At 72.5% G+C, this 115231-nt stretch carries 88 protein-coding genes and 2 tRNA genes (1 of these 90 cut by a window edge); 22 read left to right on the top strand and 68 right to left on the bottom strand.

Annotation, left to right across the window (positions count from 1 at the left end; translation table 11 throughout):
• Both GPA10_RS06160 and GPA10_RS06165 read left to right on the top strand, forming a co-directional pair.
• Positions 1-698 carry the 3' portion of an oligopeptide/dipeptide ABC transporter ATP-binding protein gene (locus tag GPA10_RS06160; protein ID WP_157164671.1) on the top strand. Its footprint begins 367 nt before the window's first position, so only the last 698 of its 1065 coding nucleotides appear in the window; the start codon falls outside the window, past its left edge; the stop codon is at positions 696-698.
• Positions 695-1681: a dihydrodipicolinate synthase family protein gene (locus tag GPA10_RS06165; protein WP_058845654.1), complete on the top strand. Its 987-nt coding sequence runs from the start codon at positions 695-697 to the stop codon at positions 1679-1681. The genes GPA10_RS06160 and GPA10_RS06165 overlap by 4 nt, the downstream gene beginning before the upstream one ends.
• Before the next feature lie 114 nt (positions 1682-1795).
• Here GPA10_RS06165 and GPA10_RS06170 read toward each other — a convergent pair whose 3' ends face one another.
• The 6 genes from GPA10_RS06170 to leuA all read right to left on the bottom strand — a co-directional run bounded on the left by GPA10_RS06170 (position 1796) and on the right by leuA (position 10735).
• Positions 1796-3244, bottom strand: a complete 1449-nt coding sequence (locus GPA10_RS06170; RefSeq protein ID WP_246258797.1) for a sialidase family protein — start codon at positions 3242-3244, stop codon at positions 1796-1798.
• 185 nt (positions 3245-3429) lie between these two features.
• The gene (locus tag GPA10_RS06175; RefSeq protein WP_157164549.1) at positions 3430-4140 is read right to left on the bottom strand and encodes a response regulator transcription factor; all 711 of its coding nucleotides are present in this window, start codon (positions 4138-4140) and stop codon (positions 3430-3432) included.
• An 86-nt stretch (positions 4141-4226) separates the two neighbouring features.
• Positions 4227-5561, bottom strand: a complete 1335-nt coding sequence (locus tag GPA10_RS06180) for a sensor histidine kinase (protein ID WP_157164550.1) — start codon at positions 5559-5561, stop codon at positions 4227-4229.
• A 71-nt stretch (positions 5562-5632) separates the two neighbouring features.
• Positions 5633-7744: an MMPL family transporter gene (locus tag GPA10_RS06185; RefSeq protein ID WP_157164551.1), complete on the bottom strand. Its 2112-nt coding sequence runs from the start codon at positions 7742-7744 to the stop codon at positions 5633-5635.
• Between the two features lie 260 nt (positions 7745-8004).
• Positions 8005-8706 carry a TerB family tellurite resistance protein gene (locus GPA10_RS06190; protein WP_425505679.1) on the bottom strand — a complete coding sequence of 234 codons (702 nt, stop codon included), beginning with the start codon at positions 8704-8706 and terminating at the stop codon, positions 8005-8007.
• A gap of 304 nt (positions 8707-9010) precedes the next feature.
• Positions 9011-10735 carry a 2-isopropylmalate synthase gene (gene leuA, locus GPA10_RS06195; protein ID WP_058845658.1) on the bottom strand — a complete coding sequence of 575 codons (1725 nt, stop codon included), beginning with the start codon at positions 10733-10735 and terminating at the stop codon, positions 9011-9013.
• Positions 10736-11068: 333 nt separating this feature from the next.
• On the opposite strand from leuA, the gene GPA10_RS06200 reads away from it, so the two are divergent.
• From GPA10_RS06200 to GPA10_RS06210, 3 genes are all read left to right on the top strand, one after another.
• The gene (locus GPA10_RS06200) at positions 11069-12145 is read left to right on the top strand and encodes a M4 family metallopeptidase (protein ID WP_157164552.1); all 1077 of its coding nucleotides are present in this window, start codon (positions 11069-11071) and stop codon (positions 12143-12145) included.
• A gap of 164 nt (positions 12146-12309) precedes the next feature.
• The gene (locus tag GPA10_RS06205) at positions 12310-12576 is read left to right on the top strand and encodes a protealysin inhibitor emfourin (RefSeq protein ID WP_058845660.1); all 267 of its coding nucleotides are present in this window, start codon (positions 12310-12312) and stop codon (positions 12574-12576) included.
• 76 nt (positions 12577-12652) lie between these two features.
• Positions 12653-14047 carry a GH1 family beta-glucosidase gene (locus GPA10_RS06210; RefSeq protein WP_425505673.1) on the top strand — a complete coding sequence of 465 codons (1395 nt, stop codon included), beginning with the start codon at positions 12653-12655 and terminating at the stop codon, positions 14045-14047.
• A 24-nt stretch (positions 14048-14071) separates the two neighbouring features.
• On the opposite strand, the gene era is transcribed toward GPA10_RS06210, so the two are convergent.
• The 17 genes from era to hrcA form a co-directional block, all read right to left on the bottom strand.
• On the bottom strand, positions 14072-15034 hold the full coding sequence (gene era, locus GPA10_RS06215; protein ID WP_198351516.1) for a GTPase Era: 963 nt from the start codon (positions 15032-15034) through the stop codon (positions 14072-14074).
• A gap of 799 nt (positions 15035-15833) precedes the next feature.
• Complete coding sequence (locus GPA10_RS06220) at positions 15834-16187, bottom strand: cytidine/deoxycytidylate deaminase family protein (RefSeq protein WP_058845662.1); 354 nt, start codon at positions 16185-16187, stop codon at positions 15834-15836.
• A gap of 44 nt (positions 16188-16231) precedes the next feature.
• Complete coding sequence (locus GPA10_RS06225) at positions 16232-16597, bottom strand: MmcQ/YjbR family DNA-binding protein (RefSeq protein ID WP_157164554.1); 366 nt, start codon at positions 16595-16597, stop codon at positions 16232-16234.
• Positions 16594-17901, bottom strand: coding sequence for a hemolysin family protein (locus GPA10_RS06230; protein ID WP_058845664.1), 1308 nt, complete (start codon positions 17899-17901; stop codon positions 16594-16596). Before GPA10_RS06230 ends, GPA10_RS06225 begins: the two co-directional genes overlap by 4 nt.
• A 4-nt stretch (positions 17902-17905) precedes the next feature.
• Positions 17906-18403, bottom strand: coding sequence for an rRNA maturation RNase YbeY (ybeY, locus tag GPA10_RS06235; RefSeq protein WP_016641547.1), 498 nt, complete (start codon positions 18401-18403; stop codon positions 17906-17908).
• Between the two features lie 12 nt (positions 18404-18415).
• On the bottom strand, positions 18416-19489 hold the full coding sequence (locus tag GPA10_RS06240; protein WP_058845665.1) for a PhoH family protein: 1074 nt from the start codon (positions 19487-19489) through the stop codon (positions 18416-18418).
• Positions 19490-19652: 163 nt separating this feature from the next.
• Positions 19653-20792 (bottom strand): carbohydrate kinase family protein, encoded by a 1140-nt coding sequence (locus tag GPA10_RS06245; RefSeq protein ID WP_157164555.1) that lies wholly within the window; start codon positions 20790-20792, stop codon positions 19653-19655.
• A 229-nt stretch (positions 20793-21021) separates the two neighbouring features.
• Positions 21022-22023 carry an adenosine deaminase gene (locus GPA10_RS06250; protein WP_058845667.1) on the bottom strand — a complete coding sequence of 334 codons (1002 nt, stop codon included), beginning with the start codon at positions 22021-22023 and terminating at the stop codon, positions 21022-21024.
• A gap of 42 nt (positions 22024-22065) precedes the next feature.
• Positions 22066-22974, bottom strand: a complete 909-nt coding sequence (locus GPA10_RS06255) for a ribonuclease Z (protein ID WP_157164556.1) — start codon at positions 22972-22974, stop codon at positions 22066-22068.
• Positions 22975-22989: 15 nt separating this feature from the next.
• Entirely contained in the window at positions 22990-23343 is a 354-nt protein-coding gene (locus GPA10_RS06260) for a histidine triad nucleotide-binding protein (RefSeq protein WP_058845669.1), read from the bottom strand.
• A 120-nt stretch (positions 23344-23463) separates the two neighbouring features.
• Positions 23464-26724, bottom strand: coding sequence for a S41 family peptidase (locus GPA10_RS06265; protein WP_343040401.1), 3261 nt, complete (start codon positions 26722-26724; stop codon positions 23464-23466).
• Between the two features lie 45 nt (positions 26725-26769).
• Positions 26770-27564 (bottom strand): hypothetical protein, encoded by a 795-nt coding sequence (locus tag GPA10_RS06270; protein ID WP_157164557.1) that lies wholly within the window; start codon positions 27562-27564, stop codon positions 26770-26772.
• A 93-nt stretch (positions 27565-27657) separates the two neighbouring features.
• Entirely contained in the window at positions 27658-28059 is a 402-nt protein-coding gene (locus GPA10_RS06275) for a VOC family protein (protein ID WP_343040402.1), read from the bottom strand.
• A 70-nt stretch (positions 28060-28129) separates the two neighbouring features.
• Entirely contained in the window at positions 28130-28894 is a 765-nt protein-coding gene (locus GPA10_RS06280; RefSeq protein WP_343040403.1) for a 16S rRNA (uracil(1498)-N(3))-methyltransferase, read from the bottom strand.
• The gene (locus GPA10_RS06285) at positions 28891-29964 is read right to left on the bottom strand and encodes a nitronate monooxygenase (RefSeq protein WP_157164558.1); all 1074 of its coding nucleotides are present in this window, start codon (positions 29962-29964) and stop codon (positions 28891-28893) included. The genes GPA10_RS06280 and GPA10_RS06285 overlap by 4 nt, the downstream gene beginning before the upstream one ends.
• Positions 29965-30233: 269 nt before the next feature.
• Complete coding sequence (dnaJ, locus tag GPA10_RS06290; RefSeq protein WP_058845675.1) at positions 30234-31373, bottom strand: molecular chaperone DnaJ; 1140 nt, start codon at positions 31371-31373, stop codon at positions 30234-30236.
• Complete coding sequence (gene hrcA, locus GPA10_RS06295; protein WP_058845676.1) at positions 31374-32390, bottom strand: heat-inducible transcriptional repressor HrcA; 1017 nt, start codon at positions 32388-32390, stop codon at positions 31374-31376.
• Between the two features lie 299 nt (positions 32391-32689).
• On the opposite strand from hrcA, the gene GPA10_RS06300 reads away from it, so the two are divergent.
• Positions 32690-33454 carry an MBL fold metallo-hydrolase gene (locus tag GPA10_RS06300; RefSeq protein ID WP_157164559.1) on the top strand — a complete coding sequence of 255 codons (765 nt, stop codon included), beginning with the start codon at positions 32690-32692 and terminating at the stop codon, positions 33452-33454.
• Positions 33455-33477: 23 nt separating this feature from the next.
• Positions 33478-34296, top strand: a complete 819-nt coding sequence (locus GPA10_RS06305; protein WP_157164560.1) for a DUF3097 domain-containing protein — start codon at positions 33478-33480, stop codon at positions 34294-34296.
• A 47-nt stretch (positions 34297-34343) separates the two neighbouring features.
• Here GPA10_RS06305 and hemW read toward each other — a convergent pair whose 3' ends face one another.
• On the bottom strand, positions 34344-35576 hold the full coding sequence (gene hemW / locus GPA10_RS06310) for a radical SAM family heme chaperone HemW (protein WP_157164561.1): 1233 nt from the start codon (positions 35574-35576) through the stop codon (positions 34344-34346).
• A 118-nt stretch (positions 35577-35694) separates the two neighbouring features.
• The gene (locus GPA10_RS06315) at positions 35695-37635 is read right to left on the bottom strand and encodes a SpoIIE family protein phosphatase (protein WP_343040405.1); all 1941 of its coding nucleotides are present in this window, start codon (positions 37633-37635) and stop codon (positions 35695-35697) included.
• A gap of 951 nt (positions 37636-38586) precedes the next feature.
• On the opposite strand from GPA10_RS06315, the gene GPA10_RS06320 reads away from it, so the two are divergent.
• Both GPA10_RS06320 and GPA10_RS06325 read left to right on the top strand, forming a co-directional pair.
• Complete coding sequence (locus GPA10_RS06320) at positions 38587-42783, top strand: HAMP domain-containing protein (protein WP_157164676.1); 4197 nt, start codon at positions 38587-38589, stop codon at positions 42781-42783.
• 13 nt (positions 42784-42796) lie between these two features.
• A complete protein-coding gene (locus GPA10_RS06325; protein ID WP_058845682.1) occupies positions 42797-43381 on the top strand; it encodes a response regulator in 585 nt (194 codons plus the stop codon).
• A gap of 49 nt (positions 43382-43430) precedes the next feature.
• On the opposite strand, the gene GPA10_RS06330 is transcribed toward GPA10_RS06325, so the two are convergent.
• Positions 43431-45320 carry an AMP-dependent synthetase/ligase gene (locus tag GPA10_RS06330; protein WP_343040406.1) on the bottom strand — a complete coding sequence of 630 codons (1890 nt, stop codon included), beginning with the start codon at positions 45318-45320 and terminating at the stop codon, positions 43431-43433.
• 317 nt (positions 45321-45637) lie between these two features.
• Complete coding sequence (gene lepA / locus GPA10_RS06335) at positions 45638-47503, bottom strand: translation elongation factor 4 (protein ID WP_058845684.1); 1866 nt, start codon at positions 47501-47503, stop codon at positions 45638-45640.
• A gap of 201 nt (positions 47504-47704) precedes the next feature.
• Between lepA and rpsT the strand changes: the two genes are divergently transcribed.
• Positions 47705-47971 carry a 30S ribosomal protein S20 gene (gene rpsT / locus GPA10_RS06340; protein WP_058845685.1) on the top strand — a complete coding sequence of 89 codons (267 nt, stop codon included), beginning with the start codon at positions 47705-47707 and terminating at the stop codon, positions 47969-47971.
• A gap of 546 nt (positions 47972-48517) precedes the next feature.
• Here the strand turns inward: rpsT and holA are convergent.
• Positions 48518-49504 (bottom strand): DNA polymerase III subunit delta, encoded by a 987-nt coding sequence (gene holA, locus GPA10_RS06345; RefSeq protein WP_157164564.1) that lies wholly within the window; start codon positions 49502-49504, stop codon positions 48518-48520.
• A 71-nt stretch (positions 49505-49575) separates the two neighbouring features.
• On the opposite strand from holA, the gene GPA10_RS06350 reads away from it, so the two are divergent.
• Positions 49576-49821, top strand: coding sequence for a hypothetical protein (locus tag GPA10_RS06350; protein ID WP_343040407.1), 246 nt, complete (start codon positions 49576-49578; stop codon positions 49819-49821).
• A gap of 62 nt (positions 49822-49883) precedes the next feature.
• Here GPA10_RS06350 and GPA10_RS06355 read toward each other — a convergent pair whose 3' ends face one another.
• From GPA10_RS06355 to leuS, 6 genes are all read right to left on the bottom strand, one after another.
• The gene (locus GPA10_RS06355; RefSeq protein WP_343040408.1) at positions 49884-50765 is read right to left on the bottom strand and encodes a YceI family protein; all 882 of its coding nucleotides are present in this window, start codon (positions 50763-50765) and stop codon (positions 49884-49886) included.
• Between the two features lie 301 nt (positions 50766-51066).
• On the bottom strand, positions 51067-53766 hold the full coding sequence (locus GPA10_RS06360; RefSeq protein WP_157164679.1) for a ComEC/Rec2 family competence protein: 2700 nt from the start codon (positions 53764-53766) through the stop codon (positions 51067-51069).
• A 137-nt stretch (positions 53767-53903) separates the two neighbouring features.
• Positions 53904-54842, bottom strand: coding sequence for a ComEA family DNA-binding protein (locus tag GPA10_RS06365; RefSeq protein WP_343040409.1), 939 nt, complete (start codon positions 54840-54842; stop codon positions 53904-53906).
• 598 nt (positions 54843-55440) lie between these two features.
• Positions 55441-56286: a DegV family protein gene (locus GPA10_RS06370; RefSeq protein WP_157164565.1), complete on the bottom strand. Its 846-nt coding sequence runs from the start codon at positions 56284-56286 to the stop codon at positions 55441-55443.
• Positions 56287-56407: 121 nt separating this feature from the next.
• Positions 56408-57241, bottom strand: a complete 834-nt coding sequence (locus GPA10_RS06375; RefSeq protein ID WP_343040410.1) for a hypothetical protein — start codon at positions 57239-57241, stop codon at positions 56408-56410.
• 166 nt (positions 57242-57407) lie between these two features.
• Positions 57408-60326: a leucine--tRNA ligase gene (leuS, locus tag GPA10_RS06380; protein WP_157164566.1), complete on the bottom strand. Its 2919-nt coding sequence runs from the start codon at positions 60324-60326 to the stop codon at positions 57408-57410.
• Positions 60327-60751: 425 nt separating this feature from the next.
• On the opposite strand from leuS, the gene GPA10_RS06385 reads away from it, so the two are divergent.
• Positions 60752-62248: a cytochrome b/b6 domain-containing protein gene (locus tag GPA10_RS06385; RefSeq protein ID WP_246258798.1), complete on the top strand. Its 1497-nt coding sequence runs from the start codon at positions 60752-60754 to the stop codon at positions 62246-62248.
• On the top strand, positions 62245-63840 hold the full coding sequence (locus GPA10_RS06390; RefSeq protein ID WP_343040411.1) for a ferredoxin: 1596 nt from the start codon (positions 62245-62247) through the stop codon (positions 63838-63840). The genes GPA10_RS06385 and GPA10_RS06390 overlap by 4 nt, the downstream gene beginning before the upstream one ends.
• 255 nt (positions 63841-64095) lie before the next feature.
• Here the strand turns inward: GPA10_RS06390 and GPA10_RS06395 are convergent.
• Positions 64096-64168 (bottom strand) — tRNA-Ala (locus tag GPA10_RS06395).
• A 114-nt stretch (positions 64169-64282) separates the two neighbouring features.
• Between GPA10_RS06395 and GPA10_RS06400 the strand changes: the two genes are divergently transcribed.
• Entirely contained in the window at positions 64283-65584 is a 1302-nt protein-coding gene (locus GPA10_RS06400; RefSeq protein WP_343040412.1) for a glycosyltransferase 87 family protein, read from the top strand.
• Here GPA10_RS06400 and GPA10_RS06405 read toward each other — a convergent pair.
• Both GPA10_RS06405 and GPA10_RS06410 read right to left on the bottom strand, forming a co-directional pair.
• The gene (locus tag GPA10_RS06405) at positions 65563-65796 is read right to left on the bottom strand and encodes a hypothetical protein (RefSeq protein ID WP_016643127.1); all 234 of its coding nucleotides are present in this window, start codon (positions 65794-65796) and stop codon (positions 65563-65565) included. The genes GPA10_RS06400 and GPA10_RS06405 overlap by 22 nt on opposite strands.
• A gap of 269 nt (positions 65797-66065) precedes the next feature.
• Entirely contained in the window at positions 66066-67529 is a 1464-nt protein-coding gene (locus GPA10_RS06410; RefSeq protein WP_198351517.1) for an MFS transporter, read from the bottom strand.
• 94 nt (positions 67530-67623) lie between these two features.
• Between GPA10_RS06410 and GPA10_RS06415 the strand changes: the two genes are divergently transcribed.
• On the top strand, positions 67624-68652 hold the full coding sequence (locus tag GPA10_RS06415) for a helix-turn-helix transcriptional regulator (protein WP_157164568.1): 1029 nt from the start codon (positions 67624-67626) through the stop codon (positions 68650-68652).
• Positions 68653-68713: 61 nt separating this feature from the next.
• Here GPA10_RS06415 and GPA10_RS06420 read toward each other — a convergent pair.
• The 7 genes from GPA10_RS06420 to GPA10_RS06445 form a co-directional block, all read right to left on the bottom strand.
• Positions 68714-68786: transfer RNA gene (locus GPA10_RS06420), tRNA-Ala, on the bottom strand.
• A 141-nt stretch (positions 68787-68927) separates the two neighbouring features.
• Positions 68928-69569, bottom strand: a complete 642-nt coding sequence (locus GPA10_RS06425; protein ID WP_343040413.1) for a histidine phosphatase family protein — start codon at positions 69567-69569, stop codon at positions 68928-68930.
• Positions 69566-70024 carry a ribosome silencing factor gene (rsfS, locus tag GPA10_RS06430; protein ID WP_058845698.1) on the bottom strand — a complete coding sequence of 153 codons (459 nt, stop codon included), beginning with the start codon at positions 70022-70024 and terminating at the stop codon, positions 69566-69568. Before rsfS ends, GPA10_RS06425 begins: the two co-directional genes overlap by 4 nt.
• Positions 70025-70222: 198 nt before the next feature.
• Positions 70223-72013 (bottom strand): LCP family protein, encoded by a 1791-nt coding sequence (locus tag GPA10_RS06435; RefSeq protein ID WP_343040414.1) that lies wholly within the window; start codon positions 72011-72013, stop codon positions 70223-70225.
• A gap of 16 nt (positions 72014-72029) precedes the next feature.
• A complete protein-coding gene (gene nadD, locus GPA10_RS06440) occupies positions 72030-72680 on the bottom strand; it encodes a nicotinate-nucleotide adenylyltransferase (protein WP_058845700.1) in 651 nt (216 codons plus the stop codon).
• A 113-nt stretch (positions 72681-72793) separates the two neighbouring features.
• Positions 72794-72961 carry a hypothetical protein gene (locus GPA10_RS41625; RefSeq protein ID WP_198351518.1) on the bottom strand — a complete coding sequence of 56 codons (168 nt, stop codon included), beginning with the start codon at positions 72959-72961 and terminating at the stop codon, positions 72794-72796.
• A gap of 140 nt (positions 72962-73101) precedes the next feature.
• Positions 73102-73383: a hypothetical protein gene (locus GPA10_RS06445; RefSeq protein ID WP_157164569.1), complete on the bottom strand. Its 282-nt coding sequence runs from the start codon at positions 73381-73383 to the stop codon at positions 73102-73104.
• Between the two features lie 100 nt (positions 73384-73483).
• Between GPA10_RS06445 and GPA10_RS06450 the strand changes: the two genes are divergently transcribed.
• A complete protein-coding gene (locus GPA10_RS06450; RefSeq protein ID WP_246258800.1) occupies positions 73484-74617 on the top strand; it encodes a M48 family metallopeptidase in 1134 nt (377 codons plus the stop codon).
• 54 nt (positions 74618-74671) lie between these two features.
• On the opposite strand, the gene GPA10_RS06455 is transcribed toward GPA10_RS06450, so the two are convergent.
• From GPA10_RS06455 to proB, 5 genes are all read right to left on the bottom strand, one after another.
• The gene (locus tag GPA10_RS06455; RefSeq protein ID WP_157164570.1) at positions 74672-75745 is read right to left on the bottom strand and encodes an SCO2583 family membrane protein; all 1074 of its coding nucleotides are present in this window, start codon (positions 75743-75745) and stop codon (positions 74672-74674) included.
• Between the two features lie 170 nt (positions 75746-75915).
• Positions 75916-76572 (bottom strand): SCO2584 family spore wall biosynthesis protein, encoded by a 657-nt coding sequence (locus GPA10_RS06460; RefSeq protein ID WP_058845704.1) that lies wholly within the window; start codon positions 76570-76572, stop codon positions 75916-75918.
• 163 nt (positions 76573-76735) lie between these two features.
• Positions 76736-78028: a glutamate-5-semialdehyde dehydrogenase gene (locus tag GPA10_RS06465; protein WP_058845705.1), complete on the bottom strand. Its 1293-nt coding sequence runs from the start codon at positions 78026-78028 to the stop codon at positions 76736-76738.
• A 205-nt stretch (positions 78029-78233) separates the two neighbouring features.
• A complete protein-coding gene (locus GPA10_RS06470; protein WP_343040416.1) occupies positions 78234-78725 on the bottom strand; it encodes a hypothetical protein in 492 nt (163 codons plus the stop codon).
• 278 nt (positions 78726-79003) lie between these two features.
• A complete protein-coding gene (gene proB, locus GPA10_RS06475; RefSeq protein ID WP_343040417.1) occupies positions 79004-80305 on the bottom strand; it encodes a glutamate 5-kinase in 1302 nt (433 codons plus the stop codon).
• Between the two features lie 280 nt (positions 80306-80585).
• Here proB and GPA10_RS06480 point away from each other — a divergent pair, with 280 nt between their 5' ends.
• Positions 80586-82676, top strand: a complete 2091-nt coding sequence (locus GPA10_RS06480) for a hypothetical protein (RefSeq protein WP_343040418.1) — start codon at positions 80586-80588, stop codon at positions 82674-82676.
• 220 nt (positions 82677-82896) lie between these two features.
• On the opposite strand, the gene obgE is transcribed toward GPA10_RS06480, so the two are convergent.
• The 18 genes from obgE to folC form a co-directional block, all read right to left on the bottom strand.
• Positions 82897-84345, bottom strand: a complete 1449-nt coding sequence (obgE, locus tag GPA10_RS06485; RefSeq protein ID WP_157164572.1) for a GTPase ObgE — start codon at positions 84343-84345, stop codon at positions 82897-82899.
• Positions 84346-84540: 195 nt separating this feature from the next.
• The gene (rpmA, locus tag GPA10_RS06490; RefSeq protein ID WP_030362615.1) at positions 84541-84795 is read right to left on the bottom strand and encodes a 50S ribosomal protein L27; all 255 of its coding nucleotides are present in this window, start codon (positions 84793-84795) and stop codon (positions 84541-84543) included.
• 14 nt (positions 84796-84809) lie between these two features.
• Complete coding sequence (gene rplU / locus GPA10_RS06495; protein ID WP_016643790.1) at positions 84810-85130, bottom strand: 50S ribosomal protein L21; 321 nt, start codon at positions 85128-85130, stop codon at positions 84810-84812.
• A 304-nt stretch (positions 85131-85434) separates the two neighbouring features.
• The gene (locus tag GPA10_RS06500; RefSeq protein ID WP_157164573.1) at positions 85435-86811 is read right to left on the bottom strand and encodes a phospholipase D-like domain-containing protein; all 1377 of its coding nucleotides are present in this window, start codon (positions 86809-86811) and stop codon (positions 85435-85437) included.
• Between the two features lie 366 nt (positions 86812-87177).
• The gene (locus GPA10_RS06505; protein ID WP_157164574.1) at positions 87178-92058 is read right to left on the bottom strand and encodes an Rne/Rng family ribonuclease; all 4881 of its coding nucleotides are present in this window, start codon (positions 92056-92058) and stop codon (positions 87178-87180) included.
• A gap of 261 nt (positions 92059-92319) precedes the next feature.
• The gene (locus GPA10_RS06510) at positions 92320-93120 is read right to left on the bottom strand and encodes a TIGR03936 family radical SAM-associated protein (RefSeq protein ID WP_343040419.1); all 801 of its coding nucleotides are present in this window, start codon (positions 93118-93120) and stop codon (positions 92320-92322) included.
• Positions 93121-93298: 178 nt separating this feature from the next.
• Positions 93299-94438 (bottom strand): hypothetical protein, encoded by a 1140-nt coding sequence (locus GPA10_RS06515; RefSeq protein ID WP_157164575.1) that lies wholly within the window; start codon positions 94436-94438, stop codon positions 93299-93301.
• 99 nt (positions 94439-94537) lie between these two features.
• A complete protein-coding gene (locus GPA10_RS06520) occupies positions 94538-96481 on the bottom strand; it encodes a TIGR03960 family B12-binding radical SAM protein (protein ID WP_058850966.1) in 1944 nt (647 codons plus the stop codon).
• A gap of 132 nt (positions 96482-96613) precedes the next feature.
• Positions 96614-98236 carry a CYTH and CHAD domain-containing protein gene (locus tag GPA10_RS06525; protein ID WP_157164576.1) on the bottom strand — a complete coding sequence of 541 codons (1623 nt, stop codon included), beginning with the start codon at positions 98234-98236 and terminating at the stop codon, positions 96614-96616.
• Positions 98237-98361: 125 nt separating this feature from the next.
• Complete coding sequence (gene rodA, locus GPA10_RS06530) at positions 98362-99558, bottom strand: rod shape-determining protein RodA (RefSeq protein WP_157164577.1); 1197 nt, start codon at positions 99556-99558, stop codon at positions 98362-98364.
• A gap of 2 nt (positions 99559-99560) precedes the next feature.
• Positions 99561-101735: a penicillin-binding protein 2 gene (gene mrdA / locus GPA10_RS06535; protein WP_157164578.1), complete on the bottom strand. Its 2175-nt coding sequence runs from the start codon at positions 101733-101735 to the stop codon at positions 99561-99563.
• Between the two features lie 52 nt (positions 101736-101787).
• Positions 101788-101919, bottom strand: coding sequence for a hypothetical protein (locus tag GPA10_RS43330; RefSeq protein WP_281364771.1), 132 nt, complete (start codon positions 101917-101919; stop codon positions 101788-101790).
• Positions 101916-102587 carry a rod shape-determining protein MreD gene (gene mreD / locus GPA10_RS06540; protein WP_058850970.1) on the bottom strand — a complete coding sequence of 224 codons (672 nt, stop codon included), beginning with the start codon at positions 102585-102587 and terminating at the stop codon, positions 101916-101918. Before mreD ends, GPA10_RS43330 begins: the two co-directional genes overlap by 4 nt.
• A gap of 16 nt (positions 102588-102603) precedes the next feature.
• Positions 102604-103611 (bottom strand): rod shape-determining protein MreC, encoded by a 1008-nt coding sequence (gene mreC, locus GPA10_RS06545; RefSeq protein ID WP_343040421.1) that lies wholly within the window; start codon positions 103609-103611, stop codon positions 102604-102606.
• 234 nt (positions 103612-103845) lie between these two features.
• Positions 103846-104865: a rod shape-determining protein gene (locus GPA10_RS06550; RefSeq protein WP_030362602.1), complete on the bottom strand. Its 1020-nt coding sequence runs from the start codon at positions 104863-104865 to the stop codon at positions 103846-103848.
• A 290-nt stretch (positions 104866-105155) separates the two neighbouring features.
• Positions 105156-105569, bottom strand: a complete 414-nt coding sequence (gene ndk / locus GPA10_RS06555) for a nucleoside-diphosphate kinase (RefSeq protein WP_058850972.1) — start codon at positions 105567-105569, stop codon at positions 105156-105158.
• A 62-nt stretch (positions 105570-105631) separates the two neighbouring features.
• Positions 105632-105997 carry a DUF4233 domain-containing protein gene (locus tag GPA10_RS06560; RefSeq protein ID WP_058850973.1) on the bottom strand — a complete coding sequence of 122 codons (366 nt, stop codon included), beginning with the start codon at positions 105995-105997 and terminating at the stop codon, positions 105632-105634.
• Positions 105998-106002: 5 nt separating this feature from the next.
• Positions 106003-107556: a bifunctional tetrahydrofolate synthase/dihydrofolate synthase gene (folC, locus tag GPA10_RS06565; RefSeq protein ID WP_343040422.1), complete on the bottom strand. Its 1554-nt coding sequence runs from the start codon at positions 107554-107556 to the stop codon at positions 106003-106005.
• Between the two features lie 335 nt (positions 107557-107891).
• On the opposite strand from folC, the gene GPA10_RS06570 reads away from it, so the two are divergent.
• Entirely contained in the window at positions 107892-108899 is a 1008-nt protein-coding gene (locus tag GPA10_RS06570) for a rod shape-determining protein (RefSeq protein WP_107450568.1), read from the top strand.
• Between the two features lie 320 nt (positions 108900-109219).
• Here the strand turns inward: GPA10_RS06570 and GPA10_RS06575 are convergent, their stop codons facing one another.
• On the bottom strand, positions 109220-110392 hold the full coding sequence (locus GPA10_RS06575; RefSeq protein WP_157164580.1) for a sensor histidine kinase: 1173 nt from the start codon (positions 110390-110392) through the stop codon (positions 109220-109222).
• A 144-nt stretch (positions 110393-110536) separates the two neighbouring features.
• Here GPA10_RS06575 and GPA10_RS06580 point away from each other — a divergent pair, with 144 nt between their 5' ends.
• The 4 genes from GPA10_RS06580 to wecB all read left to right on the top strand — a co-directional run bounded on the left by GPA10_RS06580 (position 110537) and on the right by wecB (position 114813).
• Complete coding sequence (locus GPA10_RS06580; protein WP_157164581.1) at positions 110537-111169, top strand: hypothetical protein; 633 nt, start codon at positions 110537-110539, stop codon at positions 111167-111169.
• A complete protein-coding gene (locus GPA10_RS06585) occupies positions 111166-112464 on the top strand; it encodes a PAS domain-containing sensor histidine kinase (RefSeq protein ID WP_157164582.1) in 1299 nt (432 codons plus the stop codon). The genes GPA10_RS06580 and GPA10_RS06585 overlap by 4 nt, the downstream gene beginning before the upstream one ends.
• Positions 112461-113192 carry a response regulator transcription factor gene (locus GPA10_RS06590; RefSeq protein WP_157164583.1) on the top strand — a complete coding sequence of 244 codons (732 nt, stop codon included), beginning with the start codon at positions 112461-112463 and terminating at the stop codon, positions 113190-113192. The genes GPA10_RS06585 and GPA10_RS06590 overlap by 4 nt, the downstream gene beginning before the upstream one ends.
• A 457-nt stretch (positions 113193-113649) precedes the next feature.
• Positions 113650-114813, top strand: coding sequence for a non-hydrolyzing UDP-N-acetylglucosamine 2-epimerase (gene wecB, locus GPA10_RS06595; protein WP_343040425.1), 1164 nt, complete (start codon positions 113650-113652; stop codon positions 114811-114813).
• The last annotated feature ends 418 nt before the right edge of the window (positions 114814-115231 follow it).

Consider the following 115231-nt stretch of genomic DNA (forward strand, 5'->3'; position numbering starts at 1 on the left):
CCCCCGAACAGCGCACCACCCGGGTACGGGAGCTGATGAGCCTGGTCGGGCTGCCCCCGGTGCTCGCCGACGCGCTGCCCGGACAGCTCTCCGGCGGCCAGCGCCAGCGCGTCGCGATCGCCCGCGCCCTCGCCCTGGAGCCCGACCTCGTGGTGGCCGACGAGCCGACCAGCGCCCTGGACGTCTCCGTCCGCGCCCAGATCCTCAACCTCCTCCTCGACCTGAAGGAGCGCCTCAACCTCTCCCTGGTCTTCGTCTCGCACGACATCCAGACGGTACGCAGGATGAGCGACCGGGTGATCACCATGTACCTGGGCCGCATCGTGGAGGAGTCCCCCGCCGCACACGTCCTCGGCGAGGCCCGGCATCCCTACACCCGGGCGCTGTTCTCCGCGACCCCCGGGCTGCTCGCCCCCATCGACCCGATTCCGCTGGTCGGCCCGGTGCCGTCGGCCACGAGGCCGCCCAGCGGCTGCCCGTTCCGCACCCGGTGCTGGAAGGCGGACGAGGTGTGCGCGACGGCCATGCCGGACGTCGAGGAGGCGGGCCCCGCACACCGCTACCGGTGCCACCACCCCGTACTGGCCGGCGAGTCCACCCAGGACCTCGTCAGCCAGTCGTCCGCAGCGACGGCCGCCGCCACGGCCACCGCCACGGCCACGGCCACGTCCGAGGCCACGTCCAAGGAGACTCCATGACCGCCCACCCGTCTCCCGCCACCACCCCTTCGACACCGCGCTCCGCGCCCGGCCTGCCGACCCCGTTGACCGGTGTCGTCCCGCCCGTGTGCACCCCCCTGACCCCGGACGACGAAGTGGACGTGGCGTCACTCGAACGCCTCGTCGACCATCTGGTCGGCGCCGGCGTCGACGCCCTCTTCGTGCTCGGCTCGTCGTCGGAGGCCGCGTATCTGCCCGACCGGCACCGCGAGACCGTGCTCACGACCGTCGTCCGGCACGTGGGCGGACAGCTGCCCGTCCTCGCCGGTGCCATCGACATGGCAAGCCTGCGCGTCCTCGACCACGTACGGACCGCCGCCGACGCCGGTGCCGACGGCGTCGTGGTGACCGCGCCGTTCTACACCCGCACCCACCCCGCCGAGATCGCCCGCCACTACCGCCTCGTCGCCGACCGCGGTCAGCTGCCCGTCTTCGCCTACGACCTGCCGGTCTCAGTGCACTCCAAGCTCGACGCCGACCTCGTCCTCGAACTCGCCGCCGACGGTGTCCTCGCCGGACTCAAGGACTCCAGCGGCGACGACGGAGGCCTGCGCCGGGTGGTCCTCGGCGCCCGCGCCCGCACCGACACGCCCGGCTTCGCCGTGCTCACCGGCTCCGAACTCACCGTCGACTCCGCCCTCGCCATGGGCGCCGACGGCGTCGTGCCCGGCCTCGGCAACGTCGATCCGCACGGGTACGTCCGGCTCTTCCGGTACGCCCGGGACGGGGACCCGGAGCGGGCCCGCGCGGAGCAGGAACGGTTGTGCGCCCTGTTCGGCATGACGGGCGTCGGCGACCCCCTGCGCATGGGCGCCAGCTCCTCCGGCCTCGGCGCGTTCAAGGCCGCCCTGCATCTGCGCGGCATCATCGACTGTCCCCGCACGGCGGCCCCGCAGGTTCCGCTGTCCGCGGAGGAGACGGAGCGGGTGGGGAAGTTCCTGGCGGCGGCGGGGTTGCTGTAGGCCGTCGCACCGGTCCTGGGGCTCCGCCCCAGACCCCGTACCGGCGCTCCGCGCCTCGTCCTCACACGCCGGACGGGCTGCATACGTGCGGGGTCCGGGGCGCCCCGCGCAGGCCTACACCGCCACCTTGCGCCACTCGATCCGCTCATACGTCCCCGCCGCCCCCGTCTCGTAGAGAACCCCCACAAGACCCGCCCCCGCCTCCACCAGGTCCGAGTACCCGGCGCGGTCCTGGGACAGGGTCACCGCCCGGCTGAAGCTCACCCCGCCGTCGCGGCTGCGCCACAGGGACATGGCCTGCCGGGCGGTGGGGACGGAGGGGCCGGAGAAGAGCAGGGCGCCGCGCGGCCCACTCTGCTGGAGCACGCCGGCGGCCACGACGGGCACGTCGTCGAGGGTCGGCTGGACGGCGAACGGCCGGTCGAGGGTGCGGCCGCCGTCACTGGAGTGGCTGTCGAGCCGGTTGCCGACGGCGACACCGTGCTGGTCGCGCGCGTTGACGTAGAGGCGCCCGTCCGGAAGCTGCGCCGCGCTGGACTCGTTGGCGTTGTGCACCCCGTCGTAGGTGTCGTCCACGAACCCGATGTGCCAGGTGTGCCCGTGGTCGTCGCTGTAGAGGACGTGCCCGCCGTAGTACTTGGGCTCCTGCCCGTTGTCGGTCGAGCCCGCGGCGGGCGCGGCCGAGTGGTTGGCGGGCACGACGAGCCGCCCCGCGTGCCGTCCCCGGGTGAGCGCGACGGCGTGCCCGGGGCCCGTCGCGTACCACCGCCACCGGGGCCGCTTCACGTCGGCGGTGATCTCGCGCGGCACCGAGAACGACCGCCCGTCGTCCCCGCTGCGCTGCACGAAGACCCGGCGGCCCTGGGCGGCGGTGACCTCGCCCCGCATGATCTGGCCCTCGGTGACGGCGCCGCTGTTGTACGACGTGACGAGCACGATCTGTCCCGTACGGGGGTCGACGACGGGCGCGGGGTTGCCGCGGGTGTCGCCCCGCCCCGCGGCGACCACGGTGAGCGGCCCCCAGGTGCAGCCGCCGTCGGTGGAGCGCCGCAGCACGACGTCGATGCTGCCGGTGTCGGAGGCGCTGGAACGGCGCCCCTCGGCGAAGGCGAGCAGCGTGCCCCGGCCGGAGCGGACGACGGCGGGGATGCGGAAGGTGTCGTAGCCGTGGGTGCGGGCGGTGTACGGGACGGAGCGGGAGCAGGCGGGGAGGTCGGCGCCCCCTGCGGGCGGGGCCGCCGGGGCGGGCAGGGGCGCGGGAGAGGGCAGGGGCGCGGGCAGGGGCGCGGGCGCGGGCAGGGCTGCCGGGGCCGTGGGCGCCGCGGGGGCGGTGGGTGCCGGGGGTGCCGCGGGGGCGGTGGGGGCCGGGGGTGCCGGCGGGGCCGACGCCGCCGCCGGGGCGGTGAAAGCCGTGAGCGTGGTGAATCCCGCCGCGAGCGCCGCCGCGCAGGCGGTCAGGCAGGGGTGCGTACGGCGGGGGCGCACTCGGCGGGAGCCGGGGGCCTGGGGGCGTCTGCCGTGGAGCGTGTGGCTCGTGTGGCGGATACGGCTCGTACGGCTCATTCGGCTCCTCGCGGCGGGACGTAGGACGTAGGACGTCCGGCGTGAAGCTAATGCGCCTCGGGTGGTACGACAATACCCCTGCGTACCGACAGAGTTGACGATGTGTTGACGCACGAGAGTGACGGCCGCGTGTTCACAGGGGTCGAGGAGGGCTTCCCCGGGCCCGCACCGCGCCGGACCCGGCCTCACCCGTCCGGCGCCGTCCCCGGCCGCACCAGACCCGACTCGTACCCGAGGATCACCAGCTGGGCGCGGTCACGGGCGCCCAGCTTCCCCATGATGCGGCTGACGTGGGTCTTCGACGTGAGTGGGCTCAGGCCGAGGGCGTCGGCCACCTCGGTGTTGTTCAGACCGCGGGCCACCAGGGTGAGGACCTGGCGTTCGCGCTCGGAGAGGCAGCCGAGGCCCCCGGGCACGGGCGCCTCGGACTCCGGTGTGCGCGGCTGGCGCAGCACGCGGGCGATGAGGCGGGCGGTGGGGCCCGGCGACAGGAGGGACTCGCCGGCGGCGACGGTGCGGATCGCGTCGAGCAGCTCGGCGGGCTTGGTGTCCTTCACCAGGAAGCCGGAGGCCCCGGCACGCAGCGCCTCGACGACGTGCTCGTCCGTGTCGTACGTGGTGAGCATCAGGACCTTCACGCCCGCGAGGTCCTCGTCGGCGGCGATGAGGCGGGTGGCCTCGATGCCGTCGAGGTCGGGCATGCGGACGTCCATGACGACGAGGTCGGCCCGCGCGGCGCGGGTCAGGTCGACGGCCTCGCGCCCGGTCCCCGCCTGCCCGACCACCGCCATGTCCGGCGCGGACTCCACGAGCATGGCGAAGGCGGCCCGTACCAGCGCCTGGTCGTCGGCGAGCAGCACCCGGATCGTCCGGTCGGCCCGATTCACCCGGTCCATTCAGTTCCCCCGGCCCGTTCGGCCATGCGGTTCCCCCGGTCCGTTCGGGCCCATGCGGTTCCCCTGGTCCCTCCGGTCCACCCGCTTCACCGGTCGCCTCCCAACGGGAGCACCGCGCGGACCTCGAAGCCCCGGCCCGGCCGCGGCTCCGCCACCAGCGTGCCGCCGACGCTGCGCGCCCGCTCCCGCATCCCGACGAGTCCGAAACCGGGGGCGTCGGGCCCCGGGGGTGCCGTCGCCCCGGTGTCCCCGCCGTCGTCGGTGACCGTCACGCGCAGCTCCCCGTCCTGTTCCCGTATCCCCACCCGCACACCCGGGTGCGGGCCGCCGTGCCGTACGGCGTTGGTGAGTGCCTCCTGCACGATGCGGTACGCCGCGGCGCCGACGGCGGGCCGCACCGCCGGGTCCGGGGGGTGCACCGCGAGTTCCACCTCGGCGCCGGCGGTGCGGGCCGCGGCGGCCAGGTCGCCGATGCCGCCGAGGCCGGGCAGGGGGCCGCGGGACTCGTCGGGGCCCGCGGACCCGGCGGGCCCCTCCGGGTCCTCGGGGCCCGAGGCCCGCAGGACCTCCAGGGTCGCCCGCAGCTCGCCGCGGGCGCTGCGGCAGGTGTCCGCGATGTCGTCGAGGGCGCCCGCGACGGCGGTGCGGTCCAGGCGCTCGGGGTCGGCGGCGAGGACGTGCGCGGCCACCGACGTCTGCACGCCGATCAGCGTGATGCTGTGCGCGAGCAGGTCGTGCAGGTCGCGGGCGACCCGCAGGCGCTCCTCGGCGACGCGCCGCCTCGCCTCCTCCTCGCGGGTGCGTTCGGCCCGCTCGGCGCGTTCCAGGGCGGAGGCGACGTACTGGCGGTGGACCCGTACATAGGTGCCGAAGAGCAGCACGGCGACGATCCAGCCGGAGATGCGCAGGACCTCCGCGACCTGTTTGGGGCCGACGTGTGCGTTGGCGATCAGGGTGAGGGCGACGACGCCGACGCCGGTCAGGAGCGTGCGGCGGGGGCGCCCGGTGACGGCGACGGTGTAGAGGGCGAGCATGCCGATGGGTACCGCGGCGACGTGCGTGTAGTCCACGGCGTGGTACGGCGCGACGAACGCGACCGTGGCGAGGAGCACCGGCATCGGGCGGCTGCGGCGCCACACGGCCGGTACGTGGGCGCCGAGTAGCAGCGTCCAGCCGAGCGCGTCCAGGTCCCGGCCGTCCCCCGCGACCAGGCCGAGCACCACGGCGACGGCGGTGACGAGCGCGGCGAGCAGGGCGTCGTCGCGCAGGGCGCGGCGGGTGCCGGGCACGGCCCCGGTGAGCGGCCAGAGGCGGCGGGCGCCCGCGGGCGTCGGCTGCGGCACGTCGTCGGCTCCCCCTTCCGGCCCGCCGGGCATCCGGGCCGCGGCCCCGGCGGCCCCGGCACGTCGGTGCTCGTCCATGCGATCAGCCCCATCTTCGGGTACGACGGTGCCCCTCCGACAGGGAGGGGCACCGTGCCGGGCGGTCTCGCTCAGGGCGCGCGGACCAGTTCGGGGGCGTCGGCCTCCGGCGCCGGGGGCAGCGCGGGCGCCTTGGAGAGCGGGCCCGGCCACCACACCTTCCTGCCGAGGGCCAGGCTCGCGGAGGTCACCAGGTAGGTCCGCACCAGGAAGGTGTCGAGGAGCACCCCGACCGCGATGACGAAGCCCAGTTCGACGAGCTGGACCAGCGGCATGTTGGTGAGGACGGCGAACGTGGCGGCGAGGACCAGGCCCGCGGAGGCGATCACGCCGCCCGTGGTGCGCAGCGCGGTGAGCGCGGCGGGGCCCGTCTCCGCCCCGGCGAGGCACTCCTCGCGCATGCGGTGCATCAGGAAGATGCCGTAGTCGACGCCGAGGGCGACCAGGAAGCAGAAGGACAGCAGGCCGAGGCCCGGGTCGGTGCCCTCGAAGCCGAAGACGGGCCCGAAGACGAGCCCCGCGATGCCCAGCGAGGCGCCCCACACCGCGACGACCGCGAGGAGCAGCAGGAGCGGGGCGACGAGGGCGCGCAGCAGGACCACGAGGATCAGCAGGACGGCGGCGAGGACGATGGGCACGACCACCCGCATGTCGCGCCGGTTGGTGTCCTTCAGGTCGAGCTGTTCGGCGCTCGGTCCGCCGACGTACGCGCCCTGCGGGTCGAGGCGGTCGCGCAGCCGCTCCAGGGTCGCGGTCTCGGCCGCCGACTGCGGCGCGCCCTTGGCGACGACGGAGATCTCGGTCCACTGCCCCGAGCTGCGGCCGCGTTCCGCGCCGTCGACGCCGGGCACGGCGCGGGCGTCGGCGAGGGCCTTGTCGGCCCGGTCGGTGGGCGCGATGACGCTGATGGGCTGGGTGCCGCGCTCGGGGTAGGCGGCGGCGAGGGTCTCCATCGCGGCGATGGAGTCCGGCTTGCTGGTGAAGGAGTCCTCCTGCTTGAGGTTGCCCGGCAGCGCGAAGGCGCCGAGGGCGAGGGCGGCGAGGAGGACGGCGCCCGCCGCGAGCACGGTGCGGGGCCTGCGTCCGGCGGACGAACCCATCGACTGGAACAGGGACTTCCGCTTCTTTGCCTCGCTGCCGAAGGCGGGCACCAGCGGCCAGAACACCCGGCGTCCGAGCATCACGAGCAGCGCGGGCAGCAGCGTCAGCATCGCCACGAGGGCGCACAGCACGCCGACCGCGCCGAGCGGACCCATCCCCCTGCTGCTGTTGAGGTCGGCGGCGAGCAGGCAGAACAGACCCGCGGCGACGGTCCCGGAGGAGGCGACCACGGCGGGTCCGCAGCCGCGCAGGGCGGCGACCATGGCGTCGTACGGCCGCTCGACGCGGCGCAGTTCCTCGCGGTAGCGGGAGACGATGAGCAGGGCGTAGTCGGTGCCCGCGCCGAAGACCAGGATCGTCATGATGCCCGAGCTCTGGCCGCTGACCGTGGTGCCGAAGGCCTGGTTGAGGCCGTAGGCGACCCCCATGGAGAGGAAGTTGGCGACGCCCGCGACGACGAGCGGAACCAGCCAGAGCAGCGGGCTGCGGTAGATCAGGATCAGCAGGACGGCGACGACGGCGACCGTGGTGTAGAGCAGCGGGCCGTCCAGGGACGTGTAGACCTCGCTGGCATCGGTGGCGAGCGCCCCCGACCCGCCGACCTCCACGCTCAGCCCGTCACCGGCCGCGCCGTCCGGGGCCTTGATCACGTCGCGGACGTCGTTGACGAAGGTGTCCCGCAGTTCCTCGTCGGTGCCGGGTCCGGTGCTGGCGACGGGGTACATCAGCGTCGAGCCGTCCTTCGACGGCACGCCCTGCGGCGTATCGACGAGCTTCGTCCTGGCGTCGAGGGCCGCCACCTGGTCCGCGGCCGTGCCCCGGTCGGCGGCGGTGAGTCCGCCGTCGCGGTGGTAGACGAGGACCAGTTCCGTCGTCTCGCCGCCGGGCAGCCGCTCCTGGATCTTGGCGACCTGGGTGGAGTCGGCGTTCGCGGGCAGATAGTCCACGGCCCGGTCGCGCTGGACGTCGCCGAGCTTCCCGGCGAACGGACCGGCAAGCGCGAGCACGGCGACCCACAGGCCGAGCAGCACCCAGGGCACGGCGCGTGGTCGGCGGCGCTTCGACGTTGATGCGGCCCCCATCGGTGGGCCTCCCTCCGTGACGGTGTCTGACGGTTTCCAGACTTCCGCCGCGCGAGGGCCGGATCGTCGCGCGCGAGGTCGAGTTGGGTCCTACTTCCCGGGGTGGCACGGGGTGCGGACTACTCCCGGGGGAGTATGCGCGCGCAGTACCGCGCCGGGCGGGCGCCAGGAAGGCGTACCGGCGCCAAGAAGGCGTAGCCGGTGTCAGGACGGCGTACCGACGTGGACGGCGTCCCGGTGTCAGGAGGGGCGTCCCGGTGTCAGGAGGGCGTGCGCGTCGCCGCCACGAGCAGCCGGGCCACGTCGTCGGGGTCGATGGTCAGGGCGCAGCCCGCGGTGGCGAGCACATCGCGCTCGGCGGGCGTGTAGGGGCCGTCGGCGAGGGCGATCCTCGCGCCCTGGAGGAGCAGCGCCTCGCGCCCCGCGGGCGCGAGGTGGGGGGTCAGCGGGCCGAGCGCCTCGTGGAGTTCGATGGCGAGGCCGGGCACACAGTCCGGGACGTCGGTGCTGGAGGTGTCGGCGGCGAGCGCGTCGACCAGGGCGGTCAGGCGCTCCTCGGTGCAGTCGTCGAAGCCCGCGCCGTGCAGGGTGGCGACGGCCGCGTCCAGGGCGGCGCGCGAGGTGGTGCCGCCGGTGGTGAGGACCGCGATCACCACGGTGTGCACGGCGTCGCGCAGCATCGTGGAGAGCCGGACGGTCGTGGGGTGGTCGAGTGTGTCGAGCCCGAAGTGGTCCTGGCAGGCGGCGCATTCGACGACGGGCCCCGCCTCGCCGCGGGCGAGCAGCGGCACGCCGAGGAACACGAAGCGCCGACGGCCGGTGCGTCGCTGGTAGTTGCGGTCGCCGCCACAGCCCGGACAGAAGAACTCGCCGTCGCAGACGGTGGTCCAGGCGGTGCGGGTGCCGATGAGGCGGCCCCCGAGGGATCCGCGCGGTCCGCGGGCCCCGCCGCGGTGCAGCAGCCGGGGGAAGGCCCCGCCGCGGCCGTCCGGGCCGGTGCGCCGGCCGCGGGCTGGTGCGACCCTGCCGAAGACGCGGGATGCCTGTTCTTTCCGTCCCCGATCTGGCAGCACCACGCACCTCCACGACGCCGCGGCGGCCCTGCCGCGTTGGCGTGATGTTAGCCACATCGATGATGTCGCGTCAGTACCCCGTACCGGAGATGGCCGGTTGCTGGCCCGGAGCGGCCCTCCTGGCATGCGGCGGCCCCGTCCGCCGAGGAGGCGGACGGGGCCGTAAAACCACCGGTCGAACGGGTGTCCGGCGTTATCGGCGAGCAGCGCGGTTGACGGCGGAGACGACGGCCTTGAGGGACGCACGTGTCGTATTCGCGTCGATGCCGACGCCCCACAGGACCTTGTCGTCGACGACGCACTCGATGTACGAGGCGGCCTGCGCGGAGGCACCCGCGCTCATCGTGTGCTCCTGGTAGTCGAGCAGCCGGGCGTCGATGCCGATGTCCTGGAGGGCCGCGAAGAACGCCGAGATCGGGCCGTTGCCGCTGCCGGTCAGGACGGTGGACTCGCCGTCTACGACCGCGCCGACGGTCAGCGTGTCCACGCCGTCCTGGTCGGCGGTGGTCTGGCTGGCGCGCAGCTGGACGCGGCCCCAGGGGTTGTCGGGGTTCGGCAGGTACTCGTCCTGGAAGACGCTCCAGATCGCGCCGGGCGTGACCTCGCCGCCCTCGGCGTCGGTCTTCGCCTGGATGATCTTCGAGAACTCGATCTGCATGCGCCGCGGCAGGTCCAGCTTGTGGTCGTTCTTCAGGACGTAGGCGATGCCGCCCTTGCCGGACTGGGAGTTGACCCGGATCACGGCCTCGTAGGAGCGGCCGACGTCCTTGGGGTCGATGGGCAGATACGGCACCGCCCACTCGATGTCGTCGACCGACTTGCCCGCGGCGGCGGCCCGGGACTCCATCGCGTCGAAGCCCTTCTTGATGGCGTCCTGGTGGGAGCCGGAGAAGGCGGTGTAGACCAGGTCGCCCGCGTAGGGGTGGCGCGCGGGGACCTCCATCTGGGTGCAGTACTCGTACACACGACGGATCTCGTCGATGTCGGAGAAGTCGATCTGCGGGTCGACGCCCTGGCTGAACAGGTTCATGCCCAGCGCCACCAGGTCGACGTTGCCGGTGCGCTCACCCTGGCCGAACAGGCAGCCCTCGACGCGGTCGCCGCCCGCCATCACGGCCAGCTCGGCGGCGGCGACGGCGGTGCCGCGGTCGTTGTGCGGGTGGATGGACAGGCAGACGTACTGGCGCCGGGACAGGTTCCGGGACATCCACTCGAAGCGGTCCGCGTGCGTGGACGGCGTCGAACGCTCCACGGTGGCGGGCAGATTGAGGATGATCTCGCGGTCGGCGGCGGGCGCCCAGACGTCCATGACGCCCTCGCAGACCTCCAGGGCGAAGTCCAGCTCGGTGTCGGTGAAGATCTCCGGGCTGTACTGGTAGCCGAAGACGGTGTCCTGGTCGAGGATCTTGTCCGCGTACTCCATGACCAGGCGGGTGCCGTCGACGGCGATCTGCTTGACCTGCTCGCGCGAGCCGCGGAAGACGACCTCCCGCCAGACGGGCGCGGTCGCGTTGTACAGGTGCACGGTCGCGCGCTTGGCGCCCTTCAGGGAGGCCACGGTGCGCTCGATCAGCTCCTCCCGCGCCTGGGTGAGGACGGAGATCGTCACGTCGTCGGGGATGGCGTCCTCGTCCTCGACGATGGAGCGCACGAAGTCGAAGTCGGTCTGGCCCGATGAGGGGAAGCCGACCTCGATCTCCTTGTAGCCCATGCGGACCAGCAGGTCGAACATGGCGCGCTTGCGGGCGGGCGACATCGGGTCGATGAGCGCCTGGTTGCCGTCGCGCAGATCGGTGGACAGCCAGCGGGGTGCCACCGTGATGCGCTGGTCGGGCCAGGTGCGGTCGGGCAGGACCACCTGCTCGTACGGGCCGTACTTGTGGATCGGCATGGAGCTGGGGCGCTGGAAGTTCGGCATGGTGTGCGGGGCTCCTCGACAGGGTCCGGAGGGACGGCCGACGGTCTGACACAGCACCGAACTCCGCGGGGAGGGGGTCGGCCTCTGCTACAGACCCTCGCCGCGGCAGCTAAGGAGAAGCAGCCCGAAACGCATGATGCGAGGCAGCCTAGCCGAGCCGCGCGCGATGCGCGGGTGCGTATCAGTATCCGGGATCGGTGGAGCGTATGGAATCTAACGGACAAAAGGTGCCGCATATCACCTGCGGAGGACGACGGGGGTCCGTATACGGCTATTTCACCAATCATGGTGGCAGCTAGTGACAGCGGCATGACCCAGTGCCACATTGCCGCCATGACCGCCAACCCAACGGGTTTCGTCCCCGTTTTCTGCACGATCGTGCCACCCGTCATCCTGGACACGCTGGCCCAGTCCCAGGACCCCGCCCTCGCCAAGGCCGCCCGCCGGACGCTCCAGCGCGACGCCTTCGAACGCACCCAGCGCCGCCTGACCACCGTCCTCGGCGCTCCGTCCGTGGCCGCCCCCAAGGGCGCGGCCGAGGGCAAGCCGTACCGCACCATCTACGACGCCAAGCACAAGACGGACCTGCCCGGCCGCAAGGTGCACAGCGAGGGCGACAAGCCGGGCAAGGACGCGACGGTCAACCGCGCCCACGCGGGGCTCGGCGCCACCTTCGAGGTCTTCCTCAAGCACTTCGAGCGCGACTCCATCGACGGCGGCGGTCTGCCGCTCGACGCGACCGTCCACTACGGCGACGAGTACGGGAACGCCTTCTGGAACGGCGAGCAGATGGTGTTCGGCGACGGCGACGGCGAGATCTTCCTCGACTTCACCATTCCCATCGACGTCATCGGCCACGAACTGACCCACGGCGTCGTCCAGTACACGGCGAACCTCACCTACTTCGGCCAGCCCGGCGCCCTGAACGAGTCGATGGCGGACGTGTTCGGCTCCCTCATCAAGCAGTACGCGCTCGGCCAGACCGCCGCCGACGCCGACTGGCTGATCGGCGCGGGCCTGCTCGCCCCGCGCGTCACCGGCAAGGCGCTGCGCTCCATGAAGGAGCCGGGCACCGCGTACGACGACGACGTCCTCGGCAAGGACCCGCAGCCCGCCACCATGGACGACTACGTCCGCACAGGCCGCGACAACGGCGGCGTGCACATCAACTCCGGCATCCCGAACCACGCCTTCTACCTGCTCGCCCAGGCTCTCGGCGGCCACGCCTGGGAGCGCGCCGGACAGATCTGGTACGCCGTCCTGACCGGCGGCGAGCTGGCCCAGGACGCCTCCTTCACGGACTTCGCCAAGCTGACGGTCGCCGCGGCCCGCGCCAAGTACGGCGACGGCGACGAGCTGAAGGCCGTCGTGGACGCGTGGGCGCAGGTCAAGGTCCCCACCGCCACCTGAACCGCCCGGCACCCGGCCCGGCAGGAGGCTGTCCGCCCGGCAGGGGACTGCCCGCCCGGCCGGAGGCTGCCCGCCCCGGCCGGAAGCAGCCCGCCCCGGCCGGAAGCCGTCGGGCCCTCCGGTGCCGCCTGGCGGGGTGCCGGAGCCTGGAGTAGACAGGACCCATGCGTATCCAGGTGAAGCGCACCGGAGGTTTCGCGGGCATCGAGCGGCACGCGGAGGTGGACACCACCGCGCGCCCCGACGCCGCCGAGTGGCACGCCCTGGCCGAACGGGCCCTGGCCGCAAGCCGGGGCACGCCACCGGTCGGCGTCCCCGACGGCTTCAGCTACCAGCTCACCGTGGACGACCGGACCGTGTACTGCGCGGACCCCCGGCTGACCGACGACCAGCGGCAGTTGATCACACGCGTCCTCAAGGAGGGCTCGTAGCGCTCACGTACGGCGGGCTCGCGCGCCATGGGCTCGCGCGCCGCACGGGCGTTGACTTCCGAGCCGGCCGGTCCGGATGATCGCGCTCATGGCGACGACGCGCGCACCGCTGCCCCGGTTCCCGCACGACTTCCTGTGGGGGGTGTCCACTTCGGCCCACCAGATCGAGGGCGCCGCCGACGAACGCGGCCCCTCGGTGTGGGACGCGTTCACGGCCCTGCCCGGCAACGTCAAGGACGGCACGACGGCCGCCGTGGCCTGCGACCACGTGCGCCGCTACCGCGAGGACGTGGCCCTGATCCGCGACCTCGGCGTGGGCGCGTACCGCTTCTCGGTCTCCTGGCCGCGGGTACTGCCCCGGGGCAGCGGCGAGGTCAGCGGGCGCGGCCTCGACTTCTACGACCGCCTCGTCGACGAGCTGTGCGCGGCGGGCGTACGTCCCGTGCCGACCCTCTTCCACTGGGACACGCCGCTCGCCGTGGAGGAGGCGGGCGGCTGGCTCGTCCGCGACACCGCGCACCGCTTCGCCGAGTACGCGGCCGTGGTGGCCGACCGCATCGGCGACCGCGTACCGAAGTGGATCACCCTCAACGAACCCGCCGAGCACACCCTGCTCGGGCACGCGCTCGGCCGCCACGCCCCCGGCAGGCAACTCCTCTTCGACGCGCTGCCGGTCGCCCACCACCTGCTCCTCGCGCACGGCCTCGCGGTCGGCGCGCTGCGGGCCGCGGGCGCCGGCGACATCGGCATCGCCAACTCGCACGGTCCGACCTGGCCCGCTTCCGACGCCGCCGAGGACCGCGAGGCCGCCGACTTCTACGACGTGCTCCTGAACCGCCTGTTCTCCGACCCCCTGATCACGAGCCGCTACCCGGAAGTGATCACGGAGCTGCTCGGCGGCGAGGTGCCGGACCTGGACGCGGACCTGAAGACCATCTCCCGGCCGCTCGACTGGTACGGCATCAACTTCTACCAGCCGACCAAGGTGGGCGCCCCGCTCCCCGGCACCGGCCCCACCCAGTTCTCCGGGCTCTGGCTGCCGCCCGAGCTGCCCTTCTCGCCGCGCCCGATCGAGGGCCGCCCGCTGACGGCCTTCGGCTGGCCCGTCGTCCCCGAAGCCCTCACCGAGCTGCTCCTGACCTTCCGCGAGCGCTACGGCGACCGCCTGCCGCCCCTCGTCGTCACCGAGAACGGCTGCTCCTACGAAGGCCTCGACGACCAGGACCGCATCGCCTACCTGGACGGGCATCTGCGGGCGTTGCACGAGGCGATGGCGGCCGGGGTGGACGTACGCGGCTACTTCGTCTGGTCCCTCCTCGACAACTTCGAGTGGGCCGAGGGGCACGGGCAGCGCTTCGGGCTCGTCCACGTCGACTACGCGACGCAGGAGCGGACGCCGAAGGCTTCTTACGGGTGGCTGCGGGGGGAGCTGCGGGGACAGGGCCCGCGTCCGCCCGCGGACGCGGGCTGAGCGCGGGGCGCCGGGGGCTATGTGTCAGAAGCCCAGCTTGCGGAGCTGGCGCGGGTCGCGCTGCCAGTCCTTGGCGACCTTCACATGCAGGTCGAGGTAGACGGGCGTGCCGAGGAGCGCCTCGATCTGCTTGCGGGACTTGATCCCCACGTCCTTGAGCCGCTTGCCCTTGGGGCCGATGATGATCCCCTTCTGGCTGGGCCGCTCGATGTAGACGAAGGCGTGGATGTCCAGGAGCGGCTTGTCGGCGGGCCGGTCCTCGCGGGGCAGCATCTCCTCGACGACCACCGCGATGGAGTGCGGCAGCTCGTCCCGTACGCCTTCGAGCGCCGCCTCACGGATCAGCTCGGCCACCATGACCTGCTCGGGCTCGTCCGTGAGGTCGCCCTCCGGATAGAGCGCGGGGCCCTCGGGCAGCAGCGGCACGAGGAGGTCCGCGAGCAGGTCGACCTGGGTCTCGCCGACCGCCGAGACCGGCACGATCTCGGCCCACTCGAAGCCCAGCTCCTTGCCGAGCTGGTCGACGGCGATCAGCTGCTCGGCGAGCGTCTTGCTGTCCACCAGGTCGGTCTTCGTGATGATCGCCACCTTCGGCGACTTCTTGATCGACGCCAGTTCCTTGGCGATGAACCGGTCACCGGGGCCGAGCTTCTCGTTCGCGGGCAGACAGAAACCGATGACGTCGACCTCGGCCCACGTGGTGCGCACCACGTCGTTCAGCCGCTCGCCGAGCAGCGTGCGCGGCTTGTGGAGCCCCGGGGTGTCCACCAGGATCAGCTGCGCGTCGGGGCGGTGCACGATGCCGCGTACGGTGTGCCGGGTCGTCTGCGGCCGGTTCGAGGTGATCGCCACCTTCTTGCCGACCAGAGCGTTCGTGAGGGTGGACTTGCCCGCGTTGGGGCGACCGACGAAGCAGGCGAAACCGGCGCGGTGGGCGGCCTGCTCGGACGGCTGGGATGACTGGGTACGCACGCTCATGCGCCCCATTCTCCCTGATCTTTTCGGGCGCGGACGCCTAGAACCCCTCCCCCGTCTTCTTGGGCTGGGCCCCTCCCCCGCTCTTCCCGGCCCGAACACCCAGAGCAGCCGCCACCTTCCGAGGCTGCGCCCTCGCCCCACGCTTCCCGCCCACGAACGCCCTGCACAGCCCACCACCATCCGGGGCTGCGCCCCTTCCGGCCGACCGCGAACGGACACCTTGAGCAGCCCCCGCCCTCCGGGGCTGCGCCCCTACCCCACACTTCCGGGCACGGGCACCCTGAGCAGCCCCCACCCTCCGGGGCTGCGCCCCTACCCCACACATCCGGGCACGGGCGCCCTGACCAGCCCCCACCCTCCGGGGCTGCGCCCCTACCCCACACATCCGGGCACGGGCGCCCTGAGCAGCCCCCGTCTTCTGGGGCTGCGCCCCTGTCCCCGCTTTCGGGCCTCCGGCCCTCGTCCTCAATCGCCGGACGGGCTTTTTCCCCACCCACCCACCCTTTCCACCCGCCCCGGCGGGCACCGCAGCCCACCCGGCGCCCGGCAGGCATCTCAGCTCGCCCGGCTTCCATCCACCCGGCGAGCATCTGCCGGAGGGCGGTCAGAAAGAGCCCGTCCGGCGATTGAGGACGAGCGCGCTAGCGCGATAAAGGGCGGGTGGGTGGGGAAGAGCCCGCCCGGCGACTGGGGGCGAGGCGCAGAGCACCGGGACGGGGGCTGGAGGGGCGCGGAGCACCGGGACGAGGGCTGGCGGAGGGCGGAGCCCCCGGGAACTCAGGCGGCCTCGGGGCGGGTGCCCCGGGGCTCAGGCGGTCTCGGCGCGCAGCCGGAGTACGCCGTCCGCCCCCGCGAGGAACACCGGCGTACCGACCCCACCAAGATCCCGCACAGCGGCCAGATCCTCCGCGCACAGCGCATCCTCCCCGGAGACGACGGCCGCCGCCTCAAGGGACTCCGCCCCGGACGCCACAGCCATGGCCACAGCGGTCCGCAGGGCCGACAGCTGGAGGGAGGCGAGGGACACGGTCCCGGCGACATACGTGCGGCCGGTCTCGTCCCGCACCGCCGCCCCCTCGGGCACACCGTTGCGGGCCCGGGCCGAACGGGCAAGGGTGACGATCTTCTGGTCCTCGGGAGCGAGGTCGGTGCGCTCAGTCATGGCACGAGCATAAGGAGCGCGGCGGCCCCCGCCGGACCGCACCCCTACGGGCGGTCCAGGCGGAGCCGCTGCGCGCGAGGCAGCCCCGCGACCACCAGGTCGTAGGAGTCCTCGACGAGTTCACGGAGCAGCCGGTCGGGCAGGGAGCCGGACACCGTCACGGTGTTCCAGTGGCGCTTGTTCATGTGCCAGCCGGGGACGATCTCCGGGTGTGCGGCACGCAGCTGCACGGCGAGGTCGGGGTCGCACTTGAGGTTCACGGTCAGCGGCTCACCCGTCGGTACGGACAGCGCGGACAGGGCGAAGATCTTGCCAGCGACCTTGAAGACCGAGGTCTCAGGGCCGAACGGGAACTCCTCCACCGCGTCGCCGAACGACAGGCACAGGGCGCGCAGCCGCTGCGGAGTCATGCCACGTCCCCCTCCTCCGGCCCGGCCCCGGCACCCGGCACCGGCTCCACGAGCACCGTGACGATCTTGTTGCGCCGACCGGCGGCCGCCTCGGCCGTGAGCTTCAGGGCGCGGCCGTCCGGCAGGTCCACCACGGCCGAGGCCCCGGCGATCGGCACCCGCCCGAGCGCCTTGGCGAGCAGCCCGCCGACGGTCTCCACGTCCTCGTCGTCGTAGGCCTCAAGGCCGTAGAGATCACCGAGGTCGCCGATGTCGAGGCGGGCGGTGACGCGGTGGCAGCCGCCCTCCAGCTCCTCGACGGGCGGCAGTTCACGGTCGTACTCGTCGGTGATCTCGCCGACGATCTCCTCGAGGATGTCCTCGATGGTGACGATGCCGGCCGTGCCGCCGTACTCGTCGATGACGACGGCGACGTGGTTGCGCTCCTGCTGCATCTCGCGCAGCAGATCACCGGCGTTCTTCGTGTCGGGCACGAACGCGGCGGGCCGCATCGCCGTCGACACCAGGTCGTTCTCGGCGTCGCGGTTGATGTGGGTCTTGCGGACGAGGTCCTTCAGATACACGATGCCGACGACATCGTCCTCGCTCTCGCCGGTCACGGGTATCCGGGAGAACCCGGAGCGCAGGGCGAGGGTCAGGGCCTGGCGGACGGTCTTGAAGCGTTCGATGGAGACCAGGTCGGTGCGCGGCACCATGACCTCGCGGACCAGGGTGTCGCCGAGCTCGAAGACGGAGTGCACCATGCGGCGCTCCTCGTCCTCGATCAGGGACTCCTTCTCGGCCAGGTCGACCATCGCCCGCAGCTCGGCCTCGGAGGCGAAGGGCCCGCGCCTGAAGCCCTTGCCGGGCGTGAGCGCGTTGCCGATGAGGATCAGCAGGGGCGGGACGGGGCCCATGACACGGGCCAGCGGCAGCAGGACGTACGCCGCGGCCGTCGCCGTGTTCAGCGGGTGCTGGCGGCCGATGGTGCGCGGGGACACGCCGACGGCGACATAGCTGACGAGCACCATCACGCCGATGGCGATGGCGAGCGCCTCCCAGGTGGTGTCGACGGCCTGTAGGCACGCGTACGTCACCAGGGCCGCGGCCGCCATCTCGCACGTCACGCGCACCAGCAGGGCCACGTTCAGATAGCGGGTGGGGTCGGCGGCGACCTGCGCGAGCTTCGCGCTGCCGCGCCGCCCGGAGCGCACGGACTCCTCGGCCCGGAAGCTGGAGACGCGGGCGATGCCCGCCTCCGCGCAGGCGGCGAGCCAGGCCACCACGATCAGGGCGACGGCCCCGGCGATCAGTTGGAAGGACATGGCGTCACGAGACGGTCGGCGCCGGGGACGGGCCGGTCAGGCCCTGCTCCGCGCGCCAGCCGTCGACGATCGCCGCCTGAAGACCGAACATCTCTGCCTTCTCGTCCGGTTCCTCGTGGTCGTACCCGAGGAGGTGCAGCACTCCGTGGACGGTGAGGAGCTGGAGCTCCTCGTCCATGGAGTGCTGCGTCGGGGCCTCCTGGCCCTGCTTCAGGGCGACCTCGGGGCACAGCACGATGTCCCCGAGGAGGCCCTGCGGCGGCTCGTCGTCGTCCTTCATGGGCGGGCGCAGCTCGTCCATCGGGAAGGACATCACATCCGTGGGGCCCGGCAGGTCCATCCACTGGATGTGCAGCTGCTCCATGGCGCCGGCGTCCACGACGATCACCGAGAGCTCGGAGAGCGGGTGGATCCGCATCCGCGCGAGGGCGTAGCGGGCGATGTCGAGGATCGCCTGCTCGTCGACCTCGGTTCCGGATTCGTTGTTGACGTCGATCGCCATGGTGCTGTTCCGCTACTTCCCTCTGGACCGGCCGCGGGTGGCGTGCGAGCCGTTCTCCGTGCCGTTCTCGTTGTCGTACTTCTCGTACGCGTCGACGATACGGCCGACGAGCTTGTGCCGTACGACATCGGAGGACGTGAGCCGCGAGAAGTGCACATCGGGAACGCCGTCCAGGATGTCCTGGACCTGGCGCAGGCCCGACTTCGTGCCGTTCGGCAGGTCGATCTGTGTGACGTCGCCCGTGATCACGATCTTCGATTCGAAGCCGAGGCGGGTGAGGAACATCTTCATCTGCTCGGGGTTCGTGTTCTGCGCCTCGTCCAGGATGATGAACGCGTCGTTCAGCGTCCTGCCGCGCATGTACGCGAGCGGGGCGACCTCGATGGTGCCCGCGGCCATCAGGCGCGGGATGGAGTCGGGGTCGAGCATGTCGTGCAGCGCGTCGTACAACGGGCGCAGATACGGGTCGATCTTCTCGTAGAGCGTGCCGGGCAGGAAGCCGAGGCGCTCGCCGGCCTCCACCGCGGGGCGGGTCAGGATGATGCGGTTGACCTGCTTGGACTGTAGGGCCTGGACCGCCTTGGCCATGGCGAGATACGTCTTGCCGGTACCGGCGGGGCCGATGCCGAACACGATCGTGTGCTTGTCGATCGCGTCGACGTACCGCTTCTGGTTGAGGGTCTTGGGGCGGATGGTGCGCCCGCGCGAGGAGAGGATGTTCTGCGTGAGGACCTCGGCCGGGGTCTCCTGGCCGTCGGCCTCTCCTGCGTCGTCCGCCCGGAGCATGGCGATCGAGCGTTCCACTGCGTCCTCCGTCATCGGCTGCCCGGTGCGGAGCACCAGCATCATCTCGTCGAACAGGCGCTGGATGAGGGCGACTTCGTGGGCGTCTCCGACCGCGCTGATCTCGTTGCCCCGGACGTGGATGTCGGCCGCCGGGAAGGCCGTCTCGATCACACGCAGCAACGCGTCTCCGGAGCCCAGGACCGTCACCATGGGGTGCTTGGCCGGGACGGTGAAGTGGGCCTTCGCGGACTTGGGCGCGGTCGGCTGCGCGGGGGTCTGAGCTGTCGGTGTCTGCGTCATGGGCCGGCTCTGAAGGCCTGCTCATCCTCCTCGTCACGGGGCTCGCCGGGGAGCGGCGTCCTGCACTGCCAAGGGTACGACGGGCCACTGACAAGCCCTAAGCCCTTTTCCCGGCCGCCCTTCCCCGCCGCACCCGCCCCAGGTGGGAGCCCCGGTCCGGACGCTACAGCGACCTGCCGAAGCCGATCGTGGGCACTGCCCGGCGCAGCGGCCAGGGTCGGGCCGTCTCGGGCAGCAGGGCCTCCAGGAACGCGTAGCGCCCGAGGGCCACGGGGTCCTGCTCGTCGACCTCGCACACGCGCCGCCACCACGCGCCGACCTCCGCCCAGCCGGGCGCCGACAGGGATCCGCCGAACTCCTGCACGGAGAGCGCCGCGGTCAGACCGGCGAAGGCGAGCCGGTCGGCGAGCGGCCACCCGGCGAGGGTGCCGGTCACGAAGCCCGCCACGAACACGTCCCCGGCGCCGGTGGGGTCGAGCGCCGCCACCTCGATGGCGGGCACGGACGCGGTCTCGCCGGTGCGCCCGTCCACCGCGTACGCCCCTTCGGAGCCGAGGGTCACCACGGCCACCGGCACATGCTCGGTCAGCGCGTGCGCGGCGGCACGCGGGCAGGTCGTGCCGGTGTACCGCATGGCCTCCTGCGCGTTCGGCAGGAACGCCTCGCAGTGCGCGAGGTCGGGCAGGGCCGCGAGGTCCCAGCGCCCGGAGTCGTCCCAGCCCACGTCGGCGAAGATCCGGGTGCCGCGTCCTGCCACCGTCGCGATCCACGGTGCCCGGACGCCGGGTTCGAGGGAGGCGACGGCGGCACGCGCGCGTGGCGGGCAGGTGGGCGTGGAGCCGTCGGGCGACGCGGCGTCGAACGGCGGCTCGTGCCCGTGGCTGATCATGGTCCGTTCGCCCTCGTACGCCATGGAGACCGTCACCGGGGAGTGCCAGCCGGGAACGGTCCGTGACGAGGACAGGTCGATGCCCTCGCCGTGCTCCAGGGCGTCCCAGCAGTACTCCCCGTAGTGGTCGTCCCCGAAGGCCGCGGCCAGGGAGGTGTGCAGGCCGAGGCGGGCCAGGGCGGTGGCCATGTTGGCCACCCCGCCGGGGCTCGATCCCATGCCGCGCGCCCAGGACTCGGTGCCGCGCACGGGTGCCGAGTCGAGGCCGGTGAAGATGATGTCGAGGAAGACCGTCCCGGTGAGGTACACGTCGCACGGCGGGTCGCCCGCCCTGCGCGCCGACGCCAGTGGATCGACGAGGGTCTCCGTGCCCGCGGCGGGAGTGTGCTGGGGTGCGCCTGGTGGTACAGCCATGGAGGCAACGTAACCCAGGCCCCCGTCAGGACCGAGCCGCTACCAGCGGGGCACGAGCGGAGTTGTCCACTCCGGATCGATCCTGCGCGCGCGGTCCGCCTCAGTGGTGGCGGTCGCAGAGCACGACCTGCACGGCGCGCTCGCGAAGGCCTCCGGTGTCTCCGCGAACGTCGTGACGCACAGGTTCGTGGCGAGCGGCACCCCCGGACGCGCCCGCCACGGAACCCGGCTACGGGAACGTGTACGCCGCGACCTCCGCCAGATACCGCGCCCGCAGCGCCTCCTCCTCGGGCCCGCCGTCCAGGAACGCCGCCTCGAAGGAGTTCCTCGCCAGCTCGCGCAGCTGCTCCTGGTGCAGGCCGAGGGCCTCCTGGACGGCGAGGAAGTTGTCGCCCGCGTAGCCGCCGAAGTAGGCCGGGTCGTCGGAGTTGACGGTGCAGAGCAGCCCGGCGGCCATCATCCGCGGCAGCGGGTGCTCCGCCAGGACGTCGACGGCGCGCAGCCGCACGTTCGACAGCGGGCACAGTGTGAGCGGCACCCGCTCCCGCACCAGGCGCTCCACGAGATCGGGGTCCTCCACGCAGCGCAGGCCGTGGTCGATCCGCTCGACGCCGAGCACGTCCAGGGCCTCGCGCACATAGGCGGCCGGGCCCTCCTCACCGGCGTGCGCCACCTTGCGCAGGCCGAGCGCGCCCGCGGCCTCGTACACGGCCGCGAACTTGGCCGGCGGGTGGCCCACCTCGGCCGAGTCCAGGCCGACGCCGGTGATCCGGTGCAGATGCGGCTTCGCGGCCTCCAGAGTCGCCATGGCCGACTCGGCGGACTGGTCGCGCAGGAAGCACATGATGAGGCGGGTGCTGACGCCGTGCCGCTCCTCACTGCGGTCCAGGGCGCGGCCGAGGCCCTCCACGACCGTGGCGAAGGGGACGCCGCGCGCGGTGTGGGCCTGCGGGTCGAAGAAGATCTCCGCGTGCCGCACGCCCTGGGCGGCGGCCCGCGCGAGGTAGGCGTCCGCGAGCTCCTCGAAGTCCTCCTCGGTGCGCAGCACCGCCATCAGGCCGTAGTAGAGGTCGAGGAAGGACTGGAGGTCGTCGAAGAGATAGGCCTTGCGGAGCTGTTCGGTGTCGGCGTACGCGAGGGTGATGCCGTTGCGCGCGGCCAGCTCGAAAGCCAGCTCGGGCTCCAGGGTGCCTTCGATGTGCAGGTGGAGTTCGGCTTTGGGGAGGTGCATGTGGTGCTTCTGTTCTCTGTTCGGGCCCGAACCGGGGGCGGTTCAGGCGTTGCGCTTGGGCAGCGGGATCCGGTCCAGGTCGCGTGCCACGGTGAGCCGGCCCACGAAACCGGCGGCGCGCGCCTGCTGTTCGAAGACGGCGGGGTCGGCGTACCGCTGGCTGAAGTGCGTGAGCACCAGGTGCCGGACACCGGCGTCCCGGGCCGCTGCGGCGGCCTGCCCCGCGGTGAGGTGGCCGTGGTCGGAGGCGAGCCTGTGGTCCTCGTCGAGGAAGGTCGACTCGATGACGAGCATGTCGCAGCCCTCGGCGAGGGCGTGCACGCCCTCGCACAGCCGGGTGTCCATCACGAAGGCGAACCGCTGCCCGCGCCGCACCTCGCTCACCTGGTCGAGGGTGATGCCGCGCAGACGCCCTTCGCGCTGGAGGACACCGACGTCGGGTCCCTTGACGCCGTGTTCGGCGAGCAGCGCGGGCAGGATGCGCCGCCCGTCGGGCTCGACCAGGCGGTAGCCGAACGACTCCACCGGGTGGGAGAGCCGCGCGGCCTCCAGACGGTACTTCGGCGTGGTCGCGAGGACACCGTCGGCGGCCACCGGCGCCTGCACCAGGTCGACCGTCTCGCGGTAGGCGGTCGCGTACCGCAGACGGTCGAAGAAGCGCTGCCCGGAAGCCGGGTAGTGGGCGGTCACGGGGTGCGGCACCCGGTCCAGGTTGATGCGCTGGACGACGCCCGCGAGGCCCAGGCTGTGGTCCCCGTGGAAGTGGGTGACGCAGATGCGGTTCAGGTCGTGCGCGGCGACGGAGGCACGCAGCATCTGCCGCTGCGTGCCCTCGCCCGGGTCGAAGAGGATGCCCTCGCCGTCCCAGAGCAGGACGTACCCGTTGTGGTTGCGCTGCCGGGTCGGGACCTGGCTGGCGGTGCCGAGCACCACCAGTTCACGTACGGACAAAGGAAACTGTCCCGGTCAGCCGGGCGGCCACTGGAGGCCGCGGCCGCCGAGGACGTGGGCGTGCGCGTGGAAGACGGTCTGGCCGGCGCCGGTGCCGGTGTTGAAGACGATGCGGTAGCTGTCCGACTGCTCCTGGGCGGCGACCTCACCGGCCTCGCGCAGCACGTCGGCGGCGATCTCCGGCTCGGCGGCGGCGAGCGAGGCGGCGTCCGGGTGGTGCACCTTGGGGATCACCAGGACGTGCGTCGGCGCCTGCGGGTTGATGTCGCGGAAGGCGAGGGTGGTCTCCGTCTCCCGTACGACGGTCGCAGGCACCTCCTTGGCGACGATCTTGCAGAACAGGCAGTCGGCCTGCGGTTCTCCCGCCATGGGGCGCCCTCCTGGGTCACTGATCGGTCACTGATCGGTCGTTGATCGATACCGTCGCATGCTATCCGGGTGGCCGGGGCCCGTCCGTGTCCTGCCGACCGGACCGGGGTCCCGGCCCTGCTACGCGGGCCGGTCCGCGCCGGTGTCCGGAGCCGCGCCCGGCACCGGCGGCGGGGTCTTCGCCGGGGTCTCCTCCAGGGCGGCGAGCGCGACCCGTACCGCCTCGTCGAGTTGGGGGTCGCGCCCGGCGGCGAGGTCGTCGGGGGTGGCCACGACCTCGATGTCGGGGTCGACGCCGTAGTTCTCCACGGCCCACTCCACGCCGTCCATCCAGAACGCGTACTTGGGCTGGGTCACCAGCGTCCCGTCGACCAGGTGGTACCTGCTGTCGATGCCGACGACGCCGCCCCACGTACGGGTGCCGACCACGGGCCCGATGCCGAGCGCCTTGATCGCGGCGTTCACGATGTCGCCGTCGGACCCGGAGAACTCGTTCGCCACGGCCACGACGGGCCCGCGCGGCGCGTCCCCGGGATAGCTGAGCGGGCCCGAGCCGCGCGGCAGGTCCCAGCCGACGACACGGCGCGCCAGCTTCTCCACGACGAGCTGCGAGGTGTGGCCGCCGCGGTTCTCCCTGACGTCCACGACCAGGCCCTCGCGGGCCACCTCGATCCGCAGGTCGCGGTGGATCTGCGCCCAGCCGGGCGCCTGCATGTCCGGTACGTGCAGATAGCCGAGGCGGCCGCCGGAGCGCTCGTGGACGTAGGCCCGCCGGTCGGCGACCCACGCGTGGTAGCGCAGCGGCTCCTCGTCGTCCACGGGGACGACGACGGCGTGCCGCAGGTCGCCGCCGCCCGCCGGGGACACGGTCAGCTCCACCGGCTTGTCCGCGGTGCCGACGAGGAGCGGTCCCGGCCCCGTCACCGGGTCGACGGGCCGCCCGCCGACGGCGAGGATCGCGTCGCCCGCCCGCACGGCCACGCCGGGCGCGGCGAGGGGCGAGCGCGCGGCCGGGTCGGACGTCTCGGTCGGCAGGACCCTGTCGACGCGCCACAGGCCGTCGTCGCCGCGTGCGATGTCCGCGCCGAGCAGCCCCTGCCGGGTGCTCGCGGCGCCCCAGCCGCCGCGCGGGAAGACATAGGCGTGCGAGGTGCCCAGCTCGCCCTGCACCTCCCACAGCAGGTCCACCAGGTCGTCGTGGGTGGCGACCCGGGCGAGCACGGGCCGGTAGCGCGCGAGGACGCCGTCCCAGTCGACGCCGCCCATGTCGGGCCGCCAGAAGTTGTCCCGCATGAGGCGGCCCGCCTCGTCGTACATCTGCCGCCACTCCGCGGCCGGGTCGACGTACTGGCGTACGCGGCCGAGGTCGACGGTGATGTTCGTGTCGCTGTCCTCGTCGGCGGAGGCACGGCGGTCGCTCGGCACCACCTTCAGTTTGCCGCCCGCCCACAGCAGCACCCGCTTGCCGTCGCCGGTGACCGCGAAGTGGTCGGCGTCGCCGCAGAGTTCGTCGACGCGGCGCTGGCCGAAGTCGTAGCGCTCCAGCTCCGAGCTGGGGTCGGGGTCCGCCGGGGTGGCGCGGGACGCGCCGAGCACGCCGCGCACGGGGTGGCGCAGCCAGAGGAGGCCGTCCTTGGCGGCTCTGAGCGTGGAGTAGCGGGCGGCCTCCACGGGGAAGGGCACGACGCGCTCGGCGAGGCCGTCCAGGTCGACGCGGGTGGCGGGGGTGCCCTCGCTGTCGGGCGTCTCGGCGTGCCCGCCCCCCGAGAGCTCCGCGGCGTCGAAGGGCCTGCCGTGCCGCTGCGGGCCGAACGGCGAGGGCGTGGTGGCCGCGAGCGTGATGAGGTGCGGGCGGGCGCCGCCGACGAAGGCGAGGTCGAAGACGTGGTCGTCGTAGACCGGGTCGAAGGCCCGCGCGGACAGGAACGCCAGGTGCTTGCCGTCGAGGGTGAACGCCGGGCTGTAGTCCCGGAACCGCAGCTGGGTGGCGTCCGACACCGACAGGTCGGCGGTGTTGGCGAGCTTGAGCTGGCGCAGCGGGCGCGGCCCCGGGTGCGACCAGGCGAGCCAGCCGGAGTCGGGCGAGAAGACCAGACCGGTGGCCTCGCCGTGCTCGGCGCGGTCCACCTCGCGCACCTCGCCGCTCTCGCGCTCCACGATCAGGACCCGCCCGTCGTGCGCGGCGACGGCGGCGCGGCTGCCGTCGGGCGCCATGGCGAGCGCGAGGACCCGGCCGAGCTGACCGGCCGCGAGCCGCCGGGGCGTGGCGCCGGGCGCGAGGCCGGTGGCGGGCGCGAACTCCAGGGCGTCGTCGCCCTCCGCGTCCGTCACCCACACCACGTGCTCCTCGCCGTCCACGCGGAACGTGCGGGGCAGCCGGGCCCGGACGCCGGGCGCCGCGGCGAGCGTACGGGCGGGGCCCTCGCGGTGCGTGACCCAGTGCACGGCGCCCCGCACGGCGACGGCGCTGCCGCGCCCGGTGTGGTCCGGGGCGGCGGCCCCGAACCAGCGGGCGGCGTTCACGGGGTGCGGTTGCAGGTCGGTGCGCTGCCCGCCGAGCGGGATGTCCAAGCGGCGCGGCTCGGCGTCCACGAGGTCGTCGAGGAGCCAGAGTTCACCCGCGGACGCGTACGTCACGCGGGTGCCGTCGGTGGCCGCGTGCCGGGCGTAGAACCCGTCGAGGGGCGTGTGCCGGCGCAGGTCGGTGCCGTCGGGCAGCGAGGAGTAGAGGGCGCCGACGTCCTCGTGGTCACTGAGGAAGGCGATGCGGTCACCGACCCACAGGGGGTACTCGATGTTTCCGTCGAGGTCTTCGTGAACGCGGACGAACGCCCCCTCGGTGTCGTCGGGGGCGGTGTTCCTGATCCACAGCTTGCCCGCCGTGCCGCCCCGGTACCGCTTCCACCAGGCCGCCTCGCGGCCCATCGGCGCGGAGAGCAGCAGGACCTGCCCTTCGGGGCCGTGCGCGGCGTCCCCGACCAGGCCGTACGGCAGCAGCTCCGCGGGGCCGCCGTCGAGCGGCACCGCGTACGCCCGGGTGCGGCGCGTCGAGGCCTGGCCGTGCGTGCTGATCGCGAGGACCCGCCCGTCGGGCGTCCAGCCGCGCACCATGGTCCGCCAACCGCCCCAGTACGTCAGGCGCCTGGCGGGCCCGCCGGACACGGGCGCCACATGCACCTCGGGGGCACCGTCCCGCGTCGACGTCCAGGCGACGCTGGTGCCGTCCGGGGAGACGCGGGGCTGGTTCACGGGGACGTTGTCGGCGCTGACCCGCCAGGCGCGGCCCCCGTCGAGTGGGGCGACCCAGACGTCGTCCTCAGCGGTGAAGGCGAGCAACTCGCCGCTCAGATGCGGAAACCGGAGGTAGGAAGGCTGCGTCACAAGGTCAGCCTAAGCAGCCGCCGCGCGGGGCGGGGGCGCTTTGGATCACTTGCCCGATTCTTGGCCGGGGCCCGCGGTCACCGTGACGGTGGCGGTGGGCGCCGGATCGGACTCGTCGTGACCGGCGTTGTCGGCGCGCTCGTCCTTCCCGCCGTCATCGTGGCCGTCGTCGCCGTTTCCGTTCCCGTCATCCTGACGGCTGCCGTCCTGGTCGCCGTCGTGCTGGTTGCCGTCGTGCTGGTCGCCGTCGTCCTGGTTGCCGTCGTGCTGGTCGTCCTGGCCGCTGTTGTCCTGATCGCCTCTGTCCTGACCGCCGTTGTCCTGACCGCCGTCCCTCTGGCCGCCTTGGTCGCCGTCGTCCCGGCTGTCGTCGTGCTGGTTGCCGTCGTCCTGGCCGCCCTGGTCGCTGTCGTCCTTGTCGCGGTCGCAGTTGCCCAGGACGTCGACGCGGAACCACTCCTCGCCGTCGATCTTCGCGGTCAGATTCCCGCGTACGCAGGCGCCGTTGGTGACGTCCGTGACCCGGCCCCGTACGGTGATGACCTTGTCCTCCGCGGTCTGGCCCCGGCAGTCGACCTCGGCCTTGCGCTTCTCGTCGGAATCGCCCGCCTCCTTGTCCTTGCCGACGTACGAGGCGTGGCAGGTCAGCCAGTCCACCTTGGCGTGCTGCCGCTCCAGTTCGCGGGTGGCCGTCTTGTCGGTGGTGATCGCGACGGCGGACGTGCTCATGTTGCCCTCGACCGGGTCACAACCGGCCAGGCCCGCACCGGCCGCGGCCACGACTCCGAACGCGAGCAGAGCCCGCCGCGGCGCTGCCGGTAATCGCCTCAATGCCCCCATGCGCGTGAGGGTGCCACTGTGTGCGTCATACCGGTAGACCGCCCGCGGACATATGTCCGGTTCCAGGGCTTGTCAGGCTCGTACGAGGGCCTGTCACGCCCGGTCGGTGCGCAGCAGGAGCCACTCCTGGATCTCCACGAGGTTGCCCTCGGGGTCCTTGAGGTGGGCGACCCGCATCCGGTCCGCGAGCGGCGCGGGCCCGTGCACGAGGTCCGCGCCGCGGTCGGTGATCTGTGCGCAGTACGCGTCCAGGTCGTCGACGCGCAGGACCACCAGGGAGCGGTGGCCGGTCGCCGACTCGGCGAGCTCACCGAGGAGTTCGGCCATCACCGTCCGGTCCTGGAGGGCGATGCCCGTGGAGCCCGCGGTGGGGCTGAACTTCTCGTACGGGCCGTGCTCGGCGCCCGACTGTGGCTTCAGGCCGAGGACGTCGGCGTAGAAGCGGTAGCAGGCGGGGAAGTCCGTGACGAGCAGGCGGACCTGGACGAATTCCACGGGGGTGCCTTTCGGTACGGGCGGCAGGCCGGGGCGCTCACCGTGCGGGCGCGGCCGGGGGCGGGGCGGGTCAGGACCAGCGTCCCGTCCGGCCGAGGAGCAGGGCCGCCGCCGCGGTGCCCGCGGTCGACGTGCGCAACACGCTACGCCCGAGCCGGTGGGGACCGGCACCCGCCTGCGCGAACGCCGCAAGTTCGTCCGGGGACACGCCGCCCTCGGGGCCGACGACGAGGACGAGGTGTCCGGCGGCGGGCAGCTCGGCGGTGGCCAGCGGCTCGCTGCCCTCCTCGTGCAGGACCGCGGCGAAGTCCGCGCCCGCGAGGAGCGCGGCGACCTGCTTGGTCGTCGCGAGCTCGGCGACCTCGGGGAAGCGCACGCGCCGCGACTGCTTGCCCGCCTCGCGTGCCGTCGCCCGCCACTTGCCGAGCGCCTTCTGGCCGCGCTCGCCCTTCCACTGCGTGACGCAGCGGGCCGCGGCCCACGGCACGACGGCGTCCACACCGGTCTCGGTCATGGTCTCCACGGCCAGCTCCCCGCGGTCGCCCTTGGGCAGGGCCTGCACGACGGTGATCCGCGGGGACTCCGCGGGTTCCTCGCGCACCCCGCCCTCGCCGAGGGTCACGACCAGGCGGTCCTTGCCCTCGGTGGCGGCGACGACGCCCGGCGCCCACCGCCCGGACCCGTCGGTGAGGACCACGTCCTCGCCCGCCCGCAGCCGCTTCACGGACACGGCGTGCCGCCCCTCGGGCCCCTCCAGGACGTACCGGCCGTCGGCGGCCGGACCGAAGTCCCCGGAGTCCCCGAAGTCCTCGACGACGAAGACCGGGGCTGTCACTCCGCACCCCGCGCGGCGAACGCCGCCTTCGCCTCGTCTAGCTCGGCCACCAGGACCTCCATGAGCTGCGCGGCGGGCAGCTCCCGTGCGAGGCGGTGCCCCTGGCCCGCCCACAGCGCCATGGCCTGCGGGTCACCGGCCTTCGCCGCGGCCTTGCGCAGCCCTGCCGTCAGATAGTGCACCTGCGGGTACGCCGCCGGGGCGTACGGGCCGTGCTCGCGCATGAAGCGGTTCACCAGGCCGCGCGCGGGGCGGCCGGAGAAGGCCCGGGTCAGCTCCGTGTGCACGAACAGCGGATTCGTCATGGCCTGCTTGTGCAGGGGCTGCGCGCCGGACTCCGGGGTGACCAGGAACGCGGTGCCGAGCTGCGCGAGGTCGGCGCCCGCGGCGAGGACGGCGGCGATCTGGCCGCCGCGCATCAGGCCGCCCGCCGCGACCACGGGGAGCTGGACGGCCTCGCGGACCTGCGTGATCAGGCTGAGCAGGCCGAGGCCCGCGCTGTCCGTCTCCGGGTTGTCGCGGTGCGTGCCCTGGTGGCCGCCGGCCTCGATGCCCTGGACGCAGACGGCGTCGGCGCCCGCCCGCTGGGCCGCCTGCGCCTCCTCCGGCGTGGTGACGGTGACGACCGTGCGGGTGCCTGCCCGGTCGAAGGCCTGGACGACCTCCCGGGTGGGGCAGCCGAACGTGAACGACACCAGCGGCACCGGGTCGTCGAGCAGGATCGCCAGCTTGGCTTCGTAGCCGTCGTCCCGCTTGCCGTCGGTCTCGCCGAGCTGCGTCTCGTACCAGGTGGCCTCGCCCGCGAGCTGGTTGCGGTAGACCTCCACGGCGGCCGGGTCGGCGTACTCGGGCTGCGGCATGAACAGGTTCACGCCGAACGGGCGCGACGTCAGGCCGCGCACCTGTTTGATCTCCTGGTACATGCCGTCGGCGGTTTTGTACCCGGCGGCGAGACACCCGAGCCCCCCGGCCTCGGACACGGCCGCCACGAGCTGCGGCGTCGAGGCCCCGCCCGCCATCGGGGCCTGCACGATCGGATAGCGACAGAGATCGGTGAACGCGGAGGACATACCGGCATCGTGCCACGTCTGGCGGGGCGCCTTGTGCCGGGGCCACGCCTGCACCGCCCGGCCCCGCCCCGCACTGTCCCACCGCTACCGCGGCGGGTTCCCCCACCCACCCACCCTTATTTCCCGCCCCCCGCTGTGGGCAACTGGTCCGCCAGGGGCGGAACGGGTGGGCACAGTTCCACCGCCGGGTGCCGGAGCAAGGCAAGGGCGAAGGGAAAGGGCCCGGGGTGAGCGGAATCACCGCTCACCCCGGGCCGCTGCCCAAGGCGTCACCGCCCGTTGAAAGCGTCCTTGAGCCGAGAGAACAGCCCCTGCTGACCGGGCTGGAACTGCCCCGTGGGCCGCTCCTCCCCGCGCAGCTGCGCAAGCTCCCGCAGCAACCGCTCCTGCTCCGGGTCGAGCTTCGTCGGGGTCAGGACCTCGACGTGCACGATGAGGTCACCGCGCCCGCCGCCCCGCAGGTGGGTGACACCGCGCCCGTGCAGCGGGATCGACTGCCCCGACTGCGTCCCCGGACGGATGTCCACCTCCTCGGTGCCGTCGAGCGTCTCCAGCGGCACCTTCGTACCGAGCGCCGCAGCCGTCATCGGCAGCGTGACCGTGCAGTGCAGATCGTCCCCGCGCCGCTGGAACGTCGGGTGCGGCAGCTCGTGGATCTCCACGTACAGATCACCGGCGGGACCGCCACCGGGTCCCACCTCGCCCTCACCGGCGAGCTGGATCCGGGTGCCGTTGTCGACACCGGCGGGGATCTTCACGGTGAGCGTCCGCCGCGACCTGACCCGCCCGTCGCCCGCGCACTCGGGGCACGGCGTGGGCACCACGGTCCCGAACCCCTGGCACTGCGGGCACGGACGCGAGGTCATGACCTGGCCGAGGAAGGAGCGCGTGACCTGCGACACCTCACCGCGACCGCGACACATGTCACAGGTCTGCGCGGAGGTGCCGGGCGCGGCGCCCTCACCGGAACAGGTCGTACAGACGATCGCCGTGTCGACCTGGAGGTCCTTCGTGGTGCCGAAGGCCGCCTCGTCGAGGTCGATCTCCAGGCGGATCATGGCGTCCTGGCCGCGCCGCGTCCGCGACCGCGGGCCGCGCTGCGACGCCGTACCGAAGAACGCGTCCATGATGTCGGAGAAGTTGCCGAAGCCACCCGCTCCGAAGCCGCCCGCCCCACCGGCGCCGCCGGCCTGGGACAGCGGGTCGCCGCCGAGGTCGTAGACCTGCTTCTTCTGCGGGTCCGACAACACCTCGTACGCGGCGTTGATCTCCTTGAAGCGCTCCTGCGTCTTGGGATCGGGGTTGACGTCCGGGTGCAGCTCGCGGGCGAGCCTCCGGAATGCCTTCTTGATGTCGTCCTGGGAAGCGTCGCGGCGCACGCCGAGTACGGCGTAGTAGTCCGTGGCCACTTACGACTCCGCCAGGATCTGTCCGACGTAACGTGCCACTGCGCGTACTGCTCCCATCGTTCCCGGATAGTCCATGCGGGTCGGTCCGACCACGCCCAGCTTGGCCACTGCCTCGCTCCCCGAACCGTAGCCGACGGAGACGACCGACGTGGAGCTGAGCCCCTCGTGGGCGTTCTCGTGCCCGATCTTGACGGTCATGCCCGAATCCGTCGCCTCACCAAGCAACTTGAGGAGCACGACCTGTTCCTCAAGGGCCTCCAGTACGGGCCTGATGGTGAGGGGAAAGTCATGTCCGAAGCGGGTGAGATTGGCCGTACCGCCGATCATCAGCCGCTCCTCGGTCTCCTCGACGAGGGTTTCGAGGAGCGTGGACAGGACCGTGGCCACCGTGCCCTGGTCGTCCTTGTCGAAGGATTCGGTGAGGTCCTGCACCAGCTGCGGCACGTCGGAGAAGCGGCGGCCCGCGACCCGGCTGTTCAGCCGCGCCCGCAGGTCCGCGAGCGACATCTCACCGAACGGCGCCGGGCAGTCGATCATGCGCTGCTCGACCCGCCCCGTGTCCGTGATCAGGACCAGCATCAGCCGGGCCGGAGCCAGCGAGAGCAGTTCCACATGCCGCACCGTGGACCGGGTCAGCGACGGATACTGCACCACCGCGACCTGCCGGGTCAGCTGCGCGAGCAGCCGCACCGTGCGGCCCACCACGTCGTCCAGGTCCACCGCGCCGTCCAGGAAGTTCTGGATAGCGCGCCGCTCCGGCGCCGTCATCGGCTTCACACCGGCGAGCCGGTCCACGAACAGGCGGTAGCCCTTGTCGGTCGGGATGCGCCCGGCGCTGGTGTGCGGCTGGGCGATGAACCCTTCCTCCTCCAGGGCCGCCATGTCGTTGCGGACCGTGGCCGGGGAGACACCGAGACGGTGGCGCTCGGTCAGCGCCTTGGAGCCGACGGGCTCCTCCGTGCCGACATAGTCGTGGACGATGGCGCGCAGCACTTCGAGCCTGCGTTCACTGAGCATCGCGCACACCTCCACCTGTCGTCCCGCACCCTGGGCCCCCGCAGCCCCCGCGGTGGCCCCTCGCCCTGGTCACCTTGGCACTCACCCGCGGCGAGTGCCAACCCTCGACGCATCAGTGTACGGCCGGTGGGTACAGGCCCGGCAAGGGCCGACGTCTTTGTCACGGTCTTCGCCATGGTCTTTGTCACGGTCCATGCCATGGTCCTTGTCACGGTTCATGTCGTGGTCCTTGTCATGCCGCGGGTGGTCGGCGCGGGGACCGTCCTGCTCTGCGGGGCCCGTGGCGCTAGCGTCGTGCCATGGACACCTACCCGCCCGCCCCGGTCGTGGCCCCGGCCTGGGCGGAATCAGGCTGGGAGCGGCTCTCCGCGCGCGTGGGGCGGTGCCGGCTGCCCGTGTGGGACTGCACCGCGGGCCTCGTCGTCGGTGCCGACGCCGCCCTGATGATCGAGGCGGGCGCCAGCCTGCGCGAGGGCGCCCGCCTGCGCACCGAGGCCCGGCACCTCCTCGGCGGCGGCCGCCGCGTCACCCATCTCGCGCTCACCCACCCCCACTTCGACCACGTGCTCGGCGCGGCGGCGTTCGCGGGCGTCGAGGTGTTCGGTGCCGTCGGCGTCGACACCGTCCTGGACACCGGACGCGACGCCCTGCGTGCCGACGCCGTCGCCCACGGCCTCGACCCGGCCGCCGCCGCCGAGGCCGCCGACCTCCTCGTCCGCCCCCGCCACCTGGTCAGCGGCGAGTGGACCCTCGACCTGGGCGGCGGCACCCGGGTGCTGCTCGCCAACGTCGGGCCCGGCCACACCGCGCACGACCTGGCCGTCCTCGTGCCCGGCGGCCCCGGCGAGCCCGAGGTCGTCTTCTGCGGCGACCTGGTCGAGGAGTCCGGGGACCCGCAGGCCGGGCCCGACGCCGCGCCCGCGCACTGGCCCGCGGCCCTCGACCGGCTGCTCGACCTCGGCGGCCCGGACGCCGTGTACGTGCCCGGACACGGGGCCGTGGTCGACGCCGCCTTCGTGCGCCGCCAACGCGACACCCTCGCCCGCCGGTTCGGCGGCACCTGACGCCATGCCATAACGTCTGGCCCATGCGCAGTTACAACCCGGACCTCACCCCGCCGTGGAAGAAGCCGACGGCCGTCCCGGAGGTGCCCGCCGAGACCGACCTGGTCGTGGAGGAGGCCGTCAGCGGTTTCTGCGGTGCGGTGATCCGCTGCGAGAAGACCGCCGAGGGGCCGACGGTCACCCTGGAGGACCGCTTCGGCAAGCACCGGGTGTTCCCGATGGTGCCCCGCGGGTTCCTCCTGGAGGGGCGCGTCGTCACCCTCGTGCGCCCATCGGCCGTCGCCACGCCGCGGACGCCCGCCCGCACCGCCTCCGGGTCCCTCGCCGTGCCCGGCGCGCGGGCGCGTGTGGCCCGCGCGGGGCGCATCTACGTGGAGGGGCGGCACGACGCCGAACTCGTCGAGAAGGTCTGGGGCGACGACCTGCGCATCGAGGGCGTCGTCGTCGAGTACCTGGAGGGCATCGACGACCTGCCCGCCATCGTGTCCGAGTTCGCCCCCGGCCCCGACGCCCGCCTCGGCGTCCTCGTGGACCACCTCGTACCCGGTACGAAGGAGTCCCGCATCGCCGCGTCCGTCTCCAGCCCCCACGCCCTGGTCGTCGGCCACCCCTACATCGACATCTGGGAGGCCGTGAAGCCGTCCGCGGCCGGGATCACCGCCTGGCCCCGCGTCCCCCGGGGCCAGGACTGGAAGACCGGCGTGTGCGACGCCCTGGGCTGGCCCCTCAACACGGGCGCGGCCTGGCAACGGATCCTGGGCTCGGTGCGCAGCTACAAGGACCTGGAGCCGGCGCTCCTGGGCAGAGTGGAAGAGCTGATCGATTTCGTGACGGCTCCCTGACCGGGCGGCGGTCCCCCGTAACCCCTAGCGCCCCGCGCCCCCCGAGGTCAGTCGACCAGATCCCGCACCACCGCGTCAGCGAGCAACCGTCCCCGCAGGGTGAGCACGGCCCGCCCCGCCGCATAGGGCCCACCCTCCAGCAGCCCCTCGGAAAGCGCCCGCAGGGCAGCCGCGAGCCCCGCAGGCTTCAGCAGCGACAGCGGACACCCCTCCCGGAGCCGCAGCTCGAGGAGGATCCGCTCGACCCGCCGATCCTCCGCGGAGAGAACCTCCCGCCCGGCCCCGGGCGACCGCCCCCCGGCAAGGGCCCCCGCGTACGCCCCGGGATGCTTCACGTTCCACCACCGCACACCCCCCACATGGCTGTGGGCCCCCGGCCCGGCCCCCCACCAGTCGGCCCCCCGCCAGTACAGCTCGTTGTGCAGGCACCGCCCCGCCTCGGACGTGGCCCAGTTCGACACCTCGTACCAGTCGAACCCGGCAGCGCCGAGGACCTCGTCGGCGATCAGATAGCGGTCCGCGTGCACGTCGTCGTCCGTCATGGGCACCTCCCCGCGCCGGATCCGCCGCGCGAGCTGCGTGCCCTCCTCGACGATCAGCGCGTACGCGGAGACATGGTCGGGGCCCGCGCCGATCGCCGCGTCCAGGGACGCCCGCCAGTCGTCGTCGGTCTCGCCGGGGGTGCCGTAGATCAGGTCGAGGTTGACGTGCTCGAAGCCCGCCGCGTGCGCCTCGGCTACGCAGGCCTCGGGCCGTCCCGGCGTGTGCGTACGGTCGAGGATCTTCAGGACGTGCTGCTTGGCGCTCTGCATGCCGAAGGAGATCCGGTTGAAGCCGCCCTCGCGCAGGGCGCTCAGATAGGCGGGGCCGACCGACTCCGGGTTGGCCTCCGTGGTGATCTCCGCGTCGTCCGCGAGCCCGAACTCGTCGCGTACGGCCGTCAGCATGCGGACGAGGTCGTCGGCGGCGAGGAGCGTGGGCGTACCGCCGCCGACGAAGACGGTCCGCGCCGGCCTCGGGTCGTCGCCGAGGACCTTCCGGGCGAGGCGGACCTCGTCGACGAGGGTGTCGGCGTAGTTGTCGCGGGAGGCGAGGACGCCGCCCGTGCCGCGCAGCTCGGTCGCGGTGTACGTGTTGAAGTCGCAGTAGCCGCAGCGGGTCGCGCAGTACGGCACGTGCAGGTAGAAGCCGAGCGGTCGCTCGCCCGCTCCCCGGAGGGCGGACGCGGGCAGCGTCCCGTCCTCGGGCATGGGCTCACCATCGGGCAGTGCGGAAGGCATGCCTTCCATTGTCCCGCACCCCGCGGGGTGGGGAGCGCCGTCGATCGCCCTGCGGGCTCGTCGTCGAGCGCCGGACGGGCCGATCCTGCTCACCCCGGCCGTACCGAGACCGTGCGCGTCACTTCGCCTGGAGGACCAGCAGCGCCAAGTCGTCGTCGGGCGGATGCGGGGAGTACTCGTGGACCAGGCGGCGGATGCGCTCGGCGACGAGGCCCGCGTCCAGGCCCGCGCAGCCCGCGAGTGCCTTCGCGAGGCCGTCGCCGTCGTCGAAGAGGTGCCGTCCGGAGCGGCGCTCCGTCACGCCGTCCGTGACGCACAGCAGCGTGTCGTCGGGCTTCAGGTCGAAGGTCTCGCTGATGTACGTCTCGTCGTCGACGACACCGAGGAGCATCTGCGGTGTCGCGAGCGACCGGACCACGCCGTCGGCGCCGAGCAGCAACGGCAGGGGGTGCCCGGCGCACGCGACCGTGCAGCGCACGCCGCCCTCGTACGGGACGAGCTCGCCGTAGAGCAGGGAGAGGAAGCGGGAGGTCGGGCCGTCGGACGGGTCGCCCTGGCCGCCCGCGACGGCGAGGACGGCCGCGGCCGCGTCGGCGGCCTCCGTGGCGTCGTCGAGCAGGAGCTGGTTGAGGCGGTCGAGGACCTCGGCGACGGCGTAGCCCTCGCGGGCGAGCAGCCGCAGCCAGGGCCGGGCGAGCCCGATGACGACCGCCGCCTCCGGCCCCTTGCCCTGGACGTCGCCGAGCGCGAAGCACCAGCGGCCCTGCCCGGCGGGGAACACGTCGTAGAAGTCGCCGCCGGGGCCGCCCTGCTCCCGCGGCTCGTACACGATGCCGCTCTCCACGCCCGGGATCTCCGCGAGGGCGCCCGGCAGCAGGCCGCGCTGGAGGACCTTGCTGATGGTGGCCTGGCGCTGGTAGCGGCGGGCCGCGCTGATCGCGAGCGCCACCCGGCGGCTGAAGTCCTCGACGAGGCCGGTGGCCTCGTCGGGGAAGCGCAGCAGACCCGCCCTGCCGATGACCAGCGTGCCCAGTTGCCGTCCGCCCGCCACCAGGCGGTACGCGAGCGCCGCCCCCGCCGACTCGCCGACGCCGAGGGCCTCCCCGGGCCACTGCACGGTGACCGCGCCCGACCCGACCGCCTCGGTGAGCCGGGGCGGGTCCTTCTCCAGGAGCCGGCGCAGCTCCTCTATGCGCTGTTCACTCGTGTGCCAGACGCGCGCGAGGCGTGTGCCGGGCGCGCGTCCATCGAGCGCGCGCCCCGGTCCCTCGGCCTCGTCGTCGAGCCACACCGCGCACCAGTCCGCGAGCCGCGGCACGAGCAGCTGGCCCGCGAGGGCCGCGACCAGGTTCTCGTCGAACTGTCCGGCCAGCAGGTCGGAGGCCTCAGCGAGGAAGGTGAGCGCACCGCGGTTGATCCAGTCCGTGTCGTGCGGGGCTCTCTTGGGCATCGGCGCCAGTATCTCGGCGGCGCGCAGCTCCCGCTGGGACGTCTCCGGGTCGCCCTGGTGCGTCTCCAGGTCCTGTGGAGCGGGGGCGACGGCCTCGGCGTCGGCGTCGACGGGGAGCCGCGCCCAGACCGTCTTGGTGCCGGAGCGGTAGGTGATGCCCCAGGCCTCGGAGAGCATGGCGACGAGCTGGAGGCCGCGGCCGTACTCCGGGGTGCCGGGCTGCGGGGCGCGCCGTTCGTTGCGGACCGCGCGTGCCGGGTGGTGGTCGGACACCTCGACGACCAGGGCGTCGGAGCTCTCGCCCGGGACCGCCGGGTCGAACCGGCACAGGATGTCGACGGCTGTGCCCGCGTGCACCACCGCGTTCGTCGCCAGCTCGCTGACCAGGAGCACCGCGTCGTCGGCGAGGCGGTCCGTGAGGCCGGCCGCGGCGGGCGTGCCGAGTTCGGCCCAGTCGCCGAGGGCGGCGCGCACGAATTTGCGGGCCGCCGCGGGGGCCAGCGGGTTTCCGGGCAGCGACGTGCGCACCACCGGCGGTGGTACGGAGCGAGCCGCGCCCTTGCCGGCAGCGCGGAATGCGGTCTCCCGTTGCATCGGAATGGCCCCCACAGTGCGGCTCCTGAGCAGTTCGGACGAATACGCCTCAGGCGACACGGACAGAGTGACAGACTGGTTGGGCCCATAAGCACCGAGTCACCGAAGTGGGCCACCATGAGTGAGAACAGTGCTACGCCCGCGCTCGGACGCGGTCAGATTCCGTCAATCGCCGCCGCGGGAGGTCCCGCGCCGAGCCCGGCGCGGAGTCCTGCCCCCGGGCCGGGCCACCTGCCCTCACCGGCCAGCACGGATGCCGACCAGCGGACCGGGCCTCCGGCGGCGGGCACGGCGGCGGCCCCGGCGTCCGACGGGATCAGGCCAGCCGCCACCGGGCGGGCCCACTCGGCCGTGTCGCCCTTGACGCCCGGCCACCCTGACCGTCCGTTACCGCCAAGCACCGGCGGAGCAACGGGCGTTGACAAGAGAGCGCGGTCCGACAAGAGCAGTTCCGACGCGACCGCGACCTCCGTACGGGACCACGCGATCGCCGCACGGGACGACGCGACCTCCGCACGGGACGACGCGGCCTCCGCACCGGACGACGCGGCCTCCGCACGGAACGAGCCGACACGGGCTCCCGAGGCGCGTGAGACGCCGCCGGAGACGCCGAGAGAGACGGTGAGGGACATGGCCGGAGAGCCCGTGTCGGACAGAGCGGCGATCCCGGCCGCACGGTCGCCCGAGCCCTCCGCCCCGCCCCGGAGGCCGATCGAGCGGGCAGCGGCCAAAACCCCTGCCAAGGCCCGTGTCACCGCCTCCGCCAAGGGCTCCGCCGAAGCCCCCGCCGCAGCGCCGGGCAACGCGCCGGCCAAGGCGTCCGCCCCGCGGTCGTCCCCCCGGCGGGCCGCCAAGTCCACGCGGGTGACCGAGCCGAACGCCGGGCCGAGTACCGGAACGCCCGCCGGAGGCCCGATGGACCTGTCCGCCGAGACCGACTCCGAGCTGCGGGTCCTGCTCGCCGCCATGCGGGCCGCCCGCGACGGCAACTTCACCAAGGCCCCGCACACCGGCTCCGGCGTGGTCGCCGAGCTGGTCACGGTGTTCAACGAACTGGTGGACCGCTCCACGCACTTCGACCACGAGCTGATCCGCGTACGCCGGGAGATGGTCCGCCACGGCCGGCTCGACGAGCGGTTCACGGCGAGCCCGGGGCAGGGCAGCTGGGCCACCCGCATCATCGAGGCGAACTCGCTCCTCGACTCCCTCGTCGCGCCCGCCACGAACGCGACCCGGGTCCTCAACGCCGTCGCGGGCGGCGACCTCACCCAGCGCGTCGACCTGCACGACGGCTCCCGCGAGCTGCGCGGCGACCTGCGCCGCCTCGGCCGCGCCGTCAACACGATGGTCGACCAGCTGTCCCTCTTCACGGGCGAAGTCACCCGGGTGGCGCGGGAGGTCGGCACCGAGGGCCGCCTCGGTGGCCGCGCCAAGGTGCGCGGCCTGTCCGGGAGCTGGCGGGACGTGACGGAGGCCGTGAACACCATGGCCTCGCGGCTGACCGCGCAGGTCCGCGACATCGCCCTGGTGACCACGGCCGTCGCACAGGGCGACCTGACCCGCACGGTCACCGTGGAGGCCACCGGCGAACTGCTCGAACTGAAGCTGACCGTGAACACGATGGTCGAGCAGCTGTCGGCGTTCGCAGCCGAGGTGACCAGGGTGGCTCGGGAGGTCGGCACGGAGGGCCGCCTCGGCGGACGCGCACAGGCCCGCGGTGTCTCCGGGGTGTGGAAGGACCTCACCGACAACGTCAACTTCATGGCGTCGAACCTCACCTCCCAGGTCCGCAACATCGCCCAGGTCACCACCGCCGTCGCCAACGGCGACCTGAGCCAGAAGATCACCGTCGACGCCCGCGGCGAGATCCTGGAGCTGAAGGACACCGTCAACACGATGGTCGACCAGCTCTCCGCATTCGCCGACGAGGTCACCCGCGTCGCCCGCGAGGTCGGCACCGAGGGCAACCTCGGCGGGCGCGCCCACGTACGCGGTGTCTCCGGGGTGTGGAAGGACCTCACCGACAACGTCAACTTCATGGCGGACAACCTCACCTCCCAGGTCCGCAACATCGCGCTCGTGTCGACCGCCGTCGCCCAGGGCGACCTCAGCAAGAAGATCACCGTGGAGGCGAAGGGCGAGATCCTGGAGCTGAAGTCGACGATCAACACGATGGTCGACCAGCTCTCCGCCTTCGCCGACGAGGTCACCCGCGTCGCCCGCGAGGTCGGCACCGAGGGCAACCTCGGCGGTCAGGCGCAGGTGCGCGGCGTCAGCGGCGTCTGGAAGGAGCTGACGGACAACGTCAACTTCATGGCGTCGAACCTCACCTCCCAGGTCCGCAACATCGCCCAGGTCACCACCGCCGTCGCCAACGGCGACCTGTCGAAGATGATCACGGTGACGGCGCGCGGCGAGATCCTGGAGCTGAAGGACACCGTCAACACGATGGTGGAGCAGTTGCGCGCGTTCGCCGACGAGGTCACGCGTGTGGCCCGCGAGGTCGGCACCGACGGGCGGCTCGGCGGCCGCGCCCAGGTCCTCGGCGTGTCGGGCGTGTGGAAGGACCTCACCGACAACGTCAACTACATGGCGGACAACCTCACCGGGCAGGTCCGCAACATCGCGCAGGTCGCGACGGCGGTGGCGCAGGGCGACCTGTCGAAGAAGATCGACGTGGACGCGCGCGGCGAGATCCTGGAGCTGAAGACCACCATCAACACCATGGTGGACACGCTGTCGTCGTTCTCCTCGGAGGTCACCCGCGTGGCCCGCGAGGTGGGTTCGGAGGGACAGCTCGGCGGGCAGGCCCGGGTCGAGGGCGTGTATGGCACCTGGAAGCGCCTGACCACGAACGTGAACGAACTGGCGCTGAACCTGACCACGCAGGTCCGCGCGATCGCCGAGGTCGCCTCCGCGGTGGCGCAGGGCGACATGTCCCGCTCCATCACCGTGGAGACGCGCGGCGAGGTCGCCGAGCTGAAGGACAACATCAACCTGATGGTGTCCAACCTCCGCGAGACCACTCGCGCCAAGGACTGGCTGGAGTCGAACCTGGCCCGGCTCGCGGGCCTGATGCAGGGCCACCGGGACCTGATGGAGGTCGCCGACCTGATCCTGCGCGAGCTGACCCCGCTGGTGAACTCGCAGTACGGCGCGTTCTTCCTGGCCGACCCGGACGCCGAGGGCACCGCGCCGCTGCAGACCTCACCCGCCAAGGGCCTCGCCTTCATCGCCGGGTACGGCTCCGCCCAGGACCGCGGCACCGAGGCGGGCTTCCTGGTCGACACCGGCGGCATGCCCGCGCACGGCCTGGTGCGGCAGGCGGCCCTGGAGAAGAAGCGCATCCTCCTCGACGAGGTGCCGCCCGACTACATCAAGATCCACTCAGGGCTCGGGGACGCCTCCCCCGCCAGTGTCGTCATCATCCCGATCCTGTTCGAGGACAAGCTGCTCGGCGTCATCGAACTGGCCACGTTCTCCCGCTTCTCCGACGTCCACCTGGCGTTCTTCGACCAGTTCGTGAACACCATCGGCGTCGCCATCAACACCATCATCGCCAACTCCCGTACGGAGTCCCTGCTCAGCGAGTCCCAGCGGCTCGCCACCCAGTTGCAGGAACGCTCCGACGAGCTCCAGCGCCAACAGGCGGAGCTGCGCCGCTCGAACGCCGAACTGGAGGAGAAGGCGGCCCTGCTCGCCACGTCCTCGCAGTACAAGTCGGAGTTCCTCGCGAACATGTCGCACGAGCTGCGCACCCCGCTGAACTCCCTGCTCATCCTGGCCCGGCTGCTCTCCGACAACCCCGACGGCCATCTCTCCGACCAGGAGGTGCAGTTCGCCACCACCATCCACCGCTCGGGCTCGGACCTGCTCCAGCTGATCAACGACATCCTCGACCTGTCGAAGATCGAGGCGGGCCGCATGGACGTACGCCCCAAGAAGCTCCCGCTGATCAAGGTCCTGGACTATGTGCACGCCACGTTCCGCCCGCTCACGCTCGACCGCGGGCTCGCCTTCGACGTGAACGTCGGCAACGACGTACCGCGGGAGATGTTCACCGACGAGCAGCGCCTCCAGCAGATCCTGCGCAACCTCCTGTCGAACGCGGTCAAGTTCACCGCCAACGGCCGCGTCGAGCTGCGCGTCCAGCACGTCGACCAGTCGTCGGACCCGCTCATGAGCGACCGCGGCGACGTCGTCAGCTTCACCGTCAAGGACACCGGCATCGGCATCCCGCCCGAGCAGCTCCCGGTCATCTTCGAGGCGTTCCAGCAGGTCGACGGCACCACCAACCGCAAGTACGGCGGCACCGGACTCGGCCTGTCCATCAGCCGCGAGATCGCGGGGCTGCTCGGCGGGCGCATCACCGCGGAGAGCAGGCCGGGCGAGGGCTCCACCTTCACGCTGTACGTCCCCGTGGTGCACCCGGGCCACGGTGCGGCGGCCGTCGCGTACGCCTCCTCGCGCACGCTCCCGGCGCCCACGCCCGCCCAGGACAGCATGGAGAACGCCACGGCCGTGGGCACCGTGCCCGAGCCGGACGACAACTGGCCCGCGCCGACCAAGCTGGAGGCGTGGAAGGAGGGCCGGGCCGGGCAGACCCTGCCGGGCCGGCGGGTGCTCATCGTCGACGACGACATCCGCAACGTCTTCGCGCTGACCCATGTCCTCAGCCGGGTCGGCCTGGTGGTGCTCTACGCCGAGAACGGCCGCGAGGGCATCGAGACCCTGGAGCGCAACCCCGACACCGACTTGATCCTGATGGACATCATGATGCCGGAGATGGACGGTTACGAGACCATCGCCGCCATCCGCCGCACCCCGCGCTGGACCGGCCTGCCCATCGTCGCGCTGACCGCCAAGGCCATGCCCGGCGACCGCGAGAAGGCGATCTCGCAGGGCGCCACCGACTATGTGCCGAAACCGGTGGACGTGGACCAGCTCCTGACCGTCGTCTGCTCGCTCCTGGACCCCGAGGGTGCGGCGGCCTACAAACAGCCCGTGGCCCTGGAGGAGCACGCGCTGCCCGAGGACCCCGCGACGATCGCCCCGACCCTCCCGCCCGCCGTCCTCGACCACTTCGAAGGACCCGACACCTCAGCAGCCCCGGACCAGCACGGCACACCGGGAGAGCCTGCTGTTCCGCCCACGACCGAGTGAGGCACTTGCCACCATGAGCACAGAGGCGGCGACCGAAAGCCGCGCGAGCATCCTCCTTGTCGACGACATGGAGGACAACCTGATGGCCCTCGAAGCGGTCCTGGGCTCCCTGAACGAGCCGCTCGTCCGGGCCAGGTCCGGTGAGGAGGCGATGAAGGCACTGCTGCGGCAGCGCTTCGCCGTGATCCTTCTGGACGTCCGGATGCCGGGCATGGACGGCTTCGAGACCGCGACCAACATCAAGCGCCTCGACCAGACGAAGGACGTGCCCATCATCTTCCTGACGGGCACCGACAACGACGCGGGCTATGCCTTCCGGGGCTACGCGACGGGCGCGGCGGACTACCTCACCAAGCCCTTCGACCCCTGGGTGCTGCGCGCGAAGGTCACCGTCTTCCTGGACCTGCACCGCAAGAACCAGCAGCTGGAGCGGATGCTCGCGCGCGAGCAGGTGCAGTTCGACGAGTTGTCCGAGCGGCTCGCCGTGGTCGAGCGCCATATGGCGGCGAGCACCCTGAACGACGTACTCGAACTGCGCCACCAGGTCACGCACATGGAGGAGCTGCTGCGGGAGATGCGGCGCGGACGGACCGGGTGACGGGACCGGGTGACCGGCCCGCCCGCGCCGACAGCCGTCGGGCTGCCGGTCAGGCCTCGCGCGATCCCGCGTACATCTTCTCGATGAGTTCCTTGTACTCGCGCTCCACGACCGGGCGCTTCAGCTTCAGGCTGGGCGTCAGCTCGCCGTGCTCGACGTCGAGGTCGCGCGGGAGGAGCTCGAACTTCTTGATGGTCTGCCAGCGCTGGAGACCGTCGTTGAGCTGCTTCACGTACCCCTCGACCAGCGTGACCGTCGCCTGGTCCGCGACCACGTCGGCGTACGGCTTGCCGCCGAGGCCGTTCTCCTCCGCCCAGGCCAGGATGGCCGGTTCGTCGAGGGCGATGAGGGCGGTGCAGAAGTTCCGGTCGGCGCCGTGCACGAGGATGTTGGAGACGTACGGACACACGGCCTTGAACTGGCCCTCGACCTCCGCGGGCGCGATGTACTTGCCGCCGGACGTCTTGATCAGGTCCTTCTTGCGGTCGGTGATCCGCAGATAGCCGTCGACGGACAGCTCGCCGATGTCCCCGGTGTGGAACCAGCCGTCGGACTCCAGGACCTCGGCGGTCTTCTCCGGCTGGCCGTGGTAGCCCTCCATGATGCCGGGGCCGCGCAGCAGGATCTCGCCGTCGTCCGCGATCCGCACCTCAAGGCCGGGCAGCGGCTTGCCGACGGTTCCGGTGCGGTAGGCCTCGCCGGGGTTCACGAACGACGCGGCGGAGGACTCCGTGAGGCCGTAGCCCTCCAGGATGTGGATGCCCGCACCCGCGAAGAAGTACCCGATGTCGGGCGCGAGCGCCGCCGAGCCGGACACCGCCGCCCGCAGCCGGCCGCCGAAGGCCTCCCGCAGCTTGGCGTAGACGAGCTTGTCGGCGACCTTGTGCTTGGCGCCGAGCCCGAAGGGCACGGAGGCGACACCGGTGCGCCGGAAGTTGTCCTGGCTGGTCCTCGCGTACTCCCGGGCGACCTCCGCCGACCACTGGAAGATCTTGTACTTGGCGTTGCCGCCGGCCCGCGCCTTGGCCGCGACGCCGTTGTAGACCTTCTCGAAGATGCGCGGCACGGCGGCCATGTACGTCGGCTGCACCACCGGCAGATTCTCGATGATCTTGTCGACGCGGCCGTCGACGGCGGTGACGTGCCCGAGCTCGATCTGGCCGCTGGTCAGGACCTTGCCGAAGACGTGCGCGAGCGGCAGCCACAGATACTGCACGTCGTCCGCGGAGAGCAGCCCGATGGCCGCGATGGCCTTGGCCATGTACGACCAGTTGTCGTGCGGGAGCCGCACGCCCTTGGGGCGGCCCGTGGTTCCCGACGTATAGATGATGGTCGCGAGATGATCGGACCGGATCGCGTCGATGCGCTCCTTGACCGCGACCGGGTTCTTCTCCAGATACGCGGCGCCGCGGGCCTCCAGGTCGGCGAGCGTGAGCACCCACCCCTCGGGGTCCTCCGCGGCGGGCTCCACACCCTCGGCGTCGAAGACCACCACATGCTTCAGCTCGGGCAGGTTCCCCCGCTGCTCGCGCGCCTTCGCCAGCTGCTCGGCGTTGTCGGCGATCAGGACCCGGCTGCCGGAGTCACCGAGGATGAACGCGGACTCCTCGGCGTTGGTCTGCGGATAGACGGTGGTCGTGGCCGCACCGGCGCAGAGAATGCCCAGGTCGGCGAGGATCCACTCGACACGCGTCGCGGAGGCGAGGGCCACCCGGTCCTCGGGGCGCAGGCCCAGGTCGACGAGTCCGGCCGCGATGGCGAAGACCCGGTCGGCGGCCTCGGCCCAGCTGAGCGACTTCCAGTCGTCGGGCCCCTCGCCCGACGCCGCCGGGACGGGATAGCGGTAGGCCTCGGCGTCAGGTGTGGCCGCCACCCGCTCCAGGAGGAGGTGCGCCACGGAGGGCGGTCGGTCATCGATCAAGGTCTGTGTGTCGCTCACGACATCCTCCGGGCCCGCGACGGTGCGTGCGTCTGTCCTTATGGCTGACTGGCTGCCCATTCACTGGGTGCGGCTACCACGCTCGCGCGCCTCTTCCGGCGCTTGTTTAACTTGCGAGTAACCTCCGAGCAGTGATCAGAGTAAAGGCCGCGCGGCCAGCGCGTAAGGGGATGCCGCCCTTCACTTGCCACGGGTTCTTTCTCACAGCGGGCGGGGCACGCCCGTGAGGGGAAGGGCAGGGAGCACGAAGAGCGCCCGCCCGGGACCGGGCGGGCGCTCTTCGTGCTCCGGGGACCCCCGGGGGCGGTGCGCGGAGGCTACTTCTTCTTCGCGGAGCCCTCGTCGCTGGAGAGCACCGCGATGAAGGCCTCCTGCGGGACCTCCACGGAGCCGACCATCTTCATCCGCTTCTTGCCTTCCTTCTGCTTCTCCAGCAGCTTGCGCTTACGCGAGATGTCGCCGCCGTAGCACTTGGCGAGGACGTCCTTGCGGATGGCGCGGATGGTCTCGCGGGCGATGACCCGGGACCCGATGGCGGCCTGCACGGGCACCTCGAAGGCCTGCCGCGGGATCAGCTCCCGCAGCTTGGCGACGAGCCGCACCCCGTACGCGTACGCCTGGTCCTTGTGCGTGACCGCCGAGAACGCGTCGACCTTGTCGCCGTGCAGCAGGATGTCGACCTTGACGAGCTGCGCGGACTGCTCACCGGTGGGCTCGTAGTCCAGCGATGCGTACCCGCGCGTCTTGGACTTCAGCTGGTCGAAGAAGTCGAAGACGATCTCTGCGAGCGGCAGCGTGTACCGGATCTCGACGCGGTCCTCGGAGAGGTAGTCCATGCCGAGCATGACCCCGCGCCGGTTCTGGCACAGCTCCATGATCGAACCGATGAACTCGCTCGGCGCGAGGATCGTGGCCCGCACGACGGGCTCGAAGACCTGGTCGATCTTGCCCTCGGGGAACTCGCTCGGGTTGGTGACCGTGTGCTCGGCGCCGTCCTCCATGATCACGCGGTAGACCACGTTGGGGGCGGTGGCGATCAGGTCGAGCCCGAACTCGCGCTCCAGGCGCTCACGGATCACGTCCAGGTGCAGCAGGCCGAGGAAGCCCACGCGGAAGCCGAAGCCGAGAGCGGCGGACGTCTCCGGCTCGTAGACGAGCGCGGCATCGTTGAGCTGCAGCTTGTCCAGGGCCTCGCGGAGGTCCGGGTACTCCGAGCCGTCCAGCGGATACAGGCCCGAGAACACCATCGGCTTGGGGTCCTTGTAGCCGCCGAGCGGCTCCGTGGCGCCCTTGTTCAGGGAGGTGATCGTGTCACCGACCTTGGACTGCCGGACGTCCTTCACACCGGTGATGAGGTAACCCACCTCACCGACGCCGATGCCGTCGGCCGCGGTCATCTCCGGCGACGAGACACCGATCTCCAGAAGCTCGTGGGTGGCGCCGGTCGACATCATCCGGATCCGCTCACGCTTGTTGAGCTGACCGTCGACGACTCGTACGTACGTGACCACGCCACGGTACGAGTCGTAGACCGAGTCGAAGATCATCGCGCGGGCGGGCGCGTCGGCGACACCGACCGGCGGCGGGACCTCGGCGACGACCTTGTCGAGCAGCGCCTCCACGCCGAGCCCGGTCTTCGCGGAGACCTTGAGCACGTCCTCGGGGTCGCACCCGATGAGGTTGGCCAGCTCCTCGGAGAACTTCTCCGGCTGCGCGGCCGGAAGGTCGATCTTGTTGAGGACCGGAACGATCTTGAGGTCGTTCTCCATGGCCAGATACAGGTTGGCGAGGGTCTGCGCCTCGATGCCCTGGGCCGCGTCGACGAGGAGGATCGTGCCCTCGCAGGCCGCGAGCGAACGCGAGACTTCATAGGTGAAGTCCACGTGGCCGGGGGTGTCGATCATGTTCAGGATGTGCGTCCTGTCCTGATCCGGGCCCTCGGTGGGGGCCCAGGGCAGACGCACCGCCTGAGACTTGATCGTGATACCGCGCTCGCGCTCGATGTCCATGCGGTCGAGATACTGGGCACGCATCTGCCGCTGCTCGACCACACCGGTCAGCTGCAGCATGCGGTCGGCGAGCGTGGACTTGCCGTGGTCGATGTGCGCGATGATGCAGAAATTGCGGATCAGAGCCGGGTCGGTACGGCTCGGTTCGGGCACATTCTTAGGGGTCGCGGGCACGCAGGGTCCTGTCTCTTGAGGCGCCTTATGCCTCGGGTCGGATCGATACGTAGCCTCCATCGTCCCACGGGTGGGCCGCGGGGATCGGTTTGGGCCGGTCGGACGGCGGCTGGTACCGTGGGCAGCTGTGTCTCGTAGCCCTCTCAGCGCGAGGCGCTTGTCAGAAAACTCGGCAGTACCTGAACCTGAAAAGGCTCTTTCGTGGCGAACATCAAGTCCCAGATCAAGCGGAACAAGACCAACGAGAAGGCGCGCCTGCGCAACAAGGCCGTCAAGTCCTCGCTGAAGACCGCTGTCCGCAAGGCCCGCGAGGCCGTTGCCGCCGGTGACGCCCAGAAGGCGACCGAGCTGTCCCGCGAGGCCGCGCGCCAGCTGGACAAGGCCGTCTCCAAGGGTGTCATCCACAAGAACCAGGCCGCCAACAAGAAGTCGGCGCTTGCTTCGAAGGTCGCGACCCTCAAGGGCTGAGCAGTGATGTGACCGCTGGACGGACCCGAGCGGGCCCTCTCTCTTCCGCTCCCGCCCAGCACCCCGATCCACACGCGGCCTGCGTTCGCCACGCGGGTGTGGATCTACTCAGAGCTGTAGAGCTTCAGATCAGAGGTTTCTGAGCTTCAACCGAGACCCCGCGTCTCGTCCCTTTTTGGGATGGGTGCGGGGTTTTTGGGTTTGCGGGTCTTTGCGTTGGGGGTTCTGAGGGCTTCCGGGCTCGCTGACAGGGGGTGCCGCTCGGGCATGGGCCTTGGGCCTGGCATCGCCCTGGCTCTGGCTCTGGCCTTGGCCCTGGCTCTGGCTCTGGCTCTGGCTCTGGCTCTGGCGGGAACGTGCTGCCTGGGCGTGGGGCCTCCAGCGCTGGCGGGAGCGGGCTGCGGCGGGCGTGGAGCCCTGGCCCCCGCCGGCATGGGCGTGCCGCACAGGCATGGGCCCTGGCCCCTGCCCTGGGCCTGGCCCTGGCCCTGGCCCTGGCCCTGGCCCTGGCCCTGGCGGGAACAGTGCTGCCTGGGCCGTGGGGGTCTAGCCTCGGCGGGAGCGGGCTGCGCGGGCGATGGTGACCACGGCCTTCTCCAGTGCGTACTCGGGGTCGTCGCCGCCTCCCTTGACGCCCGCGTCGGCCTCGGCGCAGGCACGCAGGGCTGCGGCGACGCCGTCCGGCGTCCACCCCCGCATCTGCTGCCGCACCCGGTCGATCTTCCAGGGCGGCATCCCCAGCTCCCGGGCGAGGTCGGCGGGCCGTCCGCCGCGGGCGGAGGAGAGCTTGCCGATGGCCCGCACACCCTGCGCCAGGGCCGACGTGATCATCACGGGCGCGACACCGGTCGCCAGGGACCACCGCAGCGCCTCCAGGGCCTCCGCCGCCCGCCCCTCCACGGCCCGGTCGGCCACGGTGAAGCTGGAGGCCTCCGCCCGCCCCGTGTAGTACCGCCCGACGACCGCCTCGTCGATCGTGCCCTCGACGTCCGCGACGAGCTGCGCCGCCGCCGACGCCAGCTCCCGCAGATCACTGCCGATGGAGTCGACGAGGGCCTGGCACGCCTCCGGCGACGCCGACCGTCCGAGCGCCCGGAACTCACCCCGCACGAAGGACAGCCGGTCCGCCGGCTTGGTCATCTTCGGGCAGGCGACCTCCCGCGCCCCCGCCTTGCGCGCCGCGTCGAGGAGCCCCTTGCCCTTGGCACCGCCCGCGTGCAGCAGCACGAGCGTGATCTCCTCGGCGGGCGCCCCCAGATACGCCTTCACGTCCTTGACGGTGTCCGCCGACAGGTCCTGCGCGTTGCGGACGACGACCACCTTGCGCTCGGCGAACAGCGAGGGGCTGGTCAGCTCGGCGAGCGTGCCCGGCGCCAGCTGGTCGGGCGTGAGGTCCCGCACGTCCGTGTCGGCGTCCGCCGCCCGCGCGGCGGCGACGACCTCCTGCACGGCACGGTCGAGCAGCAGATCCTCCTGCCCCACGGCGACCGTGACAGGAGCGAGCGGGTTGTCGTGTGCGTTCTTCCTGGCCATCGTCGCCAAGCATCCCACGCGCCACTGACAGCCCGGCGCGTCCCGCTTCACCGGTACCGGAGAATGTGCAGGTGACCGACGTACGACATGTCCTGGTACTGCCCGACCGCGACGCCGCGGAACAGATCGCCGAAGAGCTCCCCGACCGCTTCGGCGTCCGCGACGAACCCCAGCTCGTCCGCGACGCCCTCGCCGGCGAGGACGACGCCGAGGACGCTCAGTGGCTGGTGGTCGTCGAGGACCCCGAGCGGCGCCTCGACCCCACGGAACTGGACGCCCTGGCGGCCGAGTTCGACGGCTGGCTGGAGGCACCGTGACCCGGGCCCCCGCGCCGTGACCCAGGCCGGCACGCCAGCCCGGCAGGGGGCCTTCCGCCCGGTCAGCTCTTGGGCAGGACCTGGATGTCCAGCTCGATGGTGATACTGGCGCCGACCGCCGCGATGCCACGGGCGAGCATCGTCTGCCAGGTGATGGTGAAGTCGTCCCGGTGCAGCTCGGTCGTCGCCCTGCACGCGGCCCGCGTCTCGCCCTCCAGGCCGTGCCCGACCCCGAGGTACTCCGTGTCCAGCGTCACCGTCCGCGTCACACCGTGCAGCGAGAGCGCCCCGGTGATCGCCCAGCGCGTGCCTCCCTTGTGCACGAACCGGTCGCTGTAGAACTCCATCGTCGGGAACCGCGCCACATCCAGGAAGTCCCCCGACCGCAGATGGTCGTCGCGCATCTTCACGGCCGTGTCGATGGACGAGGCGTCGATCACGACGTGCATCGCGGACTCCTCCATCCGCTCGGCCAGCCGTATCACCCCCGCGAACGTGTTGAACCGGCCGCGGATCCGCGCCAGACCGATATGCCGTGCCGTGAACGCGATCGAGGAGTGCAGCGGGTCCAGGTCCCAGTCCCCGGGCTCCGGCAACGCCGCGAGCTGCGCGATCTGCAGCGTCACATCCCCCATCGACGCATGCGCACCGTCACCCACCGTGACGTTCGCCCGGTACGGCGTGAACCCCTCCGCCGACACCGCCAAGCGGTACTCCCCCGCCGGCACCGTCGCCACGAACGACCCGAACGGGTCCGTCCCCCCAGTGACGACCTTGCGCCCCATGACGTCCGTGACGGTCAGCTCGGCGTGCTGCACCGGCTCGTTGACCGGGTCCAGCACCCGACAACTGAGCACTCCCGCGCCGGTGGGCACCGCCACCGCCGACAGCGGACCGGACCTCCCGCCTCGGCTCGAAAGATTTCCCAGCCACCGGCCGAACACCGCGACACACCCCCGAGGGCCTTGACAACACAACACTTGCAACGAAGAGGCATTCGATCACCGTTGCGGCTTTCGATGCAAACGCGCACGCTTCAACAAGAACATTGCAGAAATGACCGGACCGCCCCCGCTGTCCCCCTGACCCGAATTAATCGTTCCGCCCGACTTCGCCACACCTGCGCTCCCTGTCCGCCCTTACCGAACGTAACCGCTCCCGCTTCCGCTTTCCGCTTCCCCCGGGGGCTTCCCCCCCCCTCCCCCCTCCCCCTCCCCCACCCGCCCCGCCCTCACCGCCGAGTCGTCACCGCCGAGTCGTCACCCGCAACCCGACCGCCTCGCCGCCACCCGCACCTCGCCCAGGCGCCCCTGTTGCCGCCCCCGCCCCGGTCCGCCCTCCGGTCACCGCGATCGCGCCGCTCGTGTCCGTCCGCACCACCCTCGCGCCCCCGGCCCGCAGTGCCGCCACCGTCCGGGGCGAGGGGTGACCGTAGGGGTTGTCCGCGCCGCACGAGATCAGCGCGAGCCTCGCTCCCGTCTGCCGCAGCAGCAACGGGTCCTGGTACGCGGAACCGTGATGCGCCACTTTCAACACATCCACCCCCGCAAGGCCCGCCCCGCCCGGCGTGCGCAACAGGGCACGCTGTGCTGGTGGTTCGAGGTCCCCGAGCAGCAGCAGCGACAGCCCCGCGACCCGCACCGACAACGTGACGCTCGCGTCGTTCGGCCCCTCCGGACGCCCCGCCCCGCCTGGCGGCGGCCAGAGCACCCGCCAGTCCAACTCCCCCGCCCTCCGCCGCTCCCCCGCCACGGCCGCCGTCACCGGAATCCCGCGCGCCGCCGCCTGCCCGCGCACGAACGCGGCCTGCCCCGGCGGCTCTTGAAATCCCGTCGTCTGGATCGCCCCCACCGAGCGCCCCCGCAACACCCCCGGCAACCCCGCCACATGGTCCGCGTGGAAGTGCGTGAGCAGCACCAACGGCACCCGCGTGACCCCGAGCGACCGCAGACACCGGTCGACCAGCACCGGATCGGGCCCCGCGTCGACCACCACCCCCGCACCCTCGCCCACCGCGAGCACGGTCGCGTCTCCCTGCCCCACGTCGCACATCACCAGCCGCCACCCCGGAGGCGGCCACCCCACGACGACCCTGGTGAGCGGCGGTGGCTGCACGATCACCAGGAGGAGCAGCAGCACACACAGGACACTCAGCCACGGGTGCCGTGCCAGCCTCCCGCAGGCCAGGACCGCCCCGGCCGTGACGACCGCAAGCAGCAGCGCGCCGCCCCAACTGCCCGGCCAGTCGACCCCGTTGCCCGGCAGCGCCGCCCCGGTCCGCGCGATGCCCGCGATCCACTCCACCGGCCATCTCGCGCACCATACGATGCCCTTCGCCACCGGCATGGCCACGGGCGCCACCGCCAGCGCCGCGAACCCCAGCACCGTGGCGGGCGCGACCGCGAACTCCGCCAGCAGGTTGCACGGCACCGCCACCAGACTCACCCGTGCCGCGAGCACCGCCACCACCGGCGCGCACACCGCCTGCGCCGCCGCCGCTGCCGCCAATGCCTCCGCCGGCCGCCCCGGAACCCCCCGCCGCCGCAGCGCCGCGCTCCACCTCGGCGTCAGCAGGAGCAACGCCCCCGTGGCGAGCACCGAAAGCAGGAACCCGTAACTACGCGCCAGCCACGGGTCGTACAGCACAAGGAGCAGCACCGCCGCCGCCAGCGCGGGCACCAGCGATCTGCGCCGCCCCGTACCGATCGCCAGCAGCACGATCAGCCCGCACGCCGCCGCCCTCAGCACACTCGGCTCCGGCCTGCACACCACGACGAACCCGAGCGTCAGTCCCCCACCGAGCAGCGCCGTCGTCCGCAGCGGGATCCCCAGCCTCGGAGCGAGTCCCCGCCGCTCCGCACGGTGCGCGGTGCCGGGCGGGCCGATCAGCAGGGCCAGGACGATGGTGAGGTTGGCGCCGCTCACCGCCAGCAGATGCGTGAGGTCGGTCGCCCTGAACGCCTGGTCCAGGTCCGGCGGGACCCTGGCCGTGTCCCCGATCACCAGGCCCGGCAGCAGCGCGCGAGCATCGTCCGGCAGCCCGTCCGTCGCTTCCCGCAGTCCCGCCCGCAACTGCCCCGCGAGCCGCTGCGTCCTCGACGGCCCTCCGACGATCGGCGGCCCCCGCCCCTCGGACACCCGCAGCACCGCCGCCGTCCGCTCGCTCCCCGGCCACGGCGCCGCGAGAGTGCCCCGCACCCGGAGCCGCGTCGACGGCAACAACTCCAACCAGGCCGCTTGCCCTGCGGCCGCCTCCCCTGAGACCGCCTCGCGTCCAACCGTCTCCCCTGCGATCGTCTTCCTTCCGGCTGCTTCCCCTGCGACCGTCTCGCGTCCGGCCGCCTCCCGCGCGATCGCCTCCCGTCCGGTTGCCTCCTCTGCGATCGCCTCGCGTGCGGCCGCTCCCGCTCCGTCGCCGTCCTCCCCTTTCTCCTCCCGCACCACGACCAGCACCGGCGCCCGCGTCCTCCTCGTCGTGCCATCGGTCTCCCTGACCCGGACCACCTCGGCGTTCATCACGATCGACGGTGGTGCCGCGCGGTCCCCCGTCACCCGAGGTCGGGTGCGGTGCGGGTCCGACGTCACCTCTACCTCCGCCATCACCTCCGCGTACCGCTCGGCGAGGGCGGGGACCGGGCCCCGGTGCAGGTCCGCTCCATGCAGACCGGCCACCGCCGCCGACGCGGCGGTACACAGCAGGGCGGCCGCCGCACCGATCCGGGACCCGGGCCGCGGCGTCCCGCGTCGGACGGGACCCGCACGGCCGTCGGCGGGTCCGCCGCCTGGCCCGACTCCACGTCCGCTCGCCGTCCACGACACCAGGAGGGCTCCGGCCACCACGACGCAGACCACGCCCCCGGTCGCCACCAAGTGGGGCGGAGCCGTCAGCGCGAGGGCTGCCGCCGCCCAGGCACCTAGGGCAGGCGGCACCAGGCGCAGGTCCATCGGGCCTTCGGGACGCGATGGCGCGCTGCCGCGCACCCCCTGGCCGCCGCGCGTCCCCCGGCCGGGGCGTCGGCCGAGCGCCACGGAGTCGCCACCCCCTACGGCAGCGGGGACGGTCGGCGGCCGTCCCGCGCGCCTCACGGCCGCACCAGGTTCTGCAAGTCCGCGAAGCGCTTCTCGCCGATGCCGTTGACTTCCCTGAGCTCGTCCACGGATCGGAATCCGCCGTGCTCCGTGCGGTAGTCGATGATGTGCCGCGCGAGGACCGGGCCCACGCCGGGCAATGTGTCGAGTTGCTCGACGGTGGCCGTGTTGAGGCCGACGGGCCCGGTCCCAGTACCGGTGGATCCGGCCACGGCTCCGGTGGATCCGGCTTCCGCTCCGGTGGATCCGCCCGACCCGGCCGTCCCCGGGCCGCTCGGTACCGGCCCTGGGGCTCCTCCGCCCGGCCCGGAGCCCACGCCCGCCGGTGCGGGGGCACCTACTACGAGTTGCTCGCCGTCCACCAGGAGCCGGGCCCGGTTGAGGCCGTCCGTCCGCACGCCCGCGCGGACCCCGCCCGCCGCCCGTAACGCGTCGGCCACACGCGAGCCTGCGGGCAGCCGCCGCACCCCGGGATCGTGGACCTTGCCCCCGACGTCCACGACTACCCCGCCGGTCCCGGCCGCCGAAGTGCCCGCGTCCGGTCCCGGCGACGTTCCCGAGGGCGTACCCGGAGGCGTTCCCGGTGCGGGGGAAGGCTCGGCCTCGCCGCCCTGGCCTGCCGCGCCCACCACCTCCGGCGGCGGCACCGACTGCGTGCGCCCGGACCAGAAGTGCTGCGCCGCGAAGACAGCGGCCACGACCAGGACGAGACCGAGGGCCACGACGTTCCGGCGCTCCACACCGCACCGCAACCGCAGCCAGACCGGCAGCCGCTCGCGCACCGCGAGCCCGGCCCGCGTCCGCCACGACGGCGGCTCGGCGACGGGCTCGGCCCGCGGTTCAGGGGACGGCTCCGTCGGCGGCTCGGGCTCCGCTCCTGCGTGCGTCCGAGGCAGAATCCCCGGATCCGCCCGAGCGGCGGTGCCTGCCACCGTCCCCGGCCCCAGCCCTGGTTCCGGTCCCGGCCCGGCGCCTGGCCCCAGCCCCGGTTCAGCGAACAGCGTCTCCGCCCGCAACCGCATCGCCTCCGCCGCCGCTCGCCTGCGTCGGGCTCGTCGCCGGGCGTGGCGGCGGGTCATGTGGCCGACGGCCACGTGGTGTTCCGCCGGACTGCTGTCTTCCGCTGAGCCGCTGCGCTCCGCTGGGCCTTTGTGCTCCGCCGGGCCGCTGCGGTCAGCCAGGTTGCCGTGCTCCACCGACCCGCTGTGTTCCACCGGGCTGCCGTGCCCCACCGACCTGCTGTGTTCCGTCCGTGACGGTGATCGAAGTGCCATGCCGAAAACGCTAGGCCTGACACCGACATCGCGTTGATCTTGGCCAATTCCCGGGGATTACTCAGCAGTTGTGGACAACGTCGTCACCCGCACGAGCGAGCGCCGTGACCATCGTGTGCAAGGGCATCGATGAATGTCCGCAACATCCGCCAACATCCGCATATCACCGCGCACATCCGCGCACATCCGCGCACATCCACATGTAGCCGTGTGTATCCGCATAAGGCGGCACGCACCGGCGTACGGGCGAGGCGCCTCAGCGAGGTGAGACCACAGCTCCCAGGAGCCCTGGCCCCGTGTGCGCCCCGATCACCGCGCCCACCTCGCTGACGTGGAGTTCCGCCAGGCACGGGACCCGGTCGCGCAGGTGGTCCGCGAGGGTCGCCGCGCGGTCGGGGGCCGCCAGGTGGTGGACCGCGATGTCCACGTCGTGGGCGCCCGCCCGCTCGACGACGATCTCTTCGAGGCGGGCGATCGCCTTCGACGCCGTGCGCACCTTCTCCAGCATCTCGATGCGGCCGTCGTCGAGGGCGAGCAGCGGCTTCACCGCGAGCGCGGAGCCGAGGAGGGCCTGTGCGGCGCCGATGCGGCCGCCGCGCCGCAGATAGTCGAGTGTGTCGACGTAGAAGTACGTGGACATGGCCGCGGCCCGTTTCTCCGCAGCGGCCACCGCCTCGTCCATCGAGCCGCCCGACTCCGCCGTCTCGGCGGCGGACAGGGCGCAGAAGCCGAGGGCCATCGCCACCATGCCGGTGTCCACGACCCGTACCGGGACCGGCGCCTCGCGTGCGGCGAGGACGGCGGCGTCGTACGTTCCGGAGAACTCGGCGGAGAGGTGCAGCGAGACGATGCCGGTGGCGCCTGCCTCAGCGACCTTGCGGTATGTCTGGGCGAAGACCTCGGGGCTGGGGCGCGAGGTGGTGACGGACTGCCGTTTCTGCAGGGCCTGCGCCAGGGAGCGGGCCGAGATCTCGGTGCCCTCTTCCAGGGCCTGGTGGCCGAGGACCACGGTGAGGGGGACCGCGGTGATGTCGTGCCGCTCCATCGTCCGTTGCGGCAGGTAGGCCGTTGAATCGGTGACGATCGCGACATGGCGGGACATGAGCTGGAGATTACCCGCAGGAACCCCGGTGCGGCAGTCCGACCCCTGCACGCGGAGGAGCCGCGGGCTCCGGGCGGGCACGGGCGGGGCCCGCGAGGACCGGCCGGAGCCGGTGCACGCGTCAGGTGGTGCTCTCCGGCTTGGGCTTCTTCTGCCAGGAGTACGTCGGCTGCGGTGCCGGCGGGGAGATCGCGGGCCTGGACGGCTCCTGGGCGGCGCGGTCGGGCTCCTCGGAGGCGGACGTCCGCGGCTGCGAGGCCTGTGACTGCGATGTCTGTGACTGCGGCGCCTGTGACCGCGGCGTCTGCGCCGGGCTGGGCGCAGGCTTCGAGGCGGGCCTCGCCGGGCCGGGACCCGCTGTCGTGGCGGAGTCGGACCAGGACGTGAGCGGCTGGTCGTCCGGCGGCGGGGTCGTCTTCCAGTGCCGCAGGGCGCCCGTCTCCATGTCGATCTGCTCCTTGAGCAGGTCCAGGTCGTCGTCCGCGAACTTGGTGGCGCGGTCGCGGGCCGCCCAGCGGAGGGAGTCGGCGGCCTTGACGATCTGCTCGGTGCGCTCGCGCAGGGCGGGCAGTCGCTGGCTCAGCTCGATCCGGTCGGGCTCCCGCTCCAGGCGCTTGAGCTCGTCGTCCAGCTCGTGGCCGTGGGCGCTCAGGCGCTGGAACAGTGCGAGGGATTCGTGCAGGGAGGCGTCCTCGGCGACGCCCGCGCGCAGCGAGTCCTGGGTCGCCCGCATCGACGTGCGGAGCTTGAGGCGCAGCTGGGCCAGCTCGCCGACGGCGCCGGGCTGGGCGAGGGTTCTCGCGCGCAGCGTGGTGTCCTCCACCGTGCGGCGGGCCTGCGTGATCGTGCGGTCCATGCCCCGGCGGGCGGCGCCGACCACCTTGACCGTCGCATACGCGCCCACCCCCAGGAACAGCAGGAAGAGCAGCGCGACCACTGCGATCACGGCTTCCACGATGCTTCTCCTTCGGCCTGGCGACACATTCTGCCGTCTCCACGGTAAACGCAGCGGGCAGCCCGAGGGTTCCAGCGGAACCCCCAAGCTGCCCGTAGGGGACTACCCCGACGCGCGGCGGCCGACGACCAGTTGGACCCAGTCCCGGCCCCGCCCGGACCTAGACCTAGACCGGCACGATGTTCACCAGCTTCGGTGCCCGCACGACGACCTTGCGGATCCCCGCGCCGGCCAGCGCCGCGACCACGCGCTCGTCGCCCAGGGCCACCTTCTCCAGTTCCTCGTCGGAGATGCCCGGCGCGACCTCCAGGCGGGCCTTGACCTTGCCCTTGATCTGCACGACGCAGGTCACGGTGTCGTCCACGACGTACGCGGGGTCGGCGACCGGGAAGTCCTGGTGGACGACCGAGTCGGTGTGGCCCAGCTTGCGCCACAGCTCCTCGGCGACGTGCGGGGCCAGCGGAGCGATCAGCAGCACAAGGCCCTCGGCGACGGAGCGCGGTACCGGGCCCGCCGCCTTGGTCAGGTGGTTGTTCAGCTCGGTGATCTTGGCGATGGCGGTGTTGAACCGCATGCCGTCCAGGTCCTGGCGCACGCCGTCGATCGCCTTGTGCAGGGCGCGCAGCGTGTTCTCGTCCGGCGCGGTGTCCGCGACGGTCGGCTCGCCGGTGGCCTCGTCGACGATCAGGCGCCACATGCGCTGCAGCAGGCGGTACTGGCCGACCACCGCGCGCGTGTCCCACGGGCGCGAGACGTCCAGGGGGCCCATCGCCATCTCGTACAGGCGCAGCGTGTCCGCGCCGTACTCCTCGCAGATCTCGTCCGGGGTGACCGCGTTCTTCAGGGACTTGCCCATCTTGCCCAGCTCGCGCTTGACCTGCTCGCCGGCGAAGAAGAACTTCCCGTCGCGCTCCTCGACCTCGGCGGCGGGGACGGGGAAGCCCCGGCTGTCGCGGTAGACGTAGGCCTGGATCATGCCCTGGTTGAACAGCTTGTGGAACGGCTCGGCCGACGAGATGTGGCCCAGGTCGAACAAGACCTTCGACCAGAAGCGGGCGTACAGCAGGTGCAGCACGGCGTGCTCGGCGCCGCCGACGTACAGGTCGACGCCGCCGGTCGGCTGTCCCTCGCGGGGGCCCATCCAGTACTGCTCGATGTCGGGGGCGACCAGCTGCCGGTCGTTGTGCGGGTCCAGGTAGCGCAGTTCGTACCAGCATGAACCGGCCCAGTTGGGCATGGTGTTGGTCTCGCGGCGGTACTTCTTCGGGCCGTCGCCCAGGTCCAGGGTGACGTGGACCCACTCGCCGTTGCGGGACAGCGGGGTTTCCGGCTGGGTGTCGGCGTCGTCCGGGTCGAAGGTGCGGGGGCTGTAGTCGTCGACCTCCGGCAGCTCCAGGGGCAGCATCGACTCGGGCAGCGCGTGCGCGACGCCGTCCTCGTCGTAGACGATCGGGAAGGGCTCGCCCCAGTAGCGCTGGCGGCTGAACAGCCAGTCGCGCAGCCGGAAGTTGACGGTGCCCCGGCCGATGCCCTCGCGCTCCAGCCACTCCGTGATGCGCGCCTTGGCCTCGACGACCACCAGGCCGTCCAGGGAGATCCGCGCACCCGTCGAGCCGATGATCTTCGCTTCGTAGGAGTCGAACGAGTCGTCCCACGTGGCGGGGTCCGTGCCCCGGTCGTCCGAGGGCTCGACGACGCAGCGCATCGGCAGTTCGAAGGCGCGGGCGAAGGCGAAGTCACGGCTGTCGTGGGCCGGGACGGCCATGATCGCGCCGGTGCCGTAGCCCATCAGGACGTAGTCGGCGATGAAGACCGGGACCTGCTCGCCGCTGACGGGGTTCGTGGCGTACGCGCCGGTGAAGACGCCGGTCTTCTCCTTGGCGTCGGCCTGGCGCTCCACGTCGGACTTGGCGGCGGCGAAGGCGCGGTACTTGGCGACGGCTTCCGCCGGCGTCGCGTGGCCGCCGGTCCACACGTCGTGCGTGCCCTCCGGCCAGGCGGCGGGGACGATGCCGTCGACCAGCTCGTGCTCGGGCGCCAGGACCATGTAGGTGGCGCCGAACAGGGTGTCCTGGCGGGTGGTGAAGACGGTGATCCTGTCGCCTTCGGAGCCGACGGGGAAGTCGACGCGGGCGCCTTCGGAGCGGCCGATCCAGTTGCGCTGCTGCAGCTTGATGGCCTCCGGCCAGTCCAGCGCGTCCAGGTCGTCGATCAGCCGGTCGGCATAGGCGGTGATGCGCATGTTCCACTGGCGCAGCTTGGACTTGAAGACGGGGAAGTTGCCGCGCTCGGAGCGGCCGTCGGCGGTGACTTCCTCGTTGGCCAGGACGGTGCCCAGGCCGGGGCACCAGTTCACGGGTGCGTCGGAGGCGTACGCCAGGCGGAAGCCGCTCAGGACGTCGGCGCGCTCCTTGGCGTCCAGTGCGTGCCACGCGCGCGTGGAGCCCGGTACGGCGCGTTCACCGCTCTCGAACTGCGCGATCAGGTCGGCGATCGGGCGGGCCTTCTTCGCCTCGTCGTCGTACCAGGAGTTGAAGATCTGCAGGAAGATCCACTGGGTCCACTTGTAGTAGTCCGGGTCGATCGTCGCGAAGGAGCGGCGCTTGTCGTGGCCCAGGCCCAGGGCGCGCAGCTGCGCCTTCATGTTGTCGATGTTGGCTTCCGTGGACACGCGCGGGTGCGTGCCGGTCTGCACGGCGTACTGCTCGGCGGGCAGGCCGAAGGCGTCGAAGCCCAGGGAGTGCAGGACGTTGTGGCCCGTCATGCGCTGGAAGCGGGCGAAGACGTCGGTGGCGATGTACCCCAGGGGGTGGCCCACGTGCAGGCCCGCACCCGAGGGGTAGGGGAACATGTCCATGATGAACTTCTTGGGCCGTTCGACGACGGCCGGGTCACCGGCCAGGTCGCCGCTCGGGTTGGGCGCCTCGTACGTGCCGTCGGCGTCCCAGAAGTCCTGCCAGCGCGCCTCGATCCGGGCCGCCAGGGCGGCTGTGTAGCGGTGCGGTGCGGCCGCCTCGGCGGCCGAGGGGGCGCCTCCCGCGCCTCCCGCGCCTTCAGCGGTGGCGGAGGAATTCGTCTCGCTCATGGTCTTCAAAGCTCCATCGATCGTCTCTGCCTGCGGACATGGCCGGACGGCCAAACAAAAATGCCCCTCGCACAGGAGGGGACGCCGCGCCGATTCCGACCGTGTTCACTGCACGGTCGGGACTGATCAGCGCGGCCCGCTAAGCAGAAGGCGTACGGCACGCATGGCGTCAGGGTACCGCAGGGCTCCGGAGCCGGGCGACGCGCTTTGTCCGGGCTTCGACCCGGCCGGGCGGCAGCGGCAGGACGTCCCACCTCGCCTCACCCGCGCCACAGCCTTGGCCAAGGGTTACCCCGCGTACCGCCACTATCGGGGCAACACCAAGATCGAGTCGCGCTTTGATAACAACGCAATAACTCAAACCACGTACCCGTCGGTATGGCGCGACCTAGCATGCGGCGATCGGACCATTTCGGAGTCGCCCCATGAACCCTCTGAACCCGCGTCGCGAGACGCCCCAGCGTTCAGCTCCCCCCGCCTCCCCCACGCGCTCCTCCCGGACCTCCGCCCCCTTCCCGCCCGTCGGCCCCTCGGCACCCGCCGCGTCCTCACCCGCCCTTCCCACCTACCGGCGGCCGGGCAGAGCGGTCCGCTCCCTGGCCACCGTCGCCGCGCTGCTGCTGATACCCCTGGCCGTGTTCGCCGGTGGCGACGGCTTCCGGGCCGCCCTCGACTTCACCACCGGCGTCCTGTCCCTGGTGGCCCTGACCGCGTCCGTGATGTGGGGCCTGGTCGCCTCCGACCGGCTCTTCCTGCGCTCGCGTCAGCGACTGCTCGCCCAGGCCGTGCACCGGGGCACGGCGATCGCGGCAGTGGGCTTCCTGCTCCTGCACGGCACCGTGAAGCTCGCGCTCGACCACGTGTCCTTCGTGGGTGCCCTGGTGCCCTTCGGCCTCGGTGTGACGGGGGGCGACGGACTCATCGGCCTCGGCTCGCTCGCCGGCCTGCTCATGATCACCACCAGTGTCACCGGCGCCCTGCGCAGCGCCTTCGTCTCCCCCGTCCAGGTCGCGTCCCGGTGGCGGGCCCTGCACATGCTGGCCTACCCGGCCTGGTGCGCCGCCCTGATCCACGGCCTGTACGCGGGCCGCGCCCCGAAGCCCTGGGTGGTCGCCCTGTACTGCCTGTGCCTGCTCGCGGTGGCCGGGGCGGTGGCGCTGCGCGCGGCCCCGCTCCCGGTCAAGCGCAAGGTCGCCGCCCAGGTCTTCGCCCTCCTCGAACCGGACGAGCGGCCCGCGCCGTCCGGGTCCCGGCGCCGCGAAAGCTCCGCTCCCGCGTGGGACACCGCTTCCACGCCGCTGCCCGGCACCGCATCGGGCCGCTTCGCCGCCGCGCCGCCCGACCAGCACCCCGTCTCCGGCATGGCCGCCGCCTACCGCGCGCTGGCCACACCCTCCGGCCACGACACGGACCTGCCCCCGGACCTCCAGCCCACCGAGGCGCTGCCCACCGTGACACCCCGGTGGCCCACCCCCTCTCCCCCACCTCCTGCGGAGGCCCCCACGGCCTCCCTCCCGCACCTCTCCGTAGACAGCGGATACGCCTCTGTAGAGAACGGATACGTCTCCGTAGACAGCAGGTATGCCCCCGTAGACAGCAGGTACGACTTCCCGGACAGCAGGTACGCCGCGTCGGCGGGCCGGTACGGCTCCGTGGACGTCGGTGACGACACCCTGGCTGGCCGGTACGGCCACCAGGACACCCGACACGACTACTACGGAGACAGGGGTTCCAGCCCCGCAGCCGATCCGTACGCGACCGGGCCGCAGCCCCTTCACCAGCCGCCCGCACCCGGACCTCCCCCGCCGCCGTCCGCGCCCCCGCCGGCGCAAGGCGGCCCCGGCACGCAGCAGCTACTCGGCCCGTTCCAGGCACCCAGTACCGGCGAACCCTGGAACGCCCCCACCGGAGGCAGCAAGTGAACACGTCCCTGCCGGACGTCCCCGAAGTCCGCGTCGTCGGGCTTCCGCTCCTGACCTCGGGCTTCGACCTGGTCGAACGGCTCGACCTCGCCATGCACCTCAAGGTGCACGGCCCGCTGGAACCGATCGCGGGCGAGCGGCTCGCCACCCTCGCCGAAGAGATCGCGCTGCGCGGCCGCGGCGGTGCGGGCTTCCCGTTCGCCAAGAAGTTGCGGGCCGTCGCGGAAGCCGCGATCCGGCGGGGGGTGCGCCCCGTGGTGGTCGTCAACGGCAGCGAGGACGAACCCGCCTGCCGCAAGGACACCGTCCTGATCAACCGCGCCCCGCACCTCGTCCTCGACGGCGCCCTCCTCGCCGCGGAGGCGCTGGGCGCCCGCACGCTCGTCGTCGGGGTCACACGCGACTCCACGGAGGCGTCGACGCGGGCGGCGCTGGCCGAGCGCGGCCTCGGCGACCGGCGCGGTTCGAGTCTCCGCGCGCGCGTGCAGCGCAATCCCGTGCGCATGGTCACCGGCGAGTCGTCGGCCCTCGTACGGTCCGCGGACGGCGGTCCGCCGCTGCCCCCGGGACGCAAGGTGCGCACGTCGGAGTCGGGCGTCGGCGGAGCGCCGACGCTCCTGTCGAACGCCGAGACCTTCGCGCAGCTCGCCGTCGCCGCCCGGATCGGCCCGGACCGCTACCGCCGCACCGGCCTGCGCGACGAGCCAGGCACCGTGCTCCTCACCCTCTCCGGCGCGGTCGCGCGGCCCATGGTCCTGGAGGTCCCGACCGGAGTGCCCCTGCGGTACGTTCTGCAGCTCGCCGGCGCGCCGTCGCTGCCGCAGGGCGTCCTGACGGGCGGCTATCACGGCAGGTGGCTGGACGCGGTCGCCTCCCACGACGCGGTCGTCTCAGGGGCCTCCCTGGAGGCCCGTGGGGGTGCTCTCGGGGCGGGCGCGGTCCTGCCCATCGGCCCGGACACCTGTCCGCTGGGCGAGTCCCTGCGGGTGGCGCACTGGCTCGCGGCCGAGAGCGCGGGCCAGTGCGGCCCCTGCTATCTGGGGCTGCCCGCCGCCGCCCGCGGCCTCGCGGACGTCCTGGACGGCGGCGGGCCCACCGCCCTGGAGGCGCTGCGCGAGGTGACGAGGGCGGTGAAGCGGCGGGGTGCGTGCAAGCACCCGGACGGCTCGGCGGCGTTCCTGGAGTCCTCGATCGCGGCCTTCACCGACGATCTCGCCGCGCACGTCCTCGGCGGCGGCTGCGGGCGGCCCGTGGAGGGCGTCCTGCCGCTGCACGAGGAGAGCCCGCAGGGCGGGGCGTCCAGCGGCCGCAAGCTCGCCGTCGACTGGACGCTGTGCCAGGGCCACGGCTTGTGCGCGGACATCGTCCCCGAGCTGATCCAGCTCGGCCCGGACGGCTTCCCCGCGGTCGCGGAGGCGGCGGTGCCGCGCTACGCGGAGGCCCGCGCCCAGCGTGCCGTCCGCCGCTGCCCGGCCCTCGCCCTGCGCGTCGAGGAGGACCGCACCGGCGCCCCCGGACCGGCCCCGTCCACGGCTCCGGCGATGCTGCCGCGGGGCCGCATCCGCAGGGCGCTCGGCAGCGGACGGCAGTGACGGCGTTCCGGGACTGCGACTCGGGTCACACCTTCGGGTGCCGTGTGGCCCGAGTCACCGTTCTCGGGACGACCACGTCAGAGGCGTCCGAGGCGGGCGGACCGCGAGGGACTCAAAGAACACGCTGAACACGACGAACACGCTGAACGTGGGGAACACGGAGAACGCCGAGAACACGGAGAACGCTGAGACACGGAGAACGCTGAGAACACGAAAAAGCGGGCCACCCGGATCGGGTGGCCCACTCATCTGCTGTGGAGCTAAGGAGAATTGAACTCCTGACCTCCTGCATGCCATGCAGGCGCTCTACCAACTGAGCTATAGCCCCTTGTTGCTGCTCCGCCCGGTTTCCCCGGCGGCTCCGCCAACATTACACGGTCACCCCCGCAGTCCACCAAATCGTTTCCCGGGCGTACGCACGGGACCATTACCGTCCGCCCTCGTGACCGTGATCGCGACCACCGTCGTCCGCCGCCAGGTGCCTCTCGCCGCCCTGGGCTGCCTGCTCTCCTTCGTCCTCTTCTGGGCCGCGCAGCGCGCGGCCGACGTCTCGATGCTCGACCTGCTCGTCTACCGCACGGAGGGCCTGGCCGTGCGGTCGGGTGTCGACCTGTACGCGCTGCGGGCCACCGAGGCCGACCTGCCCGTGACGTACCCACCGTTCTCGGCGCTGCTGTTCACACCGCTGACCCTGCTGGAACCGGCGGACCTGCGTCCGCTGGCCACGCTCGGCAACCTGCTGCTCCTCGTCGTCTTCGTACGGCTGTCCCTGCTCCTGGTCGGCGAGCGGCGCCACGCGCGCGTGGCGACCGCGTTGTGGGCGTCAGCGCTCGCCGTGTGGGCGGAGCCGGTGTGGACGACCCTGCGCTACGGGCAGATCAATCTGCTGCTCGCCGTCCTGGTGATGTGGGACCTGACCCGGCGCCCCGGCCACCGGTGGGCGGGGGCGGGCATCGGGCTCGCCGCGGCGATCAAGCTCACGCCCGCCTTGTTCGCCGTCTTCCTGCTGCTCGTCGGTGTCGCCGTCGCGGCACGGCGGGGCGTGTGGCGGCCTGCCGTACGGCACGCGTGCGTGGCCGCCGCCACGTTCCTGGGGGCGACGCTCTGCGCGGCCGTGGTGCTGCCCGCCGACTCACGGACCTTCTGGACCCGGGTGATCTTCTCCACGGACCGGGCCGGGCGCCCGGAGAACACCGCCAACCAGTCCGTGCGCGGGGTGCTCGCCCGGCTGCTGCACACCCCGGACCCGGGCGTCCTCTGGGCGGTGTGCGCGGGGCTCGTCTGCGCGGTGGGGCTGGCCGTGGCGGTGGCCGCGGCGGCACGGGGCGAGCGGGCCTGGGGCGCGGCCGCCTGCGCGGCGACCGCGCTGCTCGTCAGTCCGGTGTCGTGGTCGCACCACTGGGTGTGGTGCGTGCCGATGGTGCTGCTGCTGTGGTCGCGGGCGACGCGGTGGGGCGGCACGGGCCGCTGGGCGGCGGCGGGCGGGCTTGCCCTGGTGTTCTGTTCGTACGCCCTGTGGTGGGTGCCGCACACTCCTGGACGGCCGGAACTCGACCAGAACTTTGGCCAGATGACGCTGTCCGCGATCTATCCGCTGGCCGCTGCGGCGTTCCTCGCCGTCACCGCGCGCACGGTGGTGAGGCGTGCGCGCGGGGACCACGGTTCGCCCTCCACGCCGCCGTCCGCGGAGCCCCGCCGGGCTCCTCGGGCGGGGGCGGACGTTCAGGCGGTGGCGAAGGAGTAGAACCGTTTGAGGGTGCAGTGTTCGTCCAGGAGGCGGCCGTAGATCGGCTCGCCCTCCAGTTCGCGGTACGTCTCGATGGGGTCGCCCTTTATGATCAGCGCCCGTGCGCACTCCTCGCACCAGTACTGATAGTCCGGGTTGACCGGTTCCATGTCGCGGACGATCGGCGTACCGCTGCCGCACCAGTCGCATTTACGCCTGTGTGCACCCATCGATCAGCTCCAGCTGTGGCCGCAGGCCGTGCACACGTAACTGACTCCGCCGTTGTCTCCGAGGACTTGGGCCACATGGGCCGAACCGCAGGAAGGGCAGTGGAGGAGCGTGGCGTCCCCGATCCGTATGTCCGCCGCTCCGAAGAGGCTTCGGGCCTCTTCGAGGATGCTCGCAGGCATCGCGCTCTCCCTCCCGTCGGGTCACCGTCGGCGCTTTGGTGCTGTCCCCTTCCGGCCCCGTCGATTCTGCCACGACCACGGCGAGCCGGTCAGCGACGCATACGTACCAGTCCGGACACGGCACCCAGGGCGGCCGCCCCGGCGAGCGCGTAGAAGCACACCAGGAGCGCGTCCGCCGATGTATACGCCCCAGGAGCCCCCTGCGACTCAATGCCACCGAGGTAAATCGCGCCGAAAGCGGCGACACCGGTGAGTTGTCCGAGCTGGGTGACGGTGGCGAGAAGTCCACTGGCGTCCGCCGCGTCCTGCTGCCCCACCGTCGCCAACGCGCGCGTGAGGGTGGGGCTGAAGCCCAGCGAGAGCCCCACGCCGCCGACGGCGAAGGCCGCGTACAGCAGCGGGCCGCCGTCGTCGCCGTCCCGCAGCAGCAACCCCACCGCGAGGGCCGACACCCCCGCCAGTGCGAACCCGGCGGGGATCAGCGCCCGTTGCAGCGCGGCGGGCCAGGTGCGCCAGGTCAGGCCGACCGCTCCGAAGACCATCGCCATCGGCGCGAACGTCAGCCCTGCGCGCAGCGCGCTGAAGCCGAGCCCGCCCTGGATGTGCAGCGACAGCACGAAGAGGAAACCGGAGTTGACCGCCATCACCGTGGCGAGCCGGAACACCGCGAGGCCCATGCCGGGCACTCGCAGGACGCGCGGCGAGATCAGCGGCGCACCGCCGCGCCGGGCGAGCCGCCCCTCGTATCCGCAGAACACCGCGAAGACCACGGCGGCGGCGCCGAACGAGATCCACGTCCACAGCGGCCAGCCCTCCTGCTCGCCGAGCACCAGCGGCACCGTGAGCGCCGACACGGCGGCACCGAGCAGCACGAGCCCCGGCAGGTCCAGGCCGCGCGCACGCCCCTGCGCACCGCTGTCGTCGCGGGGCAGCACGCGTGCGGCGAGGACGAGGAGCACCGCGCCGACCGGCACGTTCACCAGGAAGACCGGCCGCCAGCCGGTGCCGAACAGATCGGCGCTGACGAGGACGCCGCCGACGACCTGCCCCGCGGCGGCACCGGTCGCGAGCACCGCCGAGTACGCGCCGAGCGCCTTCATCCGCGCCTCACCGGTGAAGTTCCGCTGGATGAGGCTGAGCACCTGCGGGATCATGACGGCGGAGCCCGCGCCCTGGAGGAGCCGGAAGGCGATCAGCTGCCCGGTGCTCTGGCTCAGCCCGCAGGCCAGCGAGGCGGCGGTGAACACGGCGAGGCCGGCCAGGTAGACGCGGCGGTGGCCGAGCCGCTCGCCGAGACGGGCACCGGTGATCAGCAGCACGGCGTACGTGATGGTGTAGCCGGCGATGACGAGTTGCAGCCCGGCGCCGGACGCGTGCAGGTCGACGCGGATGGAGGGCGCGGCGACATTGACGATGAACACGTCGAGCAGGGCCATGAACTGAGCGGTGAGGACGACGGCGAGCAGGCGCCCGGGGCCGTTGTCAGTGCCAGGGGCTTTACTGGACGCAGGAGTTGGGGCGGGGGCCGCCGGGGCTGGGGTCGATGTGGTCATGCCCCTGAGCGTGGCCTCACTCCGATACGGGGAGTGAGAGCCCGCTGATGCTGGTACTGGCAGCACCTGGCAACGGCTGGGGCAGGGGCCGAGGATGGGGGACGTGACGACGATGGACATGCGGGGGATCACCGAACCGACGGCACCGGCACCGGCACCGGCACCGATTTCAGGAATGGCCCAGGCACAGGCCCAGGCACCGGCTCAGGCGTCGCCACACGGATCAGCACCGGGCCCCACCCGCCGCCGCACCGAGCTGGCCGCCTTCCTGCGCAGCCGGCGCGCCCGCGTCACCCCCGCCGACGTGGGCATGCCGCCCGGCCCCCGCCGCCGCACCCCGGGCCTGCGCCGCGAGGAGGTCGCCCAGCTCTCCGGCGTCGGCGTCACGTGGTACACGTGGTTGGAGCAGGGCCGCCCCATCAACGCCTCCGCCCAGGTCCTGGACGCCGTCGCGCGCACGCTGCGGCTGGACAAGGCGGAGTGCGAGCATCTGTACCAGCTGGCGCAGGTGCCGTACGTCGCGCGGCACCAGGCGGCCGCGACGGTGGTGGGCCAGGAGATCCAGGGCATCCTCGACGCCCTGGACCCGCACCCGGCGGTGGTCTACAACTCGCGGTACGACATCCTCGCCACCAACGTCGCCTACACCCACCTCTTCTTCGTCCCGGAGGTGGCGGCGATAGGCGTGGCGAACGTGCTGTGGACGCTGTTCGTCGTGCCCGAGCCGGACTGCCCGCTGGTCTTCCGGGACTCGGAGCTGCCGGTGATGGTGGCGACTTTGCGCGGGGCGTACGGCAGACACGTGGGCGAGCCCGCCTGGGAGGACTTCGTACGGGAACTGTCCGCGGCGAGCCCGATGTTCGCGCGGCTGTGGGCGAGCGGTGACGTGGTGCCGCCGGGCCCGCGGGTCAAGACGTTCCGGCACAAGGCGGTCGGCGAGCTGCGGATGACGTCGGTGTCGCTGTCCATCAACGGCATGCCGGAGTGCCGCATCGTGGCGTACACACCGGACGACGAGGACACGCGGACACGAATGGAGCGGCTGCGGCAGTCGGCGGCGGCGTGCGCAGTGAACTGGGAGAAGGCCATGCGATACGAGAAAGACGCGCCACGTGAGACGTGAGGCGCGGGAAAGGGAGGGAACAAAAAGTCCCGCCCCCTGGAAGGGGACGGGACCGGGATTGTGGAGCTAAGGAGAATTGAACTCCTGACCTCCTGCATGCCATGCAGGCGCTCTACCAACTGAGCTATAGCCCCTCGTCCCACGCGGCGGAGCCGCACGGTGTTTCGTCCCGCTCGGCGGGGCGAACAAGAAGAACTTTAGCCTGCGACCTGCCCGAATGCGAAATCGCCTCCGGGAGGGCGGCGGGAGGGGGCGACGACGGGCCCGGTCGCCCGCTAGTCGTCGTCGCCGAGCACCGGCTCCGGCAGCGTGCCGGCGTTGTGCTCGAGCAGGCGCCAGCCGCGTGCGCCCTGGCCGAGGACGGACCAGCAGCAGTTGGAGAGCCCGCCGAGGCCCTCCCAGTGGTGCGGCTCCAGGCCGAGGAGGCGGCCGATGGTCGTGCGGATCGTGCCGCCGTGGCTGGCCACGACGAGGGTGCCGTTGTCGGGCAGCTTCTCGGCGTGCGCGAGGACGACGGGAGCGGCCCGGTCGGCGACCTCGGTCTCCAGCTCACCGCCGCCGCGGCGCACCGGCTCGCCGCGCTTCCAGGCGGCGTACTGCTCGCCGTGCGTGGCGATGATCTCGTCGTGGGTGAGGCCCTGCCAGGCCCCGGCGTACGTCTCGCGCAGGCCCTCGTCGTGGGTGACGTCCAGGCCCGTGATCGCGGCCAGCTCGGCGGCCGTGGCGGCGGCCCGCTTCAGGTCGGACGCGACGATCGCGTCCGGCTTCAGCGAGGCGAGCAGCCGGGCGGCGCGCCGGGCCTGGGCGACGCCCGTGTCGGTCAGCTCGATGTCCGTGGTGCCCTGGAAGCGCCGCTCCAGGTTCCAGGCGGTCTGGCCGTGGCGCCACAGGATGATGCGGCAGCCGCGGTTGTTCACCGCAGCTCACCGCCGAGATCGCGCAGTACTCCGGCCTCCTCGGCCGCCTGCTGACGCTCGGCGTACTCGGCGCCCTTGCCACGGGTGGCCTTGGCGTCCTCCGGCAGGGCGATCTCGGGGCAGTCCTTCCACAGGCGCTCGAGGGCGTAGAACACCCGCTCCTCGCTGTGCTGGACGTGCACCACGATGTCGACGTAGTCGAGCAGGACCCAGCGGGCCTCGCGGTCGCCCTCGCGGCGCACCGGCTTGGCGCCGAGCTCCTTGTTCAGGCGTTCCTCGATCTCGTCGACGATCGACTTGACCTGGCGGTCGTTGGGTGCGGAGGCGAGCAGGAAGGCGTCCGTGATCGACAGCACGTCGCTGACGTCGTACGCGATGATGTCGTGCGCGAGCTTGTCGGCGGCCGCCTGGGCGGCGACGGTGATGAGCTCGGTGGAGCGGTCCGTGGCGGTCACTAGAGAGCTTTCCTTCGATGGGCAATACCCCTCAAGGGTCTCACGGACCGCCCACGGCTCCCCAGAAGATTGTTTCGCGGTCCTTCCGGGACCCTCCCGAAGCCCCGGCAGGACCCCGGAAGGACCCCGGCAGGGTCTCGGAAGGACCCCGGCAGGGTCTCGGAAGGACCCGGAAGGACCCGGAAGGACCTGAAGGATTTAGTAGTCCCCGCCGAGCACCACCGACACATCCGCGTTCGGTGCCGCCTTGCCCTTGCTGACCGCGCTCGCGGGCAGGCCGAGGGTCTTGGCGACCTCCTCCGCCTCCGCCTTCTTGGCCGCGTCGGCGTAGGTGACCTGCGACGTCGCCGACGAACCCGAGCCGGTGCCGGAGTCGACGAAGGTGTAGCCGCCGTTGACCAGGGCGATCCGGGCCTTCTGGGTGGCGTCCTTGTCGCCGGTGGCGTTCTTCACACCGACCCGTACGGCCGCGCCCTGCTCCGGACTCTTCGCCGTGCCGCCGAGGACGTCCTTGACCATGCTCGCGCCGGTCTTCTCGGACAGCGTCCCGTCCTGCTGCACGGGCATCAGCGCGGTGGCGTAGTCACCGCCCTTGGCGCGGTCGGCGAGCTTGGCGAGGAAGGTGCCGAGGTCCTTCTCCTTCAGGGACGGGTCGAGGATCTGCGCGAGCGACTGCACGGTGACGGTCGCGGCCTGCGGGTCGGACGACAGCTTGCGCAGGATGCCCTGCATGACCTGCCCGAACCGGGTGAGCTGCGCGTTCTCCGCCTCGGCGGGCGCGCGGTAGGTGGCGTACGCGACGGCCATCGGTCCGCTGAGGGTCTGCTGCTCGCCCTTCTTGACGAGCGGCGCCTCGCCCTTCTTCTTCGCCTTCGGGTCGGGGACGTCGGCGTTCGTGTCGATGTCGATGTTGCCGACGAGTTCGACGAGGTTGTTGAGGTAGGGGGTGTCCAGACGCCAGGTGCCCTCGACATGGGTGCCGAGCGCGGTGTCGATCGCCTCGCGGGTCCCGGTCGAGCCGTCGTCCTCGACGGACTTGGCGAGCGTGGTGCCGCTGCCGTCGTCGCCCGTCATGGCGAGGGAGTTGGGCAGCAGGACGGTGGTGCCGCGCTTGGTGGTGGTGTTGTTCACCAGAAGCGCCGTGGACGTGCCGCCGCCCTTGGTGTTGTGCAGGTGCACGACGACCACGTCACGCTTCTGCGGGCCGGTGGCGGCGGCGCCGCCGGACTTCTCCTCCGACTGGCCAGGCAGGTCGCCCGCCGCCCACAGATAGCCGACGCCGCCGACGACCGCGAGCACGAGCACCACCACGAGCGCGACGACGCGGGAACGGCCGCGCCGCTTGGCCTCCTCGCGCCGCTCGGTGCGGCTCTCGGTGAACTTCAGCCAGTCGATGACGTCTTCGGACTCCTCGTCCGGTTCCTCTATGAACGAGAACTGCTCGGTCCGGTACTCGGGGGGTTCCTGGGACTCGTGGGCCTGAGGGGGCTGTTGGGGCTCATGTGGCGCCTGCGGCTCGTGATGCTGCTGCTTCGGCTCGTGATGCTGCGGCGCGTGCTCCTGCGCGTGATGCTGCGGTGCGTGCTGCTGCGGCGCGTGCTGCTGCTGCTGCGGAATCCAGCCGCCCTGCTCCTCCGCCGCATGCGACTGGGGCGGCACCACACCCGAGGCGTAAGGGTCAGGCCCATGTCCCTGGGCCTGCTGTGACTGGTGCTGCTGGTGCTGCTGGTGCTGCTGGTGCTGCTGCGCGGCATACGTGTTGTCGTACCTGCCGTACGAGTCGTACGAGTCATACGAGTCGTACGAAGGCTGCGCCTGCGGAGGAACCTGGTGCTGCCGCACCAGCTGGTACACCGGCTGCCCGTACTCGTCGTACCCGACGACCTCGTACTGGTCCGCCGCGTCGCCCGCGTACGGGGCCGCGTCACCCGCGTACTGACCCGCATACGGGTCCTGGCCCGCATAAGGGTCGTACTGTCGGTCGTTCACCGGTGCCCCTCTCGGCTCACTCGCCGCGGTACAGCTCGCGCTTGTCGATATAACGCACCACGCCGTCCGGCACCAGATACCAGACGGGATCCCCGCCCGCGACCCGCGCGCGGCAGTCCGTGGACGAGATGGCGAGGGCGGGCACCTCCACCAGCGAGACCCCGCCCTCGGGCAGGCCGGGGTCGGCCAGCGTGTGGCCGGGCCGGGTGACGCCGATGAAGTGGGCCAGCGAGAACAGCTCTTCGGTGTCCCGCCAGGTGAGGATCTGGCCGAGCGCGTCGGCGCCCGTGATGAAGAAGAGGTCCGTCTCGGGGTTGAGGCGGCGCAGATCGCGCAGAGTGTCCGTGGTGTAGGTGGGGCCGCCGCGGTCGATGTCGATGCGGCTGACCGAGAACTGCGGGTTCTCGGCGGTCGCGATGACCGTCATCAGATAGCGGTCCTCGGCCGGCGAGACCTTCTTGTCGCTCTTCTGCCACGGCTGCCCGGTCGGCACGAACACGACCTCGTCGAGGTGGAACTGGGCGGCGACCTCACTGGCCGCCACCAGGTGTCCGTGGTGGATCGGGTCGAACGTTCCGCCCATGACGCCGAGGCGGCGCTTGGCGGCGCTCGCCGGTCCCGCGCCCGGGCCGCCCTGAGGGCCGGTCGGCATGTCCTGCTCTCCCATGCGTGCAGACACTACCGGCCCGGCGAGCGGGTCCTGCCGTCAGCCGTCCGGGCCCGCGGCCGGGCCGTCAGCCGTCCCTGCCCGCGGCCGACCGGCAGGCCGGGCCCCGGGGCTCAGCGGTCGCGGTTGAAGCGGGTGGTGATCCACAGCAGCAGGAGCAGCGCGAGCAGGGCGCCGCCACCGGTGACGTAGGGGCTGAGGCTTTCGTGGCCGCCGCCGTGCTCGCCGCCCTCGGAGGCGAGGGAGACCAGCTGGGCGGCGGCGTTGCTGTGGAGGCTCATCGTCAGCAGGACCTATCCGGTGTGTGGGATCGGGATAAAGACTCGGGGCCATCGTATGCGGGCACCCGGGCGGCGATCACGCCGACTCCACCGTTGCGGTACGGGACGCGGGCCCGCGCCGGCGCCCGTTCCGCCCGCGATCAGCTCTCGCGGCTGTCCGACGACCCGCCACTCGGCGTACGGCTGTCCGACAACCCGCCACTCGGCGTACGGTCCGCCACGCCGTCCGGGGAACCGTCCGCACCCGCCGGCGCGTCCTTACGCTCGTTCCCCTGCCGGTACCCGCGCAACAGCAGCCAGGCCACCAGGACGCAGCCCACCACCATCACGATCAGCACGACGCGTAGCAGGTTGCCCGGACCCTGCTTGCCCGCGGCGTGGGCGGCGAGGGTGAGGGCTTCGGCTGCGGAGATGTGCTCCATGGCGGATGACTCCTTCTGTGTGCTGCCTCGCCACGGTATCTCCGCCTAGGCTGGGGTTCGTCTCGGGGGCACAGATCGGACACGACATGGGGGATGCGGCATGACCGACGGCAACCACAACGGCGCGGGGCACGGGCAGGAGAACGTGCCCGGCAGGCAGCGCAGGCGCTTCCCCGGCATCTCGTCCCGGGCGTACGAGCACCCCGCGGACCGCTCGGCCCTGGTGGCCCTGCGCAAACTCACCGGCTTCGACACGGTCTTCAAGGCCCTCAGCGGGCTGCTGCCCGAGCGCAGCCTGCGGCTGCTGTTCCTCTCGGACTCGGTACGCGTATCCGACGCCCAGTTCGCCCACCTGAACACCATGCTCCGGGACGCCTGCTACATCCTGGACCTGGAGAAGGTCCCGGCGATGTACGTCCAGCAGGACCCGAAGCCCAACGCCATGTGCATCGGTCTCGACGAGCCGATCATCGTCGTCACGACCGGCCTGGTGGAGCTCCTCGACGAGGAGGAGATGCGGGCGGTCGTCGGCCACGAGGTGGGCCACGCCCTCTCGGGCCACTCCGTGTACCGCACGATCCTGCTGTTCCTGACGAACCTCGCCCTGAAGGTGGCGTGGATCCCGCTCGGCAATGTCGCGATCATGGCGATCGTGACCGCGCTGCGCGAGTGGTTCCGCAAGTCCGAGCTGTCCGCGGACCGCGCGGGCCTGCTGGTGGGCCAGGACCTGCAGGCGTCCATGCGCGGCCTGATGAAGATCGCCGGTGGCAACCACCTGCACGAGATGAACGTGGACGCGTTCCTGGAGCAGGCCGAGGAGTACGAGGCGGGCGGCGACCTGCGCGACTCCGTCCTGAAGATCCTGAACGTGCTGCCGCGCTCGCACCCCTTCACCACCGTGCGCGCCGCCGAGCTGAAGAAGTGGGCCGCGACCCGCGACTACCAGCGCATCATGGACGGTCACTACCCGCGCCGCGACGAGGATTCGGACACCTCGGTCACCGACTCCTTCCGGCAGTCCGCGTCGTCGTACGCGGAGGACGTGCGCACCAGCAAGGACCCGCTGATGAAGCTGGTCTCGGACATCGCGGGCGGCGCGGGCGACCTGGGCGGCAAGCTGCGCGGGAAGTTCACCGGGCAGCCGGGCAACGGCGGTGGCGCACCCGGAGGACCGGGAGGGCCGGGAGGACCGGGCGACACCCCTTCGGACCGCCCCACCGACGGCAACGAGTAGAACGACTCAGGCGGGGAGCAGTCGGCCAAGGCGCCTCAGGCACCGGCCGAGGCCTCACAGCCTCGGCTGCGCCGCCCCCGCCAGCGTCCCGCACAGCGCCGTCGCGCTCCCCGTCGCGTACGGGTCGGTGCCCGCGGGGCCGCCTGCCTTCGCCCGCTCGTCCGCGAACAGCGGGCGGAGGACCCGCGTCGTGTCGGCGGCGCAGGCGAGGGGACCCGCCTGGATGTAGGAGACGAGCAGTTCGGCCTGGTGCATGCGCAGGTCGTCGCGGTCGAAGCGGAAGTGCAGCTCGCGCCGGACGGTGAACAGCGAGGCCCGCGCGCGCTGGTCGGTGGCGGCGGGACGCAGCGCGTAGACGAAGGTGTGGTCGGAGGAGACCTCCAGGGTCTCCTTGTCGGTCTCGGCGGCCCGCAGGGTGCCCTGCACGCGCACCCCCGGGTCGGCGAGCGCCGTCCTCGCCGGGTCGAACCGCACCATCCAGCCGGTGGGGGCGTGCCGCCCGTCGGCCGCGGGGTGGGCGAGGCTCTCGTCGAACTGGTCGAGCTGGCCCGGGTCGAGCAGGACGCGGGGCGAGCGCACGGCGCGGCCCATGAGGACGTCCGGGTCGAGCGAGGACTCGACCAGGTAGTCCTTGGCCGTGGTGAGGGCGGAGACGACCTGGTCCTCGGAGAAGTGGGCGGTGCGCCGCGTCGCGGGCAGATTGATGCCGCCGGCGCCGAGGCGGAACTGCGCGGCCGGGCTCCTGGCGAACAGGTCGGCCACCTTCGCCGAGCCGGGCACCCGGCCCTGGGGCGCGAGCGGGATCACGGTCATCCGCAGCGGGTCGGGGCGCTTGGCCGCCGGGCTGCCGTAGGGGTGCCGTACCCCCATGTAGATCGCGGTGCCGAAGGCGACGGCGATGAGGACGACGAGGACGACGACCTGGCGGGAGAGGCGGCGGTGCGGGCTCGGCCTGCGGCGCACGGCACGCGCGTGATCACTCATGCGTTCACGCGCGGAGAACTCCTGCAGTCGCGCAGCGCGCACGAACGACTCGTCGAAGACGACGGATCGGTACTCGTCCTCGCCCCCGGGACCTTCGGGAGCGCCCTCGGGTGTCCCCGAAGGTGGTTCTCCTGGCCCGCCCATACCTTCAGAGTAGGTCTCGTGGCGTCGAGGTAAACGCCCTGGTACGCGACAACTTCTGACAACTCCTCGCGACTGCGGCGCAGTTGGGCGCGCGGGTGCGTCGAGGGCGCGGAAGGGCGCGGGCCGGGCACGCGGGCGGTGCGGTCGGGCGCGGGCCGGGGCTTTCGCGGTCAGGGCCTGCGGGGCTCCGCGGGCACCGGGGACTGGCCGAAGTCGGCCGAGGCGGAGGGGGTTCCGGCGTCGGCGGGGCCCGCGTTCTGCTCGATCTCGGTGGTGGCGGGCGGGGGTATCCGGTCCTGGCGGCCTGATGCCGCGCCGCGGTACACCGCGGCGAAGGCGAAGGCGACCATGCCTATGCCCAGGAGGAGGGCGAGCATCCAGGCGACCGGGCGGTGCCAGCGGACCTTGGGGTTGCGGCGGCCGTACCGCCGGTATCTGCCGTAGCGTCCGTGGCCGCCTTCCAGGAAGTCCCGGTCGTCGGCGTCGTCGGCGTACTCCGCGTAATCGGCGTAGTCGGGTCCGAACTCGCCGTTGTCGTCGGGGCCGTACCCGTCGTGGTACGGGTAGTCGTCGTAGTCGTCGTCCGGGCTGCCCGTGCCGCGGCGGCGGGTACGGCCGCGGCGGGCCTCGGCCTCCGACGCCTCGGCGCGTGCCTGGGCGGCGGCGAGCAGCCGCTCCACCGCGGTGGGCTCATGGATCTCGGCGGCGCGCACGAAATCCTCGTCGAAGACCACGGAGGCGAACTCTTCGTCCGCATCCCCGTGATCGCGGTCGTCGTCGGGCTCCCAGCCGTCGGGAAACGGCATGCCCCCCACGTCCTCCGGCACGCATCCAGCGTAGACCTGAAGTGGGCAATTTGGGCAGACAGAACGGGAATTCAGGGGTGGTGACCCTCGTCGCCCCACCACCCCGTGACGTTCGCGCGACGCGTTGCGCGCCGCGCACCACCGTCATCGGCCGCGCACCACCGTCATCGGCCGCGCACCACCGTCATCGCACGTGGCCGTCGCCCGTCACGATGTACTTCGTCGACGTGAGCTCCGGCAGTCCCATCGGTCCCCGCGCGTGCAGCTTCTGCGTGGAGATGCCGATCTCGGCGCCGAAGCCGAACTGGCCGCCGTCGGTGAACCGCGTGGAGGCGTTCACCGCGACCGTCGTGGAGTCCACGAGCTGGGTGAAGCGGCGCGCGGCCTGCTGCGAGGTGGTGACGATGGCCTCGGTGTGGCCGGAGGTCCACAGCCGGATGTGCTCGACGGCCTGCTCCAGGGAGTCGACGACGGCGGCCGCGATGTCGTACGAGAGGTACTCGGTCTCCCAGTCCTCGGCGGTCGCGGGCACCACGGTGGCCTTGGACGCGTCGGCGTAGGTCTGGACGCGCTCGTCGGCGTGCACGGTGACACCGGCTTCGGCGAGCGCGTCGAGGGCCCGCGGCAGGAAGGCGTCGGCGATGTCCTGGTGGACGAGCAGGGTCTCCGCGGCGTTGCACACGCTGACGCGCTGCGCCTTGGAGTTGACGAGGATCTCGACGGCCGTGTCGAGGTCGGCGTGGGCGTCCACGTACACGTGGCAGTTGCCGGTGCCGGTCTCGATGACGGGGACGGTGGACTCCTCGACGACGGTGCGGATCAGCGAGGCGCCGCCGCGCGGGATGAGAACGTCGACGAGTCCGCGGGCGCGCATCAGCTCGCGTACGGAGTCCCGGCTCTCGCCCGGCACCAGCTGGATGGCGTCGGCGGGCAGGCCCGCGCCGTGCACGGCGTCGCGCAGCACCCGCACGAGAGCGGTGTTGGACTCGTACGCGGACGAGGAGCCGCGCAGGAGGACCGCGTTGCCGGACTTCAGGCAGAGGGCGGCCGCGTCGACCGTCACGTTGGGGCGGGCCTCGTAGATGATGCCGACGACGCCGAGGGGGACGCGGACCTGGCGCAGGTCGATGCCGTTGGGCAGCGTGCCGCCGCGCACGACCTCGCCGACGGGGTCGGGCAGGGTGACGACGTCGCGCACGTCGGAGGCGATGGCGCGCACCCGCTCGGGGGTCAGGGTGAGGCGGTCGACGACGGCCTCGCTGGTGCCGGCCTCGCGGGCGCGCGCGACGTCCTTGGCGTTGGCCGCGACGATCTCCGCCGTGCGCACTTCGAGGGCGTCGGCGACGGCGAGCAGCGCGTCGTCCTTCTCGGCGCGCGGCAGTGGCGCGAGGGTGGCCGCGGCGGCGCGTGAGCGGTAGGCGGCCTGGGCGACCGGGGACATGTTGTCGTACGGCGAGAGCGGCGAGGGCGCGGTCATGAGGGCAGCGTAACGTCGTGCGGGCGGGTGCCCGGCGGGTGTTCCGCAGTGCGAGACATCACACGGGATACCGCCCCGCGCCCCCGTGGAAGCCGTGAGGAACCGTGAGAAGCCATGAGACTGGCCGGTATTGACCGGCCTCGGAAAGACACGGGTAACCCCGGGGGGTCCTCGTGCGTCCGGGCGGGGCCGGAGTCGACCGGCGCTAGAACGGGTGCACGCCGACCGGTGTCGCGGGAAGGGGTCCGTACCCCTCGGCGATCCGGTGGTGATACGTGTCGCGGTCGATCACTTCGAGGCCGACGATCTCCCACGGCGGCAGCTGGGCGCTCTGCCGGTGCTCGCCCCACAGGCGCAGCGCAACGGCGGCGGCGTCGTGCAGGTCGCGGGCCTCTTCCCAGTAGCGGATCTCCGCGTGGTCCTGGGCGTATCTGCTGGTGAGCAGAAAGGGGTGGTCGTGGGCGAGCTGTTCGAGGCCGCGCCGTACCTCCTGCAGCGGTGTCCTGGCACCGGACACGCTCAGCGTGACGTGCCACAGGCGGGGCGCGTCGGACGGCTCGCCCTCGCGTGGCTGCTCGTGGGTCAGGTGGTCGGGGCCCGCTGCCGTGTCGCCGGTGTACGCCGCCCCCGCGGCGACGCTGGTCAGCGCACGCTCAGCCGGTCCGCGGGACGCCGCCCCCGGGCGCACTCGTCTCACGACGGCCTCCTTCAACCAGTGGTGGTGCGGACATACGACGGTCGTTATGCAACGGTCATGCGGAACTGCCTCGCAACAAAGTTGAGCAGGACAAGAGGTCCCGCGGGGCGGTTTTGCGGAGTTTCACCTTGGGCGTGCCCGCCGTGACACGGCGTTCGCGCCTGTTTTCGGCCTGTTTTCCGCTGGTGTGCGCGAGGCCGCCGGGGATAGTGGTGCACCTCTCGCCGGGGCGGATGGTGCACTGCCCGCCGGGTAGGCGGTGCACCGCCGTCAGTGGGTCAGGAGTGCAGCAGGACGAGGTCGTCCCGGTGCACCACTTCGCGCTCGTAGGCGGGGCCGAGCTCGCGGGCCAGCTCTCTCGTGGAACGGCCGAACAGGCGCGGCAGTTCCTTGGCGTCGAAGTTCACCAGGCCGCGCGCCACGGCCCGCCCCGCGGAGTCCCGCAGCTCCACCGGATCGCCCGCGATGAACTCGCCCTCCACGGCGGCGATGCCCGCGGGCAGCAGCGACTTGCGGCCCTCGACGACGGCCCGTACCGCCCCGTCGTCGAGCGTGAGGGCCCCGCGCGGCGCGGAGGCGTGCTGCAGCCACAGCAGCCGGTCCGCCGAGCGGCGTCCGGTGGGGCGGAAGTAGGTGCCGGTGTCACGGCCGGCGAGCGCGTCGGCGGCCTGGCTCGCGGAGGTGAGGACCACGGGGATGCCGGCGGCCGCGGCGATCCGGGCCGCCTCCACCTTGGTGACCATGCCGCCGGTGCCGACGCCCGCCTTGCCCGCGCTGCCGATCCTGACGTGCGCGATGTCTGCGGGGCCGCCGACCTCGGCGATTCTCGCGGTGCCGGGGGCGGCGGGGTCGCCGTCGTAGAGGCCGTCCACGTCCGAGAGCAGCACGAGCAGGTCGGCGCGGACGAGGTGGGCGACGAGCGCGGCCAGGCGGTCGTTGTCGCCGAAGCGGATCTCGTCGGTGGCGACGGTGTCGTTCTCGTTGACGACGGGCAGGGCGCCCATGGCGAGGAGCTTGTCGAGGGTGCGCGAGGCGTTGCGGTGGTGGGCGCGGCGGCTGGTGTCGTCGGTGGTGAGCAGCACCTGGCCGACGCGGACGCCGTAGCGCGCGAAGGACGCGGTGTAGCGGGCGACGAGCAGGCCCTGGCCGACGCTGGCGGCGGCCTGCTGGCGGGCCAGGTCCTTGGGGCGGCGGCGCAGGCCGAGCGGGGCGAGCCCGGCGGCGATGGCACCGGAGGAGACGAGCACGATCTCGCGCTCTCCCCCGTTGCCGGGCCTGCCTTGCGAGCCGCTCCCGGACTGGCCGCGGACACCGTCTCCGGACTGGCCGCGGACACCGCTCCCGGACTGGCCGCGGACGCCGCCCCCGGACTGGCCGCGGACACCGCTCCCGGACTGGCCGTGCGTGCCGCTCCTGCTCTTGGCGAGGACGTCCACGAGGGCGTCCACGCGGTCCGCGTCCAGGCCGCCCGTCGCGGTGGTCAGGGACGACGATCCGACCTTGACGACGACCCGGTGCGCCCCGGCGACGTCCGCCCGGATTCCGCCGTCCGCCCGCTCTGCTGCCGCTGCCCCTGTCACGTGCTTCCCCAATGATCCCCGTGGCTGTGGACCAGCAATGTACGTGAGCGGGGGACGGCCGCGCCCGCGCGTTTCGCTGGGCGGACGGGCTCCGGAGCCCCGCGGATACATGACCTTTGCCCCTTTATTCGGTGATTGGTGTCACGGAAGATTGCTACGGAGGCACCGAGCGTCATACGGTCAGGGGTCTCCCACTCGTCTGAAGCTCGCCCCGAGCCCCGAGCCCTTCCGGCTCCCCCTCTGCCCCCTTCCGACCGCCCCCCGCCAGGAGCCCAAGCCCGTGCCCTCCGCCGGACTCGCCCCCCGCCGCGTCGTACAGCTCATCGCGCTGCTGACGATGCTCGCACTCTTCGCGGCGCAGCTCGTGACCGCGCTCGTGCCGTACGTCCCGGTGTTCGTCGCCGCGTCGGCCGCCAACCTCGCGCTCGACATCTATCTGCAGTACAAGCAGCCGGGTCTGCTGTCCCTCCTGGGCAAGATCCGCTTCGATGTCACCGTCCGGCAGCTCCTGCGCGACATGCTGGTCCTGGTCGGGCTGCTGCGCATCGACGGCATCGAGCCGCTCGCCGAGCAGTCGCCGCTGACCGTCGCGCTGCTCGCCTTCTACGCGCTGCACTTCGGCTGCCAGGCCGTCGCCGTCATGGTGCGGCGCGCCCGTACGCTGCCGATCGTCACGCGCAACATCGACGCCTCCGCGCTGCGCCTGAGCGCCGCCCCGCCGCGCATCCTGGCCCGCCAGCAGGCCCGCAGGCTGCTCACCTTCTCCGTGCCCGCGACGGCGGGCCTGCTCCTGACGGCCGCCACCACCGACGCCTACTGGGGCGGCATCGGCCTCGGCGTCTCCCTCGTCCTGATGGGCGGCGGCGCGGCGTACCTGGCGACCTGGATGCTGCCGAAGAAGCGGGCGAAGGCCGACCAGGCCGTCATGGACTGGCTGGACGAGTGGCTGTCCGCGTACAAGCCGACCGTCGCGATGTACTTCTCCGGCGGTACGACGTCCGCCTACCAGGCGAACATGTGGCTCTCCACGCTCTCCCAGCTCGACGGCAAGCCGCTGATCGTGCTCCGTGAGCGCTTCATGGTGCAGAAGATCGACTCCACGGACGTGCCGATCATCTGCTTCCCGAAGGTCGCCACGATGTTCTCCCTGGAGACATCGACGCTGAAGATGATGCTGCACCCGGCGAACGCCGCGAAGACCTCGCAGGTCCTGCGCATCCCCTCGCTCAAGCACGCGTTCATCAACCACGGCGAGAGCGACAAGCTGTCCTCCTGCAACCCGTACGCGAAGGCGTACGACGAGGTGTGGGTGGCCGGTCCCGCGGCCCGCGAGCGCTACCAGCTCGCCGACATCGGCGTCGAGGACAAGGACGTGGTCGAGGTCGGCCGCCCCCAGCTCTCCCCGATCCGGCCGTACGCGGGCGCGCCCACGGGTGCGTTCACGACCGTTCTGTACGCCCCGACCTGGGAGGGCTGGGACGGCAACCCCGGCAACACCTCGGTCGTCCTCGCCGGTGAGAACATCGTCCGGCACCTGCTCGCCGACCCCGGTGTGCGCCTGATCTACAAGCCGCACCCGATGACCGGCTCCCAGATCCCCGCCGCGGGCGCCGCCAACGAGCGCATCAAGGCCATGATCCGCGAGGCCAACGCGCGCCGCTCCGGCGCCCGCCCCGGCCCCGAGGCCGCCGCCGAGCTGACCCGCCGTACCGACGCCCTGAACCTCCTCACCGCGAAGTCCTTCCGCAGGAGCGCGGACGAGATGGAGCGGATGATGCTCCAGGGCACGCCCGACGGCGACAGCAGGACCGCGATCGCCGAGGCGACCGCTGCCTGGGAGGCGGCGTACTGGGCCGCGCTGCCCGAGTGGGAGCACCAGATCGTCACCGAGGCCCGGCCGGCGATCTTCTCCTGCTTCAACCAGGCCGACCTGCTGATCAGCGATGTGTCCTCGGTCGTGTCGGACTGGCTGAGCAGCGAGAAGCCGTACGCCGTGGCCAACACCTCGGGACTTTCCGAGCCGGACTTCCGCGCGGGCTTCCCGACGGTGCGCGCCGCGACGATCCTCGCGCCCGAGGCGGACGGGGTGCCCGCCCTCCTCCAGGCCGTGCGGTCCCCGGAGAAGGACGTGTACGCGGAGTCCCGCGCCGAGCTGAAGGAGCACCTCCTCGGCCCGTCCGACCCGCCCTCCATCGTCCGCTTCAACGGGGCGGCCCTGGATCTGTGCGCCAAGTCCGACGCCCGCCGCGCCCGCGCCGAGGCCCGGGTGGAGGCGGAGATCCCCGCGCAGCGGGACGAGTCCACGGAGACGGTGGACGCGGCGGAGGCCGCGATGGACGCGGACCCGACGGAGGAGCTGGAGTCGGCGTAGCCGGGCCGGGGGCCTCGGCCGGGGCGGCAACCGCGACCCCGCCGCTCCGCGCCGGGGCTCTCCCACCCGCCCACCCGTGACTGTCGGACCCGCTGCACCGTACGAACAGCGAAGGCCCCGGAACGGAACACGTTCCGGGGCCTTCGGCGACCCGGCGGTGAGCGGCGGGGGCGGACGGTTGCCGCCCCAGCCGCTTCCGGCCCTCCGGCCCTGAGCAGCCTTAGAAGGGCTTGAAGTCGTCGTACGCCTGGTCGGCCTCGTCGCGCTCCGCGTCGCGGTCACGGCGGCGCTGGGCCGCGGGACGGGGCGCCTCGAACCGGTGGTCCTCGCCGCGGCGCCCGAGCATCTCGGCGCCCGCGGACATGGTGGGCTCCCAGTCGAAGACGACGGCGTCGTCCTCGGCGCCGATGGCGACGCCGTCGCCGGCGCGGGCACCGGCCTTCATCAGCTCGTCCTCGACGCCGAGGCGGTTGAGGCGGTCCGCGAGGTAGCCGACGGCCTCGTCGTTGTTGAAGTCGGTCTGGCGGACCCAGCGCTCCGGCTTCTCGCCGCGCACGCGGTACACGGCCTCGCCGCCGTCCTCCTCGCGGGTGACCGTGAAGCCCGTGTCGTCGACGGCCTTCGGCCGGATGACGATGCGCGTGGCCTCCTCCTGGGGCTTCGCGGACCGCGACTCGGCGACGAGTTCGGCGAGGGCGAAGGACAGCTCCTTGAGGCCCATGTGGGCGACAGCGGACACCTCGAAGACGCGGTAGCCGCGCTCCTCCAGGTCGGGCCTGACCAGGTCGGCGAGGTCCTGGCCGTCGGGGATGTCGACCTTGTTGAGGACGACGAGCCGCGGCCGGTTCTCCAGGCCCGCGCCGTACTCGCGCAGCTCCGCCTCGATCACGTCGAGGTCGGAGACGGGGTCGCGGTCGGACTCCAGGGTCGCGGTGTCCAGGACGTGCACGAGGACGGAGCAGCGCTCGACGTGGCGCAGGAACTCCAGGCCGAGGCCGCGGCCCTGGCTGGCGCCGGGGATGAGGCCGGGCACGTCCGCGATGGTGTAGACGGTGGCACCGGCCGTGACGACGCCCAGGTTGGGCACGAGCGTCGTGAAGGGGTAGTCGGCGATCTTCGGCTTGGCCGCGCTGAGCACGGAGATCAGCGAGGACTTGCCCGCGCTCGGGTAGCCGACGAGCGCGACGTCCGCGACGGTCTTGAGCTCCAGGACGACATCGCCGCCGTCACCGGGCTCGCCGAGCAGCGCGAAGCCGGGCGCCTTGCGGCGGGCGGAGGCGAGCGCGGCGTTGCCGAGGCCCCCGCGGCCGCCCTGCGCGGCGACGTACGACGTGCCGTGCCCGACGAGGTCCGCGAGGACGTTGCCCTGCTTGTCCAGGACGACCGTGCCGTCCGGCACCGGCAGGACCAGGTCCTGGCCGTCCTTGCCGGAGCGGTTGCCGCCCTCGCCGGGCTTGCCGTTGGTGGCCTTGCGGTGCGGGCTGTGGTGATAGTCCAGGAGGGTGGTCACGGACTGGTCCACGACCAGGGTGACGTCGCCGCCACGCCCGCCGTTGCCGCCGTCCGGGCCGCCGAGGGGCTTGAACTTCTCACGGTGGACGGAGGCACAGCCGTGGCCTCCGTTACCCGCGGCGACGTGCAGCTCGACGCGGTCCACGAAGGTGGTCATGGTTCGGTGCCTCCAGTGCGAGTGGCGCGGCGTGCACGCCGTATACGTACGTACGAAATGTCTTCACTGCAACACGCGAAAGGCGGACCCGCTTCCCGGAATCCGGGAAGTGAGGTCCGCCCTCGCGAAGAAAACCGCGAAAACCGCTCTACGAGCCGTGAGCCCTGAGCCCTGAAGTCCTGGGAAGGACGGGGATCAGGCGACCGGAACGATGTTCACGACCTTGCGGCCACGGTGGGTGCCGAACTCCACCGCACCGGCGTCCAGCGCGAACAGGGTGTCGTCCTTGCCGCGGCCGACGCCCGTGCCCGGGTGGAAGTGGGTGCCGCGCTGGCGGACCAGGATCTCACCGGCGTTGACGGTCTGACCGCCGAAGCGCTTCACGCCGAGCCGTTGAGCATTGGAATCGCGCCCGTTCCGAGTGGACGATGCGCCCTTCTTGTGTGCCATCTTGTCTCAGTCCCTTACTTCGCAGCCGTGGGGATGCCGGTGACCTTGATCGCCGTGTACTGCTGGCGGTGACCCTGGCGGCGGCGGTAGCCGGTCTTGTTCTTGTAGCGAAGGATGTCGATCTTCGCGCCCTTGTGGTGGTCGACGACCTCGGCCGTGACCTTGATGCCGGCAAGGACCCACGGGTCGCTGGTCACGGCTTCGCCGTCGACAACGAGCAGGGTCGAGAGCTCGACCGTGTCGCCAACCTTGGCGGTGGAAATCTTGTCAACCTCGACGATGTCGCCGACAGCAACCTTGTGCTGGCGACCACCGCTGCGCACGATGGCGTACACGCGGATCTCTCTTTCGCTCGGAACGGGACCCCCGCAGTCCAGCCGCCCCGCGCCGAGGGCACGGACGGCCTCTCCCGAAGACCGGAACCGGAATCCGGGAGGAATGAGGTTTACAGGGGTTGGGCGTGCATAGGAACACGCCGACGGTCAAGGTTACGGGCCCCACCCGGACGGGTCAAACCGAGGCCGATGAGCGCCCCCGAAGGGGCGCGGGGAACTGCGCGACCAGACACGAACAACCCGCAGCCACCCCACAGGCAGCACAGCGCTCAGCACGCAGTGCTCAGTGCTCAGTGCACAACGCTCAGCGCCTCGGCTTCTCGCCGTCCGGCGGCAGCGGCTTCACACCCTGGCACAGGTCCGTCCTGTCGCTGCCGCCCGGCCAGGCGGCCGCCCGCACCCGTTCGAAGTGCCTGCGATAGGTCTCGTGCACCGAGTCGTCGTCGATCTTCACGATCACCTCGTCGTTCTCGCGCAGCGCGGGCCCCGTGTAGTTCTGCGAGCCGGTGAAGGCGACCTTGTTCCGCCTGCCGTCGTACACGCCGTCGATGAGGACGTACTTGCTGTGGATGATGTACGGCGTCGTGAGCTTCCGGCCGGACGCGAGCGGGTCCCGGTCGTCGTGGTAGCAGCGCAGGGACGGGCCGCCGGGCTTGTGCAGCGCCTCCCAGGTGCCGGGGGTGCCGCCCTGGCTCCTGGCGCTGTCCGTCTCGGCGTACACCAGGTCGACGGCGCACCCGGCCTTCTTCAGGGACACCAGCTTGTCCGCGATCTGCTTGCGCGTGATCTTGAAGATGGAGGCGCGGACCCTGGTCCGCCGCTCGACGCCGTTCGCGTCCTTGTAGGTGCACGAGACGTTGTCCAGGACCGCGTACATGGTGTCGGTCTCGTTGACCGTGCCCTCGCGCGGGAAGAAGTACGCCTTGTAGAGCCCGCTGCCGGCCGTGCGGTAGTCCCAGGACCGCCAGTCCCTGCGCACCATGTCGTCGAAGTACCGGGCGAAAGCGCCGTACATCGCCGGGTTGTCCGGCAGCAGCAGCGCGTCGTTGAAGAACTTCGTGTGCGCGGACGGCGTGGAGTTCGACGTGGTCTGCACGACGACGTCCCGGGCGCCCTCGACCTCGGTGAACAGCCAGAACTTGTTGTGCATGATCGACTTGCCGTGGCGCGGATCGCCGAGACAGGACTTGCCCGTGGGGCACAGCGAGACGAAGGACTTCCCTCCCCGGTCGGTGCCGAGCGCCGAGGCGAGCCTCTGGTACGCGGGGTTGTCCGGTCGGTCCGTGCGGCTCGTCGAGTCCAGCAGGATCTGTACGTGGACTCCGCGCGCGCGGGCGTTGAGGAGCGCGTCGACGACCGGGGTCTCCCACACGTGGTAGACGGCGGCCTTGATGGTGGAGCCGGGCACGGCGGCGTCGGTGAGCCGGACCAGACGGGTGCGGATCGCGTGCTGGGCCTCGTCCGTGCCCAGCGGGTCGTTGAACACCGGGCCCTCCGTCCAGGACGGTGCCGACTCCGTGGGGGTGCTGCCCGGGGCGGCGCTCGCCAGGCCCGTGCCGCCCGCGGCGTGCAGGCTCGCCGCCGCGGAGAGGACCGTGGCCAGTGCCGCGGCCTGCCGTCCTCGTGTGCCCGGCTTTGGGGCACGGTGGCGGCCCGTGCCTCTGAGGCGCAGCTGCGCCATGGTCCGTTCCCCTCCCGCATGAGTTTCACCGGCAGGGCAGTACACCTGGGCCCTGGGTTCCCAGTGACGGACGTCATCCGTGTGGACGTGAGGGGTTGGCGGCACTTGGTGGTGCATTGGCGGTACGTGTCCGTGCCGGGGCGGCATTTGTTCGTGTACGGGGTTGAGGTTGGCGGTGTCTCGGGGGGCGCCCCGGTCCCGTGCGGGCGGAATCCGCCACCGTCGATCGCGCTGCGCGCTCGTCCTCGAACGCCGGACGGGCTGGGTGTCTGCCGCACCGTCGGCACGGGACGTACCGACGCACCGGTGCCCCCGGACGGCGGGTTCGCCGTCCGGGGGCACCGGTGTCGTGACGCGTGGCCGGTGTCAGCCCGCGTCGGCCGGGGCCGAGACCTCAGCCTGCTGCTGCTCTGCCGCGACCGCCTTCTTCGCGGCCTTCTTGGCAGGTGCCTTCTTGGCGGCCGTCTTCTTGGCGGGTGCCTTCTTGGCGGCGGCCTTCTTGGCAGGTGCCTTCTTGGCCGGGGTCTTCTTGGCGGCGGGCGCCGCGGCCACGGGCTCCGCCGAAGCCGCGTCCGTGGAGGGCGCCTCCGTGGAAGCCGTCTCCGTGGCGGCGGCCTCCGCGGAGGCCGCCTCCTTGGCGGCGGTCTTCTTCGTCGCCGTCTTCTTGGCAGCGGTCTTCTTCGTCGCCGCCTTCTTAGCGGTCGCCTTCTTGGCCGACTTGCGGGCGGCGGCCTTCTTGGCGGCCGGAGCGGCCTCCTCGGTGACCTCGGCGGCCTCGGTGACCTCGGCGGCGTCCTTGGCGGGCGCCTCGGCGGGTGCCGGGGACTCGGCCGGCCTGTCCGCCGACGGGACGACCGTCACGGCCGCCTCCGCGGAAGCGGTCGGCGCGGCCGCCTTGCGCACGGCACGGCGGCGCGGACGGGCCGCGGGAGCCGCGGAGTCCTCGACGACCGGCTCGGCGCTCGGCGCGGCCACCGCTTCGGCGGGCGCCTCGGCGGCCACCGCGGGCTCCGGCTTGGCCGGCTCCGCGATGATCACCTCGGCGCTGTCGGCGGCCGCCTTCGGCGAACCGGCCGGAGCCGTCGCCTTGCGGGTCGCACGCCGACGCGTACGCCCCTTGGGGGCCGCGTCGTCCTCGGCGGCCGCGGGAACCTCGGCCACGGGCGCCGCAGGCTCGGCGACCGGAGCGACAGCGGCGGCGGGAGCCTCGGCGGGCTCGCCCACCGCGGTCCGCGCGGCCTCCAGGGACTCGGCCGACGGCACGGACGCAGCGGTGTCCGCGGCCTCCTCGGCGGGAGCGGCGGCCTCCGCGGCCTCCGCCTTCGCCCTTGCCCTGTCCGCACGGGACTTGGCCTTCTTCTCCGCGCGTCCGGCCTTGTCGCCCCTCTCGGAGCGCTGGGAACGCTCGGCGGGCTCGGCGGGCTGGGCGGAGGAAGGCGCCTCCGTGGCGTCGGCGGCCTCCGTCTCCGGCTTGGGCGCACCCGCGGGAGCGGACGCGCGCCGCGTGGCACGGCGCCGCGAACGGCCGCGGGAAGCGGCGGCCTCGGCCTCGGCCGGGCTGCTGTACAGCTCCTCGTCGGGCACGAACGCCGGCTCGGGCAGCGCGATCGGCTCGGCGATCTCCGCGGCGACCTCGGCCACCGTCTCGGCGGTCCCGGTCCCGGCCGTGTCGGCGCTCTCGTGCGTGTGCTCGGCCGTGGCCGCCTGGTCGCCGCCGCGCCCGCGCTTCTTGCGCTTGCCGCCGCCGCCCGGGGCCGTGGCCTGGTCCATGTGGACGATGACGCCGCGGCCGTTGCAGTGCACGCAGGTCTCGGAGAACGACTCCAGGAGGCCCTGGCCCACCCGCTTGCGGGTCATCTGGACCAGACCGAGCGAGGTGACCTCGGCGACCTGGTGCTTCGTCCGGTCCCGGCCCAGGCACTCCAGCATCCGGCGCAGGACCAGATCCCGGTTGGACTCCAGGACCATGTCGATGAAGTCGACGACGACGATGCCGCCGAGGTCGCGCAGCCGCAGCTGACGCACGATCTCCTCGGCCGCCTCGAGGTTGTTCCTCGTCACGGTCTCTTCGAGGTTGCCGCCCTGACCGGTGAACTTGCCGGTGTTGACGTCGATCACGACCATCGCCTCGGTCTTGTCGATCACGAGGGAGCCGCCCGAGGGCAGCCACACCTTGCGGTCGAGCGCCTTGGCGAGCTGCTCGTCGATCCGGTACGTCGCGAAGACGTCGACCTCGGACGTCCACCGCTGGAGGCGGTCCGCCAGGTCGGGCGCCACGTGCGAGACATAGCCGTGGATGGTCTCCCACGCCTCGTCACCGCTGATGATGACCTTCGAGAAGTCCTCGTTGAAGATGTCGCGGACCACGCGGACGGTCATGTCCGGCTCGCCGTACAGCAGGCTCGGCGAGCTGGTCGTGGTCATCTTCGACTTCTTGAGGATGTCCTCCCACTGCGCCTGGAGCCGCTCCACGTCGCGGCGCAGCTCCTCCTCGCTCGCGCCCTCGGCGGCGGTGCGCACGATGACGCCCGCGTCCTCGGGGACGATCTTCTTGAGGATGGTCTTCAGACGCGCCCGCTCGGTGTCGGGCAGCTTGCGGCTGATCCCGGTCATCGAGCCCTCGGGCACGTAGACCAGATAGCGGCCCGGCAGCGAGACCTGGCTGGTCAGGCGGGCGCCCTTGTGGCCGATCGGGTCCTTGGTGACCTGGACGAGGACGGACTGGCCCGACTTCAGGGCGGACTCGATGCGGCGCGGGCCGCCCGCCATGCCGAGGGCCTCGAAGTTGACCTCACCGGCGTACAGGACGGCGTTGCGGCCCTTGCCGATGTCGATGAAGGCGGCCTCCATCGAGGGGAGCACGTTCTGGACCTTGCCCAGGTAGACGTTGCCGACGTAGCTCGTCGACTGCTCCTTGTTGACGTAGTGCTCGACGAGGATGTTGTCCTCGAGGACACCGATCTGGGTGCGGTCGCCGTTCTGACGGACGATCATCTCCCGGTTGACCGCCTCGCGGCGGGCCAGGAACTCGGCCTCGGTGATGATCGGCACCCGGCGGCGGCCCTGCTCGCGGCCCTCGCGGCGGCGCTGCTTCTTCGCCTCCAGACGCGTGGAGCCCTTGATGGACTGCACCTCGTCCGACGGGGCGTCGTCGCCCTTCTTGCGGGGCTCGCGGACCTTGACGACCGTACGCTCCGGGTCGCCCTCGCCCGGCTCGCTCTCGGCGCTGTCCCCGGCGCGGCGGCGACGGCGACGGCGGCGACGGCTGCTGCTGGAGCCGGAGCCCCCGCCGGACTCCTCCGCGTCGTCGGCGGACTCGGTCTCGTCGGACCGGTCGGCGCTCTCGGCCTCGTCGGCTGCCTCGTCGCCGTCGGCGGCCTCGTCGGACGGCGAGTCCTCGTCCGTGTCGGCGGCCTCACCGCGACGGCGGCGACGGCCACCGCGGCGACGGCGACGGCCGTGCCGCTCGCCGCCTTCCTCGTTGTCGGCGCCGTCGGTGCTCTCGGCGTTCTCGGCGTTCTCGGTGCTCTCGGTGCTCTCGGCGCTCTCGGCGCTGTCACCGGAGTCGTCGGCGGCGGTGTCCTCGACCGCGGCTCCGCCGGTCCCGGCCGCGGGCTCCACGGCGGCCTCGACCGCCTGCTCGGCGGCGGGCTGCTCGTCCGCGGCGCGACGGCGGCGACGCCGGCGCGGGGTGGTCTCCTCCTCGGCGACGGGCGTCTCCTCGGCCTTGGCAGGCCGCTGCTCGGCCGCTTCGGCGGCGGCCGCGGCGGCGGCGCGCTCCGGAGTCTGGAACATCGGCTCGGCGAAGACGGGCGCCTGGAAGACGGCGACGGCGGGCCGTGCGGGGCGCCGCTCGGAACCGTCACCGGACTGCGCGTCGGGACCGGCGGGAGCAGTGAAACCGGCGGCGGCCTTACGGGTGGCCCGGCGCCGCGCACGACCGCGCGGCGCGTCGGCCTCGGCCTGCTCGGGAGCCTCGGCCGCACGGGCGGCACGCCCACGCGGGGCGGCCTCGGCCCGCTCGGCCTGACCGGACTGCTCGGCCTGACCGGACTGCTCCGGCGCCTCGGTCCGTACGGCCTCGGCGGCCTGGGTGTCGGCGGCGGCGCGGGTGGCGCGGCGACGGGTGCGGCGCGGCGCGGCGTCCGCCTCGGCGGCGGGGGCCTCTTCGGCCTCGGCGGCGGGCGCGGCCTGCGGGGTCTCGACCGTCGGCGCGGCGTCCCCGACCTGGGTCTCGGCGGCGGGCGCGGACGCACCACGGGTGGCACGGCGGCGCGTACGACGCGGCGCGGCGTCCGCCTCCACGGCGGCAACGGAAGCCTCGGCCTGCGCGGCGGGCACGGTGGCGGACGGCTCGGGCTGCGAAGCCTGGGTGGCCTCGGCGGCCTGCGCGGAGTCAGCGGCCTGCGCCTCGGCGGCGGGCGCGGACGCACCACGCGTGGCACGGCGGCGCGTACGACGCGGCGCGGCGTCCGCCTCCACGGCGGCAACGGGAGCCTCGGCCTGCGCGGCGGGCGCGGCGGTGTCCTCGTCGCTGCCCGTGCTCCCGGCAGCGGCGGCCACCGGCTGCTCGGCCGCCGCGCCGGACTGCGGCGAACCGGCCGGCGCGGAGGCGCGGCGGGTCGCACGACGACGCGTACGCGCCGGAGCGGCATCCTCGGCGGCCACCGGCTCGGCGACAGCGGGCTCAGCAGCGGCAGCAGCCCCGGCGGCGGGTGCCTCGGCGGCGACCGGCTCTGCGGCAGCGGCCTCGGCGGCGGTCCTGCCGGTCCCGGCGGACTGCGGCGAACCGGCGGGCGCGGAGGCGCGGCGGGTCGCACGACGACGCGTACGCGCCGGAGCGGCATCCTCGGCGGCCACCGGCTCGACGACTGCAGGCCCAGCAGCGGCAGCAGCCCCGGCGGCGGGCGCCCCGGCGGCGACCGGCTCCGCGGCGACCGGCTCCGCGGCGACCGGCTCTGCGGCGACCGGCTCTGCGGCGACCGGCTCCGCGGCGACCGGCTCCGCGGCAGCGGCGGCGGCCGTCTCAGCCGTCTCGTCGAGTTCCTCGGCGTCCACGTCGGGGTCGACGGGAGCGGTGTCCACGGCGGCGGGGGTGGCCGGTATGGCCGGCGCGGCGTCCGTGGGGGTGCCCGCGGGCGGGCCCGCGGGACGCGACGCGGCCCGGCGCCTGCGGCGCGGGGGCAGGGTGTCGCTGGGTGTGCTGTTGTTGTTCGAACCCTCAGTGGGGTCGTTCGGCTCAAGCATGCGGGCGGTTCTCCCGTCACGCTCCCGGGCGCCGCGCCTGTACCGGAGGTATCCGCGGCTCGCGCTTGCTGCGCGGGGCCGCCGTCCGGGGGCGTGGGCGCCGCACGGGAGCTCTCTGTGTCTTGTCACCGGTTCCGTATGCCCCGCGGGCGTACGGCCTGGCGAAAGTCTTCTGTCGGTGCGCTACCCGACCCAGGTGGCTCCCGAGTACGAGGGTGGCGCTGCGGTGTTTCCGGCGAGCGTCCCTGCGCGGGACCTTCCTTACGCCGGCGCCGTCGCGGCGGCAGAACCGGCGACCCCTGACTGGGGATGCCGGTCGGCCGGGGCGGCCGTGACTGCCTCGCGGTCGGGCGCGAGCGGGTCGGTCACCGTGCCGGTCTCGTCATCGAAAAGCCCCTGCGCCAGCCTGGTCACCGCTGCGGGGACCGGCGGCGCCAGGTCGGCCACAGCTCGGAGACCGGACAGGACGTCGTCGGGTCGGACGGCAGGTGTCACGTGCCGTACAACCAGCCGCAGTATCGCACAGGGCTTGTCGCTCGGCCTATCGGCACGGGAGGCGAGCGCCTCCTGGCCGACGGCGTCCAGGCTCACCACGGCCGCGCGGGCGTCGAAGGTCCGCATGCCGTTCTTCGTGCGGCGCTGGACCTCGACGGTGTCGGCGGCGCGGAAAGCGGCCGCGGCGCGCTCGGCGGCCGCGGGCTCCACGCCGTCCAGACGCAGCTCCCACACGGAGGCGGTGAGCCGGTCGGCGAGGCCGGAGGTGCGGGCCTCGACGGCGTCCGTGATGTCGAGGCCGTCGGGCAGCGACTCGTCGAGCAACTCCCACAGCTTGCGCGGGTCGCGGTGCTCGGTGAGCGCGATCTCCAGATACTCGGCCTCACTGCCCGTGCCGGTGGGTGCGGCATTGGCGTACGACACCTTCGGGTGCGGAGTGAACCCCGCCGAGTACGCCATGGGCACCTCGGCGCGGCGCAGCGCCCGCTCGAAGGCGCGCTGGAAGTCACGGTGGCTGGTGAACCGGAGGCGGCCGCGCTTGGTGTAGCGCAGTCGGATGCGCTGCACCGCGGGTGCGGGCGGCGGGCCTTCGGGCTGTCGCTTGCCCAGGGGAACTTCTCCTCGTGTACGCGGTCCGGGACGCCGCCCCCACGTCGGCGGGGAGCATGTCCGGACTTGCGCTTGCCCAGTGGTGTGGTCCGGGCACCCCCGCACTGGCGGGGAAAAACACGCCGGACCGTCTGCCCTAGAGTACGCGCTTCGCGTCCTCAGGTCCTCTTCGGCCCTGCGGGACCTCACCCGCGGGCACCCGCTCCCGCGGCGCGCCGAACAGCGCGCGCCGCACGTCGGCGCGGGCCTGGCGCACGCTCTGCCAGGCGGCGGCGACGGCCTGGCGCGTGCCGCGGCCCACGGCCCGTGCCGCATCCGCGGCGGGCCGCCACACATGGTCGCGGACGGCGTGTCCGACCGGCGTGAGCACGCTGCGGTACACCCAGCGGGCGGGGTCGACGAAGATCCACCGAAGGAGCCGCCCCACGCACCGCCAGACGGCCCGCGACACGTACCCGGCGACCCGCCAGGCGTGTCGGAGCGCGGCCCCGATCTCCCGCGCCACGACGGCGACACCCCGCCCGATCGGCGCGAGCACCCAGCGCCAGAGGGCCACCGCGGGCACCACGAGGATCCACCGCAGCAGCGTCCCCACCACGAGCACGACGCCCCGCAGCAGCCACACGACCCCGGCCGCCACCCCGCGCGCGACCCACGCGACCGCCCGCCCCACCGGCGCGAGCACCCACGTGTACAGCGCCACCGCGGGCACCACGAACAGCATCCGCAGCGCCCACCGCACGCCCCGCCCGAGCCCCGCGGCCCCGGCGCCGAGCATCCGCGCCAGCCAGGCCAGACCGTGGCCGAGGGGCGTCAGGACGTACGCGTACAGCCACACCGCGGGCACCACGACAAGCATCCGCAGCAGCCAGCCGACGCCGAGCGCGACCGGTACGGCCACGTACCGCCACAGCGCCACCCAGGGCCAGACGAACAGGCACTTCCCGGCGAAGGCCAGAGCGAGCGCGAGCGCCCGGCCCACCGGAGCGAGGACGTACCGCCACAGCGCGCTCAGCGGCACCACCACGAGCGTGTGCCCCAGCCAGGCGAGCGCCCGGCCGACGGGCCGCAGCACGGTGTCCCGCAGGACGCGCCCCACGGCGACGAGCGCGTCCCACAGGAGCCGCACCGGCACCACGAAGATCAGCGCGAGGATCCGTACCGGCAGCCGGATCGCCACCACGAGACAGCCGTCCGCCTGCGCGGCGGGCCGCTCCGGCGCGGGTGTCGCGGGCCGTTTCCGCAGATCCGCCGCGGGCCGTTTTTCCAGATCCATGTCGTCCTAGACGCACGCGGAGCCGCCGCGGCTCCACAAATCGGCGCCCACCTCGGCAGACGCCGAGGTGGGCGGCACAGTCGGGCAGTGAGCGGCCGGTCAGCCGTTCGCCGGTGCCCCGTTCACCACCGTGAGCGGCAGCATCTTCTTGCCGGTGGGACCGACCTGGATCTCGGTCTGCATGGCGGGGCACACACCGCAGTCGAAGCAGGGCGTCCAGCGGCAGTCGTCGACCTCGGTCTCGTCGAGGGCGTCCTGCCAGTCCTCCCAGAGCCAGTCCTTGTCGAGACCGGAGTCCAGGTGGTCCCAGGGCAGGACCTCCTCGTAGGTGCGCTCACGGGTCGTGTACCAGTCGACGTCGACGCCCACCTCGGGCAGCGTCTTGTCGGCGCAGCTCATCCAGCGGTCGTAGCTGAAGTGCTCGCGCCAGCCGTCGAAGCGGCCGCCGTCCTCGTAGACGGCGCGGATGACGGCGCCGAGGCGGCGGTCGCCGCGGGAGAGCAGGCCCTCGACGATGCCGGGCTTGCCGTCGTGGTAGCGGAAGCCGATGGAGCGGCCGTACTTCTTGTCGCCGCGGATCTTGTCGCGGAGCTTCTCCAGGCGGGCGTCGGTCTCCTCGGAGGAGAGCTGCGGGGCCCACTGGAAGGGCGTGTGGGGCTTCGGCACGAAGCCGCCGATGGAGACCGTGCAGCGGATGTCGTTGGAGCCGGAGACCTCGCGGCCCTTCTGGATGACGTTCATCGCCATGTCGGCGATCTGCAGGACGTCCTCGTCGGTCTCGGTGGGCAGGCCGCACATGAAGTACAGCTTCACCTGCCGCCAGCCGTTGCCGTAGGCGGTGGCGACGGTCCTGATCAGGTCCTCTTCGGAGACCATCTTGTTGATGACCTTGCGCATGCGCTCGCTGCCGCCCTCGGGGGCGAAGGTGAGGCCCGAGCGGCGGCCGTTGCGGGTCAGCTCGTTGGCGAGGTCGACGTTGAAGGCGTCCACCCGGGTGGAGGGCAGGGACAGGCCGATCTTGTCCTCTTCGTACCGGTCGGCGAGGCCCTTGGCGATGTCGCCGATCTCGGTGTGGTCGGCGGAGGAGAGCGACAGCAGGCCGACCTCCTCGAAGCCGGTCGCCTTCAAACCCTTGTCGACCATCTCGCCGATGCCCGTGATGGAGCGCTCGCGCACCGGGCGGGTGATCATGCCCGCCTGGCAGAAGCGGCAGCCGCGCGTGCAGCCGCGGAAGATCTCCACGGACATGCGCTCGTGGACGGTCTCGGCGAGCGGGACCAGGGGCTGCTTGGGGTAGGGCCACTCGTCCAGGTCCATGACGGTGTGCTTGGACACGCGCCACGGGACACCGGACCTGTTCGGTACGACACGGCCGATGCGGCCGTCGGGGAGGTACTCGACGTCGTAGAACCCGGGGATGTAGACCGAGCCCGTCCTCGCGAGGCGGAAGAGGACCTCCTCGCGCCCGCCGGGACGGCCCTCGGCCTTCCACTTGCGGATGATCTCCGTCATGTCGAGCACGGCCTGCTCGCCGTCGCCGATGACCGCCGCGTCGATGAAGTCGGCGATCGGCTCGGGGTTGAAGGCCGCGTGGCCGCCCGCGAGGACGATCGGGTCGTCGACGGTCCGGTCCTTGGACTCAAGCGGGATGCCCGCGAGGTCCAGGGCGGTGAGCATGTTCGTGTAGCCCAGCTCCGTGGAGAAGGACAGGCCGAACACGTCGAAGGCCTTCACCGGGCGGTGGCTGTCCACCGTGAACTGCGGGACCCGGTGCTCGCGCATCAGCTCCTCCAGGTCCGGCCACACGCTGTACGTGCGCTCGGCGAGGACGCCCTCGCGCTCGTTGAGCACCTCGTACAGGATCATGACGCCCTGGTTGGGCAGGCCGACCTCGTACGCGTCCGGGTACATCAAGGCCCAGCGGACGTCGCAGGCGTCCCACTCCTTGACGGTGGAGTTGAGCTCGCCGCCCACATACTGGATCGGCTTCTGCACATGCGGGAGCAGGGCTTCGAGCTGCGGGAAAACCGACTCGACAGACATCGCTGGACCTTCGTGAGCTGACAGGGGTGACCCTCAAGCCTAACGTGGCCGGGGCCACCTCTCGTCACGCGTTCGGACCAGCACGAACCGGCACCGACCGGACTCGTCCCTGTGGGCCGTTGTCCCCTCGGGTCAGCCGCCGAGCGCCGAGCGCACCTTGGGCCGGGCAGCCCGCCCCCACACCTCGGGCAGCTCCCGCTCCCCCGCCGCCGCGGCCGCCTCCTCCCTGCCGTACAGCAGGCCCCAGACGAACGCGGACTCCCCGGCGGCGTGCGCCTGGACCGCGAGGTCGCGCAGGGTCTCGCGGGCGACGACGCTGTCCTGGTGTTCGCCGAGCACCGTCTGCACGGCCTTCATGCGCTTGGCGAAGCGGGCCGCGGCCTTGCCGAGGGCGGGCTTCGCGGCCTCGCCCGCGTACCGGGCGCGTTTGGCGGCCTTGCGGGCCTCGTGCAGGGCCAGGTCGCGTTCCTCGCCGGGGGCGAGGGCGAGGGCGTCGCCCACGCGGGCCGCGAGGCGGCCGTAGTCCTTGAGCAGGACCTTGGGCAGGACGTCGGTGGCGGGCGCCGCGGCGGCCTTGCGCAGCGGCGGGTCGGCGAGGAGGGTGTCGAGGCGGTCGACGAGCAGCAGATAGCGCTCGCTGTCGAGGACGGTGAGCGTGAGCTGCCGGGCGTCGGCGCGGCCCGCGACCCCCCAGACCTGCAACCGGGCCCGCGCGGGGCCGAGGAGCAGGGTGCGGGGCACGTCGTCGACGGCGGCCGTGAGGCGGTCGAGGAGGACCTCGCGGTCGCGGTCCACGCCCAGTTCGGCGGCCAGCCACTTCAGTTCGTCGCCCAGGGGGTCGGTGACCGTGCGGTCGAGGACCTTGCGGTACGACTTGAAGGCGCTGCGCAGGCGGCGGGTCGCCACGCGCATCTTGTGGACGGAGTCGGGGACGTCCTGGCGCACGGCGACGTCCCACTCCAGGAGGGCGTCGCGCTGTTTGCGGCAGTAGGCGAGGACGTGGCCGCCCGCCGAGGCGTCGGCGGACTGGAGCGTGCCGGGCCTGCCGGGCCTGCCGGGCTTGTCGCGTGCCGTGTCGCCGCTCGCCGGGCCGGGGCCGCCGTCCGCCGTCTCGGCCAGGGCCCGTGCCAGCTTCGAGGACGCCGCCGAGGGCCGGACGCCGGCCTTGCGCAGCTTCTTGTCCACCTTGTCGAGCAGGGCCGGGTCGCCGCCGTCGGCGAGTTCGACCTCGATCTCCGTCCAGGCGACGGTGCCGGTGCCGCTGCCGAGGCGCTCGGCGAGCACTCCGTCGACGCTGATCTCGGCGAGTACGGCACCGTCGCCGCCGAGGAGGTGGTGGAGGTCGCGGGCGGAGCGCAGCCGGACCACGGGGGCGAGGTCGGCGCCGCGCACATGGGCGCGGACGAGGTCGCGCAGGGCGTCCGGCACGTCGTCGGACGGGTCGTCGGTGAGGGGCGCGTGCACTTCGTCGCGGGTGCCGTGGGCGACGGGCAGTTTCAGGTGCCAGCCCGCGTCGCTGCCGCCGGTGCGGCGGCGCAGCGTGATGGAGGCCGCGGCGAGGCGTTCGTCGGGGGTGTCGTAGTAGACGGCGTCGAGGTCGGTGACGCCTTGGCCGACGACGTCGGCGATGCCTCCGACGCCGGTGAGGTCGGGCAGCGCGCTGTCGGCTGCCGCGTCGTACTTCCGCTCGATCTCGCGCTTGGTCCTGGTACCGGTTCCGGGCTTCCTGTCCGCGTCGCGCTTCGTGTCCGCCATGACATGAACCTAGACGGGATCCGGGACCCTAAACAGGTGCGGTACGGACGACCGTGCCGAGGACGCCGCCGGGGCCTGCCCTCGCACTCCCCGACGGCGGGCCCCGGCGGCGTCCCGGACGGGCCTCAGGCGGACAGCGGCCGCTCCACCTTGATCGACTGGAGTAGTCCGACGGCCACCCAGACGGCGAACATGGACGATCCGCCGTACGACACGAACGGCAGCGGCAGGCCCGCTACGGGCATGATGCCGAGCGTCATCCCGATGTTCTCGAAGGCCTGGAAGGCGAACCAGGCGATGATGCCCGCGGCGACGATCGTGCCGTACAGCTCGGTGGTCTCGCGGGCGATGCGGCAGGCCCGCCAGAGCACGACGCCGAGCAGGAGCAGGATGGCGCCCGCGCCGACGAAGCCGAGCTCCTCGCCCGCGACCGTGAACACGAAGTCCGTCTGCTGCTCGGGGACGAACTGGCCGGTGGTCTGGGAGCCCTTGGTGAGTCCGGTGCCGGTGAGGCCGCCGGAGCCGATCGCGATGCGCGCCTGGTTGGTGTTGTAGCCGACGCCCGCGGGGTCGAGGGCGGGGTTGGCGAAGGCGGCGAAGCGGGCGATCTGGTAGTCGTCGAGGACGCCGAGCTGCCATATGGCGACACCGCCCAGGGCGCCCGCGCCGAGCAGGCCGAAGACCCAGCGGTTGGAGGCGCCGGAGGCCAGCAGCACCCCGAGGATGATCATCACCATGACCATGACCGAGCCGAGGTCGGGCATGAGCAGGACGATCATTATCGGGACGGCGGCGAGGCCGAGCGCCTGCACCACGGTGCGGTGGTCGGGGTGCTCCCTGTCGCCGGCGTCGACGCGGGCCGCGAGCAGCATCGCCATGCCCAGAATGATGGTGATCTTGACGAACTCGGAGGGTTGCAGCGAGAAGCCCGCGATCACCAGCCACGCGTGGGCGCCGTTGATGGTGGCGCCGAGCGGGGTGAGGACGAGCAGCACCAGGAAGACGGAGATGCCGTAGAGGATCGGGACGGCCGTGCGCAGGGTGCGGTGGCCGAGCCAGATCGTGCCGGCCATCAGGCCGAGCCCGATGCCGACGTTGATGACGTGCTTGATGACGAAGGCGTACGGGTCGTCGCCGACGAGTTCCGTGCGGTTGCGGGTCGCCGAGTAGACGAGCGCGGAGCCGATCACGGACAGCGCGAGGGCGCAGAGCAGTATCACCCAGTCGAGCCGGCGCAGTATCGAGTCGCGGGCGAACAGACGGGACATCGTGGAGCGTTCGGGGCCGTAGCCCGAGACGGAGAAACCACCGGTGCCGGCCATGGCTAGTCACGCCTCACATTCGCCGGGGGCCCGGCCAGTTCGGTCTGCTCGGTCGGCGCCTTCGGCTTCGCGGGCTTGAACGGCTTGATCCTGGGGGCGTCGATGGAGCCGTCGGGCTGGATCTTGGGCAGGGACTTCTGCGGCTCCGGCAGCAGGGCCTTCTTCAGGTCCTGCTTGCCGCTGTCGTCCAGACCGTAGATCGCGTCGTAGATCTTGCGCACGGCGGGTCCGGACGCGCCGGAGCCCGTACCGCCCTGGGAGATCGTCATCACGATCGAGTAGTCCTTGGTGTACGTCGCGAACCACGACGTCGTCTGCTTGCCGTAGACCTCGGCCGTGCCCGTCTTGGCGTGCATCGGGATCTTGTCCTGCGGCCAGCCGCCGAAGCGCCAGGCGGCGGTGCCCTTGGTGGCGACGTCCGCGAGGGCACCGTCTATGTCCTTGCGCAGTGCCGCGTCCATGGGCAGCTTGCCGTGGGACTTGGGGGCGATCTCCTCGACGCGCTTGCCGTCGGCGCTGATGATCGCCTTGCCGACGGTGGGGTCGTACATGGTGCCGCCGTTGGCGATGGCGGAGTAGATGGTGGCCATCTGTATCGGCGTGACGAGGGTGTCGCCCTGGCCGATGGAGTAGTTGACGGAGTCACCGGCGCGCATCTTCATGCCTTCGAGGCAGTTCTCGTACGCGATGCGCTCGGCGTACTCGCCGCCCTTTTTGCCCTGCTTGCACCAGGCGTCCTTGTTGGCCGCCCAGTAGTCCTTCTTCCACTTGCGGTCGGGGACGCGGCCCGTGACCTCGTTGGGGAGGTCGATGCCGGTCTCCTTGCCGAGGCCGAACTGGTGCGCGGTCTTGTAGAACCAGTCGTGGGCGTTCTTCTTCGGCTTGTTGCCGCCGTCCTTGGCCCACTGGTCGTGGGAGAGCTTGTAGAAGACGGTGTCGCAGGAGACTTCGAGGGCCTGGCCGAGGGTGATGGAGCCGTGGCCCTGGGACTCGAAGTTCTTGAAGACCTGTCCGCCGATCGAGTACGAGCTGGGGCACGGGTAGCGGCCGTTGAACTCGTAGCCCGCGTTGACGGCGGCGGCGGTCGGGATGACCTTGAAGATGGAGCCGGGGGCCGCCTGGCCCTGGATGGCCCGGTTGAGCAGCGGGTAGTTGGACTTCTTGCCGGTCAGGCGCGCGTAGTCCTTGCCGGAGATGCCGCCGACCCAGGCGTTCGGGTCGTAGGTGGGGTTGGAGGCCATGGAGACGATGCGGCCGGTCTTGTTCTCCATGACGACGACGGCGCCCGCGTCGGCCTTGTAGTTCTCGCCGGTGTTCTTGTCGAACTCGTCGCGGGCCTTCTTCATCGCGTCGTTCAGCCAGTACTCGGAGACGGCCTGTACCCGGGCGTCGATGCTGGTGACGACGTTGGAGCCGGGCTGGGCGCGGTCGGACTCGGCCTTGCCGATGACGCGGCCGAGGTTGTCGACCTCGTAGCGGGTGACGCCGGCCTTGCCGCGCAGCTGCTTGTCGTAGGTCCGCTCGAGACCGGAGCGGCCGACCTGGTCGGAGCGCAGGTAGGGCGAGTCGGAGTCCTTGGCCTTGTTGATCTCCTCGTCGGTGACGGGTGAGAGATAGCCGAGGACCTGCGCGGTGTTGGACTTGCCGGGGGCGCCGTAGCGGCGTACGGCGGTGGGTTCGGCGGTGATGCCGGGGAAGTCCTCCGAGCGCTCCCGGATCTGGAGGGCCTGCTTGGGCGTGGCCTCGTCGGTGATCGGGATGGGCTGGTAGGGCGAGCCGTTCCAGCAGGGCTGGGGCGTCTTGGAGTCGCAGAGGCGGACCTTGTCGGCGACGTCCTTGGGGCTCATGGCGAGGACACCGGCGAGCTTGTCGAGGACGCTCTTGCCGTCGTCCTTCATCTTCATCAGGTCCGTGCGGGACGCGGAGACGACGAGCCGGGTCTGGTTGTCGGCGATGGGCACGCCGCGGGCGTCGAGGATCGAGCCGCGCACGGCGGGCTGGACGACCTGCTGGACGTGGTTCCCCGAGGCCTCCTCGGCGTACTCGGAGCCGTTGCGGACCTGGAGGTACCACAGCCGGCCGCCGAGGGTGAGGAGCAGCGAGACGACGAGGATCTGGATGATGACGAGGCGGACCTGGACGCGGGGGGTGCGGCCCGTCTCGGGGATGTTGGTCATGGGCGTAGCCCATTCTCTGCAGGGGCGGTGGTGGGCGACGGGTGGGCGTTGGTCACTGCTGCGGGCCTCCCCTGCGGCATGTCTGCCGGTACGTCGGCTGGTGCGACTGCTGGTGCGGCGGCTGGTGCGGCGGCTGGTGCGGCTGCTCGTACGTCGGCTGGTGCGGCTGCTGCGTCGCGCTCACAGGCGCTTGACCCCCTTGATGCGTCCGGCGCGGGCCACCCGGGCCTTGGCCGCCTTCATCCTGAGGCCGCCGCGCTGGTTGCCGATGCTCAGACCGGTGCCGGAGGAGAGCCAGCCGGAGGAGACGTCGGCGGCCTTGGTGCCCGCGGCGGACTCCCCCAGCGGATCGTTCTCGGCGCGCCGGGCCAGGGCGATGATCAGCGGGATGGTGAACGGGGCGAGCAGCAGGTCGTACAGAGCGGCGGTGAAGAGCAGCCCGCCGAGGCCGACGTGGCGGGCCGCGTCGTCGCCGACGAGGGCGCCCACACCGGCGTACAGGAGGGTGGAGCCGACGGCGGAGCTGACCACGACCACGAGCGGGCCGCTGGCCGAGCGGAGCCGGCCGGTCTCGGGTTTGGCGAGGCCCGCCAGATAGCCGATGACGCACAGGACCAGGGCGTAGCGTCCCGCGGCGTGGTCGGCGGGCGGCGCCAGGTCGGTGAGCAGGCCCGCGCCGAAGCCGATCAGGGCGCCGCCCACGTGCCCGTACACCAGGGCGAGGCCGAGGACGGTGAGCAGCACCAGGTCGGGGACGGCGCCGGGCAGCTGGAGCCGGGCGAGGACGCTGACCTGGACGACGAGGGCGACGACGACGAGGGTGCTGGAGAGCAGGATCCGGTTGAAGCGCATGGGGGTGTCAGTGCTCCTACTGCTCGTTGCCGTTGTCGTAGCCGTTGTCGTTGCCCGTGCCGTCGGCGTTGCCTGTGCCATCGGCGTTGCCCGTGCCATCGGCCGGGGCGTTCCCGGACGGCGTGGCCGTGACCGTCACCGTGGGGGCCGGCTTGGGTTTGTCGGGCTTGCGCGGCAGGACCGTGTCGCGGGGGTCCTTGCGCGGGGCCTCGACGACGACTCCGACGACGTCGAGCTTGGTGAAGCCGACGTAGGGCCGGACGTAGACGTTGCGGGTCAAGTCGCCGCCGGAGGGGTCGACGCGGACGACCTCGCCGACGGGGACGCCCGGCACGAACGGCTTGTCGGCCTGCGAGCCGAAGGTGACCAGGCGGTCGCCCTTCTTCACCTTGGCCTTGCCGTTGAGCATCTGGACGCGCAGCGGGCGGTCGCCCTGACCGGAGGCGAAGCCGAGTTCGTCGGTCTTCTCCATGCGGGTGCCGACGGTGAAGTCGGGGTCGTTGGCGAGCAGCACCGTGGCGGTGGAGGGGCCGACGGTGGTGACGCGGCCGACGAGGCCCTCGCCGTTGAGCACCGTCATGTCGCGCTTCAGGCCGTCGTCGGCCCCGGCGTCGATGGTGACCGTCCAGGAGAAGCCCTGGGCCGCTCCTATGCCGATGACCTCCGCGCCCTTGATGCCGTACTGGCCCGCGCCCGCCGTCTTCAGCATGGTGTCGAGCTGTCTCACACGGCTGCGGTTGCGGTCGTCGCTGCCGAGCTTGGCCTTCAACGCGGCGTTCTGGCGTTCGAGTTCGGCGATGCGGTCGTGGCGGTCGCCGGAGTCGCGGACCGCTCCGATCGCGTTGCCGATGGGGTCGACGGCGGACGACATGCCGTTCTCGACCGGGCCGAAGACCGTGGCGGCGGCCTGGCGGGCACCGTCGACCGGCGAATCCTCACCACCGCGGATGTCCACCGTGATCAGTGCGAACGCGATGGCGATCAGCAGCACCAGGAGCAGCCGGCTCTCTCGTGTGTCCCTCACGTGCGGCGGCCGTGCCTTCCTCAAGTCGGAAAAGGGGGAATCCGGGGTCCCTGGACAGGAAACCTCTGCGCAGGAGAACTCCTGAACAGGAAACCCATGAATCCGCGGGCAGGCGAGTGCTCCGCGGAATTGTCATCTCTCTGTCTTGCTTCGTTGCCTCTATATCAACGATCCGCCGTACGAGGTGGCAGGCACTCGTACGGCGGACCCACGCTCAGCGTGTTCGCGCCACCGTCACCGGCGCGGCTGGGCGTCGAGGACCTGCTGAAGGGCCTCGAACTCCTCCACGCACTTGCCGGAGCCGAGCGCCACGCTGTCCAGCGGGTCCTCGGCGATGTGGATGGGCATGCCGGTCTCGCGGCGCAGCCGCTCGTCCAGGCCGCGCAGCAGCGCGCCGCCGCCGGTGAGGACGATGCCGCGGTCCATGACGTCGCCGGAGAGCTCGGGCGGGCACTTGTCGAGGGTCGTCTTGACCGCGTCGACGATGGCGTTGACCGGCTCCTCGATGGCCTTGCGGACCTCGGCGGCGGAGATCACGACGGTCTTCGGCAGGCCGGAGACCAGGTCGCGGCCGCGGATCTCGGTGTGTTCGTCGGCGTCCATGTCGTACGCGGAACCGATGGTGATCTTGATCTGTTCGGCGGTGCGCTCACCGAGGAGGAGCGAGTACTCCTTCTTGATGTGCTGGATGATCGCGTTGTCCAGCTCGTCGCCGGCCACCCGGATGGACTGTGCCGTGACGATTCCGCCGAGGGAGATGACGGCGACCTCGGTGGTGCCGCCGCCGATGTCGACCACCATGTTGCCGGTGGCCTCGTGGACCGGCAGACCGGAGCCGATGGCCGCGGCCATGGGCTCCTCGATGATGTGCACCTGGCGGGCACCGGCCTGCGAGGAGGCCTCGATGACGGCGCGGCGCTCGACGCCCGTGATGCCGGAGGGCACGCAGACCACGACGCGCGGGCGGGCCAGATAGCGGCGCTTGTGGATCTTCAGGATGAAGTAGCGCAGCATCCGCTCGGTGATCTCGAAGTCGGCGATCACGCCGTCCTTCAGGGGGCGCACCGCGACGATGTTGCCGGGCGTGCGCCCGATCATCTTCTTCGCTTCGGCGCCGACCGCGAGGATGCCGCCGGTGTTGGTGTTGATCGCGACGACGGACGGTTCGTTGAGCACGATCCCCCGACCCCTGACGTACACCAGCGTGTTGGCGGTCCCGAGGTCGACAGCCATGTCACGGCCGATGAACGACATGTTGTTCCCCATGAGGATGCGTCTGGCCTTCCCTAGTGGAGCGTGTGATGGCTTGTTAGGTAGGCGAGGTGGGTGCTGAGTGGCGTGGAGGCTTCCATCGTAGTCTCGCCCGCACGAAGACGGCGCGAGGGTCTGCGCCATTGTCAGCAGATGATGAGCCGCCCCGCTTCTGGAGACGTGCCACAGGGGTTACGGGTTCCCCCGATCGGGCCGCATATGGCAAGGGACGGCCGGTTCCGACCGGCCGTCCCTGGTGTCGTCGACGGCGTGTCCGCCGGCCGCGGGGCCCGTCAGACGAGGCCCGGGAAGAAGATCTTCAGCTCGCGCTCGGCGGACTCGGCGGAGTCCGACGCGTGGATGAGGTTCTCCCGGACGATGACGCCGAAGTCGCCGCGGATGGAGCCGGGCGCGGCGGCGATCGGGTCGGTCGGCCCGGCGAGCTGACGCACGCCCTCGATGACCCGCTCGCCGTCGACGACGAGGGCGACGACGGGACCGGAGGACATGAAGGCGACGAGCGGCTCGTAGAAGGGCTTGCCCTGGTGCTCGCCGTAGTGCTGCTCCAGGGTCTCCTGGTCCAGTGAGCGCAGCTCCATCGCGGAGATGCTCCAGCCCGCCTTGCGCTCGATACGGCCGACGATCTCGCCGATCAGTCCGCGGCGGACGGCGTCGGGCTTGAGGAGGACGAGGGTGCGCTCGCTCATGGTGTGCGGCTCCAAGAGGTGTTCTGCGTGACCGTGGGAATGCCCGCACGATACCGGGGCGGCTACGGAGTGTGTTGCCCGGCTCCGCCTCCGGACTCGGCCATGGCCGCGAACCGGGCCTTCGCCTCGTCGATCTTCCGCCCGAAGTGCACCGACGCCCACCACAGGGCGGCGAACATCGCCCCCATGAAGAACATCATCGGCACGATGAAGCCGCTGGCGATCAGCGCGATCTGGAGCGCCCAGCCGAGCTGGACGCCGCCCGGCCGGGTGACCATGCCGCACAGCAGGACCGACAGGGCCATGGCGATGCCGCAGACCGTCCAGACCGTGCCCATCTCCAGGTCCGGGTCCTTCATGGCGACGAGACCCGCGAACCCGATGACGAGGAACTCACCGATCAGCGTCGACGAACAGAGCGTGCGCACAGCGGTCAGCCCCTCCCCAGGAGCAGTCGGGCCTCGCCGACGGTCATGACGGAGCCGGTGACGAGGACACCGCCGCCGGCGAACTCCCCCTCCTCCTCGGCCAGCGTGATCGCCGCCTCCAGGGCGTCGTCGAGCCGCGGCTCGACCTGCACCCGGTCCTCGCCGAAGACCTCCACGGCGAGGGCGGCGAGCACGTCGGCGTCCTGGGCGCGGTGGCTGGAGTTCTGCGTGACGACGACCTCGGCGAAGATCGGCTCGAAGGCCTCCAGCATGCCGCGGGCGTTCTTGTCGTCGCTGACGCCGACCACGCCGATGAGGCGGCTGAAGTCGAAGACCTCACCGATCGCCGCGGCGGCGGCGCGGGCGCCCGCGGGGTTGTGCGCCGCGTCCAGGACGACGGTGGGCGAGCGGCGGACCACTTCGAGGCGGCCGGGCGAGGCGACGGAGGCGAAGGCCTTGCGGACGGTGTCGATGTCCAGGGGGCGGGCGTGCTGGGCGCCGACGCCGAAGAACGCCTCGACGGCGGCGAGGGCCACCGCGGCGTTGTGCGCCTGGTGCTCGCCGTGCAGCGGCAGGAACACCTCTGTGTACTCGTTGGCCGCGCCGCCGAGCCCGCGCAGCGTCAGGAGCTGACCGCCGACGGCGACCTGCCGGGACGTGACCCCGAACTCCAGGCCCTCGCGCGCGACCGTCGCGTCCACCTCGACGGCCTTCTTCAGGAGCACCTGGGCGGCGTCGACCGGCTGCTGCGCCAGGATGACCGTGGCGTCCTGCTTGATGACGCCGGACTTCTCGGCGGCGATCTCCGCGGCCGTGTTGCCGAGGCGGTCGGTGTGGTCCAGGTCGATGGGGGTGACGACGGCGACGGAGCCGTCGATGACGTTCGTGGCGTCCCAGGTGCCGCCCATGCCGACCTCGACGACGGCGACGTCCACGGGGGCGTCCGCGAAGGCCGCGTACGCCATGCCGGTGAGGACCTCGAAGAAGGAGAGCCGGACGTCGTCCTTGGCGTCGATCATCTCGACGTACGGCTTGATGTCCTCGTACGCCTCGACGAAGCGCTCGGGGGCCATGGGGGCGCCGTCCAGGCTGATGCGCTCGGTGATCGACTGGACGTGGGGCGAGGTGTACCGCCCGGTGCGCAGCTCGAAGGCGCCGAGGAGGGCCTCGACCATCCGGGCCGTGGACGTCTTGCCGTTCGTCCCCGTGATGTGGATCGACGGATACGCCCGCTGGGGCTCGCCGAGCACGTCCATCAGGGCCGCGATGCGGCGCAGCGACGGCTCCAGCCGCGTCTCGCCCCAGCGGTCGGCGAGCTCCGCCTCGACCTGGCGCAGCGCCTTGTCCACCTCGGGGTCGGCGGGGCGGGCGGGGACATCGGCCTCGGGCGGGCCCGCCTGGGTGCGCAGGGTGCGGCTGCCCGCCTCGATCACGGCGAGGTCGGGGTCGCGGTCGGTCTCGGCCGCCACGAGCTCGTCGAACTCGTCGAACTCGTCGCTGGCACCGGCGGGGCCGCGGTCGTCGTCGCGGGGGCTGTCGTTCGGAGGGAGGTCGCTCACGCAACCAGTCTACGGAGAGCGCCCGACAGTGCCCGGGGGGACCGGGCCGCGCCCTCTCCGCACGCCTGTGCACCTCTTGCCCGGCGCCTCTCCGCACGCCTGTGCACCTCTTGCCCGGCGCCTCTCCGCACGCCGGTGCGCCTCGTGCCCGGCGCCTCTCCGCGCCCCTGTGCACCTCGTGCCCGGCGCCTGTCCGGTCGTCCGTCCGGCACCCGTCCACCGCCTGTCCGTCGCCGATCTCGTCGCCCGCCCGTCACCTGTCAGGACTTTGGGCCCGTCCGATTCGGGACCTTGGCCCCTCCGGCCCCGGGATGTGCCGGGCAAACTTGACGATCATGGACATAGGCATCGACCTCGGCACCGCCAACACTCTTCTGTACGTCCGCGGGCAGGGCATCGTGCTCAACGAGCCGTCCGTGGTCGCCGTCAAGGAGGGCGCGCGCACCGCCCTGGCCGTCGGCACGGAGGCCAAGGAGACCATCGGGCGCACCCCCGGTTCGATCACCGCGATCCGCCCCCTGAAGGACGGCGTGATCAGTGACTTCGAGGCCGCCGAGGAGATGATCCGGCACTTCGTGCGCAAGGCCCTGCCGGGCCGCAGGCCGCGTACGCGGATGGTGATCTGCGTGCCGAGCGGTGTCACCCAGGTCGAGCGGCGGGCCATCGTGCACGCCTCGCAGCGGGCCGGGGCGCGCGCCGTCCACCTGGTGGAGGAGCCGATGGCAGCCGCGATCGGCGCGGGGCTCCCCGTGGCGGAGGCGCGCGGGTCCATGATCGTGGACATCGGCGGCGGCACCTCCGAGGTCGCCGTGATCTCGCTCGGCGGCATCGTGACGTCCCAGTCCCTGCGGGTCGGCGGGGACCGCTTCGACGCCGCGATCACCGACTACGTACGCCGGGAGCACTCGCTCCTCATCGGCGAGCGGACCGCCGAGGACGTCAAGGTCGCCATCGGCTCGGCGTGGCCGGTGCCGGGCGAGGACGCCTTCGAGATGCGGACGTTCACCGTGCGGGGGCGCGAGAAGGTCGGCGGGCTGCCCAAGACGGTGGATCTGACGGTGCGGGAGGTGCGGGCCGCTCTCGACGAGCCCGTCGAGGCCGTCATCGCCGCGGTGCGGGTCACCCTCGAGGAGTGCCCGCCGGAGCTGTCCGGCGACGTCATGGAACACGGCATCGTCCTGACCGGCGGCGGCGCGCTGCTCCCCGGCCTCGACCTCCGCCTCGCCTCCGCCACCGGCATCCCCGTCTTCGTCGCCGACGATCCGCTGGACAGCGTGGCGCTGGGGTGCGGGAAGTGTGTGGAGGACTTCGAGGGGTTGGCCAAGGGCTTGTCCGCGGCGTAGGTCTGTGTCTTCCCGCCCGCGGGTGGGGGCGGGCGTCGCGTCGATCGCGCTCCGCGCTCGTCCTCAATCGCCGGACGGGCTTTTTCCCACCCACCCGCCCCTTTTCCGGCAGCGGCCGGGGCGCGGACCGACAAGAGGCCGTCCGGCAAAGGGGGACGCGGCCGCAGGGCGAACTGCGGGGCGGGAGGGTTGGGGGAAAGCCCGTCCGGCGATTGAGGACGAGCCCGCAGGGCGAACTGCGAGGCGGGAAGGTTGGGGAAAAGCCCGTCCGGCGATTGAGGACGAGCCCGCAGGGCGATCCGCGGCACCCGGGGCAGGGGTCAGACGGGGTCGCCGGACGGGAGGGTCGCCTCCACCACGTACGCGCCCCCGCGAGCCCCCGCGGAGAAGGTGCCCCCGACCGCGAGCACCCGCTCAGCCATCCCCGCCGTGCCGGTCCCGGCGGACACCGGGGCAGGGGAGGGCGACGCCGGCGTGCCCACCGCGGGCAGCGGATTGCCGACCCGCACGAGAAGCCGCCCCGCGGCCACCCGCACCCGCACCTCCACCCGCTCCCCAGGAGCGTGCTTGGCCGCGTTCGTCAGGCACTCCTGCACCACCCGGTGCACCGCGGCCTGCCGCAGCGGCGAGAGCCGGTACGCGGCGTCGTCGACGTGCAGGTCCACCGGACTGCCCGCCCGCGCCCCGGCCTCCGCCAGCTCGGGCAGCGCGGCGAGCCCGGGTGTCGGCGCCCCGTCGACCCCGCGCCGCACGATGATCTCGTTGAGCATCCGGTGCGCGGACCGCCCCGTCTCCGACAGTTCCTCGAACCCGTCGGCCCACGGCGTGCCCCCCGCCCGCCGGGCGAGCACCTGCGACCGCACGCTGAGCAGCGTCAGCTCGCGCCCCACGAAGTCGTGCACGTCCCGTGCGATCCGCGCCCGCTCCTGCTGCACGGCGTGCAGCGCCTGCGTCTCGGCCCGCTGCGCCTGCAACTCCCGCACCAGGTCCTGCCGGTTGGCGGCGACCCCGACCCCCGCGGCGAGCGCCCCGATGGGCACGACCAGGCTGAGGAACTCGCTGAGCGTGTCCCCCCTGTGCACCGGCCACCCTGGCAGCGTGAACATCACGTACGCGAAGGCCACATAGACCACGACGCCCGCGGCCCCGGCCGCCCGCCCCCGGTAGCGCGCCAGCGAGTACAGCGCGAACTGCGCGAGCGTCAGCTCGTGCAGCCAGCCCAGCAGCGCGAGCGCGACCAGGAACGGCACCCAGGGCGCGACCCTGCGCAGCAGCAGCGTCGCCGCGCCCGCCGCCAGGACGAGGGTGGCGGTCGGACCGTTGAGGGAGTTGTCGTCGGCGGCGAGGCCCGGCACGTCGAGCGCCATCAGGGCCAGGCAGGAGAGCGCGGTGAGGAGATCGAGGGCCCAGGATTCGCCGGCGCAACGCCGGGCGAGGCGACGGGTCGCAGCCGCCGCCTTGCGCGACACCTCGGCGGCGGGCAGGTCGTCCATGGTCCTCCCATCATCCCCGCACCCGGCCCGGACACGTCACCGCGCGCGTCCGCCGCGCGCCCCGGCGGTGGCGCGTCCGGCAAATCGGGTGTACGACCGGCGCGGCTGCCCGGCCACCGCGCGCCCCGGAGTTCCAATCGGACCATGTGGTATGCCCAGAATCCGGGTCGGCGGACCCGTCAGCTCGCCGGTGACGCCGCGGTCCTGCTGTGGACCGCGGGGTGGACCGCCGCCGCGGTCGTCGCGTACCGGATGGCCCTGCTCCTCACCCGACCGGGCCCCGACTCCGGCGTCGCCTCCTCCGGCTCGCCCGCCGCACGGCTGCCCCTCGTCGGTGACGACGTGGGCGCCGCACTGCGCTCGGTGGTGGGCGTCGTCGACGACATCGACCCGGTGACGATGCGGGCCGGACTCGTGGTGAGCGCCGTCGCCCTGTTCCTCGTCCCGGTCGGCCTCGTCCTCGCCCGCTGGCTGCCGCGCCGGCTGCGCTGGGTCCGGCAGGCCGCCGCCGCCCGGGACCTCGCCGAGTCCGACGACGGCCGTGAGCTCCTCGCCCTGCGCTCCCTGCTGCGCCCCCTGGACGAGGTGGCCGCCACCGCCACCGCCCTCGCCCGCACCCCGGGCCTGCCCGACGCGACGCCCGGCAGCCTCGCCGAGGGCTGGCGCAGCGCCGACCCGCGGGTCATCGAGGCCCTCGCGGACGCCGAGCTCGAACGCCTCGGCCTCGCGCCGGGCCTCGGCCCTGCGTGGCTGCCGGTGGCCGAGCCCGCCACATGACGGCGGCGCCGAGGGGGCTGCACACCCCGGTCACGGAGGCGGTGCTCCGGGCGATTCCGCTCGGGGCGCTGCTCGTCGGGGACGACGGCCGGGTGGTCGCGGCCAATCCGCAGTTCGCGACGGTCTGCGGAATCGACGGCGCCGGCATCGACCTGTCGGCGGGCGCGTCGGCCGAACCCGTCGCCGAGGCGGTGCTCCGGCTCCTGCCGGAGGCGGCGACGGCGGATCCGGAGGCCGCCCGCACCCTGCGCGGCCAGTTCGTCCGCAAGGCCGAGGTCCGGCTGCGGGACGGCCGCGTCCTGCGCCGCAGCCGCCAGCCGATCGACGCCGACGGCAGCCGCCTCGGCGTCCTGTGGCTCGTCGAGGACGTCACCGGGCAGCACCGGTACGAGGACGACCTGCACCGGCACATCGACTCCCTCGCCGCGCTGGCCCGCGACCGCGCCGAGTTCGCCGCCCGCACCTCCCACGAGCTGCGCACCCCGCTCGCCACCGTGCTCACCTTCTGCGAGCTGCTCGCCGACCCGGCCGCCGCCCCCCTCACCGGCGCGCAGCGCGAGTACGTCGACACCGTCCGGCGCGCCGCCCGGCGCATGCAGGACATGGCGGACGGCCTCCTGCACCGGTACGCGCAGGCCGCGAGCGGCGCCCCGCCCGCCTACGCCCCGCTGGACCCCGGCCCGCTCCTAGACCGCCTCGTCGCCGACACCACGCCCCGCGCCACCCGCCGCGGCGTCTTCGTGAGCCTGGACCTGCCCGCCGAGCGCCCGCCGCTGCGCGCCGACGCCGACCAGCTGGAGGGGGCACTCGCCGCCCTGCTCGACAACGCCGTGAAGTTCACCCCCGCGGGCGGAATCGTCTCCGTCACCGCGCGCCCGTGCGAACACCTTTCCCGTGAGGGCGCGGTCGGCGCGGTCGGCGCAGACGGTGCGGTCGTCGCGGACGGCGCACCCGGCTCGCCCGCCGGGCCCGGCTGGGAGTTCACCGTCCGCGACGACGGCATCGGCGTCCCCGAGGAGCTGCACGAAGAGGTCTTCACCGAGTTCGTGCGCGCCCCGAACGCCCGCCGCGGCCCCTACCCCGGGACCGGTCTCGGTCTGAGCGTCGTACGGGACGCGGTGCGCCTGCACGCGGGCACCGTCGCCCTGCACGGCGCCGAGGGCCGCGGCACCACCGTCGTCGTCCGGCTCCCCGCCGACGGGCCGCCCGGAAGCGGGGAGCCCAAGGGGCGTGCCGGGCGGGCCGGGAGCAGCCGGGAGGACCGTGCCGGGCAGCCCGGGAGCCGCCCCGTATGACCTGTCTGCTCGTCGTCGAGGACGACCCCGACCTCGGGCTCGCGCTGCGGGTCCTGTTCACCCGGGCCGGGTACGAGGTCGTGGCCGCCGACGACGGCCAGGCCGCGCTGCGCCTGCTCTTCGCCCGGCGCCCCGCCCTGATGGTCCTCGACCTGGTCCTGCCCGGCCTCGACGGCTGGGACGTCCTGGACCGCACCCGTGACCTCACGGATCTGCCCGTCCTGATCCTCTCCGGCCGTACGAGCCCCGCCGAGCGGGTCCGCGGGCTGCGATCGGGCGCCGACGACTACCTCTGCAAGCCCTTCGACCATTTGGAGCTGCTCGCCCGAGTGGAGGCGCTGCTGCGGCGCAGCAACCCGGAGCAGTGGCGCGGCGAGTACGTCGAGGCCGGCCTCAGGCTCGTCCCCGAACGCCGTTCCGCCGTCTGGCAGGGCCACGAGACCCGGCTGAGCGCCATCGAGTACCGCCTCCTCGAAGTCCTCGTCCGCAACCGCGGCCGCGTCGTCACCACCGAACAGCTCCTCGACCTGGTCTGGAACGACCCCGCCGCCTCCGGCCGGGAGCGCGTCAAGTTCGCCGTCCTCCGCCTGCGCCGGAAGCTCGCCGTGGGCGAGGGGCCCGGGGATCCGCTGGAGTCGGTACGGGGCCTGGGCTACCGCTACCGCGGCGACGAACCCTCCGAGCAACCTGAGGCCTCCGAGCCCCCCGAGCCTCCCGGGGCCCTCTGAGCCCTCGGGGCCCTTTGAGCACCCCGAGCCCCCCGAAGCCCTCAGAGCCCCCTGAGCCCCGGGTCCCCCTGACTCCTCAAAGCCCTTCGAGCACTCCGAGCACTCCAAGTCCCTCGGAGCCTTCGGAGCCCTCTGAGCCCTGAATCCTCGGAGCCCTTCGAGCAACACCCCAAGCACCCCAAGCACCCCCCGGAGCCCCCGGAGCCCCCTGGGCCCATTGAGTCCTCGGGGCCCCCGAGGCCCTTGGGCCCTCTGAGCCCTCGCAGTAGCCTCCTCCCGCTCCCCTCAGGGCCGAAGGTCCCGCCCGCCGGGACCCAAGGGCCCGGGGCCTTCGCCCCGAACATCCCGGGGCGGGCACCTCGCAACCGGAGAGCAACCGAAGGCACCCCGCCCCGGCAACCCCCGCCCCGCACGCTCCTGACTGTCCCCACCCCGCACACACCGGCCAGGAGCCCCCGTGACGCCCGCCAACGCCCTGCCGCCCCGCTCCGTGGCGCTAGTCCTCGGCACCCGCCCCGAGCTGGTCAAGCTCGCCCCCGTGATCCGCCTCCTGGGCCCTGCGGCCCACCTGGTCCACACCGGCCAGCACTACGACACCGACCTCTCCGGCCGCTTCCTCACCGAGCTGGGCCTGCCCGACCCCACCCTCCTGGAGGGCGTCGGCGGCAAGCCCCGCGCCGTGCAGATCTCCGCCGCCCTCACCCAGCTCGACGCCCTCTTCGCGGACGAGCCCCCGCTGGCCGTCGTTGTCCAGGGCGACACCAACGCCTCCCTCGCCGGGGCGCTCGCCGCGAACGCCCGCGGCATCCCCCTCGTCCACGTGGAGGCGGGCCTGCGCAGCCACGACCGCGCGATGCCCGAGGAGCACAACCGCGTCGTGATCGACCAGCTCGGGGACGTGCTGTGCGCGGCCACCGAGGACAACCGGGACCTGCTGCGCGCCGAGGGCGTGCCCGCCGGGCGCGTCGCCGTAACCGGCAACACCGTCGTCGAGGCCGTGCACGAGCACCTGCCGTCCGCCGCCGTGCGCGCCGAGCTGCTCGCCGCGCACGGCGTCACCGCGGACCGCTACCTCCTCGCCACCGTGCACCGGCCCGAGAACACCGACGACCCCGCGGCCCTGCGCGCGATCCTCACCGAGCTTGCCGCGCTCGCCGCCGACGACCTGCCGGTCCTCTTCGCCGTGCACCCCCGGACCAAGGCCCGCCTGGAGGCGGCCGGGCTCGGCCGTCTCCTCGCCGCGCTCACCGAGCTGCCGCCGCTCGGGTACGGCGAGTTCCTCGCCCTCGCCCGGCACGCGGCCGTGATCGTGTCCGACTCCGGCGGTGTCCAGGAGGAGACCACCGTGCTCGGCCGGCCGCTGGTCGTCGTGCGCCGCTCCACGGAGCGGCCCGAGGCCATGGACGCCGGCTTCGCCGAGCTCGTCGCCCCCGGGCGGGCCATCGGCCGGGCGGTGCGGCGGCGGCTCGGCGAGGGCGAGGCGGGGTTGCGGCGGCTCGCCTCGGCGCCCTCGCCGTTCGGTGACGGGCTGGCCTCGCAGCGGATCGTCGCGCTCCTCGGCGCACTGGGCTCCGGGGCTCGCCCCGGGCACACCCCCTCTCCCCTCTCCGTCGCCGCCTGACCGGACGTCCCCTATGGGGGCTGCGCCCCCGTTCCCCCCGCTCCGGCCCTTCGGGCCTCGTCCTCAATCGCCGGACGGGCTTGAAAGCCCTCGCTCACCGGACGGGCCTGGAGCCCCCCGGCCGGGCGCGCCTGAAGCCCCACGCTCGCCGCACGCGCTTGAAAGCCCCGCCCGCCGGACGGTCCCGCCATCCCCCACCGACTGGGCCCGCCCGAAAACCCCACTCGCCGCACGCACCAAAACCCCCACCCACCGAACGAGCCCGACGTCCCCCGCCCACCGGACGGTCCCGCCATCCCCCACCGACCGGCCCCGCCCGAAAACCCCACTCGCCGCACGCACCAAAACCCCCACCCACCGAACGAGCCCGACGTCCCCCGCCCACCGGACGGTCCCGACATCCCCCACCGACCGGCCC

Origin of the sequence: Streptomyces typhae (assembly GCF_009755605.1) — a bacterium.
Taxonomy (GTDB): Bacteria; Actinomycetota; Actinomycetes; order Streptomycetales; family Streptomycetaceae; genus Streptomyces; species Streptomyces typhae.

Excerpts from the sequence above, each read along its gene's own strand:
- GPA10_RS06165 (WP_058845654.1), top strand. The coding sequence starts at position 695 with ATGACCGCCCACCCGTCTCCCGCCACCACCCCTTCGACACCGCGCTCC.
- GPA10_RS06170 (WP_246258797.1), bottom strand. The coding sequence starts at position 3,244 with ATGAGCCGTACGAGCCGTATCCGCCACACGAGCCACACGCTCCACGGC.
- GPA10_RS06175 (WP_157164549.1), bottom strand. The coding sequence starts at position 4,140 with ATGGACCGGGTGAATCGGGCCGACCGGACGATCCGGGTGCTGCTCGCC.
- GPA10_RS06180 (WP_157164550.1), bottom strand. The coding sequence starts at position 5,561 with ATGGACGAGCACCGACGTGCCGGGGCCGCCGGGGCCGCGGCCCGGATG.
- GPA10_RS06185 (WP_157164551.1), bottom strand. The coding sequence starts at position 7,744 with ATGGGGGCCGCATCAACGTCGAAGCGCCGCCGACCACGCGCCGTGCCC.
- leuA (WP_058845658.1), bottom strand. The coding sequence starts at position 10,735 with ATGCCGAACTTCCAGCGCCCCAGCTCCATGCCGATCCACAAGTACGGC.
- GPA10_RS06200 (WP_157164552.1), top strand. The coding sequence starts at position 11,069 with ATGACCGCCAACCCAACGGGTTTCGTCCCCGTTTTCTGCACGATCGTG.
- GPA10_RS06205 (WP_058845660.1), top strand. The coding sequence starts at position 12,310 with ATGCGTATCCAGGTGAAGCGCACCGGAGGTTTCGCGGGCATCGAGCGG.
- GPA10_RS06210 (WP_425505673.1), top strand. The coding sequence starts at position 12,653 with ATGATCGCGCTCATGGCGACGACGCGCGCACCGCTGCCCCGGTTCCCG.
- era (WP_198351516.1), bottom strand. The coding sequence starts at position 15,034 with ATGGGGCGCATGAGCGTGCGTACCCAGTCATCCCAGCCGTCCGAGCAG.
- GPA10_RS06220 (WP_058845662.1), bottom strand. The coding sequence starts at position 16,187 with ATGACTGAGCGCACCGACCTCGCTCCCGAGGACCAGAAGATCGTCACC.
- GPA10_RS06225 (WP_157164554.1), bottom strand. The coding sequence starts at position 16,597 with ATGACTCCGCAGCGGCTGCGCGCCCTGTGCCTGTCGTTCGGCGACGCG.
- GPA10_RS06230 (WP_058845664.1), bottom strand. The coding sequence starts at position 17,901 with ATGTCCTTCCAACTGATCGCCGGGGCCGTCGCCCTGATCGTGGTGGCC.
- ybeY (WP_016641547.1), bottom strand. The coding sequence starts at position 18,403 with ATGGCGATCGACGTCAACAACGAATCCGGAACCGAGGTCGACGAGCAG.
- GPA10_RS06240 (WP_058845665.1), bottom strand. The coding sequence starts at position 19,489 with ATGACGCAGACACCGACAGCTCAGACCCCCGCGCAGCCGACCGCGCCC.
- GPA10_RS06245 (WP_157164555.1), bottom strand. The coding sequence starts at position 20,792 with ATGGCTGTACCACCAGGCGCACCCCAGCACACTCCCGCCGCGGGCACG.
- GPA10_RS06250 (WP_058845667.1), bottom strand. The coding sequence starts at position 22,023 with ATGCACCTCCCCAAAGCCGAACTCCACCTGCACATCGAAGGCACCCTG.
- GPA10_RS06260 (WP_058845669.1), bottom strand. The coding sequence starts at position 23,343 with ATGGCGGGAGAACCGCAGGCCGACTGCCTGTTCTGCAAGATCGTCGCC.
- GPA10_RS06270 (WP_157164557.1), bottom strand. The coding sequence starts at position 27,564 with ATGGGGGCATTGAGGCGATTACCGGCAGCGCCGCGGCGGGCTCTGCTC.
- GPA10_RS06285 (WP_157164558.1), bottom strand. The coding sequence starts at position 29,964 with ATGTCCTCCGCGTTCACCGATCTCTGTCGCTATCCGATCGTGCAGGCC.
- hrcA (WP_058845676.1), bottom strand. The coding sequence starts at position 32,390 with ATGCTCAGTGAACGCAGGCTCGAAGTGCTGCGCGCCATCGTCCACGAC.
- GPA10_RS06300 (WP_157164559.1), top strand. The coding sequence starts at position 32,690 with ATGGACACCTACCCGCCCGCCCCGGTCGTGGCCCCGGCCTGGGCGGAA.
- GPA10_RS06305 (WP_157164560.1), top strand. The coding sequence starts at position 33,478 with ATGCGCAGTTACAACCCGGACCTCACCCCGCCGTGGAAGAAGCCGACG.
- hemW (WP_157164561.1), bottom strand. The coding sequence starts at position 35,576 with ATGCCTTCCGCACTGCCCGATGGTGAGCCCATGCCCGAGGACGGGACG.
- GPA10_RS06320 (WP_157164676.1), top strand. The coding sequence starts at position 38,587 with ATGCGGGCCGCCCGCGACGGCAACTTCACCAAGGCCCCGCACACCGGC.
- GPA10_RS06325 (WP_058845682.1), top strand. The coding sequence starts at position 42,797 with ATGAGCACAGAGGCGGCGACCGAAAGCCGCGCGAGCATCCTCCTTGTC.
- holA (WP_157164564.1), bottom strand. The coding sequence starts at position 49,504 with ATGGCCAGGAAGAACGCACACGACAACCCGCTCGCTCCTGTCACGGTC.
- GPA10_RS06360 (WP_157164679.1), bottom strand. The coding sequence starts at position 53,766 with ATGGACCTGCGCCTGGTGCCGCCTGCCCTAGGTGCCTGGGCGGCGGCA.
- GPA10_RS06370 (WP_157164565.1), bottom strand. The coding sequence starts at position 56,286 with ATGTCCCGCCATGTCGCGATCGTCACCGATTCAACGGCCTACCTGCCG.
- leuS (WP_157164566.1), bottom strand. The coding sequence starts at position 60,326 with ATGAGCGAGACGAATTCCTCCGCCACCGCTGAAGGCGCGGGAGGCGCG.
- GPA10_RS06385 (WP_246258798.1), top strand. The coding sequence starts at position 60,752 with ATGAACCCTCTGAACCCGCGTCGCGAGACGCCCCAGCGTTCAGCTCCC.
- GPA10_RS06405 (WP_016643127.1), bottom strand. The coding sequence starts at position 65,796 with ATGGGTGCACACAGGCGTAAATGCGACTGGTGCGGCAGCGGTACGCCG.
- GPA10_RS06410 (WP_198351517.1), bottom strand. The coding sequence starts at position 67,529 with ATGACCACATCGACCCCAGCCCCGGCGGCCCCCGCCCCAACTCCTGCG.
- GPA10_RS06415 (WP_157164568.1), top strand. The coding sequence starts at position 67,624 with ATGGGGGACGTGACGACGATGGACATGCGGGGGATCACCGAACCGACG.
- nadD (WP_058845700.1), bottom strand. The coding sequence starts at position 72,680 with ATGGGAGAGCAGGACATGCCGACCGGCCCTCAGGGCGGCCCGGGCGCG.
- GPA10_RS41625 (WP_198351518.1), bottom strand. The coding sequence starts at position 72,961 with ATGAGCCTCCACAGCAACGCCGCCGCCCAGCTGGTCTCCCTCGCCTCC.
- GPA10_RS06445 (WP_157164569.1), bottom strand. The coding sequence starts at position 73,383 with ATGGAGCACATCTCCGCAGCCGAAGCCCTCACCCTCGCCGCCCACGCC.
- GPA10_RS06450 (WP_246258800.1), top strand. The coding sequence starts at position 73,484 with ATGACCGACGGCAACCACAACGGCGCGGGGCACGGGCAGGAGAACGTG.
- GPA10_RS06455 (WP_157164570.1), bottom strand. The coding sequence starts at position 75,745 with ATGGGCGGGCCAGGAGAACCACCTTCGGGGACACCCGAGGGCGCTCCC.
- GPA10_RS06465 (WP_058845705.1), bottom strand. The coding sequence starts at position 78,028 with ATGACCGCGCCCTCGCCGCTCTCGCCGTACGACAACATGTCCCCGGTC.
- obgE (WP_157164572.1), bottom strand. The coding sequence starts at position 84,345 with ATGACCACCTTCGTGGACCGCGTCGAGCTGCACGTCGCCGCGGGTAAC.
- rpmA (WP_030362615.1), bottom strand. The coding sequence starts at position 84,795 with ATGGCACACAAGAAGGGCGCATCGTCCACTCGGAACGGGCGCGATTCC.
- GPA10_RS06500 (WP_157164573.1), bottom strand. The coding sequence starts at position 86,811 with ATGGCGCAGCTGCGCCTCAGAGGCACGGGCCGCCACCGTGCCCCAAAG.
- GPA10_RS06505 (WP_157164574.1), bottom strand. The coding sequence starts at position 92,058 with ATGCTTGAGCCGAACGACCCCACTGAGGGTTCGAACAACAACAGCACA.
- GPA10_RS06515 (WP_157164575.1), bottom strand. The coding sequence starts at position 94,438 with ATGGATCTGGAAAAACGGCCCGCGGCGGATCTGCGGAAACGGCCCGCG.
- GPA10_RS06520 (WP_058850966.1), bottom strand. The coding sequence starts at position 96,481 with ATGTCTGTCGAGTCGGTTTTCCCGCAGCTCGAAGCCCTGCTCCCGCAT.
- GPA10_RS06525 (WP_157164576.1), bottom strand. The coding sequence starts at position 98,236 with ATGGCGGACACGAAGCGCGACGCGGACAGGAAGCCCGGAACCGGTACC.
- rodA (WP_157164577.1), bottom strand. The coding sequence starts at position 99,558 with ATGGCCGGCACCGGTGGTTTCTCCGTCTCGGGCTACGGCCCCGAACGC.
- mrdA (WP_157164578.1), bottom strand. The coding sequence starts at position 101,735 with ATGACCAACATCCCCGAGACGGGCCGCACCCCCCGCGTCCAGGTCCGC.
- mreD (WP_058850970.1), bottom strand. The coding sequence starts at position 102,587 with ATGCGCTTCAACCGGATCCTGCTCTCCAGCACCCTCGTCGTCGTCGCC.
- GPA10_RS06550 (WP_030362602.1), bottom strand. The coding sequence starts at position 104,865 with ATGTCGTTCATCGGCCGTGACATGGCTGTCGACCTCGGGACCGCCAAC.
- ndk (WP_058850972.1), bottom strand. The coding sequence starts at position 105,569 with ATGAGCGAGCGCACCCTCGTCCTCCTCAAGCCCGACGCCGTCCGCCGC.
- GPA10_RS06570 (WP_107450568.1), top strand. The coding sequence starts at position 107,892 with ATGGACATAGGCATCGACCTCGGCACCGCCAACACTCTTCTGTACGTC.
- GPA10_RS06575 (WP_157164580.1), bottom strand. The coding sequence starts at position 110,392 with ATGGACGACCTGCCCGCCGCCGAGGTGTCGCGCAAGGCGGCGGCTGCG.
- GPA10_RS06580 (WP_157164581.1), top strand. The coding sequence starts at position 110,537 with ATGTGGTATGCCCAGAATCCGGGTCGGCGGACCCGTCAGCTCGCCGGT.
- GPA10_RS06585 (WP_157164582.1), top strand. The coding sequence starts at position 111,166 with ATGACGGCGGCGCCGAGGGGGCTGCACACCCCGGTCACGGAGGCGGTG.
- GPA10_RS06590 (WP_157164583.1), top strand. The coding sequence starts at position 112,461 with ATGACCTGTCTGCTCGTCGTCGAGGACGACCCCGACCTCGGGCTCGCG.